Source organism: Serratia sp. J2 (assembly GCF_046269175.1).
Lineage (GTDB): Bacteria > Pseudomonadota > Gammaproteobacteria > Enterobacterales > Enterobacteriaceae > Chania > Chania fonticola_C.
The window spans coordinates 228,404-343,746 of record NZ_JBKABN010000001.1 but is presented as its reverse complement, the minus strand read 5'-3'; the positions used below and the strand labels follow the sequence as shown (position 1 = coordinate 343,746).

The 115,343-nt window shown below is 54.5% G+C and carries 106 protein-coding genes, 12 tRNA genes, 1 pseudogene and 1 riboswitch (2 of these 120 running past the window's edge); of the genes and pseudogenes, 54 read left to right on the top strand and 65 right to left on the bottom strand.

All coding sequences use genetic code 11. The features are described from left to right. Positions 1 to 222, bottom strand: partial view of a YjgN family protein gene (locus ACKWMY_RS01695; RefSeq protein ID WP_037435425.1) — the start only. 957 nt of this gene lie to the left of the window's left edge; only the first 222 of its 1,179 coding nucleotides appear in the window; its start codon is at positions 220 to 222; its stop codon lies off the left edge, out of view. Positions 223 to 588: 366 nt separating this feature from the next. After that, entirely contained in the window at positions 589 to 1,644 is a 1,056-nt protein-coding gene (gene aroG / locus ACKWMY_RS01690; protein ID WP_024530528.1) for a 3-deoxy-7-phosphoheptulonate synthase AroG, read from the bottom strand. 208 nt (positions 1,645 to 1,852) lie between these two features. Here aroG and zitB point away from each other — a divergent pair, with 208 nt between their 5' ends. Beyond that, positions 1,853 to 2,791: a CDF family zinc transporter ZitB gene (zitB, locus tag ACKWMY_RS01685; protein ID WP_409485793.1), complete on the top strand. Its 939-nt coding sequence runs from the start codon at positions 1,853 to 1,855 to the stop codon at positions 2,789 to 2,791. Between the two features lie 32 nt (positions 2,792 to 2,823). Here zitB and pnuC read toward each other — a convergent pair whose 3' ends face one another. The 26 genes from pnuC to sdhC all read right to left on the bottom strand — a co-directional run bounded on the left by pnuC (position 2,824) and on the right by sdhC (position 25,356). After that, entirely contained in the window at positions 2,824 to 3,549 is a 726-nt protein-coding gene (pnuC, locus tag ACKWMY_RS01680) for a nicotinamide riboside transporter PnuC (protein ID WP_024530526.1), read from the bottom strand. Between the two features lie 31 nt (positions 3,550 to 3,580). Further along, positions 3,581 to 4,642: a quinolinate synthase NadA gene (gene nadA / locus ACKWMY_RS01675; protein WP_409485792.1), complete on the bottom strand. Its 1,062-nt coding sequence runs from the start codon at positions 4,640 to 4,642 to the stop codon at positions 3,581 to 3,583. Positions 4,643 to 5,138: 496 nt separating this feature from the next. Then, positions 5,139 to 5,214 (bottom strand) — tRNA-Lys (locus ACKWMY_RS01670). Positions 5,215 to 5,291: 77 nt separating this feature from the next. Continuing rightward, a tRNA-Lys gene (locus ACKWMY_RS01665) sits at positions 5,292 to 5,367 on the bottom strand. 167 nt (positions 5,368 to 5,534) lie between these two features. Beyond that, positions 5,535 to 5,610: transfer RNA gene (locus ACKWMY_RS01660), tRNA-Lys, on the bottom strand. 7 nt (positions 5,611 to 5,617) lie between these two features. Beyond that, a tRNA-Val gene (locus ACKWMY_RS01655) sits at positions 5,618 to 5,693 on the bottom strand. 44 nt (positions 5,694 to 5,737) lie between these two features. Next, a tRNA-Lys gene (locus ACKWMY_RS01650) sits at positions 5,738 to 5,813 on the bottom strand. Positions 5,814 to 6,006: 193 nt separating this feature from the next. Next, positions 6,007 to 6,810 carry a cell division protein CpoB gene (cpoB, locus tag ACKWMY_RS01645; RefSeq protein ID WP_021805256.1) on the bottom strand — a complete coding sequence of 268 codons (804 nt, stop codon included), beginning with the start codon at positions 6,808 to 6,810 and terminating at the stop codon, positions 6,007 to 6,009. Between the two features lie 9 nt (positions 6,811 to 6,819). Then, positions 6,820 to 7,329 (bottom strand): peptidoglycan-associated lipoprotein Pal, encoded by a 510-nt coding sequence (gene pal / locus ACKWMY_RS01640; protein ID WP_021805257.1) that lies wholly within the window; start codon positions 7,327 to 7,329, stop codon positions 6,820 to 6,822. A gap of 47 nt (positions 7,330 to 7,376) precedes the next feature. Next, positions 7,377 to 8,669 carry a Tol-Pal system beta propeller repeat protein TolB gene (tolB, locus tag ACKWMY_RS01635; RefSeq protein ID WP_024529349.1) on the bottom strand — a complete coding sequence of 431 codons (1,293 nt, stop codon included), beginning with the start codon at positions 8,667 to 8,669 and terminating at the stop codon, positions 7,377 to 7,379. A 133-nt stretch (positions 8,670 to 8,802) separates the two neighbouring features. Next, entirely contained in the window at positions 8,803 to 10,005 is a 1,203-nt protein-coding gene (gene tolA, locus ACKWMY_RS01630; RefSeq protein WP_409485791.1) for a cell envelope integrity protein TolA, read from the bottom strand. Between the two features lie 78 nt (positions 10,006 to 10,083). After that, positions 10,084 to 10,512, bottom strand: a complete 429-nt coding sequence (tolR, locus tag ACKWMY_RS01625; protein WP_024529347.1) for a colicin uptake protein TolR — start codon at positions 10,510 to 10,512, stop codon at positions 10,084 to 10,086. Positions 10,513 to 10,528: 16 nt separating this feature from the next. Further along, a complete protein-coding gene (gene tolQ / locus ACKWMY_RS01620) occupies positions 10,529 to 11,212 on the bottom strand; it encodes a Tol-Pal system protein TolQ (protein ID WP_024483139.1) in 684 nt (227 codons plus the stop codon). Next, positions 11,209 to 11,616: a tol-pal system-associated acyl-CoA thioesterase gene (ybgC, locus tag ACKWMY_RS01615; protein ID WP_021805263.1), complete on the bottom strand. Its 408-nt coding sequence runs from the start codon at positions 11,614 to 11,616 to the stop codon at positions 11,209 to 11,211. Before ybgC ends, tolQ begins: the two co-directional genes overlap by 4 nt. A gap of 133 nt (positions 11,617 to 11,749) precedes the next feature. Further along, positions 11,750 to 12,046 (bottom strand): cyd operon protein YbgE, encoded by a 297-nt coding sequence (ybgE, locus tag ACKWMY_RS01610; protein WP_024529346.1) that lies wholly within the window; start codon positions 12,044 to 12,046, stop codon positions 11,750 to 11,752. Then, positions 12,046 to 12,159, bottom strand: coding sequence for a cytochrome bd-I oxidase subunit CydX (cydX, locus tag ACKWMY_RS01605; protein WP_021805265.1), 114 nt, complete (start codon positions 12,157 to 12,159; stop codon positions 12,046 to 12,048). The genes ybgE and cydX overlap by 1 nt, the downstream gene beginning before the upstream one ends. A gap of 17 nt (positions 12,160 to 12,176) precedes the next feature. Further along, entirely contained in the window at positions 12,177 to 13,316 is a 1,140-nt protein-coding gene (gene cydB / locus ACKWMY_RS01600; RefSeq protein ID WP_074027944.1) for a cytochrome d ubiquinol oxidase subunit II, read from the bottom strand. A gap of 15 nt (positions 13,317 to 13,331) precedes the next feature. After that, complete coding sequence (cydA, locus tag ACKWMY_RS01595) at positions 13,332 to 14,900, bottom strand: cytochrome ubiquinol oxidase subunit I (RefSeq protein WP_021805267.1); 1,569 nt, start codon at positions 14,898 to 14,900, stop codon at positions 13,332 to 13,334. A 766-nt stretch (positions 14,901 to 15,666) separates the two neighbouring features. After that, complete coding sequence (sucD, locus tag ACKWMY_RS01590; RefSeq protein WP_024483143.1) at positions 15,667 to 16,539, bottom strand: succinate--CoA ligase subunit alpha; 873 nt, start codon at positions 16,537 to 16,539, stop codon at positions 15,667 to 15,669. Continuing rightward, positions 16,539 to 17,705, bottom strand: a complete 1,167-nt coding sequence (gene sucC / locus ACKWMY_RS01585) for an ADP-forming succinate--CoA ligase subunit beta (RefSeq protein WP_004949756.1) — start codon at positions 17,703 to 17,705, stop codon at positions 16,539 to 16,541. The genes sucD and sucC overlap by 1 nt, the downstream gene beginning before the upstream one ends. A 119-nt stretch (positions 17,706 to 17,824) precedes the next feature. Further along, positions 17,825 to 19,042, bottom strand: a complete 1,218-nt coding sequence (gene odhB, locus ACKWMY_RS01580; protein WP_021805269.1) for a 2-oxoglutarate dehydrogenase complex dihydrolipoyllysine-residue succinyltransferase — start codon at positions 19,040 to 19,042, stop codon at positions 17,825 to 17,827. Positions 19,043 to 19,052: 10 nt separating this feature from the next. Next, positions 19,053 to 21,869 (bottom strand): 2-oxoglutarate dehydrogenase E1 component, encoded by a 2,817-nt coding sequence (gene sucA, locus ACKWMY_RS01575; RefSeq protein ID WP_024483146.1) that lies wholly within the window; start codon positions 21,867 to 21,869, stop codon positions 19,053 to 19,055. 256 nt (positions 21,870 to 22,125) lie between these two features. Next, entirely contained in the window at positions 22,126 to 22,842 is a 717-nt protein-coding gene (locus ACKWMY_RS01570) for a succinate dehydrogenase iron-sulfur subunit (RefSeq protein WP_021805271.1), read from the bottom strand. Between the two features lie 16 nt (positions 22,843 to 22,858). Next, positions 22,859 to 24,625: a succinate dehydrogenase flavoprotein subunit gene (sdhA, locus tag ACKWMY_RS01565; RefSeq protein WP_024529344.1), complete on the bottom strand. Its 1,767-nt coding sequence runs from the start codon at positions 24,623 to 24,625 to the stop codon at positions 22,859 to 22,861. Continuing rightward, positions 24,626 to 24,973 (bottom strand): succinate dehydrogenase membrane anchor subunit, encoded by a 348-nt coding sequence (gene sdhD / locus ACKWMY_RS01560; RefSeq protein WP_021805273.1) that lies wholly within the window; start codon positions 24,971 to 24,973, stop codon positions 24,626 to 24,628. Next, complete coding sequence (sdhC, locus tag ACKWMY_RS01555; RefSeq protein ID WP_024483149.1) at positions 24,967 to 25,356, bottom strand: succinate dehydrogenase cytochrome b556 subunit; 390 nt, start codon at positions 25,354 to 25,356, stop codon at positions 24,967 to 24,969. Before sdhC ends, sdhD begins: the two co-directional genes overlap by 7 nt. 646 nt (positions 25,357 to 26,002) lie before the next feature. On the opposite strand from sdhC, the gene ACKWMY_RS01550 reads away from it, so the two are divergent. Beyond that, positions 26,003 to 27,292 (top strand): citrate synthase, encoded by a 1,290-nt coding sequence (locus ACKWMY_RS01550; RefSeq protein ID WP_021805275.1) that lies wholly within the window; start codon positions 26,003 to 26,005, stop codon positions 27,290 to 27,292. An 87-nt stretch (positions 27,293 to 27,379) separates the two neighbouring features. Here the strand turns inward: ACKWMY_RS01550 and nei are convergent, their stop codons facing one another. The 12 genes and pseudogenes from nei to ACKWMY_RS01490 all read right to left on the bottom strand — a co-directional run bounded on the left by nei (position 27,380) and on the right by ACKWMY_RS01490 (position 37,710). Then, positions 27,380 to 28,171, bottom strand: a complete 792-nt coding sequence (gene nei, locus ACKWMY_RS01545; RefSeq protein WP_024529343.1) for an endonuclease VIII — start codon at positions 28,169 to 28,171, stop codon at positions 27,380 to 27,382. A 72-nt stretch (positions 28,172 to 28,243) separates the two neighbouring features. Further along, positions 28,244 to 28,888 carry a pyroglutamyl-peptidase I gene (gene pcp / locus ACKWMY_RS01540; protein WP_074027942.1) on the bottom strand — a complete coding sequence of 215 codons (645 nt, stop codon included), beginning with the start codon at positions 28,886 to 28,888 and terminating at the stop codon, positions 28,244 to 28,246. Positions 28,889 to 28,896: 8 nt separating this feature from the next. Continuing rightward, positions 28,897 to 29,894 (bottom strand): annotated as a pseudogene (locus ACKWMY_RS01535) (DUF979 domain-containing protein). After that, positions 29,891 to 30,622 carry a DUF969 domain-containing protein gene (locus tag ACKWMY_RS01530; protein ID WP_021805279.1) on the bottom strand — a complete coding sequence of 244 codons (732 nt, stop codon included), beginning with the start codon at positions 30,620 to 30,622 and terminating at the stop codon, positions 29,891 to 29,893. The pseudogene ACKWMY_RS01535 and the gene ACKWMY_RS01530 overlap by 4 nt, the downstream one beginning before the upstream one ends. A gap of 66 nt (positions 30,623 to 30,688) precedes the next feature. Continuing rightward, entirely contained in the window at positions 30,689 to 31,426 is a 738-nt protein-coding gene (gene pxpA / locus ACKWMY_RS01525) for a 5-oxoprolinase subunit PxpA (RefSeq protein WP_074027941.1), read from the bottom strand. Then, on the bottom strand, positions 31,423 to 32,349 hold the full coding sequence (gene pxpC / locus ACKWMY_RS01520; protein WP_074027940.1) for a 5-oxoprolinase subunit PxpC: 927 nt from the start codon (positions 32,347 to 32,349) through the stop codon (positions 31,423 to 31,425). The genes pxpA and pxpC overlap by 4 nt, the downstream gene beginning before the upstream one ends. Then, positions 32,343 to 32,999: a 5-oxoprolinase subunit PxpB gene (gene pxpB / locus ACKWMY_RS01515; protein ID WP_199062900.1), complete on the bottom strand. Its 657-nt coding sequence runs from the start codon at positions 32,997 to 32,999 to the stop codon at positions 32,343 to 32,345. The genes pxpC and pxpB overlap by 7 nt, the downstream gene beginning before the upstream one ends. Before the next feature lie 224 nt (positions 33,000 to 33,223). Continuing rightward, positions 33,224 to 33,967: a type 2 GTP cyclohydrolase I gene (locus ACKWMY_RS01510; RefSeq protein WP_024529338.1), complete on the bottom strand. Its 744-nt coding sequence runs from the start codon at positions 33,965 to 33,967 to the stop codon at positions 33,224 to 33,226. 17 nt (positions 33,968 to 33,984) lie between these two features. Continuing rightward, positions 33,985 to 34,965: an MBL fold metallo-hydrolase gene (locus ACKWMY_RS01505; RefSeq protein ID WP_024529337.1), complete on the bottom strand. Its 981-nt coding sequence runs from the start codon at positions 34,963 to 34,965 to the stop codon at positions 33,985 to 33,987. Between the two features lie 22 nt (positions 34,966 to 34,987). Beyond that, the gene (gene phrB / locus ACKWMY_RS01500; protein ID WP_409485790.1) at positions 34,988 to 36,412 is read right to left on the bottom strand and encodes a deoxyribodipyrimidine photo-lyase; all 1,425 of its coding nucleotides are present in this window, start codon (positions 36,410 to 36,412) and stop codon (positions 34,988 to 34,990) included. A gap of 15 nt (positions 36,413 to 36,427) precedes the next feature. Then, positions 36,428 to 37,381 carry a YbgA family protein gene (locus ACKWMY_RS01495; protein ID WP_024529335.1) on the bottom strand — a complete coding sequence of 318 codons (954 nt, stop codon included), beginning with the start codon at positions 37,379 to 37,381 and terminating at the stop codon, positions 36,428 to 36,430. 122 nt (positions 37,382 to 37,503) lie between these two features. Further along, positions 37,504 to 37,710, bottom strand: a complete 207-nt coding sequence (locus ACKWMY_RS01490; protein WP_024529334.1) for a YbfA family protein — start codon at positions 37,708 to 37,710, stop codon at positions 37,504 to 37,506. A gap of 431 nt (positions 37,711 to 38,141) precedes the next feature. Here ACKWMY_RS01490 and ACKWMY_RS01485 point away from each other — a divergent pair, with 431 nt between their 5' ends. The 6 genes from ACKWMY_RS01485 to kdpE all read left to right on the top strand — a co-directional run bounded on the left by ACKWMY_RS01485 (position 38,142) and on the right by kdpE (position 46,084). Further along, positions 38,142 to 38,231 (top strand): K(+)-transporting ATPase subunit F, encoded by a 90-nt coding sequence (locus tag ACKWMY_RS01485; RefSeq protein WP_037375124.1) that lies wholly within the window; start codon positions 38,142 to 38,144, stop codon positions 38,229 to 38,231. Next, positions 38,231 to 39,919, top strand: coding sequence for a potassium-transporting ATPase subunit KdpA (gene kdpA, locus ACKWMY_RS01480; RefSeq protein WP_409485789.1), 1,689 nt, complete (start codon positions 38,231 to 38,233; stop codon positions 39,917 to 39,919). The genes ACKWMY_RS01485 and kdpA overlap by 1 nt, the downstream gene beginning before the upstream one ends. Positions 39,920 to 39,944: 25 nt before the next feature. Beyond that, positions 39,945 to 42,014, top strand: a complete 2,070-nt coding sequence (gene kdpB / locus ACKWMY_RS01475) for a potassium-transporting ATPase subunit KdpB (RefSeq protein WP_024529332.1) — start codon at positions 39,945 to 39,947, stop codon at positions 42,012 to 42,014. Between the two features lie 18 nt (positions 42,015 to 42,032). Beyond that, the gene (gene kdpC / locus ACKWMY_RS01470; protein WP_024529331.1) at positions 42,033 to 42,602 is read left to right on the top strand and encodes a potassium-transporting ATPase subunit KdpC; all 570 of its coding nucleotides are present in this window, start codon (positions 42,033 to 42,035) and stop codon (positions 42,600 to 42,602) included. Positions 42,603 to 42,682: 80 nt separating this feature from the next. Continuing rightward, positions 42,683 to 45,376, top strand: coding sequence for a two-component system sensor histidine kinase KdpD (gene kdpD, locus ACKWMY_RS01465; protein ID WP_024529330.1), 2,694 nt, complete (start codon positions 42,683 to 42,685; stop codon positions 45,374 to 45,376). An 18-nt stretch (positions 45,377 to 45,394) separates the two neighbouring features. Then, a complete protein-coding gene (gene kdpE / locus ACKWMY_RS01460) occupies positions 45,395 to 46,084 on the top strand; it encodes a two-component system response regulator KdpE (protein ID WP_024529329.1) in 690 nt (229 codons plus the stop codon). Here the strand turns inward: kdpE and ACKWMY_RS01455 are convergent. From ACKWMY_RS01455 to seqA, 4 genes are all read right to left on the bottom strand, one after another. Next, complete coding sequence (locus ACKWMY_RS01455) at positions 46,081 to 46,389, bottom strand: DUF3861 domain-containing protein (RefSeq protein WP_409485788.1); 309 nt, start codon at positions 46,387 to 46,389, stop codon at positions 46,081 to 46,083. The two genes, kdpE and ACKWMY_RS01455, sit on opposite strands and share 4 nt — an antisense overlap. After that, positions 46,389 to 47,027: a PadR family transcriptional regulator gene (locus tag ACKWMY_RS01450; RefSeq protein ID WP_024483167.1), complete on the bottom strand. Its 639-nt coding sequence runs from the start codon at positions 47,025 to 47,027 to the stop codon at positions 46,389 to 46,391. Before ACKWMY_RS01450 ends, ACKWMY_RS01455 begins: the two co-directional genes overlap by 1 nt. Before the next feature lie 189 nt (positions 47,028 to 47,216). After that, positions 47,217 to 48,860 (bottom strand): phosphoglucomutase (alpha-D-glucose-1,6-bisphosphate-dependent), encoded by a 1,644-nt coding sequence (gene pgm, locus ACKWMY_RS01445; RefSeq protein ID WP_074027935.1) that lies wholly within the window; start codon positions 48,858 to 48,860, stop codon positions 47,217 to 47,219. A 77-nt stretch (positions 48,861 to 48,937) separates the two neighbouring features. Beyond that, positions 48,938 to 49,480: a replication initiation negative regulator SeqA gene (gene seqA, locus ACKWMY_RS01440; RefSeq protein WP_021805296.1), complete on the bottom strand. Its 543-nt coding sequence runs from the start codon at positions 49,478 to 49,480 to the stop codon at positions 48,938 to 48,940. A gap of 241 nt (positions 49,481 to 49,721) precedes the next feature. Between seqA and ybfF the strand changes: the two genes are divergently transcribed. The 4 genes from ybfF (at position 49,722) to fur (ending at position 52,554) form a co-directional block, all read left to right on the top strand. Next, positions 49,722 to 50,504 (top strand): esterase, encoded by a 783-nt coding sequence (gene ybfF, locus ACKWMY_RS01435; RefSeq protein ID WP_409485787.1) that lies wholly within the window; start codon positions 49,722 to 49,724, stop codon positions 50,502 to 50,504. 247 nt (positions 50,505 to 50,751) lie between these two features. After that, on the top strand, positions 50,752 to 51,039 hold the full coding sequence (gene ybfE, locus ACKWMY_RS01430; RefSeq protein WP_021805298.1) for a LexA regulated protein: 288 nt from the start codon (positions 50,752 to 50,754) through the stop codon (positions 51,037 to 51,039). Between the two features lie 203 nt (positions 51,040 to 51,242). Next, complete coding sequence (fldA, locus tag ACKWMY_RS01425; protein WP_021805299.1) at positions 51,243 to 51,782, top strand: flavodoxin FldA; 540 nt, start codon at positions 51,243 to 51,245, stop codon at positions 51,780 to 51,782. Positions 51,783 to 52,107: 325 nt separating this feature from the next. Then, the gene (gene fur / locus ACKWMY_RS01420; RefSeq protein WP_021805300.1) at positions 52,108 to 52,554 is read left to right on the top strand and encodes a ferric iron uptake transcriptional regulator; all 447 of its coding nucleotides are present in this window, start codon (positions 52,108 to 52,110) and stop codon (positions 52,552 to 52,554) included. A gap of 182 nt (positions 52,555 to 52,736) precedes the next feature. Here fur and ACKWMY_RS01415 read toward each other — a convergent pair whose 3' ends face one another. The 16 genes from ACKWMY_RS01415 to nagE form a co-directional block, all read right to left on the bottom strand. After that, the gene (locus ACKWMY_RS01415; protein WP_074027934.1) at positions 52,737 to 55,400 is read right to left on the bottom strand and encodes a beta-N-acetylhexosaminidase; all 2,664 of its coding nucleotides are present in this window, start codon (positions 55,398 to 55,400) and stop codon (positions 52,737 to 52,739) included. A gap of 18 nt (positions 55,401 to 55,418) precedes the next feature. Continuing rightward, a complete protein-coding gene (gene chiQ, locus ACKWMY_RS01410) occupies positions 55,419 to 55,745 on the bottom strand; it encodes a ChiQ/YbfN family lipoprotein (protein WP_024529321.1) in 327 nt (108 codons plus the stop codon). Positions 55,746 to 55,795: 50 nt separating this feature from the next. Next, entirely contained in the window at positions 55,796 to 57,184 is a 1,389-nt protein-coding gene (gene chiP, locus ACKWMY_RS01405) for a chitoporin ChiP (RefSeq protein ID WP_024529320.1), read from the bottom strand. A 577-nt stretch (positions 57,185 to 57,761) separates the two neighbouring features. Then, entirely contained in the window at positions 57,762 to 58,496 is a 735-nt protein-coding gene (locus tag ACKWMY_RS01400) for an SDR family oxidoreductase (protein WP_024529319.1), read from the bottom strand. A gap of 4 nt (positions 58,497 to 58,500) precedes the next feature. Beyond that, complete coding sequence (locus ACKWMY_RS01395) at positions 58,501 to 58,749, bottom strand: acyl carrier protein (protein WP_024529318.1); 249 nt, start codon at positions 58,747 to 58,749, stop codon at positions 58,501 to 58,503. A gap of 14 nt (positions 58,750 to 58,763) precedes the next feature. Beyond that, a complete protein-coding gene (locus ACKWMY_RS01390) occupies positions 58,764 to 59,573 on the bottom strand; it encodes a MaoC/PaaZ C-terminal domain-containing protein (RefSeq protein ID WP_409485786.1) in 810 nt (269 codons plus the stop codon). Continuing rightward, on the bottom strand, positions 59,570 to 60,820 hold the full coding sequence (locus ACKWMY_RS01385) for a beta-ketoacyl-[acyl-carrier-protein] synthase family protein (protein WP_074027932.1): 1,251 nt from the start codon (positions 60,818 to 60,820) through the stop codon (positions 59,570 to 59,572). Before ACKWMY_RS01385 ends, ACKWMY_RS01390 begins: the two co-directional genes overlap by 4 nt. Next, positions 60,813 to 62,216 carry an efflux transporter outer membrane subunit gene (locus ACKWMY_RS01380; RefSeq protein ID WP_409485809.1) on the bottom strand — a complete coding sequence of 468 codons (1,404 nt, stop codon included), beginning with the start codon at positions 62,214 to 62,216 and terminating at the stop codon, positions 60,813 to 60,815. Before ACKWMY_RS01380 ends, ACKWMY_RS01385 begins: the two co-directional genes overlap by 8 nt. Continuing rightward, entirely contained in the window at positions 62,216 to 64,171 is a 1,956-nt protein-coding gene (locus tag ACKWMY_RS01375) for an ABC transporter permease (protein WP_409485785.1), read from the bottom strand. Before ACKWMY_RS01375 ends, ACKWMY_RS01380 begins: the two co-directional genes overlap by 1 nt. Then, a complete protein-coding gene (locus ACKWMY_RS01370) occupies positions 64,164 to 65,327 on the bottom strand; it encodes an efflux RND transporter periplasmic adaptor subunit (protein WP_409485784.1) in 1,164 nt (387 codons plus the stop codon). The genes ACKWMY_RS01375 and ACKWMY_RS01370 overlap by 8 nt, the downstream gene beginning before the upstream one ends. Next, positions 65,324 to 67,462, bottom strand: a complete 2,139-nt coding sequence (locus tag ACKWMY_RS01365; RefSeq protein WP_409485783.1) for a peptidase domain-containing ABC transporter — start codon at positions 67,460 to 67,462, stop codon at positions 65,324 to 65,326. The genes ACKWMY_RS01370 and ACKWMY_RS01365 overlap by 4 nt, the downstream gene beginning before the upstream one ends. A 24-nt stretch (positions 67,463 to 67,486) precedes the next feature. Further along, complete coding sequence (locus ACKWMY_RS01360; RefSeq protein ID WP_409485782.1) at positions 67,487 to 68,434, bottom strand: ABC transporter; 948 nt, start codon at positions 68,432 to 68,434, stop codon at positions 67,487 to 67,489. Next, on the bottom strand, positions 68,434 to 69,102 hold the full coding sequence (locus tag ACKWMY_RS01355; protein WP_024529310.1) for a thioredoxin domain-containing protein: 669 nt from the start codon (positions 69,100 to 69,102) through the stop codon (positions 68,434 to 68,436). The genes ACKWMY_RS01360 and ACKWMY_RS01355 overlap by 1 nt, the downstream gene beginning before the upstream one ends. Before the next feature lie 210 nt (positions 69,103 to 69,312). Continuing rightward, positions 69,313 to 69,501 carry a DUF4762 family protein gene (locus ACKWMY_RS01350; protein WP_024529309.1) on the bottom strand — a complete coding sequence of 63 codons (189 nt, stop codon included), beginning with the start codon at positions 69,499 to 69,501 and terminating at the stop codon, positions 69,313 to 69,315. 520 nt (positions 69,502 to 70,021) lie between these two features. Further along, positions 70,022 to 71,686 carry a glutamine--tRNA ligase gene (gene glnS, locus ACKWMY_RS01345; protein ID WP_409485781.1) on the bottom strand — a complete coding sequence of 555 codons (1,665 nt, stop codon included), beginning with the start codon at positions 71,684 to 71,686 and terminating at the stop codon, positions 70,022 to 70,024. A gap of 192 nt (positions 71,687 to 71,878) precedes the next feature. Continuing rightward, positions 71,879 to 73,912, bottom strand: a complete 2,034-nt coding sequence (gene nagE, locus ACKWMY_RS01340) for an N-acetylglucosamine-specific PTS transporter subunit IIBC (RefSeq protein WP_024529307.1) — start codon at positions 73,910 to 73,912, stop codon at positions 71,879 to 71,881. 336 nt (positions 73,913 to 74,248) lie between these two features. Here nagE and nagB point away from each other — a divergent pair, with 336 nt between their 5' ends. From nagB to ACKWMY_RS01275, 13 genes are all read left to right on the top strand, one after another. Then, a complete protein-coding gene (nagB, locus tag ACKWMY_RS01335; protein ID WP_409485780.1) occupies positions 74,249 to 75,049 on the top strand; it encodes a glucosamine-6-phosphate deaminase in 801 nt (266 codons plus the stop codon). Positions 75,050 to 75,067: 18 nt separating this feature from the next. Beyond that, positions 75,068 to 76,207, top strand: coding sequence for an N-acetylglucosamine-6-phosphate deacetylase (gene nagA, locus ACKWMY_RS01330; RefSeq protein WP_021805318.1), 1,140 nt, complete (start codon positions 75,068 to 75,070; stop codon positions 76,205 to 76,207). A gap of 26 nt (positions 76,208 to 76,233) precedes the next feature. Next, positions 76,234 to 77,454, top strand: a complete 1,221-nt coding sequence (locus tag ACKWMY_RS01325; RefSeq protein ID WP_024529305.1) for an N-acetylglucosamine repressor — start codon at positions 76,234 to 76,236, stop codon at positions 77,452 to 77,454. A gap of 67 nt (positions 77,455 to 77,521) precedes the next feature. Then, positions 77,522 to 78,274, top strand: a complete 753-nt coding sequence (locus ACKWMY_RS01320) for an HAD-IIA family hydrolase (RefSeq protein ID WP_409485779.1) — start codon at positions 77,522 to 77,524, stop codon at positions 78,272 to 78,274. Positions 78,275 to 78,575: 301 nt separating this feature from the next. Continuing rightward, the gene (locus ACKWMY_RS01315) at positions 78,576 to 78,842 is read left to right on the top strand and encodes a hypothetical protein (protein WP_409485778.1); all 267 of its coding nucleotides are present in this window, start codon (positions 78,576 to 78,578) and stop codon (positions 78,840 to 78,842) included. A 21-nt stretch (positions 78,843 to 78,863) separates the two neighbouring features. Beyond that, positions 78,864 to 80,528, top strand: a complete 1,665-nt coding sequence (gene asnB / locus ACKWMY_RS01310) for an asparagine synthase B (RefSeq protein WP_021179986.1) — start codon at positions 78,864 to 78,866, stop codon at positions 80,526 to 80,528. Positions 80,529 to 80,745: 217 nt separating this feature from the next. After that, a tRNA-Met gene (locus ACKWMY_RS01305) sits at positions 80,746 to 80,822 on the top strand. A 9-nt stretch (positions 80,823 to 80,831) separates the two neighbouring features. Continuing rightward, positions 80,832 to 80,916 (top strand) — tRNA-Leu (locus ACKWMY_RS01300). A 29-nt stretch (positions 80,917 to 80,945) separates the two neighbouring features. After that, positions 80,946 to 81,020: transfer RNA gene (locus ACKWMY_RS01295), tRNA-Gln, on the top strand. A 40-nt stretch (positions 81,021 to 81,060) separates the two neighbouring features. Then, a tRNA-Gln gene (locus ACKWMY_RS01290) sits at positions 81,061 to 81,135 on the top strand. Between the two features lie 43 nt (positions 81,136 to 81,178). Then, positions 81,179 to 81,253, top strand: a tRNA-Gln gene (locus ACKWMY_RS01285). Positions 81,254 to 81,291: 38 nt separating this feature from the next. Beyond that, a tRNA-Met gene (locus ACKWMY_RS01280) sits at positions 81,292 to 81,368 on the top strand. A gap of 18 nt (positions 81,369 to 81,386) precedes the next feature. Next, positions 81,387 to 81,461 (top strand) — tRNA-Gln (locus ACKWMY_RS01275). Positions 81,462 to 81,543: 82 nt separating this feature from the next. On the opposite strand, the gene ubiF is transcribed toward ACKWMY_RS01275, so the two are convergent. Then, complete coding sequence (gene ubiF / locus ACKWMY_RS01270; protein WP_261160683.1) at positions 81,544 to 82,725, bottom strand: 3-demethoxyubiquinol 3-hydroxylase; 1,182 nt, start codon at positions 82,723 to 82,725, stop codon at positions 81,544 to 81,546. A gap of 176 nt (positions 82,726 to 82,901) precedes the next feature. On the opposite strand from ubiF, the gene miaB reads away from it, so the two are divergent. From miaB to rihA, 11 genes are all read left to right on the top strand, one after another. After that, positions 82,902 to 84,326, top strand: a complete 1,425-nt coding sequence (miaB, locus tag ACKWMY_RS01265; RefSeq protein ID WP_024531232.1) for a tRNA (N6-isopentenyl adenosine(37)-C2)-methylthiotransferase MiaB — start codon at positions 82,902 to 82,904, stop codon at positions 84,324 to 84,326. A gap of 94 nt (positions 84,327 to 84,420) precedes the next feature. Next, positions 84,421 to 84,756: a zinc ribbon domain-containing protein YjdM gene (locus tag ACKWMY_RS01260; protein WP_021179990.1), complete on the top strand. Its 336-nt coding sequence runs from the start codon at positions 84,421 to 84,423 to the stop codon at positions 84,754 to 84,756. Positions 84,757 to 84,980: 224 nt separating this feature from the next. Then, positions 84,981 to 86,036 (top strand): PhoH family protein, encoded by a 1,056-nt coding sequence (locus tag ACKWMY_RS01255; protein WP_024483192.1) that lies wholly within the window; start codon positions 84,981 to 84,983, stop codon positions 86,034 to 86,036. Then, entirely contained in the window at positions 86,033 to 86,506 is a 474-nt protein-coding gene (ybeY, locus tag ACKWMY_RS01250) for an rRNA maturation RNase YbeY (RefSeq protein ID WP_025123434.1), read from the top strand. The genes ACKWMY_RS01255 and ybeY overlap by 4 nt, the downstream gene beginning before the upstream one ends. Before the next feature lie 81 nt (positions 86,507 to 86,587). Beyond that, positions 86,588 to 87,466 carry a CNNM family magnesium/cobalt transport protein CorC gene (gene corC, locus ACKWMY_RS01245; RefSeq protein ID WP_409485777.1) on the top strand — a complete coding sequence of 293 codons (879 nt, stop codon included), beginning with the start codon at positions 86,588 to 86,590 and terminating at the stop codon, positions 87,464 to 87,466. A 7-nt stretch (positions 87,467 to 87,473) separates the two neighbouring features. After that, positions 87,474 to 89,003: an apolipoprotein N-acyltransferase gene (gene lnt / locus ACKWMY_RS01240; RefSeq protein WP_409485776.1), complete on the top strand. Its 1,530-nt coding sequence runs from the start codon at positions 87,474 to 87,476 to the stop codon at positions 89,001 to 89,003. Between the two features lie 363 nt (positions 89,004 to 89,366). Further along, positions 89,367 to 90,263: an amino acid ABC transporter substrate-binding protein gene (locus ACKWMY_RS01235; protein WP_024531235.1), complete on the top strand. Its 897-nt coding sequence runs from the start codon at positions 89,367 to 89,369 to the stop codon at positions 90,261 to 90,263. A gap of 201 nt (positions 90,264 to 90,464) precedes the next feature. Continuing rightward, positions 90,465 to 91,205, top strand: a complete 741-nt coding sequence (locus ACKWMY_RS01230; protein ID WP_021179996.1) for an amino acid ABC transporter permease — start codon at positions 90,465 to 90,467, stop codon at positions 91,203 to 91,205. Continuing rightward, a complete protein-coding gene (gene gltK, locus ACKWMY_RS01225) occupies positions 91,205 to 91,879 on the top strand; it encodes a glutamate/aspartate ABC transporter permease GltK (RefSeq protein ID WP_021805327.1) in 675 nt (224 codons plus the stop codon). Before ACKWMY_RS01230 ends, gltK begins: the two co-directional genes overlap by 1 nt. After that, on the top strand, positions 91,879 to 92,604 hold the full coding sequence (locus ACKWMY_RS01220) for an amino acid ABC transporter ATP-binding protein (RefSeq protein WP_021179998.1): 726 nt from the start codon (positions 91,879 to 91,881) through the stop codon (positions 92,602 to 92,604). Before gltK ends, ACKWMY_RS01220 begins: the two co-directional genes overlap by 1 nt. Before the next feature lie 145 nt (positions 92,605 to 92,749). Continuing rightward, positions 92,750 to 93,682 (top strand): pyrimidine-specific ribonucleoside hydrolase RihA, encoded by a 933-nt coding sequence (rihA, locus tag ACKWMY_RS01215; protein ID WP_024531236.1) that lies wholly within the window; start codon positions 92,750 to 92,752, stop codon positions 93,680 to 93,682. Positions 93,683 to 94,063: 381 nt separating this feature from the next. Here the strand turns inward: rihA and ACKWMY_RS01210 are convergent, their stop codons facing one another. After that, on the bottom strand, positions 94,064 to 94,546 hold the full coding sequence (locus ACKWMY_RS01210; RefSeq protein WP_024531309.1) for a zinc ribbon-containing protein: 483 nt from the start codon (positions 94,544 to 94,546) through the stop codon (positions 94,064 to 94,066). Positions 94,547 to 94,814: 268 nt separating this feature from the next. Between ACKWMY_RS01210 and leuS the strand changes: the two genes are divergently transcribed. From leuS to lipA, 13 genes are all read left to right on the top strand, one after another. Next, positions 94,815 to 97,397, top strand: coding sequence for a leucine--tRNA ligase (gene leuS, locus ACKWMY_RS01205; protein WP_065686404.1), 2,583 nt, complete (start codon positions 94,815 to 94,817; stop codon positions 97,395 to 97,397). Positions 97,398 to 97,411: 14 nt separating this feature from the next. After that, entirely contained in the window at positions 97,412 to 97,975 is a 564-nt protein-coding gene (lptE, locus tag ACKWMY_RS01200) for an LPS assembly lipoprotein LptE (protein ID WP_409485775.1), read from the top strand. Then, on the top strand, positions 97,972 to 99,006 hold the full coding sequence (holA, locus tag ACKWMY_RS01195; RefSeq protein ID WP_074027921.1) for a DNA polymerase III subunit delta: 1,035 nt from the start codon (positions 97,972 to 97,974) through the stop codon (positions 99,004 to 99,006). Before lptE ends, holA begins: the two co-directional genes overlap by 4 nt. Continuing rightward, on the top strand, positions 98,996 to 99,658 hold the full coding sequence (gene nadD, locus ACKWMY_RS01190; protein ID WP_024531305.1) for a nicotinate-nucleotide adenylyltransferase: 663 nt from the start codon (positions 98,996 to 98,998) through the stop codon (positions 99,656 to 99,658). The genes holA and nadD overlap by 11 nt, the downstream gene beginning before the upstream one ends. 183 nt (positions 99,659 to 99,841) lie before the next feature. Continuing rightward, on the top strand, positions 99,842 to 100,159 hold the full coding sequence (gene rsfS / locus ACKWMY_RS01185; protein ID WP_021180005.1) for a ribosome silencing factor: 318 nt from the start codon (positions 99,842 to 99,844) through the stop codon (positions 100,157 to 100,159). A gap of 3 nt (positions 100,160 to 100,162) precedes the next feature. Then, positions 100,163 to 100,633, top strand: coding sequence for a 23S rRNA (pseudouridine(1915)-N(3))-methyltransferase RlmH (gene rlmH, locus ACKWMY_RS01180; protein ID WP_004949595.1), 471 nt, complete (start codon positions 100,163 to 100,165; stop codon positions 100,631 to 100,633). 38 nt (positions 100,634 to 100,671) lie between these two features. Then, entirely contained in the window at positions 100,672 to 102,567 is a 1,896-nt protein-coding gene (mrdA, locus tag ACKWMY_RS01175; RefSeq protein ID WP_024531304.1) for a peptidoglycan DD-transpeptidase MrdA, read from the top strand. A gap of 8 nt (positions 102,568 to 102,575) precedes the next feature. Beyond that, positions 102,576 to 103,688 (top strand): peptidoglycan glycosyltransferase MrdB, encoded by a 1,113-nt coding sequence (gene mrdB / locus ACKWMY_RS01170; RefSeq protein WP_024531303.1) that lies wholly within the window; start codon positions 102,576 to 102,578, stop codon positions 103,686 to 103,688. Between the two features lie 10 nt (positions 103,689 to 103,698). Next, positions 103,699 to 104,778, top strand: a complete 1,080-nt coding sequence (gene rlpA / locus ACKWMY_RS01165; RefSeq protein ID WP_309047030.1) for an endolytic peptidoglycan transglycosylase RlpA — start codon at positions 103,699 to 103,701, stop codon at positions 104,776 to 104,778. Positions 104,779 to 104,962: 184 nt separating this feature from the next. After that, positions 104,963 to 106,174 (top strand): D-alanyl-D-alanine carboxypeptidase DacA, encoded by a 1,212-nt coding sequence (dacA, locus tag ACKWMY_RS01160; RefSeq protein WP_021180009.1) that lies wholly within the window; start codon positions 104,963 to 104,965, stop codon positions 106,172 to 106,174. Between the two features lie 102 nt (positions 106,175 to 106,276). Continuing rightward, positions 106,277 to 106,543 (top strand): DUF493 family protein YbeD, encoded by a 267-nt coding sequence (gene ybeD / locus ACKWMY_RS01155; protein ID WP_021180010.1) that lies wholly within the window; start codon positions 106,277 to 106,279, stop codon positions 106,541 to 106,543. Positions 106,544 to 106,679: 136 nt separating this feature from the next. Beyond that, a complete protein-coding gene (lipB, locus tag ACKWMY_RS01150) occupies positions 106,680 to 107,348 on the top strand; it encodes a lipoyl(octanoyl) transferase LipB (RefSeq protein WP_024483206.1) in 669 nt (222 codons plus the stop codon). After that, positions 107,341 to 108,306, top strand: a complete 966-nt coding sequence (gene lipA, locus ACKWMY_RS01145; RefSeq protein ID WP_074027919.1) for a lipoyl synthase — start codon at positions 107,341 to 107,343, stop codon at positions 108,304 to 108,306. Before lipB ends, lipA begins: the two co-directional genes overlap by 8 nt. A gap of 97 nt (positions 108,307 to 108,403) precedes the next feature. Here lipA and tatA read toward each other — a convergent pair whose 3' ends face one another. After that, complete coding sequence (tatA, locus tag ACKWMY_RS01140; RefSeq protein ID WP_024530804.1) at positions 108,404 to 108,610, bottom strand: Sec-independent protein translocase subunit TatA; 207 nt, start codon at positions 108,608 to 108,610, stop codon at positions 108,404 to 108,406. A 217-nt stretch (positions 108,611 to 108,827) separates the two neighbouring features. Here tatA and adrA point away from each other — a divergent pair, with 217 nt between their 5' ends. Together adrA and crcB are read left to right on the top strand one after the other, a co-directional pair. Continuing rightward, positions 108,828 to 109,913 carry a diguanylate cyclase AdrA gene (adrA, locus tag ACKWMY_RS01135; protein ID WP_409485774.1) on the top strand — a complete coding sequence of 362 codons (1,086 nt, stop codon included), beginning with the start codon at positions 108,828 to 108,830 and terminating at the stop codon, positions 109,911 to 109,913. A gap of 242 nt (positions 109,914 to 110,155) precedes the next feature. Continuing rightward, a riboswitch (Fluoride riboswitch) is annotated at positions 110,156 to 110,219 on the top strand. Positions 110,220 to 110,292: 73 nt separating this feature from the next. Then, entirely contained in the window at positions 110,293 to 110,676 is a 384-nt protein-coding gene (gene crcB / locus ACKWMY_RS01130; protein ID WP_074027917.1) for a fluoride efflux transporter CrcB, read from the top strand. A gap of 248 nt (positions 110,677 to 110,924) precedes the next feature. On the opposite strand, the gene cspE is transcribed toward crcB, so the two are convergent. Continuing rightward, positions 110,925 to 111,134, bottom strand: a complete 210-nt coding sequence (gene cspE, locus ACKWMY_RS01125) for a transcription antiterminator/RNA stability regulator CspE (protein WP_002210315.1) — start codon at positions 111,132 to 111,134, stop codon at positions 110,925 to 110,927. Between the two features lie 345 nt (positions 111,135 to 111,479). Here cspE and ACKWMY_RS01120 point away from each other — a divergent pair, with 345 nt between their 5' ends. Further along, positions 111,480 to 111,962, top strand: a complete 483-nt coding sequence (locus ACKWMY_RS01120) for a cold-shock protein (RefSeq protein ID WP_024484952.1) — start codon at positions 111,480 to 111,482, stop codon at positions 111,960 to 111,962. A 73-nt stretch (positions 111,963 to 112,035) separates the two neighbouring features. Then, positions 112,036 to 112,197 (top strand): YnfU family zinc-binding protein, encoded by a 162-nt coding sequence (locus ACKWMY_RS01115; protein ID WP_178380872.1) that lies wholly within the window; start codon positions 112,036 to 112,038, stop codon positions 112,195 to 112,197. 4 nt (positions 112,198 to 112,201) lie between these two features. Here the strand turns inward: ACKWMY_RS01115 and ACKWMY_RS01110 are convergent, their stop codons facing one another. After that, positions 112,202 to 113,650: a GGDEF domain-containing protein gene (locus ACKWMY_RS01110; RefSeq protein WP_074027915.1), complete on the bottom strand. Its 1,449-nt coding sequence runs from the start codon at positions 113,648 to 113,650 to the stop codon at positions 112,202 to 112,204. Positions 113,651 to 114,756: 1,106 nt separating this feature from the next. Here ACKWMY_RS01110 and ACKWMY_RS01105 point away from each other — a divergent pair. Further along, positions 114,757 to 115,343, top strand: partial view of a DUF3313 domain-containing protein gene (locus ACKWMY_RS01105; RefSeq protein ID WP_409485773.1) — the 5' portion only. The gene runs 82 nt beyond the window's last position; the window shows 587 of its 669 coding nt (coding positions 1-587); its start codon is at positions 114,757 to 114,759; its stop codon lies beyond the right edge, outside the window.

Below are 115,343 nucleotides of genomic sequence, written 5' to 3'. Positions count from 1 at the left end.
CAGACGGCCCTTGAGGATTTGCATTGGCTGCGCGTGATAATCAAAGCGGTCGCCATTCAGTTCGGTATTGCCATAAAAATAACGACGGCGACGCACCGTTGCCCAGGCTGAGTATATTCCCAACGTAATAGCCGTCAGTAATATGTTAACCAGCCAGATTGCGAAATACTCCCCACCCGTACCACGAAAATAAATTTGATGCCGAGAACTATTGTTTTCCATCAGCTATTCATCCTGAAATTAAAGTCATTCACCATAATGCCCTTATTTTTATATTGGGTATTTTGGTTGTAAAAAACGCATCATCATAATCATACCGCGCGGTAAGAGCAAATTGTGTCTGACTAGTAACAGTTGCGCAAGATGAAAACCGCGGCGGGCCAAAATAAGATGTTTCCTGGAAATAAAAAGTATGGCCGGTAACACCAACTTATTATCATCACAAAAGGCACAGCAGAACGAGGAAAGCTCTACGAAATTAGTATAATGTCAGATTTTATTCTGGTGTTATTGTTTCAAGAGTAAATTCTTAAAATCACCCTAGGCTTGGCCCCGTAGCAATGCAACAGGGCCACAAACGCGGATAGCTTATCGGCTACGGCGTGCCTTCACCGCTGCGGCCAAATCGCGCAGTACGGTTTCGGTATCTTCCCAACCAATACAGGCATCGGTCACGCTTTTGCCGTAAACCAGCGGCTCGCCGCTTTCCAGGTTTTGATTTCCTTCCACCAGGTGGCTTTCGATCATCACCCCGATAATGGCTTTTTCACCACCACGCAACTGCTGGCAAACGTCCGCATTCACCTCCAACTGTTTTTTAAACTGCTTACTGCTGTTGGCGTGGCTGAAGTCGATCATCACGTTTGCAGGCAAGCCCGCTTTGACCAGCCCCTCTTTCACTTCTTTCACATGGGCCGCGCTGTAGTTTGGCTCTTTGCCGCCACGCAGAATAATGTGGCAATCGCCATTGCCGCTGGTGTTAACAATCGCGGAATGACCCCATTTGGTGACGGACAGGAAACAATGCGGTGCGCCAGCGGCATTAATAGCATCGATCGCCACCTTGATGGTGCCGTCGGTACCGTTTTTGAAACCCACCGGGCAAGACAGGCCAGAGGCCAGTTCACGGTGCACCTGGGATTCTGTGGTGCGTGCGCCGATCGCTCCCCAGCTCATCAAATCTGCCAGGTATTGCGGAGTGATCATATCCAGGAACTCGCCCGCAGCAGGCAACCCGCCGTCATTGATATCCAGCAGCAACTTACGCGCCAGGCGCAGGCCTTCGTTAATCTGGAAGCTGTTATCCATCTGCGGATCGTTGATCAGCCCTTTCCAGCCAACGGTGGTACGTGGTTTTTCAAAATAGACCCGCATCACCACTTCCAGCTCACCGTTGAGCTCCTGGCGCAGGGTCATCAGGCGTGCGGCATACTCTTTCGCCGCTTTGGTATCGTGAATGGAACAAGGCCCAATCACCACCAACAGGCGATCGTCATTGCCACGCAGGATGTTATGGATCGATTGGCGAGCCTGTGACACCGTCTCTGCTGCCTGAGCCGAAGCCGGAAACTTTTCCAACAGAGCCACCGGCGGCAGGAGTTCCTTGATTTCTTTAATACGTAAGTCGTCGTTTTGGTAATTCATCACTTTTCCATTCGGTATCGGGTGTATCGCACAGCGCGTAGAGTAGATTTTACCAATCTAGCCTGTGAGGCTGGCGCTGTAAATCACCTTTAGATCCCATAATCACCATCGGCAAATATTCAGCTCTCTACCAAGGCCGCCTATAATGAGCTAAGTAACGGCCAAACTTAGACTTTGGCACCTGACAAATTTTGCAAAAGGATAAGTAATGTCTGGAGCTTCCCATGTCCATCAGCCTAAAGACGGCAACAGTAAGCGCCTACTAGCCGCATTTTTAGTCACCACCCTTTTCATGGTTGTCGAGACCGTGGGCGGGTTACTTTCTGGCTCACTGGCGCTGCTGGCAGACGCCGGGCATATGCTGACGGATTCCGCAGCCCTGCTCGTCGCGCTGATGGCGGTGCACTTCTCACAGCGAAAACCCAACGCCCGCCATACTTTTGGCTATCTGCGTCTGACCACATTGGCCGCTTTTATCAATGCTGCCGCATTACTGCTGATCGTCGTATTCATCCTGTGGGAGGCCGTACGGCGTTTCTTCGAACCACAGCCAGTGATGGGTACCCCAATGCTGGTGATCGCCATAGCGGGTCTGCTGGCTAACCTGTTCGCCTTCTGGTTGCTGCACCGTGGCAATGAAGAGAAAAATATCAACGTGCGTGCCGCCGCACTACATGTTCTTGGCGACCTGCTCGGCTCAGTCGGTGCGATCGCAGCAGCCATCATCATTCTCACTACCGGCTGGACCCCCATCGATCCGATACTCTCGGTCCTGGTTTCCTGCCTGGTATTACGCAGCGCCTGGCGCCTGCTGAAAGAAAGTTTCCATGAACTGCTGGAGGGAACACCGCAGGAGGTAGATATCAATAAGCTGCAAAAGGATCTGTGCCTGAATATTCCGGAAGTGCGTAACATCCATCACGTGCATGTCTGGCAGATTGGTGAACAAAAGCTGATGACGCTACACGCCCAGGTGATCCCACCCCACGATCATGACGGACTGTTACGGCGCATCCAGGCTTATTTGCTGGAGCATTACCAGATTGGCCATGCGACGATCCAGATGGAGTACCAGCATTGTGATACCCCTGACTGCGGCATTGCGAGTGACCACTCACACTCCAGTCATCTGGGGCATCATCATTAACATCCAGGGGCGCTTGTTGCGCCCCTGGGGTACTAAGGTGCTGAAGAAAGCGGCTGGGAGTGATTCTTCGCGGCACTGCGTATCCATAGCCAAGAGCCATTGAGAGCAATCAGCGTCAAGATGACGTATTCCAGCGCCATGGCATAGACGCCCTGGTAAGCAAAGATCGCCACGCTGATCACATCAATCACTACCCATAGCAGCCAGTTTTCAACGTATTTGCGCGTCATCAGGATCATGGCGACGATAGACAGCACCATCATGGCGGAATCCCAGAACGGGAAAGCGTCCGGTTGCAGTTCTGGCATCTGTACGTTAAGACCCAGCCCCTGCATGACCGCCACCGCAATCTGTGTCAGGTAGGCAAATACCCGGTCGATATTAAACGTCATCAACGCAATACCAACCACGCACACCGCCCCCCATGCCAATGCTTTAGGCAGCGGTAACCAACGGATCTGCAATTCGGCCTGATTATCCTGCGTCTGGCGGCTCCAGGCATACCAGCCATAAATATTGGCCACGAAGAAAAACAGTTGTAGCAACAGGCTGGCGTAGAGTTGGATCTGAAAGAAGATCACCGCAAACAGCGTGACGTTGATCAGGCCAAACAGATAGTTGATGATTTTCTCTTTACTGGCATACCAGATACAGAGTAAACCAAACAACGTGCCGATGGCCTCAATCCACGACAGATCATAACCCCCTGCACCAATCGGAATGTGGACCAGAATGTTGCCGGTGCTGAAAAAGCTCATGTGTCTTCCTTATAAAAACGTCAGCCTGGATTCAGGCATTGCCTTTAACCTGCATTTTCAACTGCGCTGCAAAATCCAGCATGCGGTTGAGCGGAATAAGCGCCTGGTCACGCAATGCGCCATCAACAAAAATCTCATGCTGTGAACCCCCTTGTTCCAGCCCTTCGGCAATAGCCTTCAGACCGTTCATTGCCATCCACGGGCAGTGGGCACAGCTGCGACAGGTGGCCCCCTCACCGGCAGTAGGGGCTTCAAACAGTTCTTTATCCGGACAAGCTTGCTGCATCTTGTAGAAGATACCGCGATCGGTGGCCACGATCAGTTGCCGGTTGGGCAAGGTTACCGCGGCCTGGATCAGTTGGCTGGTCGAACCGACGGCATCAGCAAGATCGACGATCGCCTGAGGTGACTCTGGATGCACCAATATCGCGGCCTCCGGGTATAGGGCTTTCATACGTATCAGCGCCTGGGTTTTAAACTCGTCATGGACGATGCAGGCCCCTTGCCAGCACAGCACGTCTGCGCCAGTCTGTTTCTGCACATAGTTGCCCAGATGGCGATCCGGTGCCCAGATGATTTTCTCCCCCAGGCTATCGAGATGTTCAATCAGCTCAACGGCAATGCTGGAAGTGACCACCCAATCGGCACGCGCTTTGACGGCTGCTGAGGTATTGGCGTAAACCACCACTGTCCGATCAGGATGGCTGTCGCAGAATGCGGCAAACTCCGCTTCGGGACAACCGAGGTCCAGAGAGCACTCGGCATGCAACGTTGGCATCAACACCTGTTTTTCTGGGCTAAGGATTTTGGCCGTTTCCCCCATAAAACGCACGCCAGCAACCAGCAATGTCGACGCAGGATGTTGGCTACCGAAACGTGCCATCTCCAGTGAATCGGCGACGCAGCCACCCGTCTCTTCGGCCAGCGCCTGGATTTCGGGATCGGTATAGTAATGAGCCACCAGGACCGCATCACGCTGCTTGAGCAAGGTTTTGATCTTCTGTCGATAAAAAGTCTTCTCTGCGACGTCTAGCGGCACCGGTTTCGGCGGGAATGGGTATATCGCCGCATTGACATCAAACATTTCACTCATCGCTGTTATCTCTATGCTAGGCTGTGGGTCTGCTTTTAGGCCGTATCCTGCCGCTTGCTCAACCACCTCGTTTTATATACTAAACAAAATACCTAATTTTTAGCTAAAAGTCGCTGAACATTTCTTGATATGGGCAGATTTGTTTAATGGGCTGAAATTTTGGTTGAAATGAGAAGCTTTGGGATTAAAAGATAACGGCTAGGAGCAGTGTTCTGTGGGAGAGTGGGCCTGGCAGGATGACCGGCTGCCGCCGTTGTCTCGCAAGCGAGACTCGAACCTGAACGCATGCTCTCACCCGCACGACTGATGCAATATGGTGCGCCGGAGTTTGGAGTTTAGTACTTTGGAATTTTTAAGATGGTGGGTCTGGCAGGATGACCGGCTGCCGCCGTTGTCTCGCAAGCGAGACTCGAACCTGAACGCAGGATCTCACCCGCACGACTGGTGCAATATGGTGCGCTGGAGTTTGGAGTTTAGTACTTTGGAATTTTTAAGATGGTGGGTCGTGCAGGATTCGAACCTGCGACCAATTGATTAAAAGTCAACTGCTCTACCAACTGAGCTAACGACCCACTGATGTGGTTTACTGCTTAACCGCGTTAGCAACGAGAGGAGGCTCGGCTGCAATTTTTACCAATTCATCAAGAATTGGTGGGTCGTGCAGGATTCGAACCTGCGACCAATTGATTAAAAGTCAACTGCTCTACCAACTGAGCTAACGACCCACTGACGTGGTTTACTTCTTAATACGAGAGCAACGAGGAAGGACTCGACTGCACATAATGGTGGTTCTAGCAGGATTAACGGCTATTGCCGTTGTCTCGCTTCGCTCGGTACGAACCTTTAACGGTTCTCATCCTCACGATTCCAGCTTTACCAACCCATTAAGAATTGGTGGGTCGTGCAGGATTCGAACCTGCGACCAATTGATTAAAAGTCAACTGCTCTACCAACTGAGCTAACGACCCACTGTCGTGGTGGGTGATGACGGGCTCGAACCGCCGACCCCCTCCGTGTAAAGGAGATGCTCTACCAACTGAGCTAATCACCCACTGTCGTGGTTACTGCTCCACTCTTTACCAATTCACTATGAATTGGTGGGTCGTGCAGGATTCGAACCTGCGACCAATTGATTAAAAGTCAACTGCTCTACCAACTGAGCTAACGACCCACTGTCGTGGTTTACTACTAATTTCCTTGCTGCTTTAACATCTTGCAAGTTGTCTTGGCAACGGCGGCATATATTACTAATTTATCTCAGCAGCGCAACCTAAATTTTGGCGCAATAGGTTCAACTGCTTGTTCTTCACGCGAATGAGCCCAGAATTCGGTCAAATCGACTAACTTCTGGGCTCAGTTTTTACTTACAAACTCGCTTCGCGTTTCTTGGCCTGCTTGGCCGCATCGCTGGTCGGGTACGATTTGATCACCTGCTGGTAAACGGCTTTGGCTTTATCAGCCTGCCCTTTTTCCTGCATGATCACCCCAACTTTATACATTGCGTCCGGCGCCTTGGGTGATTTTGGGTAACTCTTAACCACCACTGCATAATAGTATGCCGCGTCTTCCTTCTTACCCTTGTTGTAGTACAACTGGCCCAGCCAATAGTTGGCATTAGGCAGGTAAGTGGATTTCGGATACTGTTTTATGAAAGCCTGAAAAGCGGAGATCGCCTGGTCATACTGCTTTTTTTCCAGCGCCAGTGAAACAGCGGCGTTGTAATCGCTGTTTTCATCGCCCGTACTAGCCGCAGCGGCTGTCGCACCCGCAGGAGCGCTGCCAGCGCCGTCAGAGGACGCCGCGGCGGCTGTACCACCTGCGGCCCCTGCTGCTGCACCAGCGGAATTCTGTGCGCCACCCTGGCTAAGGCTATCCATCTGTTGATAGATCTGTTTCTGGCGTTCAACCACCTGATTCAACTGATACTGACTTTCCTGGATCTGCCCACGGAGCGTATCGATATCGCGTTGGTTGTCAGAGAGTTGTTGCTGGAGTTGGTTCAAAAGCTGGCCCTGAGCATTACTGATACGCTCAAGTGATGTGACACGGTCTTCGACCGAGCCGGACCCGACATTACTGATTGGCGCTTGGGCAGTAGCGGCCCATGGGACCGCTACGCCAACCAGTAACGCCAGACTCAACAAGTGACGTCTGAAGTTACTGTTCATGCGATTCTCTTAGTAAACCAGAACGGCACGACGGTTTTTAGCATAGGCTGCTTCGTCGTGGCCCAGTACTGCTGGTTTTTCTTTACCGTAAGAAACGATAGAGATTTGGTCAGCAGAAACGCCTTTGCCTTGCAGGTACATTTTAACTGCGTTAGCACGACGCTCACCCAGAGCGATGTTGTATTCTGGCGTGCCGCGCTCATCCGCGTGACCTTCAACAGTCACTTTGTAAGATGGGTTGTTACGCAGGAAAGCAGCATGCGCATCCAGCATCTGAGCGAACTCAGAGCTGACGTCATATTTGTCCAGGCCGAAGTAAACAATGTTGTTACGTTGCAGTTCTTGCATCTGCAGACGTGCTTGTTCTTCAGAAGACAGGTTGCTGCTGCCGTTTTCTGTACCAGTGCCAGCGCCCATACCGGATTGATCGTTATTAGCGCTTTTGTTAGAACTACAAGCTGCTACAGCCAGAACTGGCAGTGCCAGCAGAAGCCCTTTCAGCACTTTGTTCAGTTGCATTTCTTTGATCCTTTTATAGTTTTTGCCATACATATTTTAAACATGCATCACAGATACGGCGACCAGGCAGGGAATTTGACCTGTCCATCGGTTGCCGGAAGACGCGCTTTGAAGCGCCCATCAGTCGATACCAACTGCAGCACGGAGCCCATACCTTGCGTGGAGCTATAGATCACCATGGTGCCGTTTGGTGCGATACTAGGCGTTTCATCCAGGAACGTGTCCGTTAACATTTGAACGGCTCCCGATCCGAGATCTTGTTTGGCGATATGCTGAACCCCATTATTGGAACTCACCATCACCAGGAATTTACCGTCGAAGCTGACATCAGAGTCCTGATTCTGGGCACCTTCCCAGGTCAGACGCTGTGGTGCGCCGCCGTTGGCGCCAACCTTATAAATCTGTGGGCGACCGCCCTGGTCAGAGGTATAAGCCAGAGATTGACCATCTGGGAACCAGCTCGGTTCGGTATTGTTGCTACGACCATCGGTGATCTGGCTGATTTGGCCAGAACCGAGGTTCATCACGTACAGGTTCAGACTACCACTTTTGGACAGAGCGAATGCCAAGCGGCTACCATCTGGAGAGAAGGAAGGTGCACCATTGTGACGTGGGAATGAAGCCACCTGACGGATGGCACCATCAGACAGATTCTGGATCACCAGCGCTGATTTACCGCTCTCAAAAGTCACGTAGGCCAGTTTGCTGCCATCCGGCGACCAGGCTGGTGACATCAGTGGCTCTGGTGAACGATGTACTGGAACCTGGTTAAAGCCGTCGTAATCCGATACGCGCAGTTCGTACGGGAATTTCCCGCCGTTGGTCTGCACCACGTAAGCGATGCGGGTACGGAATGCGCCCTTGATGCCGGTCAGCTTCTCAAATACGCCATCGCTGGCGGTATGAGCCGCATAACGCAGCCACTGTTTGGTCACTTTAAACTGGTTTTGGGCCAATATGGTGCCAGGCGAACCTGAAGTATCGACCAGTTGGTAGGAAACCAGGTAGCTGCCGTCGGCACCAGGTTGAACCTGGCCAACCACTACGGCGTCGATGCCCAGCGCAGTCCAGGCCGCCGGCGTCACTTCAGACGCGGTGGTTGGCTGCTGCGGCATACGTGCCACATCAATCGGGTTGAATTTGCCACTGTTACGGAGATCTGCGCCAACGATCTGGCCAACATCTTCCGGAGGCGTGCCTGGGCCCGCCCATTTAAAAGGCACCACACCAATCGGGCGAGCAGAGTCGACCCCTTGGGTGATTTCAATGCGAACTTCCGCGTGCAGCACGGATGCCCACAGAACAATAAGACCTAACGCTACTCGAAATGCCTGCTTCATCTCATCTCCCTTATCCAGACGGTATGCCTGCGATAATTTAGCAGAATTTTAACAAACCAACGCCAACAACACTACATATTCCCTGTTGGTTACCTTGGTACATCCATGCATTTTACTCGGTTTAAGACAATCATTATTGAGGCTTAAATGTAAGAGGAGCATTCTTAAATGCCTCATACACCGCCTGGCTAGGTGGCTTTGGAATACGAGCCTGCTTAGCTGCCGCCAATGCGGCCTGACACAAGGCAGGATCCCCACCTTCAGCCTTAACATCAATCAACAAGCCATCCGGTGCCAATTTAATCCGTAAATCGCAGGTCCTTCCTTTGTAAAGGTCGGCATCGTAAAACTTGCTCTGTATTGCAGCAGTAATCTGCCCGAGGTAACCATTAATCTCGGCACCGCTTGCCCCCGCAGTTTTGGCATTACCCTGCCCTGCCGGTTTGCCGTCACCTTTAGCCTTGGCACCGCCACCTTTCGGCGCGTTTTTACCATCAGCCAAATCACCAAACAGATTGTCTACATCAGCAGACTGTTTAGCGGCTTCAGCGGCCTTCTTCTTGGCATCTGCGGCTTTCTTGGCGGCAGCAGCCTTCTCGGCAGCGGCGGCTTTTTTCGCTTCTTCTGCGGCAGCTTTTTTCTCAGCGTCGGCAGCGGCTTTCTTCTCTGCAGCCTCAGCTGCTTTCTGTTCAGCGGCCGCGGCGGCTTCTTTCTTCGCCTCTTCCGCCTGCTTTTTAGCAGCGGCGGCAGCGGCCGCTTCTTTCTTGGCTTCCGCTTCGGCTTTCTTCTGCGCGTCTGCCTGCGCCTTGGCTATTTTATCCGCCTCGGCTTTGGCTTTCGCCGCAGCCTGTTCGGCTGCCTTCTGTTGTTCTTTGGCCTTCGCCGCAGCGGCTTCTGCCGCTTTCTGCTGCTCAGCGGCCTGCTGTTGCTGCTCGGCGGCTTTCTTCTGCTGTTCGGCCTGGGCCTTGGCGTCCTGCGCAGCTTTTTCCTGCGCGGCCAAACGCTCTTGTTCCAGTTCTTTCAGGCGCTGCTGTTCCGCCGCCTGTTTCTGCTGCAGCTCTTCAGCCTGCTGCTCCGCCTTCTTCTGGCGCTGCTTTTCTGCACGCTGTGCATCGCTGCTCTGTTGCTGCTGGCGGTTGTACTGCTCTACCACCGCCCCTGGATCGACCATCACGGCCCCGACCACGGAACCATCACCGCCGCCGCCTGCACTACTCATTTCAGTATTTTCGTACAGCGAACCCCAAATCAACAGGGCAATCAATAGAATGTGCAGAACCACCGAAACAATCACGGAGCGGTTCAGCTTATCATTTTGCTCAGTTGCCTTTACCAAAATAGAATCCCAAAAACTGCTGCTTAAACGGGGTTCCTGCACCACAGTGCAGGAACCGGGTTGCCACTGACCTTACGGTTAGATTGGCTGGGTCATCAACCCTACGGAAGCGACACCCGCCTGATGCAGAATATTCAATGCCTTGATAATCTCATCATACGGGACTTCCTTGGCCCCACCGATCAAAAACACCGTCTTCGGATTAGCTGCCAGACGCGACTTGGCTTCGGCCGCCACCTGCTCAGGCGGCAACAGCTCCATACGGTTGTGATCCACCACCAGGGTGTATTGGCCTACGCCGGAAACTTCCAGGATCACCGGAGGATTATCGTCGCTGGACACCGTCTTGGAATCGGTGGCATCAGGCAAATCAACTTCAACGCTTTGGGTAATGATTGGCGCGGTTGCCATAAAGATCAGCAACAGCACCAACAAGACGTCCAGCAGCGGAACAATGTTGATTTCCGACTTCAGCTCACGCTTGTTACGACCACGAACTTTCGCCATGCTACCCTCCTACTTCCTATTTGCTGTCGCTGGAGAAGGCCTGACGATGCAGAATAGCGGTGAACTCTTCCATAAAGTTGTCGTAATTCTGCTCAAGCTTGTTAACGCGCTGGTTTAGGCGGTTATAGGCCATAACGGCAGGGATCGCGGCAAACAGACCGATGGCCGTGGCGATCAACGCTTCGGCGATACCCGGAGCGACCATCTGCAAGGTGGCTTGTTTTACCGCGCCCAGGGCGATAAAGGCGTGCATGATCCCCCACACGGTACCAAACAGGCCGATGTACGGGCTGATGGAACCCACGGTGCCGAGGAAAGGAATATGGTTTTCCAGCGTTTCCAGCTCACGATTCATCGAAATACGCATCGCACGCGTTGCCCCTTCGATCACCGACTCCGGCGCATGGCTGTTAGCGCGGTGCAAACGGGCAAACTCTTTGAAACCGGAATGGAAAATCTGCTCTGAGCCAGTCAGGCTATCGCGACGCGCCTGGCTTTCCTGATACAGACGGGAAAGCTCGATACCAGACCAGAATTTGTCTTCGAAGGCTTCGGCGTCGCGAGTGGCCGCATTGAGGATGCGGGTCCGCTGGATGATAATCGCCCAAGAGGCCACTGAAAAGCATATCAAAATCAGCATGATAAACTTGACCAGCAGGCTCGCCTTCAAGAATAGATCTAGGATGTTCATGTCAGTCACTGCTTAAACTCCGCGACAATAGACTTAGGAAGCGCTATCGGCTTCATTTGGTGTGGATCAATGCATGCAATCAATACATCGGCCTGACTCAAGAGAGTACCGTCAGAATTAACAATGCGTTGAGCAAACGTAAGAGAAGCCCCGCGTATTGAGGTGATTTTGCTCTGCACTTCCAGCAGGTCGTCAAGACGAGCTGGTGACAGATAATCCACCGTCATACGCCGGACAGCGAAAGCGACATGTTCTTCACTGAGCAGCTGCTGTTGATGAAAGTTATGTTGACGCAGCATCTCGGTGCGCGCTCTTTCATAAAAAGCGACGTAACGGGCATGGTAGACCACACCACCGGCATCGGTGTCTTCAAAGTAAACACGAACCGGCCATCGAAACAACTTATTACTCACGAGACTTCCAAACCAAGGCAATTGAACGCTTGCTACTATACGCAAGACGGATCGGGTTGGGAATGGGTTACTGAATGGGAATGAAAATAATTATGGGCCTGAACGGCCCATAACAGGGGGGATGCGTAATAGATTATAAAGAAACGTAAAGTAATCCTGCGGCGAGGATCACAATTGCAGGTAATGGCGCGAAAAATGCACGCCAAAACGTGCTCTGATGCCGAAAGCCGACACCGTGAATGATGCCCGCACATACCGCCCAGATCAGCAAGATGCCCTGCCAGATCTCTAACGAGCTGGTACGTGCTGCAAAACGGCTCGGATCCCAGAAGATACATCCCGCCAAAATCACCGCCAACACCAATGAAAGGGCCCGAACCGGGCCCTTGTCGGTGATAGCGTACAGCTTATCCACCAGTGACGAACTCATCACTTACCGTCTTGCTGCGCTTTTGAATCTTCACTGTGCTCAAGCGCCAGCGCCGTGATGATACCGAAGGCACAGGCAAGAAGCGTTCCGAGGATCCAGGCAAAATACCACATGGTTTAGCTCCTTTTGCTTAGTACAGCGAATGCTTATTTTTTTCGATGAAGTTCTTATCCAGGCGACCAAACATTTTGTAGTACGCCCAAGCGGTGTACGCCAGAACGATTGGCACGAAGATAATGGCAACAACGGTCATCACCTGCAGCGTGAACAGGCTGGAAGTCGCATCCCACATGGTCAGGCTGACGTTAGGCACGGTGCTTGATGGCATAACGAACGGGAACATGGTTACCCCAGCCGTCAGGATCACGCAGGCAATCGTCAGTGATGAACTCAGGAACGCCATCGCAGCTTTGTCCAAACGGGCAAACAGGATAGTGAACAGTGGCAGAACCACGCCCAACGCCGGCAGTGCCCACAGGATTGGATACTTGTTGAAGTTGATCAACCAGGCACCTGCCTGATGAGCGACTTCTTTACGCAGTGGGTTGGATTCCGCTGCCGTATCCAGTGCTGAGGTGATCACGAAACCGTCGATACCTTTCACCAGCCAGATACCCGCCAACAGGAAGCATACGCCCATCACCAGCGCAGAAATCTGCGCCGCAGCGCGTGAGCGCAGGTGAATCTCGGCAGTGGTACGCATCTGCAGGTAGGTTGCCCCCTGAGTCACCAGCATGGTCAGGCTGACAATACCGGCCAGCAAACCAAACGGGTTCAGCAGTTGGAAGAAGTTGCCGGTATAGAACAGACGCAGATATTCGTCAATATGGAACGGTACGCCCTGTAACAGGTTACCGAACGCCACGCCGAACACCACCGCAGGCACGAAGCTACCAACAAAGATGCCCCAGTCCCACATGTTACGCCAGGTGCTGTTCTCCAGCTTCGAGCGGTAGTCAAAACCGACCGGGCGGAAGAACAAGGCAGCCAGCACCAGGATCATGGCCACATAGAAACCAGAGAACGCGGCAGCATAGACCATTGGCCAGGCGGCAAACAATGCGCCACCGGCGGTGATCAGCCACACCTGGTTACCGTCCCAGTGCGGGGCAATGGCGTTGATCATTACCCGGCGCTCGGTATCGGTTTTACCGATGATGCGCATCAGAATACCGACACCCATATCGAAACCATCGGTGACGGCGAAACCGATCAGCAGAATGCCAACCAGGAGCCACCAGATAAATCGCAGTACTTCGTAATCAAACATATCTTGGACTCCTGTTTAGCGCGCTTCCTGCACGGCGGCAGTCGGTTGTTCAAAGTGGTAGCGGCCAGTTTTCAGGCTGCTTGGACCCAGACGTGCAAACTTGAACATCAGGTACATTTCAGCCACCAGGAACAGGGTGTACAAGCCGCATATCAGCCCCATCGAGAACAGAATGTCGCCTGCGGTCAGCGAAGAGGTGGCGACTGCGGTTGGCAGCACCTCACCTATCGCCCACGGCTGACGGCCATACTCCGCCACGAACCAGCCCGCTTCAACGGCAATCCATGGTAACGGCAGGCCGAACAACGCAGCGCGAAGCAGCCATTTCTTCTGACCGATACGACCACGTACCACGCTCAAGAATGACAGGCCGATAATAAACAGCATCAGCACACCACAGGCCACCATGATACGGAAGGCGAAGTACAGTGGAGCAACGCGCGGGATAGAATCTTTGGTTGCCTGCTGGATCTGCGCTTCCGTTGCGTCGGTGACGTTTTCGGTATAGCGCTTGAGCAGCATGCCGTAGCCCAGATCCTGTTTGGTATCGTTGAATGCGGTACGCACTGCAGGATCGGTATTACCACCACGCAGCTCTTCCAGCAGTTGGTAAGCTTTCATACCGTTACGGATACGCACCTGGTGCTGAGCCATCAGTTCGCGCAGACCGATAACCGGGGTGTCGATAGAACGGGTAGCAATCAGGCCGAGCGCCCAAGGAATTTGAATCGCGAAGGAGTTCTCCATTTTCTCCTGGTTCGGAATACCGAACAGGGTAAATGCGGCCGGAGCCGGTTGAGTTTCCCATTCGGCTTCAATGGCAGCCAGTTTGGTTTTCTGCACGTCCCCCATTTCGTAACCGGATTCATCACCCAGTACGATAACGGAAAGGATAGCAGCCATACCGAAGCTGGCAGCAATGGCGAACGAACGCTTGGCAAAAGCAACGTCACGCCCTTTCAGCAGGTAGTAAGAGCTGATACCCAGCACGAACATCGCGCCGGTGGTGTAGCCAGAGGCCACGGTGTGAACAAATTTCACCTGAGCGACCGGGTTCAAGACCAGCTCGGAGAAGCTGAGCATCTCCATACGCATGGTTTCAAAGTTGAAGTCGGAGGCGATTGGGTTTTGCATCCAGCCGTTGGCGACCAGGATCCACAACGCAGACAGGTTTGAGCCGAGGGCAACAAACCAGGTGACCGTCATGTGCTGGATCTTGCTCAGGCGATCCCAGCCGAAGAAGAACAGACCGACCAGCGTCGATTCCAGGAAGAACGCCATCAGACCTTCGATAGCCAGCGGGGCCCCGAAGATGTCACCAACGTAATGAGAGAAGTACGACCAGTTGGTCCCGAACTGGAACTCCATGGTCAACCCGGTGGCCACACCCAGAGCAAAGTTAATTGCGAATAACTTGCCCCAGAATTTGGTCATATCTTTATAAATTTGTTTGCCGGACAGCACATATACCGTTTCCATAATTGCCAGCAAAAACGCCATACCCAGCGTTAATGGGACAAATAGGAAGTGGTACATCGCCGTTAAAGCAAACTGTAAGCGCGACAGTTCGACAATATCAAACATCTTGACTCCTTGCTCCTCGCAGGAAGACTCCGACTTGCGGTTATCGGTATTACTCCCGAAAGAGTAGCCGGTAACGCCCCGCAGTGAATGCCCTTAAACACAACAAAATTTGATCCAGCCTCTCCGCTTTCAACCGCACGTTCAGAGCCAGACCACGAGGGACGGGAGCAAAACGCACCAATGAAAACCGACAGCGGGTAACAAATGCAACAAGATCAACCATCCGTAATTACACAATGGCATGATACTCGCCAAAGCCCATACAATAAATAGGTATTTGCGTGACACAGGTTGGACTTTTGGCTACAGGTCAAAAATCAGCCTAAATAGGTAGCTAGGCCTATATTGATCTAAAACAATTTAAGCCTATCTGCATATTATTGCTAGGCTCATTACACATTTTACTGTAATTTCCCAGCGCCCATGTTAAGCAATGGTTTAATTGTTTTTTATTGATATCTTTGTGTTAAATAAATGTAATTTAAAATACCCCCAATTGTATTACTTCAGCATTACCATTCGATAGATATTAACTTTTTATTTTCAATGCCGATTACAGTGAGTTAACTCACAAATCTGCTTTTTGCTAAGTAATCATAGACCATGTTGCGAGGTTGATCTCAGAACCTGCAAATACTGAGTGGTCAGTTCGCACCTCCCGCAACAATACCTTGCAAAAACCCCCTTCCCTCTCAGTGACATACAAAAAAAAGGCCGCCCAAAGGGCGGCCAAACATGTCGAGATATTATTATTTGCTATAGGGTACTAACGATTCAGGATCGCCTTCACTGCGTCACCGATATCAGCCAGGCTGCGTACGGTTTTCACCCCTGCCGCTTCCAGAGCCGCGAACTTCTCATCCGCAGTCCCTTTGCCGCCGGCAATGATGGCGCCAGCATGGCCCATACGCTTGCCTTTAGGTGCAGTAACACCGGCGATATAGCCCACCACCGGCTTGGTGACGTGCTCTTTGATATAGGCCGCCGCTTCTTCTTCCGCGCTGCCGCCAATCTCACCGATCATGACGATAGCTTCGGTCTGCGGATCTTCCTGGAACAACTTCAGGATATCGATAAAGTTGGAACCCGGGATCGGGTCACCACCGATACCGACGCAGGTAGACTGCCCCAGACCGGCGTCAGTGGTTTGTTTTACCGCTTCATAGGTCAGAGTACCTGAACGGGAAACGATGCCTACCTTGCCTGGCAGGTGGATATGGCCAGGCATGATACCGATCTTGCATTCGCCCGGGGTGATTACACCTGGGCAGTTCGGGCCGATCATGCGCACACCGGCTTCATCCAGCTTCACTTTCACGGTCAGCATATCCAGAGTTGGGATACCTTCGGTGATGGTGATGATCAGTTTGATGCCTGCATCGATAGCTTCCAGAATGGAGTCTTTGCAGAATGGCGCTGGCACGTAGATAACAGACGCGGTAGCGCCGGTCGCTTCAACAGCTTCACGCACGGTGTTGAACACTGGCAGACCCAGGTGCTGAGTACCGCCTTTGCCTGGAGTCACGCCACCAACCATTTTGGTGCCGTAAGCGATAGCTTGTTCGGAGTGGAAGGTACCCTGGCTACCGGTGAAACCCTGGCAGATTACTTTGGTGTTCTTATCGATTAAAATGGACATTATTTACCCTCCACTGCCGCAACAACTTGCTGAGCCGCATCAGTCAGGCTGGTCGCAGCAATGATATTCAAACCGCTGTCCGCCAGTTTCTTGGCGCCCAGTTCGGCGTTATTCCCTTCCAAGCGCACGACGACCGGGACGTTAACGCCCACTTCGGCTACCGCGCCAATGATACCGTCGGCGATCAGATCGCAGCGTACGATGCCACCGAAGATGTTAACCAGTACCGCTTTCACCTTGTCATCAGACAGGATGATTTTGAAGGCTTCGGTCACGCGCTCTTTGGTTGCGCCACCGCCCACATCCAGGAAGTTGGCTGGTTCGCCACCGTGCAGTTTCACGATGTCCATGGTACCCATCGCCAGACCGGCACCGTTCACCATGCAACCGATGTTACCGTCGAGGGCAACATAGTTCAGTTCCCACTGAGCCGCACGGGATTCACGCTCGTCTTCCTGAGAAGGGTCACGCATTTCACGCAGTTCGGACTGGCGGAACAGGGCGTTGCCATCGGCACCCAGCTTACCATCCAGGCAGATCAGATCGCCCTGCTTGGTCACGACCAGCGGGTTGATCTCAACCATCGCCAGATCGCGCTCCAGGAACAGCGTTGCCAGACCCATAAAGATTTTGGCAAACTGGCCGACTTGCTTGCCGGTCAGGCCCAGTTTGAATGCCAGCTCACGCCCCTGGTAAGGCTGTGGGCCTGCCAGTGGGTCGATGGTCATTTTGTGGATCAGTTCCGGGGTCTCTTCCGCAACTTTCTCAATTTCAACGCCGCCTTCGGTGGAAGCCATAAACACTACGCGACGGCTGGCACGGTCAACTACCGCTCCCAGATACAGCTCTTTATCGATGTCAGTGGCCGCTTCTACCAGGATCTGGTGAACCGGCTGGCCCAGCGCATCGGTCTGGTAGGTCACCAGGCGTTTACCCAGCCAGGCTTCGGCAAAAGCACGGATATCTTCTTTGCTGTTAACCACTTTAACGCCACCAGCTTTACCACGGCCGCCAGCATGAACCTGACATTTTACCACCCACGGGCCGGAGCCGATTTTAGATGCGGCTTCTTCTGCTTCACGCGGAGTGGTACAGGCGTAACCGGTTGGTGCTGGCATGCCATACCGAGCAAACAGCTGTTTTGCCTGATATTCGTGTAAATTCATGATGTTCTATCCATTCAGGTCAGAAAGTTTTAGCCGGGTCACTTTCGCGGTATTCCGCATGACTTATCGGCCACATAGCACAGGGTGTGGGCGCGGCAAGGCCGCGCCCTTGCAGGGATTTAAACGTCCAGCAGCAGACGAGCCGGATCTTCCAGCATGTCTTTCACCGTCACCAGATAACTCACCGACTCTTTGCCATCGATCAGACGATGATCGTAAGACAGAGCCAGATACATCATCGGCTGGATCACGACCTGACCATTGACCGCCATTGGGCGATCCTTGATGGCGTGCATACCCAGGATGGCGCTCTGCGGTGGGTTGATGATCGGGGTAGACATCAATGAACCGAAGACGCCGCCGTTGGTAATGGTGAAGTTACCGCCGGTCAGCTCTTCCACGGTCAATTTGCCGTCACGGCCTTTGATCGCCAGCTCTTTGATTTTCTTCTCGATGTCCGCCATGCTCATGGAGTCGACGTCACGCAGTACCGGCGTTACCAGGCCACGTGGAGTCGATACCGCAATGCTGATATCGAAGTAGTTGTGGTAAACCACGTCGCTACCGTCGATAGAGGCGTTCACTTCAGGGAAGCGTTTCAGCGCTTCGACTACCGCTTTGATGTAGAAGGACATAAAGCCCAGACGTACACCGTGGCGTTTTTCGAAGGCTTCACCGTACTGCTTGCGCAGATCCATGATCGGCTGCATGTTGATTTCGTTGAAGGTGGTCAGCATCGCGGTGCTGTTCTTCGCTTCCAACAGGCGCTCGGCAACGCGTTTGCGCAAACGGGTCATAGGAACACGTTTTTCGCTACGGCCGCCCAAGGCTGGCTGAGGTGCCGCCGCTGGGGCTGCTGCAGCCGGTGCCGCTTTCTTGCTGGCAGCCAGGTGCGCTTCTACGTCTTCACGCGTGATACGGCCACCCACGCCGCTGCCTTTGATGGCGGCAGCATCGAGATCGTGTTCGGCAATCAGGCGGCGGATCGCCGGGCTGAGTGCGTCGTTGTTCTCTTCTTCCAGGCTGGCGGTTGCACGCTGAGCCGGAGTTGATTCAACGCTCTGAGCTTTCGCTTCGGTCGGCTTGCCAGAGCTGTCACCCTGACGGATACGCCCGAGAAGCTGACGTGAAGTCACGGTTGCGCCTTCGTCTTCCAGGATTGCTTCCAGTACACCGGCTTCACTGGCTGGCACTTCCAATACAACTTTGTCGGTTTCAATCTCAACCAGCACTTCGTCACGCTGAACGGTGTCACCCGGTTTTTTATGCCAGGTGGCGACGGTCGCATCGGCAACGGATTCAGGGAGGTCAGGAACCAGAATATCTACGCTACTCATTAGCTTTCCTTTAAATTTTTTCTTCAATATTCAGCGCGTCATTCACCAGAGCCTGCTGCTGCTTCTGGTGTACGGACATATAACCTACCGCCGGAGAGGCAGAGGCTGGACGTCCTGCGTAACGTAAAGAGGCCCCAAACGGGATCACTTCACGGAAATTGTGTTGGCTGCAATACCAGGCGCCCTGGTTCAACGGCTCTTCCTGACACCAGACGAAATCATGCACGTGGGCATACTGTTCCAATACCGCCTGAACGGCCTGATGCGGGAACGGATACAGCTGCTCGATACGTACGATGGCCACGTCTTTCTGGTCGTTCTTGCGGCGTTGCTCCAGCAGATCGTAATAAACCTTACCAGAACACAGCACCACGCGTTTCACCGCTTTGGCATCCAGCTCGTCAATTTCGCCGATGGCCGGTTGGAAGGTGCCGTTTGCCAGTTCTTCCAGAGAAGAGACTGCCAGCGGATGACGCAGCAAGGACTTCGGTGACATCACCACCAGCGGACGGCGCATACCGCGCAACGCCTGACGGCGCAGCATGTGGTAGACCTGTGCCGGAGTGGATGGGATGCACACCTGCATGTTCTGTTCCGCACACAGCTGCAGGTAACGTTCCAGACGCGCAGAGGAGTGCTCTGGGCCCTGGCCTTCGTAACCGTGCGGCAGCAGCATCACCAGGCCACACATACGGCCCCACTTCTGCTCACCGGAGCTGATGAACTGGTCGATCACTACCTGAGCACCGTTGGCAAAGTCACCAAACTGCGCTTCCCAGATGGTCAGGGTGCGCGGTTCTGCGGTGGCGTAGCCATATTCAAATGCCAGAACGGCTTCTTCAGACAGCACTGAGTCCCAGACTTTGAATTCGCCCTGGCCGCTGTGGATATTAGCCAGCGGGACATAGACAGAACCATTTTTCTGGTTGTGCACCACCGCATGACGGTGGAAGAAGGTGCCACGGCCAGCATCTTCGCCGGAAATACGGATCGGGATGCCTTCATCAGCCATGGTGGCGTAAGCCAGCGTTTCCGCTGCGCCCCAGTCGAACGGTTTGTTGCCTGCGGCCATCTCGGCACGATCGCCGTAGATTTTCGCGACGCGCGACTGCATTTCGATCGCTTCCGGTACGCTGCTGATGCGGCGAGCCAGTTCCTGCAGGCGCTTCATCTCAACCTTGCTTGGGTACTCTTCGTCCCACTCATGGTTCAGGTATGGTGACCAGGTAAAGGAGTGCAGGTTCATCGGACGCCACTCTTCAACCACGCAGTCACCGCGGTCGAGAGCATCGCGATACAGGTTGACCATTTCCGTGGCATCTTCCAGGCTGGCAACCTTCTGTTCGGTCAGCACGTCAGCGTAGAGCTTGCGTGGCGTTGGGTGTTTCTTGATCTTCTGGTACATCACCGGCTGGGTAGCACTTGGCTCATCGGCCTCGTTATGCCCATGGCGACGGTAGCAGACCAGATCGATCATCACGTCACGTTTAAAGGTGTTACGGAAATCCAACGCCAGACGGGTGACAAAGGCCACCGCTTCCGGATCATCGGCATTCACGTGGAAGATAGGAGCCTGCACCATCTTGGCAATATCGGTACAGTATTGGGTGGAGCGCGCGTCCAACGGGTTGGAGGTAGTGAAGCCAACCTGGTTGTTGATGACGATACGCACCGTACCGCCCACTTCATAACCGCGAGCCTGCGACATGTTCAGGGTTTCCTGAACCACGCCCTGCCCGGTGATTGCCGCGTCACCATGAATGGTGATTGGCAGCACCATGTTGCTGCGCGCTTCGTCCAGACGGTCGCGGCGGGCACGTACAGACCCCATGACAACCGGGCTGACGATTTCCAGGTGTGACGGGTTAAACGCCAGCGCCAGGTGAACCATGCCGCCTTCGGTTTCCACGTCGGAAGAGAAGCCCTGGTGATATTTCACGTCACCGGTGCCCAGGTGTTCTTTATGTTTGCCGGCAAACTCGTCGAACAGGTCAGCCGGTTTTTTACCCAGCACGTTGATCAACACGTTCAGACGGCCACGGTGGGCCATACCCAGCACCACTTCACGTGTGCCGTTTTTGCCCGCGTGACGCACCATTTCTTTCAGCATCGGCACCAACGCGTCGCCACCTTCCAGCGAGAAGCGTTTGGCCCCAGGGAATTTGGCACCCAGGTAACGCTCCAGCCCTTCGGCTGCCGTCAGTTCGCTCAGGAAACGGCGTTTCTCATCGGTGGTGAAGCTGGCACGCCCCGCGACCGATTCAATGCGCTGCTGGATCCAGCGTTTCTCTTCGGTGTTGGTGATGTGCATATACTCGGCACCGATCGAACCGCAGTAGGTCTGCTTCAGCGCCGCGTACAGATCGCTCAGCTTCATGGTTTCTTTGCCGATGGCAAAAGAACCCACGTTGAAGGTTTCCTGGAAGTCGGCTTCGGTCAGGTTGTGGTACGCCGGATCGAGATCGGGAACGCGCTCCTGTTTCCACAGATCTAACGGGTCGAGGTTGGCGTGCTGATGCCCACGGAAGCGGAAGGCGTTGATCAGCTGCAATACCTTGACCTGCTTGGCATCGGTTTCAGGATCGTTGATGGTGGTGTTATAACGAGCAGAATCTTTCGCCAGGCGGCGGAAGTAATCTCGCGTTTGGGAGTGGAGCTGATCGGGTTTGACACCCGCAGTTGGTAGTTGCTGGAAAATGGAACGCCAACTATCTTCAACGGAGCTCGGATCGGTTAAAAAGTCTTCATAGAGCTGCTCTATGTAGGACTGGTTCGCGCCCGCCAGATAGGAGGAATCCAGCCAGGCCTTCATTGCGCCGTTCTGCATTTTGATCCCTTAAGCTTTAAAGCTTCAGTTTTCGCCGTGGTTAACATAATTACCGTAATGGTACGCTTAACGGTTCACTAGACGTGCTTATACCTAAGTGCACGTTCTGTTTTGGACCTTGCGGCCCCTTACAAGGAACCTCTAAAAACCGGCGGGACAAACCTGATTGCCTTTAACCACAATCACGGGTCAGTTTTTAGAGATCCCCTCTTGGGATGTGCGCCGGTAAAGCCCCCGGCGCAGCATCTCGTTCTGTTTATGCGCCGCGTTGCAGCAGCATAGACTTGATATGACCAATTGCACGGGTCGGATTCAAGCCCTTAGGACATACACTGACACAATTCATAATGCTATGGCAGCGGAAAACACTGAAAGCGTCGTTCAGATCGTCCAATCGTGCTTCAGTTTCCGTATCACGGCTGTCGATCAGGAAGCGGTACGCCGCCAACAGACCGGCCGGGCCAACAAACTTGTCAGGATTCCACCAGAACGATGGGCAAGAGGTGGAGCAACAGGCACAGAGAATACATTCGTACAATCCATCCAGTTTTTCCCGCTGATCCGGCGTTTGCAGGTGCTCACGCGCCGGAGGATTCTTGCCATCATTAATCAGGAACGGCTTGATCTTTTCATACTGGGTGTAGAACTGCCCCATATCCACTACCAGATCGCGCACCACCGGTAAACCCGGCAGCGGGCGGATCACAATCTTGTTGTTGCCTTTACGCAACGAGGAGACCGGGGTGATACAGGCCAAACCGTTCTTACCGTTCATATTGATGCCGTCTGAACCGCACACGCCTTCACGGCAAGAGCGGCGGAAAGATAAGGTCGGGTCCTTTTCTTTCAGCTGGATCAACGCATCCAGCAGCATCATGTCACGGCCTTCTTCCGCTTCCAGGCTGTAGTCCTGCATATGCGGGGCGCTATCGACATCCGGGTTGTAGCGATAGATAGAGAATTCAAGTTTCATCAATCGAGCTCCGCAATTAGTAAGAACGCACTTTCGGCGGGAATGCCGCGCGCAGCTTCGGTTGCATGTTCACTTCACGACGCGTCATGCTTTCCGATTGCGGCAGATACAGCGAATGGCACAGCCAGTTGGCATCGTCACGCTCCGGGAAGTCGAAGCGGCTATGCGCGCCACGGCTCTCGGTACGGAAGTTGGCCGACACGGCGGTGGAATACGCGGTCTCCATCAGGTTATCCAACTCCAGGCATTCGATGCGCTGGGTGTTGAATTCGCTGGAGGTATCATCCAGGCGTGCGTTCTTCAGACGTTCACGGATCACTTTCAGCTCTTCCAACCCTTTCGCCATCGCATCACCTTCGCGGAACACCGAGAAGTTATGTTGCATACAGGATTGCAGTGCCTTACGGATCTCCACCGGATCTTCACCAGAACGGGTGTTGTTCCAACGGTTCAGGCGATCCAGCGAAGCTTCGACGTCCGATTCGCTGGCTTCGCGGCTTTCGCCCTGCTCTGCCAACGACTCTTGCAGGTGCATACCGGCAGAGCGACCAAATACCACCAGATCCAGCAGTGAGTTGCCACCCAGACGGTTGGCGCCGTGTACCGATACGCAGGCAATTTCGCCTACCGCGAACAGACCTGGGATCACCACGTCTTCGCCTTTCTCGTTCACGGTCAGCGCCTGGCCGGTCACTTTGGTCGGAATACCGCCCATCATATAGTGGCAGGTAGGAATGACCGGGATCGGCTCTTTCACCGGATCGACGTGGGCGAAGGTACGGGACAGCTCCAGAATACCCGGCAGGCGGGACTCCAGCACTTCCTTGCCCAGGTGATCCAGTTTCAGCTTGGCATGTGGGCCCCATGGACCATCACAGCCGCGGCCTTCACGGATCTCAATCATGATCGAACGTGCCACAACGTCACGGCCCGCCAGATCTTTGGCATTTGGCGCATAACGTTCCATGAAACGTTCGCCATGTTTATTCAGCAGGTAACCACCCTCACCACGACAACCTTCGGTGACCAGTACGCCAGCCCCGGCAATACCGGTTGGGTGGAACTGCCACATTTCCATATCCTGCACCGGTACACCGGCACGCAGCGCCATACCGACACCGTCACCGGTATTGATGTGGGCGTTGGTGGTGGATTGATAAATACGGCCTGCCCCACCGGTAGCCAGAATGGTTGCCTTGGCCTTGAAGTACACGACTTCACCGGTTTCGATACAGATAGCGGTGGTACCAACTACCGCACCATCCTGGTTTTTCACCAGATCCAGCGCATACCACTCGGAGAAGATGGTGGTATGGTTTTTCAGGTTCTGCTGATAAAGGGTGTGCAACAACGCGTGACCGGTACGGTCTGCCGCCGCAGCGGTACGGGCCGCCTGCTCGCCACCAAAGTTCAGTGACTGGCCGCCAAACGGGCGTTGATAAATGCGACCATCGTCCAGACGGGAGAACGGCAGGCCCATGTGTTCCAGTTCCAGAATCGCTTCCGGGCCGGTTTTACACATATATTCAATGGCGTCCTGGTCACCGATGTAGTCGGAACCCTTCACCGTGTCGTACATATGCCATTCCCAGTTGTCTTCGTGGTTATTGCCCAAGGCAACGGTAATGCCGCCTTGTGCAGACACGGTATGGGAACGGGTCGGGAATACTTTGGAAAGCAGGGCACAGGTTGAGCCCGCCTGGGAAATCTGCAGCGCCGCGCGCATACCTGCGCCACCAGCACCGATAACAACTGCATCAAACTCTCTGATTGGCAGTTTCATTTATGCACCCCACACTACGATTGTTCCGTACAGTAAATAGACCAGCAACGTGACAACAATCGCCAGTTGCAGCACCAGGCGTAACGCCAGTGGCTTGATATAGTCCGTCAGCACCTGCCACATTCCCACCCAGGCGTGAACCAGGATCGACAGCAATGTCAGCAAGGTGAATACTTTCGTAATGGAGGTGGCGAAGAAGCCGCGCCAGATTTCATAGGTGATGTCCGGAGCCGTAACCACGAAGCCCAGGATATAGAGAACATACAGGGTGATGACGATAGCGGAAGCACGCAGTAACAACCAGTCGTGTACGCCGTTACGTCCTAATGCAGAAACGTTGCTTACCATACGAGGACTCCAGCCAGAATTGACAGCACGACGGTCAGACCGAACGCCACCTGGGCAGAACGGGTACCTGCGGCTAAACTCTCTTCGATATAGCCAAAATCCATTAACAAGTGACGAATGCCACCGCAAATGTGATAGGCCAACGCGGTGAGGATCCCCCAGAAGATGAATTTCACGAAGAAGCTATTCATGATGGCGGCAGCGTGCAGGAAGCCCTCTTGAGAAGAGAGAGAGATACCCAGCAGCCAGAGGAGAATGCCCACGGCAACGAAAGTAATTACGCCAGAGACTCGGTGTAAGATGGACGCTATCGCAGTTACAGGAAACCGGATCGTTTGCAGATCCAGATTGACAGGTCTTTGTTTTTTCACGGTTTTGCCCACACAGCTCTTATTATTTTCCTTCCTCCGGACCTGGGTGGGGATCAGACAGCGTCCAAGAGTTTTCACTCTTACACCTCACGCGCTCAAACATCGACATCCTAGTGCTTAAACGGCGCGTAGTGATAACGCTGGGTGCTCCTACTTCAGGGTAATCCGGAGACCTGGCGGCAGTATAGGAGGTTCACATTCTTATTACAATTCCCATACAATCCCTTTGGTCACATTTCCCCAGAACAGTGATTTAGATCACGATTATTACATTTAGCACGAAATTAATTATCTGATTTGACAAGAGATCAACATTTCCATTACAAATAGGGTAGCAATCAACCCTATGATGCACTAGCGGTCACCGGATACACTTCCCCCTAAGCACAAGTTATGCAAGAGTGTAGCGATAGTGTATGTGGTTAACATTCCAAACAGATCGTAGGTAATGATTAAAAGAAAATAACGAATCCCGATGAATCGTTAACGGCTGCTAACCCGTCTTGTTCGCCTGGTGCAAACTCTGTCCCCTACCGGCGCAAATGCGCTGTCGCTCACAGAGTTAGCGTTCGCTCGACTTTAATGCGGGCAACCTGCGGAGATTTAAGGTATTTCAGTTGTTAGAGGTTTTTAAAATAAGGCGTTAAGGAGACTGTAAATGACTGATAAGAAAGCGACGCTAAGCATCAACAACGGCGAAGCTCCGATCGAACTGGGCGTACTCACCCCTTCACTGGGTCCTGATGTGATTGACGTACGCGCCCTGGGCTCCAAAGGTTATTTCACATTTGATCCCGGCTTTACTTCTACCGCTTCCTGTGAATCCAAAATCACGTTCATCGACGGCGACAAAGGTATCCTGCTGCACCGCGGCTTCCCGATTGAGCAGTTGGCAAAAGAGTCCTCCTACCTGGAGGTGTGCTACATCCTGCTGTACGGCGAAACCCCGAGCGCTGAAGAGTTCGAAACCTTCAAAACCACGGTAACCCGTCACACCATGATCCACGACCAGATCACCCATCTGTTCCGTGGTTTCCGCCGTGACTCGCACCCAATGGCGGTGCTGTGCGGGGTAACAGGTGCCCTGGCCGCGTTCTATCACGATGCGCTGGACGTCAACAATGAACGTCACCGTGAGATCACCGCGTTCCGCCTGCTGTCCAAAATGCCTACCGTGGCAGCGATGTGTTACAAATATTCCCTTGGCCAGCCGTTTGTTTATCCACGCAACGACCTGTCCTACGCCGGTAACTTCCTGCGCATGATGTTTGCTACACCTTGCGAAGAGTACGTGGTGAACCCAGTGCTGGAACGCGCCATGGATCGTATTCTGATCCTGCATGCCGACCATGAGCAGAACGCGTCCACCTCCACCGTGCGTACCGCCGGTTCCTCAGGTGCCAACCCGTTTGCCTGTATCGCGGCCGGTATCGCTTCCCTATGGGGGCCTGCCCACGGCGGTGCCAACGAAGCGGCACTGAAGATGCTCGAAGAGATCAAAACCGTTGAGCACATCCCTGAGTTCATCAAGCGCGCCAAAGACAAGAATGACTCGTTCCGTCTGATGGGCTTTGGCCACCGCGTGTACAAAAACTACGATCCACGCGCCACCGTGATGCGTGAAACCTGTCACGAAGTGCTGAAAGAACTGAACAAGAAAGACGACAACCTGCTGCAGGTCGCGATGGAGCTGGAACACATCGCGTTGAACGACCCGTACTTCATCGAGAAGAAACTGTACCCGAACGTCGATTTCTATTCAGGCATCATCCTGAAAGCGATGGGTATTCCTTCTTCCATGTTTACGGTGATCTTCGCAATTGCCCGTACCATTGGCTGGATTGCCCACTGGAACGAAATGCACGACGAAGGCATCAAGATCGCCCGCCCACGTCAGCTGTATACCGGCTATGCCGAGCGTGAGTTCAAGTCTCAGGTTAAGAAGTAAGCTTTAGCAGGGGCGTCATATTCGCCCCAACTCGGCTAATGACCCTATCGACTTAACGCTGCCCCACTGGCAGCGTTTTTTTATGGGTTACTTCTGGCAAACCGGGCACCAATAGAACGGTCGCGAAGATAGCGCCGTTTTCTCGATCATTGCACCACAGCGCGGGCAAGGCTCACCACTGCGATGAAACACCTTGAAGCTGAACAGCGTGCCATGATGGCGATTTTCATCTACCTGACCACGGGTCTGGTATGAAATACGTGGAATATCCAACAACGCCTGCGCCAACTGATGCAACGCATCAGGGGTGAGATCCTGCGGTTTATGCTTGGGTGCCAGTTCTGCCTGCCACAAAATCTCGGCTCGCAGGTAGTTGCCCAGGCCAGCCAGAAAAGACTGATCCAGCAGCATCCCGCCCAACTGGCGCTTACAAAACGCCGGCGATAACAGCCGCTGTTCCACCTGCTGCACGGTCAAAGCCATATCCAGCACGTCAGGGCCAATACGCTTTAAGAACGGGTGTTGCTCGATCTCACCGCGCGGCGCAATGGTGATATCCGAAGCGCTGTACAACAAGATCGCCCACTCGGCAGTCTCCAGTCGTACGCGCAGATCGCGCTTGGTTTCTGGCGTTTCGCCCGCTCGCACCACCTTCCACACGCCGTAAAGCTGGTTGTGGCTGTACATGGTCAAACCGTTGGAAAAATCGGTTAACAAGGCTTTACCACGCGGTTCAATGGCAGTGATACGTTCACCGACCAGCTCGCCCTGATAGTGTTTCAATTGCGGGAAAGCAAACCAGACTTCGGTCAGTGGCTGATCGATCATCACCGCCGCCAGCTTATCTGCCGCCCGGCGGATCTCCGGCCCTTCTGGCATGGACAACTCCTTGATTGAAAAGGGTCCGGCAAGCCGAACCCTGAGGTTAACATGGAGGTAGCATAAATCACCTCAATGCGTGGCGCCACCCACCACTTTCAAGTCATGCTCTACCTGCAAGGCAATCGAAATCGCCATTTCCAAAGCAAACAGCACCGTCTGTGCTGCCATACTCGGCGCACCAGGATGCTGTGCTGCCTGCTCAGGCAGGTAAGGGATATGGATAAAGCCGCCCTTCACCGCCTGCTGCCCGCTTAAACGATGCAACAGACCGTACATCACATGGTTACAGACATAGGTCCCGGCGGTTTGTGATACCGAGGCCGGAATGCCAGCCTCACGCATCGCATTCACCACCGCCTTGATCGGCAAGGTGCTGAAATAGGCCGCCGGGCCGTCAGCTACAATGGCCTGGTCGATCGGCTGCTGTCCCTGATTATCGGGAATGCGCGCGTCATCGACGTTAATCGCGACCCGCTCCAGCGTGATGTCGGTACGCCCGCCCGCCTGACCGATCGCCAACACCATCGCTGGCTGAACTTCGTCAATGGCCGCGTTCAACACCGTCAACGCCTCGCCGAAGACGCAAGGTAGCTGACGCGCAATAATATGCGCCCCGCCAAGCTCCAGATCGTTAAGCTGCTTCACTACCTCCCAGGATGGGTTGACACGCTCGCCGTCAAACGGCTCAAAGCCGGTAATCAATACTTTCTGCATGCGTTCTCCTAGAGGAACATCAGGAAATAAAGCAGGAATACGTTAACCAATAGCAACGTGACCCCGGTCGGTATCTGCGCCTTGATGACCGCATTCTTGTCCGGCAACTCCAGTAACGCCGCCGGTACAATATTAAAGTTAGCAGCCATTGGCGTCATCAACGTGCCGCAATAGCCGGAGAACATGCCGATAGCCGCCATCACCGCGGGGTTACCACCATGTTGCAGTACCAGGATCGGAATACCGATACCCGCAGTGACAATCGGGAAAGCCGCAAACGCGTTCCCCATGATCATGGTCAACACGGCCATGCCGATGGCATACACCGCTACGGCGATAAAGCGGTTATCTACCGCCAGGTATTCCTGCGTTAAGTGGGAGATGGCCGTACCAACGCCCGCAACGGTGAACAGCAGGCCAAGAGTAGCCAGGATCTGCGGCAGGATGAAGGCCCATCCAACAGACGACGAGCTTCCTGCACTGGCTGCGACATTTTCTCACGGGTCATCTTCACCGCAATAACCAGGCCAAGCAAACAGCCGAGGGTCATGGAGAACAGCGTGATCAAGGTGGAGTGGTTACCGCTGCCAAACACCGCCTGTTGCAAGGCCGGGATATTATTGAACAGCAGCACACCGATCACCGTGACGACCGGGATCGCCAGCGCCGGGATAAACAGACGGTTGCCCAAGCGTTTGGCACTGGTTTCGCGCTCTTGCGGGCTGCGCTGATGATAGCTGCCAAGACGCACACCGCCAAAACCGGCGATCAGAGCCATCACCACCACCAGAACCCCCACGGTGATATGCAGTTGACGTTTGGCTTCGGCCCCTGAGCCAAATAGCCCATAGGTCCAATCCCCCACCAGGAAGATCAATCCATACAAGGCCCAGAACAGACCGGTAGAGATACGACGTGGGTTGGCCTTATCGCCAAACGACATCGCGGCGACGATCAGTAATACCGCGCCCGCCAGCCAATAGAGATATTGTTGTTGGAATATCATTGGCCTTCTCCCTTGGCCTGCAACGCAGCCTGGTTAAGTTTGCTCAGTTCAGCGTTGAGTTGCTTGTCCATGCGGTACAAACGGAACGAGTGGATCAGGAAGGCAAAGATCGCCGTTGGGATCCCCCACAGCGCAATGTGCAGCGGTTCGGTCTGAATGCCGCCGGATTCCAGCATAAAGTTATGCATAAAGATGATCGCGCCAAAGGCGACAAAAATGTCTTCGCCAAAGAACAGCCCGACGTTATCGGTCGCGGCAGACATTGCCCGCAGACGATAGCGCACACGTTCCGGCAGTTCCCCATAGCGGTTTTCCGTGGCCCCCTCCGCCATCGGTGCCAACAGCGGACGTACCATCTGAGGTTGGCCGCCCAGGCTGGTCAGCCCCATTGCCGCCGTCACTTCACGCACAAACAGGTAAACGATCAGTAAACGCCCTGCGGTGGCGCTTTTGATTTTGGCAATCCACGCCTGCGCACGCTCTTTCAAGCCGTGGCGCTCTAACAGCCCGATAATCGGCAGCGGCAACAGCAGGATCAGCGGCAGGTTACGGGTATTGAGAAAGCCCTCGCCGAGCTTTTCCAAAATGACATCCAGCGGCATCAAAGCTGCCAGCCCGGTGATAATACCGGCGGCGATCACCACCAGCACCGGGTTAAAACGCAATACAAATCCAACCACGATGGCAGCGATGCCTATCAGTGGCCAGAGGTTTACCGCTTGTTCCATATTAACGTCCCTCTTGTCGCCCTCGGTCTTACGGGCAATGTTGTGTTTGCTGTAGTCATTATTTTTTTATGTGGCGCTGACGCCAATCTGCTGCTGAGCAAAGCTCTCTCTCAGCTTCCTGGCATAGGCCAGCGCATGTTCCCCGTCGCCGTGCAGGCAAACGGTTTCAGCCTTGACGGAGGCCCAGCCCCCCTCAATGGTTCGTACACGCTGGTGGCGGACCATTTCCAGCGTCTGTTGCAATGCCAGTTCATCACTGGCGATCAGTGCCCCAGGTTGCCCACGAGGTACCAATGTTCCATCGGCCTGATAGCCACGATCGGCAAACACTTCCTGCCGCGTCGCCAACCCCAGTTTTTCACCTGCGCGGATCAGCTCACTGCCAGCCAACCCCACCAAGCGTAACGAAGGATCTACCGCATACACTGCACGAGCGATGGCTTCGGCCAGTTCAGGCTCCACCGCCGCCTGGTTGTAGAGCATGCCGTGCGGTTTCACATGCACCATCACGCCGCCTTCAGCACGGGTAATGGCGGCCAGCGCACCCAACTGATACACCACTTGGGCATACACCGTTTCTACCGGTAACTGCATCCGGGTGCGGCCGAAGTTTTCCCGATCCGGGAAACTGGGATGGGCACCAATCGCCACACCGTATTGCAACGCCCAGCGCACCGATTGGCGCATGGTCTGGGCATCCCCGGCATGGAAGCCGCAGGCAATATTGGCCGAGCTGACCAACTGCAACAACGCTTCGTCATTGGCGCAACCTTCACCGAGATCGGCATTCAAATCGACGATCATTTAACCCCCCAGGCAATCTGTTGAATAAAGTGATCCTGCTCAGCCTTGGCGCGCTGCGCCTCTGCCAGGGTGCAGGGGATAAAGTGAAGCGCATCCCCCAGGCGGATCTGCGCCAAGTGGAACAGATCGGCCTCGATCACGCAGGCAATACGCGGGTATCCCCCGGTAGTCTGAGCATCGGCCATCAAGACGATCGGCTGACCATTGTGTGGAACCTGGATGACTCCAGGTATCAGGCCATGGGAGAGCATTTCCCGTTCAGTGGTGCGCGTCAGGGCACTACCACCGTGCAGGCGATACCCCATGCGGTTACTCTGCGGACTGAGCTGCCAAGCAGTGCGCCAGAAATCGTCGTGCGCCTGTTGGCTGAACTCGTCATATTCCGGCCCGGTCAACACCCTTATCCGGTTGCTGAACAGCGGCTGTTTCACACCGATGACCGTAGTCGGCAGCGCCTGCGGCTTACCCGCTGGCAGCAGGTCGCCTTCCTTCAACTGACGACCTTCCAATCCACCAAAGCCCGCTTTCAGATCGGTGCTGCGTGAGCCCAGCATCTCCGGCACATTGATACCACCAGACACCGCCAGATAGCTACGCATCCCGCGTTTAGGCATCTTCAGCGTCAGTTGCTGGCCTTTTTTTACCGGATAGCGCCAGCCCGTCCACAAAGATTTGCCGTCCAACTGAGCATCGCAGCCTGCGCCGGTCAGCGCAATCCACCCATTATGGGTAAATTCGGCACTGAATTGCCCCAGCGTGATCTCCAACCCGGCCGCTTCAGCCGGGTTGCCCACCAGCAGGTTGGCTATTTTCAGCGCGGGGATATCCAGAGCGCCGCCCTGGCTGATGCCCAAACGCCGGAAACCGTTACGCCCCAGGTCCTGGACGGTGGTGTAAATACCGGCTCGCAAGATCTTCAGCATACGCCCCCCTTCTGCGGTACAAAGCGCACGTTATCGCCCGGGCGCAACAGCGTCGGCGGCATTTCATTAGGATTAAACAGCGCCAGCGGCGTGCGGCCAATCAGTTGCCAACCGCCTGGCGTAACCAGCGGATAGATCCCTGTCTGGCCGCCACCAATCCCCACAGAACCCGCAGCAACAGACAGGCGCGGTTCCGCTCGGCGAGGAGTAGCCAGACGCTCCGGCATCCCACCCAGGTAGGTAAAACCAGGTTGAAAGCCCAGGAAATAAACCACATACGCGGCCGATGAATGGCATTCCACTACCTGTTGCGGCGTCATGCCGGTATGGCGCGCCACCTCATCCAGGTCTGGGCCATATTCACCGCCATAGATCACCGGGATATCGACATCGCGGGATTCTGGCACCAGACTTTCGTTGCCTTCCCATCCTTGACGCAGCAGTTCCAGCATCGCCTCGGCATCGGCCTGCGGCGTATACAGCAACAGCGTCAGGTTATTCATTCCCGGCACCACTTCCCGCACGTCAGCGTGGTGATTTAACTTTTCTGCCAATGCCCAGATGCGCTGCTGACTTTGCAGCGTCACCGGGGGTGCCAATTCAAGCACTACAGCGCGTTCCCCTAGCAGGTAATATTGTGCTCGTTGCACCCCTATCTCCTTATACTCGTCGTGTTTCAAGCCGCAGCATGACTGACCGCTCACGAACGAATGAGCGGGTCACTGGGTAGCAACTTGAAGTTCACAGGGTATTTTATTATTTGAAAAGCGTATCAGTTATGCGGGACGTAACGTCGGCTGTCAAGAGAGCAACCTTCGGGAATATAAGGGATTAGCAGCGCTAAAGGGTTCGTTTTACCGAACCCATAGGCAAATCAGGCCGGATTGGGGATATCGATAAAGGTGACGTCAAAGCCGTGATGTTGCGCTAACCACTCGCCTAACGCCTTGATCCCACCGCGTTCCGTCGCGTGATGGCCGGCGGCAAAAAAGTGCACCCCCATCTCCCGCGCCGTATGAATGGTTTGCTCAGAAACCTCTCCGCTGATAAACGCATCAACGCCAAATCGCGCAGCGCTGTCGATAAATCCCTGGCCGCCACCGGTACACCAAGCCACCCGACGGATTGCCTGCGGAGCATTATCGCCACAGTGCAGCACCGCACGGCCAAGACGGCTTTCGATACGCTGTTGCAGCTCACCTGCGCTGAGCGGTTGCTCAAATTCTCCGTGCGGCACCAAAGGCTCGATCTCACCGATCACGCGGATGCCCAACGCCTTTGCCAACTGCGCGTTATTGCCCAGTTCCGGGTGTGCATCCAGCGGTAAGTGGTAGCCATACAGGTTGATATCATTGCTCAACAGAGTTTTCAGCCGGTTACGCTTCATGCCGCGCACCGCGGGTGCTTCGTTTTTCCAGAAGTAACCATGATGCACCACTATGGCATCGGCCTGATGTTCCACCGCCGCATCCAACAATGCCTGGCAGGCCGTCACTCCCGTCACGATGCGCTGCACATGCGCCCGCCCTTCCACCTGCAGGCCATTTGGCGCGTAGTCCTGGAAGGCCGCACAGTTGAGTTCGCTGTTGATCAGATGTTCCAGATCTAGGTTATGCATAGTCATCTCACTCTCATTCAAAATTGTTGCCGATCGCCCTGTTCCATCAGGATAAATTTCACCCCCAGATCGTTGCCCTGATCCAGCTGTTGCTTGATGGTAGCACGCGCATCTTCCCCCTGTTTCAGGCTGGGCTTGATGTGGCTGATGATCACCGGCAGATCTTTTAACGATCCCTCTCCGCCGCTGTACTGCTGTAGGTTTTTCAGCTCTTTCAGTAGCCAGGCCGGGGTAAGATGACCGTACAGGTGTTTATCATCCACCTCGTTCGGGTAAGAGGTTTCGATAATCATGCCCTTTAGCTTCTTCTGCTCAATCAGCGGCCCCAGCTCGCGCCACGCACTATCCAAATTACGTGACTGCTCCAGCGCGTCCGGCCCGGTATCGCCAAAGTAGGCAAATGATCCTTCACGGTCGGCCACCAGCAACATCGATGAGGGATAGCGATCGTGGCTAAGGGGGTACATCACCCCGCTCAAACCGGTCAGGCCCAGGGTGACACGCTGCAGCGGGCGTACCGTTTGCAAACGGTAAGTGCCCAGCCGCGAGCCATTACCGGCATCGGTAAAGTTGGGCCAGGCTTTCCAGTTAAAATAGTGATTGCGCAGCGTCAATACGGTATCGGCCTGCGCATAAACGGTTTTCTTACTGTCTTGCGGTGAACCGAGGATCAGCCCAGCGACGTGATCCAGATGGCCGTGGCTAATGAAGTAACCGCCAATCAGTTGACGGAAAATATAGCCCTGTGGGGTGTAGGGAGCCGCCAGCTCGGGCGTGACCTGAGGAAAACTGCCCTTTTCCAGCCCTTTGGCAATCCCCGGCAGCAGCGTCCCGGCATCCAGTGCCAGATACTGCGTCTGGCTATCACTGCGGATCAGATAAGAAGTCAGATTGCCGTCGCTGACGCCACCGTCGACGCCCAGCGCCACTACGTCAAAACCGGCCACGGCCAACGCGGAATAGCCGCCCAGGCACAGGGCCAGTAGTTTCTTCATCATCAGGAAGCTCCTTGCTGTTACTTTAAAGTCCCCCTCGCTTGGCCGCTTCAAAAGCCGCCAACGTCTCCAGCCGAGCCTGCTGGTGTTGGACTATCGGCGGCGGATAATTCAGAACCTGCTGCTGCTTTTCCGCCCAGCGATGGGGTTGATGGAGCTCATTGTCCGGTACATCCGCCAGTTCAGGCAACCATTTACGGATAAAAGTGCCTTTTGGATCAAAACGTTCGCCCTGAGTGGTCGGGTTAAAGATACGGAAATAAGGTGCAGCATCGGTGCCGGTAGAGGCGGCCCACTGCCAGCCACCGTTGTTGGCGGCCAGATCGCCATCCAGCAATTGGGACATGAAATACTGTTCACCGGCGCGCCAGTCGATCAGCAAATCCTTGACCAGGAAGCTGGCCACGATCATCCGCAGGCGATTATGCATCCAGCCGGTTTGATTGAGCTGACGCATGGCAGCATCGACAATCGGGTAACCGGTATTGCCCTGTTGCCAGGCCAGTAACGCCGCGTCGTTGCGTTGCCAGCATACCTTATCCGTCCAGGCGATAAAGGGACGGTGCTTGCATAACGCAGGATACGCCACCATCAGGTGACGATAAAATTCTCGCCAGATCAGCTCATTAAGCCAACAGAAAGCGCCACTTTGCGGATCTTCCAACACATCGGGGCACTCGACGCGCAGACGGTTGACGCACTGGCGCGGGGAGATAACACCAATAGCCAGATAGGGTGACAGATTGCTGGTCCCGGCAATGGCGGGCAAATCGCGCTGTGTGGCATAGTCTTGCACCTGCTCGTGGCAGAAAGCACGCAGCCTCTGCAATGCAGCCTCTTCGCCTGTGGGATAGCCCTCTCCCACTTCAGCCAAGGGATAATCGAACGCCGCCGCGGCGGTAAAACCAACGGCTTCCCCCCGCGGGCGTGGGGCCGGCAGAGAGCTCACATCGGACTCGGTCAACCGCTGGATAAAGGCTTTGCGAAAGGGCGTATAGACCTTGTACATCTCGCCGTTGCCGGTTTGCACGCTGCCGGGGGGTAACAGCAGGCTATCATCAAAGCTGTGGCAGCTCACCTGCCCGGCCAACGCCTGCTCAAGGCGGGCGTCACGTTGACGCTCATTGATTTCATACTGACGGTTGTAAAACAGGGCCGAGACCTGCTGGCGCTGGCAGAACTCCACCAGCCAGTTAACCGAACCGGCAAAATCGTCGCCCTGATGGCAAATCAGTTCAATGCCCCGAGCCGCCAGCGCCGCTTGTACCTGTAGCAGATTAGCGTGAATAAATGCCGCCTGGCGCGGTGCCATATTGTGCTGCCGCCATTGCGCGGGTGTAGCGATAAATACCGCCATCACCTTGGCTTGCGGATCGCTACAGGCGGCGGAGAGGGCTTTATTGTCCGTAATGCGCAGATCGTTACGCAACCAGACCAGATGCGTGGTCATAACACTCCTTGCGGGTTAATGGCCGTAGCGCAGGCGCAGCGCCTCCGGGTAGGGCTCAAAATAGCGCTGTTGCGCCAGATAGCTATCAGGATATTCGGCCATGTAATGTTTTAACAGCGTAATCGGTGCCAGCAGCGGTTGCATCCCCTGGCGATAGTGATCGATAAGCCTGGCCAGTTCCTGGCGCTGAGAGCTGCTGAGCTGGCGGCGGAAGTAACCCTGAACATGCATCAAGACGTTGGTGTGGTTGCGCCGTGTCGCCTTGTGTTGCAATAGCCTCATCAGGCGTTGGCGATATTCCACCGCAAAAGCGTCCAGCGACTCCCAGCGTTCAATATCCGCGACGAAACGCCCCAGTTCCCGGTACTCTGGCTGTGAATGCGCCAACAGTGAAAGTTTATAACGGCTATGAAAAGCGATCAGCCCGCCACGAGTTAACCCCTGGCGCCACAGCATATTCAGTTCATAAAGGGCAAACACCCGTTCGACAAAGTTTTCCCGCAGCACGGGATCGGTCAGACGACCGTCTTCTTCTACCGGCAACCACGGCATTTGCTGGAGCAGCTCGGCGGCAAACAGCCCGACGCCACTTTTACGCGCCCCCTGGCCGTTCTCGTCCCAGAGCTTGACCCGCTCCATTCCGCAAGTAGGCGATTTTGCGCAGACTATGTAGCCGCATAAATGTTGCAACTGGCTAACCCGCAGTTCAGAGAACTGTTGCATCCGTTCGGTAAGATCTACATTGGGGTCATTGCTGTGGAGCAACCGCGTCTGCTGTTGGTTTTTAACCAAACGCAGCGCAGGCCGTGGCGTTGGCAAGCCAATCGCCATTTCGGGACAAATCGGCTCAAACGCGACATAGGGCGCCAATTGTTCCACGGCAAATTCGCAGCGTTTATGGCCACCATCGAAACGCACCGCACTGCCCAACAGGCAGGCACTGATTCCAATAGGGATCTTGTTGCTCATATCTTGTCTCCCACCAACGGGTTAATGCTAGAAGTGTAGAGGAGTTAATGCGTTACTGCGGCTTAAAACGCAAAAACCCCCGCCAAAGGGGCGAGGGTTTGTAGTATTGCTACGGGCCAGGATTAATAAAAATCGCAGGACGCCGTTTCTGCCTGTTGCAGCCAGACCGGTTTATTGCTGGTTTTTGACCAGACGCGGTGTAAATAGCTGTAAAAACGTGCGCGATCGGCACGGAACAGCATCACCGGCAAGGCAAGAACACCGACCAGAATCACTGCGCTACGGCGCAGGAGGACCCGATGCAACGGATAGGCTTGGTAGTTAGACATACGAACCTCCTTAAAAACATCCGCGCCAGGTTGTCAGGACCCGACGCAATGCAAAACGATAAATGATGGCCAATTGGAAACTGAGCAAAATATTACCGCATAGGGTGTAATTTTACAACTCATCCGACCACTAAAATGCGCAAAAAGAGCACAAAAAAGGCCTCCACAACGTAATTTTGTTACATCAAGGTTAATAACTAACTTAACATTGGTTACATTGTGGTTTCTTGGCGTTGTTAGGGTCGTTAAACGGATTTTTATGCCAACACCCCATCCCCCCACGCCCTTGCTGCGTATAAAACCGCCAATTTTTGCCGTTATTTCAATCATTTTTATACTTTTTTTACACCCGTCCCCGCTATTTTTTCATCTTCTTTCTACTGCCCTCCCTACACTCAGGCTATCAAAAACAACACCTCTGGAGGTGTCCCGTGAGTTTCAGCGTTATTGGTGGTGCGCTGTTGGTTCTGCTGCTGTTGGGCTATCTGGTTTATGCCCTGTTTAATGCGGAGGACTTCTGATGGCAGCTTCAGCCTTCTTGTTGATCGCCAGCTTTATGCTGGTGCTTCTGGTGCTGGCCCGTCCCCTGGGCAGCTTTATGGCTCGCCTGATCGAGGGAGAACCGCTACCGGTGCTGCGCCATGTGGAAGCAACCGTCTGGCGTTGCTGCGGTAATGACACCGCCGAGATGACCTGGTGGCAATACGCACTGGCGATCCTGTGGTTCAATATCCTCGGCTTGGTGCTGCTGTTGGTGCTGCTGATGGCACAGGGTTCCTTACCGCTCAACCCGCAAGGGTTCCCCGGTTTATCTTGGGATCTGGCGTTCAATACTGCCGTCAGCTTCGTCACCAATACCAACTGGCAGGCCTACAGCGGGGAAAACACCCTCAGCTATCTCAGCCAGATGGCCGGATTGACGGTACAGAACTTCCTGTCTGCCGCCACCGGTATCGCCGTTGCCTTTGCCCTGATCCGGGCCTTTGCACGCCGTTCCAGCGCCACCATCGGTAACGCCTGGATCGATATCCTGCGCATTACCCTGTATGTGTTGTTGCCGCTGTCACTGCTGATCGCGTTGTTCTTCGTCAGCCAGGGGACATTGCAGAACTTCCTGCCTTACCTGCATGTCACCACGCTGGAAGGAGCACAGCAGACCTTGCCAATGGGACCAGTGGCTTCTCAGGAAGCGATCAAGATGCTCGGTACTAACGGCGGTGGTTTCTTCGGTGCCAACTCGGCGCATCCGTTTGAAAACCCGACCGTATTGACCAACTTTGTGCAAATGCTGGCGATCTTCCTGATCCCTTGCGCCCTGTGCTTCTCCTTTGGTCAGGTCGCCGGTGAAAACCGTCAGGGTCACGCGCTGATCTGGGCCATGGCGCTGATCTTTATCGTTGCGGTGATCGTGGTGATGAATGCTGAACTGGCTGGTAACCCGCATCTGAGCACGCTTGGCAGTAGCAGCAACATCAATATGGAAGGTAAAGAGTCCCGTTTTGGCATTCTCGCCAGCAGCATGTTCTCGGTGGTGACCACTGCGGCCTCCTGCGGTGCGGTCAATGCCATGCATGACTCCTTTACCGCGCTGGGTGGCATGGTGCCGATGTGGCTGATGCAGATTGGCGAGGTCGTGTTCGGCGGCGTCGGTTCCGGCCTGTACGGCATGCTGCTGTTCGTGCTGCTGACGGTGTTTATCGCCGGGCTGATGATTGGCCGTACGCCGGAATATCTCGGCAAAAAGATCGATGTTTATGACATGAAGATGACCGCGCTGGCAATCCTGGTGACGCCGACCTTGGTGCTGCTGGGCACCGCGTTGGCAATTGCTACCGACGCTGGCCGTGCTGGCATCCTCAACCCAGGGGCGCATGGCTTCAGTGAAGTGCTGTATGCCTTCTCTTCGGCAGCCAACAACAACGGTAGCGCCTTTGCTGGCCTGAGCGTCAACACGCCGTTCTACAACCTGCTGCTGGCCTTGGCGATGTTTGTTGGCCGCTTCGGGGTGATCCTGCCGGTGCTGGCCATTGCGGGTTCGCTGTGTGTCAAAAAACGCCAACCGGCGGGCAACGGCACGCTGCCAACCTACGGGCCACTGTTTATCGGCCTGTTGGTCGGTACCATCCTGCTGGTCGGTGCCTTGACCTTTGTCCCAGCACTGGCGCTAGGCCCGGTAGCCGAACATTTACAACTGTGGTTGGCCAATTAACAGTCATAACAGAGAGAAGAACAAGATGACTCGCAAACAACGCGCACTGTTTGAACCGGCACTGATGCGTACCGCGCTGATCGATGCGGTGAAAAAGCTGGACCCACGCGTTCAGTGGCGTAACCCGGTGATGTTCGTGGTGTACCTCGGCAGTATCCTGACTTCAGTCATTTGGCTGGCGGTGCTTTCAGGCAACGCCGAAGGTAGCGCGGCCTTTACCGGCAGCATCGCCATGTGGCTGTGGTTTACCGTGCTGTTCGCCAACTTCGCCGAGGCGCTGGCGGAAGGACGCAGCAAGGCTCAGGCAGAAAGCCTGAAGGGCACCAAGAAAACCAGTTGGGCGAAGAAACTCGCCACACCGAAGCGTGATGGGGCCACCGAGAAAGTCTCGGCCGAGAGCCTGCGTAAAGGGGATATCGTGCTGGTAGAAGCTGGCGATACTATCCCTTGCGATGGCGAAGTGCTGGAAGGCGGCGCATCGGTCGATGAAAGCGCCATCACCGGTGAATCTGCACCGGTGATCCGTGAATCCGGTGGTGACTTCTCCTCCGTGACCGGCGGGACGCGTATTCTGTCCGACTGGCTGGTGGTGCAGTGTAGCGTCAACCCAGGGGAAACCTTCCTCGATCGTATGATCGCCATGGTCGAAGGTGCCAAACGCCGTAAAACCCCAAACGAAGTGGCGCTGACCATTTTGCTGGTGGCGTTGACTATCGTGTTCGTACTGGCAACCGCAACCCTGTTCCCTTACTCGCAATACAGCGTGGAAGCCGCAGGCAGCGGCAGCATAGTGTCGATCACCGTGTTGGTGGCCTTGCTGGTCTGCCTGATCCCGACCACCATCGGTGGGCTATTGTCCGCTATCGGCGTCGCCGGGATGAGCCGCATGCTGGGAGCCAACGTGATTGCCACCAGCGGGCGCGCCGTTGAAGCCGCCGGTGACGTTGACGTATTGCTGTTGGACAAGACCGGCACCATCACCCTCGGTAACCGTCAGGCATCCGAATTCCTGCCGGCTCCCGGGGTAAAAGAGCAAGAGCTGGCCGATGCAGCCCAACTCTCTTCGCTAGCCGATGAAACGCCGGAAGGCCGCAGTATCGTGGTGCTGGCCAAGCAGCGCTTCAACCTGCGCGAACGTGATTTGCAGGCGTTGAATGCCACCTTCGTGCCTTTCTCTGCGCAAACCCGCATGAGCGGCGTCAACGTGCAGGACCGGATGATCCGTAAAGGGGCGGTGGACGCCATTCGCCGCCACGTCGAATCCAATAATGGCCACTTCCCACGTGCAGTAGATGAGTTGGTGGAAAGCGTCGCTCGTACCGGCGGTACGCCGTTGGTGGTCGCCGAAGGGCCACGCGTGCTGGGGGTCGTGGCGCTGAAAGACATCGTCAAAGGCGGGATTAAAGAACGCTTTGCCGAACTGCGCAAGATGGGCATCAAGACGGTGATGATCACCGGGGATAACCGCCTGACCGCCGCCGCCATCGCAGCTGAAGCCGGTGTGGATGACTTCCTTTCGGAAGCCACGCCAGAGGCCAAACTGGCGCTGATCCGTCAGTATCAGGCGGAAGGACGCCTGGTTGCGATGACCGGCGACGGCACCAACGACGCCCCTGCACTGGCACAGGCCGACGTGGCGGTTGCCATGAACTCGGGGACGCAGGCGGCCAAGGAAGCGGGCAACATGGTCGATCTGGACTCCAACCCGACCAAGCTGATCGAAGTGGTGCATATCGGTAAGCAGATGCTGATGACGCGCGGTTCACTGACCACCTTCAGTATCGCCAACGATGTGGCGAAGTACTTTGCCATTATCCCGGCGGCCTTCGCGGCAACCTATCCGCAGTTGAATGCGCTGAACGTGATGCAGTTGCACTCCCCCGCCTCGGCGATTATGTCGGCGGTGATCTTCAACGCTCTGGTGATCGTCTTCCTGATCCCACTGGCGTTGAAAGGGGTGAGTTACAAAGCAATGAGCGCCGCGGCTCTGCTGCGCCGTAACCTGTGGCTGTATGGTGTGGGTGGCCTGCTGGTACCGTTCGTGGGTATCAAGCTGATCGACCTGCTGCTGACCGCGCTGAATATGGCCGGCTAAGATAACGAGGAATTTATGATGTCTTATTTACGTCCTTCTCTGGTTATGCTGATCCTGCTGACGGCGATCACCGGTATCGCTTACCCATTACTCACCACTGGGCTGTCACAGTTGCTGTTCAGCGGGGCGGCCAACGGCTCGTTGCTCTATCAAGGGGATAAAGCGGTCGGCTCGGCGTTGATTGGCCAGAACTTCACCCAACCGGGTTATTTCTGGGGTCGTCCTTCTGCCACCAGCGATTCGGCCTATAATGCGATGGCATCCGGCGGCAGTAATCTGGCCGCCACCAACCCGGCGCTGGATAAAGCGATCGGTGAGCGGGCAACGCAGTTGCGCCAGGCTAACCCGGCGATGAGCGGGCCGATCCCGGTCGATCTGCTGACCGCTTCCGGCAGTGGCCTGGATCCGCAGATTTCGCTGGCCGCCGCCAAGTACCAGGTAGCGCGTGTCGCCAACGCTCGTCAGTTGCCACAGGAGCAGATTGCCAAGCTGATTGATGAAAACACCGATCGCGCCACGCCCAATTTTATGGGGGAATCGGTGGTCAACGTGCTGAAGCTGAATATGGCGCTGGATGCGTTGAAATAACTGAAGACGTGATAAAAAGTAGCTAAATAAAGGGTTCGGCATTGCCGAACCCGCTTTGCATGGGTAAACAAGGAACTCTGATGGTGGATGACGAACTGCAACGCCCCGACCCAGACAGCCTGCTGGCGTTAGCCAATGAAAAGCCACGCGGCAAACTGAAAGTCTTCTTCGGGGCCTGCGCCGGGGTAGGTAAAACCTACGCCATGTTGCAGGAGGCTCAGCGGCAACGGGCGCAGGGGCTAGACGTGCTGATTGGCGTGGTGGAAACCCACGGCCGCCAGGAAACGGCAGCGTTGCTGCAAGGGTTGTCGATCCTGCCAGCAAAACGCATCCAACATCGTGGCCGCCAGGTGCAGGAGTTCGACCTCGATGCCGCTTTGGCACGCCATCCGGCCCTGATCCTGATGGATGAGCTGGCGCACAGTAACGCCCAGGGTTCACGCCATCCCAAACGTTGGCAGGATGTGGACGAACTGCTGGATGCCGGTATCGATGTGCTGACCACGGTTAACGTCCAGCATCTGGAAAGCCTGAACGACGTCGTCGGCGGCATCACTGGAGTACGGGTCAGGGAAACCGTGCCTGACCACGTGTTTGACGAAGCGACCGAAGTGGTGTTGGTGGACCTGCCCCCAGACGATCTGCGTCAGCGGCTCAACGAAGGCAAGGTCTATATCCCAGGCCAGGCCGAACGCGCCATCGAGCATTTCTTCCGTAAAGGTAACCTGATCGCCCTGCGCGAATTGGCACTACGCCGCACTGCCGACCGCGTTGATGACCAAATGCGGGCCTTTCGCGATAATCAGGGGCGTGAAAAGGTCTGGCATACCCGGGACAGCATCCTGCTGTGCGTCGGCCATAACAGCGGTAGCGAAAAGCTGGTGCGCATCGCAGCACGGCTCGCGGCACGCCTCGGTTGCCACTGGCATGCCGTATATGTTGAAACCCCCAAGCTGCACCGCCTGCCGGAAAATCAACGGCGAGCCATCCTGCGCGCCTTACGGCTGGCGCAAGAATTAGGGGCAGAAACCGCTACCCTTTCCGATCCTTCTGAAGAACGTGCGGTACTGCGCTATGCCCGGGAACATAACCTGGGCAAAATCATTATCGGCCGCCGTGGCGAACAGCGCTGGAAGCTACGCGGCAGCTTTGCCGATCGCCTTGGCCAGCTTGGGCCGGATCTCGATCTGGTGATTGTAGCGCTGGAAAACGATACGCCCCAGCCGCAGATAAAAGAGCACGATAACCGCGCCTTTAGCGAAAAATGGCGTTTCCAATTGCGGGGCTGTGCCGTTGCCGTAGCTTTGTGCGCCATCATCACGTTGCTGTCACAATGGTTACTGCCGGGCTTCGATTCCGCCAACCTGGTGATGGTTTATCTGCTGGGCGTGGCGATTGTTGCCCTATTCTTTGGCCGCTGGCCTTCGGTGCTGGCCGCGGTGATCAACGTCGCCAGCTTCGATTTGTTCTTCGTACAGCCCGAATGGTCGTTCGCCGTCAGTGATATGCAATATCTGCTGACCTTTGCCGTGATGCTGACCGTCGGTATCACCATTGGTAATCTGACCGCCGGGGTACGTTATCAGGCCCGGGTGGCACGCTATCGCGAACAACGGGCGCGCCATTTATATGAGATGTCCCGTGGGCTCAGCCAGGCGTTGAGCAGAGAAGATATTGCCAAAACCAGCCGTCATTTTATCTCCAGCAGCTTCCAGGCCAAGACCGTACTGCTGCTGCCGCAGGAGGATGGCTCCCTGCAACAGATGGTGGGTGAAGAAGGCGGCTTGCTGTCGGTGGATGAGGCCATCGCCCGCTGGAGCTATGGCAAAGGCTTGCCCGCCGGGGCCGGTACCGACACCCTGCCCGGTGTGCCGTACCAACTGCTGCCGCTCAGCACCTCCAAACAAACCTTTGGCCTGCTGGCAATTGAGCCGAACAATGTGCGCCAGTTAATGGTGCCGGAGCAACAGCGGCTGTTACAGACCTTTGCGGTGCTGATCGCCAGCGCGCTGGAGCGCCTGCATCTGGCCCGCAGCGCCGAAGAGGCCAAGCTGGATGCCGAACGCGAACAGCTACGTAACTCGCTGCTGGCCGCCCTTTCTCACGATCTGCGTACTCCGCTTACCGTGCTGTTTGGTCAGGCAGAGATCCTGACGCTGGATCTGGCCACCGAAGGCTCCAGCCACGCCCCACAGGCCAGCCAAATCCGCCAGCAGGTGCTCAGTACCACCCGCCTGGTAAACAATCTGCTGGATATGGCACGCATTCAGTCCGGTGGTTTTAACCTGCGTAAAGAGTGGCAATCGCTGGAAGAGATCGTCGGTGCCTCACTGCATATGCTGGAACCGCTACTGGTATTGCACGAGATCAAGGTGGAGTTGCCGCCAGAGATGGTGTTGATCAACTGTGATGGCAGCCTGTTAGAGCGGGTGTTCACCAACCTGGTGGAAAATGCCAATAAATATGCCGGTGCCGATGCTATCATCGGGATCCGCGCCCACGCAGTAAAGGACTGGCTGGAAGTGGAGGTTTGGGATAATGGCCCCGGCATCCCAGAGGAACAGACGCAACTGATATTTGACAAGTTCTCCCGTGGCAATAAAGAGTCGGCGATCCCCGGCGTCGGCTTGGGGTTAGCGATTTGTCGTGCCATTATTGAAGTACACGGCGGCCGCATCTGGGCGGAGAACCGCGCCGAAGGCGGAGCCAGTTTCCACTTTATGCTGCCGTTGGAAAAGCCACCCGAACTGGATGGAGCAGATTTTGACTTGTAACCAAAGAGTAGAGGCCCCGTGACCACATCGCCGACTAACATTCTGATTGTGGAAGACGAGAAAGAGATCCGTCGCTTCGTGCGCACCGCGCTGGAGAGCGAAGGGTTACGGGTATTTGAAAGTGAAACGCTGCAGCGTGGGCTGATAGAAGCCGGCACGCGCAAGCCGGATCTGATCATTCTTGATTTGGGGTTACCCGATGGCGACGGGCTGGACTACATTCGCGATCTGCGCCAATGGAGCGCCGTGCCGGTGATTGTCCTTTCCGCTCGCCATGCCGAAGAGGACAAGATTGCCGCGCTGGATGCGGGGGCCGATGACTATCTGAGCAAGCCGTTCGGCATTGGTGAACTGCTGGCCCGGGTGCGGGTTGCGCTACGCCGCCACGCCAATAGCCAACAGGAAAGCCCGTTGGTCAGCTTCTCCGATATCACCGTCGATCTGATCAACCGCAGCGTCTTGCGTAACGGTGAAGATCTGCATCTGACGCCCATCGAGTTCCGTTTACTGTCCGAGTTGCTGGCCAACTCCGGTAAGGTGATCACCCAGCGGCAGCTACTCAGCCACGTCTGGGGACCCAATTACGTCGAACACAGCCACTATCTGCGCATTTATATGGGCCATCTGCGGCAAAAGCTGGAAGCCGATCCGGCGCGGCCCAGGCATCTGCTCACTGAGACCGGCGTCGGCTATCGGTTTATGCCTTAATCCTGCGACGATGTTGGCCCCTTTTTCAGTCCGATCATAAACGCCTTAAACGAGTCACGCAGTGGCTCAAACAGCGGATGCTTACGGTTTTCTATCATCACTTCGGAGAACAGCTTGAGCCCGACGGCAAAGGCCGCGCTGTTCTGTTCGCCAAAGTTCAGATCCTCTCGCTCTTGAATGCGCTCAACAATGGCCAGAATATCGTCGTGATTTTCTACCTCAAACACCAACTCCGGCTTGTCGACGGGTTCGCCTTTACGGTCTGTCAGGGCTTCTACGGTAATGCGGAAACGGTGGCCTGGCATCAGTTATCCTCCTGTGGCTGTTTTGGCGATACCATTTCGGCTTCGATAGCCTCCACGGCGGTCAGCAGGGCCTGATTGATACGCCCGACCTGCTCCTGAGACAAATCCGCACGCATCATGTTGCCACGCAGCAGGTAGCGCAGGCGATTCATCACTTCGGAGATCCCTTCGGCCAGATTGCCCTCATGGCGATGGTCACGCCCAGCGCCAGCCAGGCGGGCAAAAATCACTTCGATGGCCGCCTGATGTTTTTGCAACTCCTGCTTGCCGAGTTCGGTAATTTGGTAGCTCTTACGGCCATTGCCAGCCACTGCCGGTTCCAGGAAGTCCTGCTCTTCCAGCAACGTGAGGGTTGGGTAAATCACGCCAGGGCTTGGCACATACAGGCCGGAAGAAGCTTCTTCGATCGCCTTGATCAGCTCGTAGCCGTGGCTAGGTTTACGCTCTACCAGCGCCAGCAGCACCAAACGTAGATCGCCGTGTTCAAACAGGCGATGACGCCCGCGCCCGCCCCGGCCATGTTCTTCACCACCACGGCCGTGTTCCCCGCGGCCAGCAAAATGATGACGGCCGCCACGGCGGTGGTGGCAATGCCCCTCTTCCCGCTGGTCGTGGTGACGTGCAAATCGATTAAACATCATGGTTGTTACCTCTTGATTGATGATATGAGCATCGACGCATTTAGATATATCTAAACTGCGTCGATGGCTCTAATCTAGATCGATATATCTAAATGCGCAAGAGGCAACCTGAAATTAGATATATCTAAATTACAGGCATAAAAAAAGCGCTGTAAAAACAGCGCCTTTTCATTATCGAGGGAGAGATTACTTGGCTGAAGCTAACACTTCGCTGACGATCTCGACCGCTTCGCGTTCGATCTTCTCACGGTGCTCGGCACCCAGGAAGCTTTCACAGTAGATCTTGTAAGCCTCTTCGGTACCCGATGGGCGAGCGGCAAACCAGCCGTTGTCTGTCATCACTTTCAGGCCGCCGATGGAAGCGCCGTTACCCGGAGCTGCCGTCAAACGCGCGGTGATTGGATCGCCCGCCAGGGTGCTGGCCTTGACCATTTCCGGTGACAGCTTGGACAACGCCGCTTTCTGTGCGGAGGTTGCCGGAGCCTGGATACGGTTGTAGCTTGGCGCACCGAAGCGTTTGGCCAGATCGTTATAATGATGCTGCGGGTTTTCACCGGTGACCGCAGTGATCTCTGCCGCCAGCAGGCACATGATGATGCCGTCTTTGTCGGTAGACCAAGGTGTACCGTCGAAGCGCAGGAACGAAGCCCCGGCGCTCTCTTCGCCGCCGAAGCCGAAGCTACCGTCGAACAGGCCGTCAACAAACCATTTGAAACCGACCGGCACTTCCACCAGCTTGCGGCCCAGATCGGCCACTACGCGGTCAATCATCGCGCTGGAAACCAGCGTTTTACCTACGGCAACGTTGGCACCCCATTGCGGGCGATGCTGGAACAGGTAATTGATGGCAACGGCCAGGTAGTGGTTCGGGTTCATCAGGCCCGCAGGCGTGACGATACCGTGGCGGTCATAGTCCGGATCGTTGGCAAACGCCAGATCGAACTTGTCGCGCAGAGCCAGCAGGCCCGCCATTGCCGATTCGGACGAACAGTCCATGCGGATGATGCCGTCATGGTCGAGGTGCATAAAGCGGAAGGTCTGATCGATGGAGTCATTCACCAACGTCAGATCCAGCTTATAGTGCTCGGCAATCCGCTGCCAGTAGGCAATGCCGGAACCGCCAAGCGGGTCGACACCCAGTTTCAGGCCCGCACGCTGAATGGCAGGCATATCGACGATATCTACCAGCCCTTCTACGTAAGGTTGCACCAGATCCTGCGCATGCAGATGGCCGCCAGTCCAGGCTTTTTCCAGCGATTGACGCTGTACGCCCTGCAGCTTGAGGCTCAGCAGTTCATTGGCACGCTTTTCAATCACCGAAGTCAGGTTGGTATCGGCTGGGCCACCGTTTGGCGGGTTATATTTGATGCCGCCGTCTTCAGGTGGGTTATGCGAAGGCGTAATCACGATGCCGTCTGCCTGCGCGCCCCCTTTGCGGTTGAAGCACAAGATAGCGTGTGACACGGCAGGGGTTGGCGTAAAGCCGTTATTTTCCTGCACCACCACGTCAACGCCGTTGGCGGTCAGCACTTCCAGCACGGAAATAAAGGCGGGTTCGGACAGCGCATGGGTGTCTTTACCCACGTAGCAAGGGCCAGTGGTGCCCTGTTGACGACGCACTTCGGCAATGGCCTGAGCAATCGCCAGGATATGTGCTTCGTTAAAGCTCTGACGAAGCGCGCTGCCACGATGCCCTGAGGTACCGAATTTCACCGCGTGTGCAGCATTACCGGCCTCTGGTTGCAGCACATAATACTGCGACGTCAGCTGGGCTACGTTGATCAAATCACTTTGCTGAGCGGGTTGCCCGGCACGTGGGTCATTAGCCATCGACTACTCCCTAAAATGCCAGTACTGTGGCCGGGCAATGAGTCGCTTACGGCCACCGTGACGGGCTGTTCGCTAAATTAGACGGTGCCGCAAACTTTCTCGATCAGTTCCGCTGGGAACTGCATGGCCTGCATGATGTGTTCGATCATGCTGCGTTTGCGGCCGGTATTGGTATTGGTGATCACCCAGTAAGGCGTACCTGGCACATGCTTGGGCTTGGTATGCGTTCCGTTGGCCAACAGCGTTTGCTGATCGCCAGCAAAATAGGTCCGGGTACGGCCATGCAACGAATCCGTTGCCGCGGCAAAGCCCGCCGCATCGAGGGTGTACAAGGTGGAAAGTACCAGCATAAAACGATTTACAGCTTTGCTCTGTTCGGCATATTCGTCCGATAGCAGCAGCTCGCGCACCGCACGCACGCGATCGCGTGGACGCTGTGCTGCAACGGCAGCCGCTGACGGCTCTGCCTGCCCACTGGCAACCACAGGGGCCGTGCGTACAGGCTGGCCTGCGGTAAACTTCAACATACGCCGTAAAATATCAGACGCGCTTTCACCGATATGTTGCGTGTGGCTGGCAATATAACGGTAAAGTTCTTCGTCGACTTCAATAGTTTTCATCTTTATCCAGTACGTTTTTTCTACTTATGAACCTGAAGCCAATTGGTGCATTCAAGCCATGGGATTATAAGGTTAAAAGCGCGGGTGCGAACACTACAATGTTCTCCCAAACGGCAAAAGCAGACTTTAGCCAACCGCCTTGGCCGCCAAGCCCTCACCATACCATGAAATATCGGCAAAATTCTGCGGACCAACCAATAATCTCTCTAGCCATGTTAACCTAACTCATTATCTCAAGATCATGAACTTCACCATGAAATTACATTATCAATTATTGGCCGCAGAGGCTGCCACGCCAGCGAGCCTACCGATCGTGCTGATCCACGGCCTGTTTGGCAATCTGGATAACCTGGGCGTGCTGGCACGCGATCTGAACCAGCAGCATACGGTGATCAAGGTCGATCTGCGCAATCACGGGCTCTCACCGCGCGCGGCGGAGATGACCTACCCTGTGATGGCGCAGGATCTGTTGACGCTGTTAGACGACTTGCAAATCGAGCGAGCCATCGTAATCGGCCACTCAATGGGCGGCAAAGCAGCGATGGCGTTGACCGCGCTAGCCCCGGAGCGGATTGAACGGCTGGTGGCGATCGATATCGCCCCGGTGGATTACGACACTCGCCGCCATGACCAGATCTTTACCGCACTGCAAGCCGTCACCGATGCGGGTATCACTCAGCGTCAGCAGGCTGCGCAGCTCATGCGGGCCACGCTGGATGAAGAAGGCGTGATCCAGTTTCTGTTGAAATCCTTCCATGCAGGCAGTTGGCGGTTCAACCTGCCGGTGTTGATCGAGCAGTATGAGAACATTATCGGCTGGCAGGAGGTTCCACCCTGGCCGCACCCGACGCTATTTATCCGTGGTGGCCTCTCGCCTTACGTGCAAGATAGCTACCGCGATGACATCGCCCGCCAGTTCCCGCAGGCGCGCGCCTATGTGGTTGCAGGCACCGGTCACTGGGTCCATGCGGAAAAACCGGACGCCGTATTACGGGCAATCCACCGCTTTATTGACCAGCCCTGAGCTTAAGTGGCGAAAAAACGCGCTAGAGAGAATAGCTTAGCGCGTTTGTGGCTAAGTTAGGCATTGTCGTCGCTCCATCTGCTGGGGTAATATGGCGCGCTATAATTTTGCCACCCTGTCCAGGTGTGAAACTGCGCTTGGCTGGGGGTGAATTTGGGTTAGGGTTTATTGGCCCGAATTGTGTAAATCGAACCGTCTGGAAGCGTAAACCGCTTTTTGATGCAAACTCCCTTGCAGTAGCGCAACAATGGCAAAAGAACAAACGGATCGCACGACGCTGGATCTGTTCGCAGATGAACGCCGTCCAGGGCGCCCGAAAACCAACCCGCTTTCCCGTGATGAACAGCTTAGAATTAATAAGCGCAATCAGCTACGACGGGACAAAGTGCGTGGATTACGGCGTGTAGAGCTGAAAATCAACGCAGACGCGGTAGATGCTCTCAACAAACTGGCCGACCAGCGCAATATCAGCCGCAGCGAATTGATCGAACAAATGCTGTTGGCCCAACTGGCAGAAGAACAGCCAGAACACTGATCTCTGCTGCCGCACGCGCGGCACGGCGTTAAGGATGACGCCAGATCGGTTCCACCTCCGCAGAGGCATCGCATAAACGCGATAAAACCTCAGGGCAAATTTCTGGCATGATACGCATTTACGGCTGAGCAAGCCTGCCCTTGGCAGCGCCTCAGGCCGCGTTTACGCAACACATTCATTTGAATTAAAAGGTTATCTTTACTATGGCTCATGTAGGCATTTTCTTTGGCAGCGACACTGGCAATACCGAAAACATTGCCAAGATGATCCAAAAGACGCTTCAGCAAAAGTTCGGCAACGATGTGGCAGAAATCCACGACATCGCCAAAAGCAGCAAAGAAGATCTGGCAGCGTTTGATATCCTGCTGCTCGGCATCCCAACCTGGTACTACGGCGAAGCCCAGTGCGACTGGGATGATTTCTTCCCGACGCTGGAAGACATCGACTTTAACGGCAAGCTGGTGGCGCTGTTTGGCTGTGGCGATCAGGAAGACTACGCGGAATATTTCTGCGATGCGATGGGCACCATCCGCGACATCATTGAGCCACGCGGTGCGGCCATCGTCGGCCACTGGCCAACCAAAGGCTACCATTTTGAAGCCTCCAAGGGTCTGGCAGACGATGATCACTTTGTCGGACTGGCCATTGACGAAGATCGTCAACCTGAGCTGACCAACGAACGCGTAGATGCCTGGGTCAAGCAAATCAGTGAAGAGCTGAGCCTGGCCGAGATCGTCGGCTAAGCCTCTGCCCCGGCGGATACGTAACACATGGAAGGGGCGCCGTTGAGCGCGCCCTTCTGTTATCGGCATCACGGATTAGAGCAATAGAAGCTACAAGTTTGTAACTTCCTACCTCGCCACGGTAGACTGAGATATCGGTTTATCCCATCCATCAAAGCTTTGCATGATTACCCTGTAAACGTGCAAAGATAGGTTTGTTAACAACCGGCGGTTTCTATTTGCGGCAACCGGTTCTATAATGAGACGCAATTAACGCTTTGTGCCAACCGATGCCATAGGCGAGAACGCCTCAACTTGATTAGCATAGTAACAGGACTGAATCCGCATGACTGATAACAACTCCGCATTGAAGAAGGCTGGCTTAAAAGTCACTCTTCCGCGACTCAAAATCCTGGAAGTATTACAGGATCCGGCATGCCATCACGTCAGTGCGGAAGATCTGTACAAAAAACTGATAGATATGGGCGAAGAAATTGGCCTGGCCACGGTATACCGCGTGCTGAACCAGTTTGACGACGCAGGTATTGTGACCCGCCACAATTTTGAAGGTGGCAAGTCGGTTTTCGAACTGACTCAGCAACACCACCACGATCACCTGATTTGCCTGGACTGCGGCAAAGTGATCGAGTTCAGCGACGAATCCATCGAAGTGCGTCAGCGCGATATCGCCAAGCAACACGGTATCAAGCTCACCAACCACAGCCTGTACCTGTACGGCCACTGTGAAACCGGTGATTGCCGCGAGAATGAAACGCTGCACAACAAGAACTGATTCTGGCCCGCCAGAACGCGAAAACCGCCTACACGGCGGTTTTTTTATGCCCAGATGACAGGCAAAAAAATCCCCGGACAGGCCCGGGGAAAAATATCCACTCAATTATCACAATTGCAGCTTGCTCTCACCTTGCACTATCTCCGCCCCTCTACCGACACGCAGGTGGGCGGAGTTTTCACTTACGCTTTCACTGGCTCGGCACGGCTGAAGCGTTTGCCATCCGGGCTGATTGCACGGATTTGCACGTCACCCGCCACCGCTGGGCGCGCTTTATCGTCATAACGCTGCCACTGTTTGCCGCCGTCGGTGGAATATTCAATTCCCAGGCCCGGCAGAGCAATATTCGCCTCCAACTTGCCACCGATGATACGTGCCCCTGGGACCGGCAGGCGATAGCTCACGCCCGCTTTATCCATCTTGGCCAGTTCACGCTGCCCGATCAGGTTGGCAAAGCGCAGCCAGTCCTGATCCAGAGTTTTGGTATCGACCTGATGGGTTTCACCACCTTTATACTCACGGCCAGCTTTGTAATCCTGCTCCCAGCTGGCGCGGTGCCATGCACGTTCTGCAAGCGACACGGCACGTGGGTAAATCATGTATTCCATCTGCTGATCGGTACGCACCACTTCGCTCCACAGTTGGGCGGAAAGACCATATGCGCCCGGCCACGGTTTGTCGCTCTTGGCGGTGAAGTGGTTACCATCACGGTCAACCGAGGTTTCGGCGTTCTGCGGCAGGTTGTTCGGCGCAAAGCTGAAGATCTTCTGCTCGTCGCTGAAGCGGGTGCCCCAGTAATAACCGTGTTCGTCCGGGCTGACTTCATACGGGAAGTCCATATAGACGTAGTCCGGGTTAGAGATCACCACGTCATAACCCTTGTTCGCCCAGTCGTTAGCCGAGTCGAAGCCACCCCAGTACAGAGTATCCCAGAAGTTCACCGCCACATGCTTGGTCGCGAAGGCCTTCGAGTCTTTGGCATCTTTCAGGCCGTCCTGCCACGCCTGCATTCTGTCAATGCCGTGCGCTTTCACCAACTGGCTGACTTCCAGACCGAAGTAGCTTGGCAAGTGTTCCATATCTTCCACTTTGCCATCTTTGATGATGGCCTGACAAACCTGCGACTTGGCCCACGGCTTGTCTTCTTTGCTCAGATCGAGGATGCCCTTGCCCGCTTCCGGGTTTTTCACGTCGGTATAGCCGGCGCCCAGACGGATGTTCTTCGCTTCGTCCCCACCAAAGTGCCAGGTTTTCAGTGGCTGACCGGCCTCTTTGTGCATCTGGGCCACTTCACCAATCACTTTGTCCACGAAGTTCTTGGAGGAATCCAGGCATGGGTTCAGATAGCTCTGACGATTGAAGTACTGCACCGAGGTGGTATTGGAGGTATCGGTCGGATCCACCAGGCGGAACTGGTTGGCCTCTTTCTCTTTCCCTTCGGCAAGCAGTTTCTTGTAACGAGCTTCCATGGAAATAATCGCCGCACGGGCGTGTGCCGGCATGTCGATCTCAGGGATCACTTCAATCTGGCGCGCCTGAGCATATTTAACGATGTCGATATAGTCCTGACGGGAGAAGAAGCCACCGTGCGGTGCAGGGCCAGAGCCGTATTGTGGCATCAGGCAGGTGGTCTCGCTCAGGTCATGACAACGCTGGCCGCCCACTTCGGTCAACTCTGGCAGGCCAGGGATCTCAATGCGCCAACCTTCGTCATCCGTCAGGTGGAAGTGGAATTTGTTCAGCTTGTAGGCTGCCATTTGATCCAGCAGGCGCAATACGGCGTCTTTGTGGTGGAAGTTACGCGCCACGTCCAGGAAGATGCCGCGGTATTGGAAGCGCGGTGCATCTTTGGCATCCAGTGTCGCAATCTTCTTGCTGCCATCCGAAGGGATTAGCGACAGGATGGATTGCAGGCCATAGAACACCCCAGTCTGATCGAAACCGACAATTTCGGCACCTTTCTCGCCGATCTTCAGTTGGTAGGCACCTGGAACGGCCTGATCGCCTTTGAATGCCGCTGGCTTGATATCCGTCTTGATCGGATAACCGCTCGCCTGGCTCTCAATGCCCAGCAGGGCAAAACGCTCGGCCGCCGCATCCGCCGCTGGCTTGGTCAACGCACTCAAATCCAGCGCCACGCCTTTGCTCAGGTCAATATCCTTCGCATGGACTTTAACTTCCATCGGGGTTGGGATGATTTGCCCACGCAGCGATGCCATCGGCAACACTTTCAGATCCTGGTTCTTGGTGAAGCGGCTTTCCGGGACCATCAGAATGTTGTTGTCATCCTTGGTACGCTTCCACTGATCGCCGGTGAATGGGGCAACAAACTGGTTAATATCATCGGTATCGGTATTCGACAGGATCTTCGGCTGAGCATCGCCGGAAGTGGCATACCAACGCGGTAGGAAGTCGGTGCGGAACAGCTGCCAGTATTCAGCGATAATCGGGATTTCCACCGCCTGATTGGCCGGGAAGCTAGTGAATTTGTCTGTCGGTTCCAGCTTATACAGATCGCCGGTAATGTGGGTGATTTTGAACTGGTCGTTATCGACTTTCAGCGTCTGGCGCGGGCTGTGGAAATAGATCGCCCAATCTTTATCTTTGATTTCCTGATTGCCGTTGGTCAAGGTGATCAGCACCTTATGGCAGGACGCCCAGTCGGCACCCAGCTTGGCACAGTCCACGCCGTGTTCAGCGGCACGGTTGTCCAACATCTTCAGATTGACCTGCAACTGGCTGAGTTGATCAACCACCTGCTGGTTGGCCATGGCAGAACCTACGCTGCCAAAGAGCCCAACGGTAGCCGTCAGGGCGGCGAGAGCACTCATCTTAAACTTGTTCATCTGCAACCTCTTGCGTAATCAGTTGTTGTTTGCGCGAATTTCTTTCCACAGCTTGCCGCATTTGGCGTCATACGCCTGGCCATTGCCGGTATGGGCGGCCTGGATGCAGCTTTGATAATCCAGCACTCGCACGGTTTCCTGCTCAGCAAACTGTTGGTGCTTTTTCTCTTGCTTCAACACGTTCAGCACCGCCTGGCAGGCCTGTAATTTCTCTGGGGAACCTTCCGCGGTATTGATACAGGCGCTGTAGGCCTGGCGCAGTTTGGCATCTTCCGGTGGCGCGGCCGATTGCGAACAGGCGCTAAGCCCGGCAACCGCAGCGATAATCAGCATCAGTTTTTTCATGGTTAAAGTCCTGTGACCTTTCCCCGGCAGCCTGGCCACCGGGGAGCGCATTAGAAGATAGTGAACGGTGCGATAACGATGAATTTGACGTCTTTCTCGTCCTGGAAGATGTTGCCGTAACCGCCGCCCCAGCTTGGGATATCGGAATGGTTGTCATACTGCGTGAAGTGCAGTTTGAACAGAGTGCCTTTGGCGCGCCCGTCCTGCATGGTGTACATCGCATCCAGGCTGTAAGCGCTCTCTCTCAGGCGCTGGCTCTGATCGTAAATCGGGTTGGTGCTTGGCTTGGCGTCCCAGGCATAAACGTAGGAAGCTCCGACGGCCATGCCAGGCAGATTCCAGTTGCTCAGGTCATACATCACGCCACCGAACACGGCTTTTTCGCCGTTGGCGTTAAAGTCGGAACGGTTATCCCACCAGATATCAAGGCGACCGTTTGAGGAAGCATAGGTTGGGGTCATACGCTGCAGGAAGAAGCCTTGGTTACCTTCCGCCTTGACCATGGTGCCTTCCAGACGCCAGTTGAACTGGCCGGTGGTATAACCGAAGGTCAGCGCCTGCAACCACGCCAGGCCATCATAGATGCTGTTCGGATCGCGATTATCACCGATACGGTCTTCTGCGCCGTAGAACTGGTAGCTGGTGGTCATCGGATTACCAGCCAGGTCAAACTTGTAAGACGCCTTGGTGAAATACTGATTCACGTAGCCTTGCGCCTGGCCAAACGCGGCTTCCAGCACCAGGTTGTTCTTGAAATCATACTTGGCACCCAGAGAGTGCAGATAGGAAACGTCGGTTTTGCGATCGTTCTGACGGAAGTCGTCCATCTCGATGTGCCAAGGCGCTTTGTACTTGTTGGTCCACATGTAGGAGAAACTCAGCGCACCTGAATCGCCATAGTCAAAGTTGGCACCGGCTTCAGCACCCTGGTAGGTACCCGGCATAAAGCTCCAGTGCGGGGCCAGCAAGGTTTGCCCGCTTGGCTGGATATAACCGGCACGCGCCCAGACCGGGCCATACTTGAACTTACCGGCCGCTTTATACAGGCTGATACCGCTTTTATCGCCGGAGTAATCTTCGTCATAGGTACGGTTACGGCTGGAGAACGCGATTTCGTTCGGGTGGCCACTCTCGCTGGATTCGGCCATTTCGATGGCGGTGAACGCCGCTACATCGATACCAAACATGTCCGCCGCATAGCCGGAGTTGAAATCCAGGTTGGCGTTCCAGGTTGAGTGAGAGAGGTTGGTTTTAAAATCACCGGTTTCAACGTCTTTGCGATCGCGTTGACGTTGCCAGTAATACACCCCACCGGTCAGCGTAGAATCGTCAATAAACCCAGCTGCTTGCGCTTCTGGGGCCATGACAAATCCGCTTCCTAATAGTGCACCCGCGACAGCGAGCGCCAGCGTTTTACGCTGAGCACCGTGCGTACCCATAAGAAAATTCCTCTTTGACTTTGACTTTAAAGTGCGCCCGCCTGCGTTCACCACTGCCCTGCACGGTCGCTAATAAAAAACCCTAATCGGGTAAAATTGTGCCGGATGAGAAAATTCACCTCGGCCTTGATACTGTAGCTAGACTATTTTTCGCGACGCGAATTATCAAATGAAAAGTGACAGAGATTTGTCAAAGTATGACAAGGTGCACACATTGATGATATTTCGTTACAATAATGAGCAAGGTCACTATTTATAAATAAATCCCAATAAAATCAGATAATAAAAGCTTAAAAAAGCCAATCCCCTGTGGATTGAAAGGTTTCAGCAAGCGAAAAGCGCTGATTTACTCTAAAAATGAGAGCGCTCTACAAATGATATTAATTCGCATCGCGAATATATAAGTCAAGATGATGAAAAATGATACACAGTGACAACCAAGTTATTTCTTAGAAAAAAACAAGCGTGATCACCGCTAACCACAACGCAAGGGAGGATTGGTTTTAGGTGTAAGCGCAGCATGTGTGCACTGGAGGTGCGGAATTTGTAGGGGACGAACATGTTCGTCCCCAGTGGGTCAGGCAGTTAACCCTCCGTCGAGGATCAGGCTCTGTCCTGTCATATAACGACTGTCATCGCCGATCAGAAATACCGCCGCCCTGGCGACTTCACTGGCCTTGCCCAAACGCCGCAGCGGGATTTGTTTGCGCAGCGCCTTCAGCGCCTCCGGTGGGATCGCGTCTGTCATTTCACTGTGAATGATCCCAGGTAGCAGGCAATTCACCCGGATGTTAAAACGCGCCACCTCCAACGCCAGCGACTTGGCCAGGCCTATCATCGCCGATTTGCTGGCAGCGTAGGCCGTTTGCCCCACATTGCCCTTGATCCCCGTTACCGAAGACATCAGTACCATGGCGCCTTCGCCCTGCCCCATCATGGCTGGCAGCAGGTGGCGGTTCCAGTAGAATACGGCATTGAGGTTAGTATCGATCACCTGCCGCCAGCGCTCGCTCGTTTGTTGGATATGCAAACTGTCTTGGGTAATTCCCGCATTATGGATCACCGCCAAAGGTGCTCCGAGGCGGGTCAACAGATCTGGTGCTACCAGGTTCACCGCCTGTTCATCACTGCCATCGCAAATACAGTTTTCCACCCAACCTGGCAAACCGGCACAGGCCTCAATCACCTCGGCTGAGGGCGATTGATCGCTACGGCAGGTCAACACCACGTTCCACCGTTTGGCCAACTCTTCCACCAGCGCGCGGCCAATCCCCCGGCTACCGCCGGTCACTAATACCCATTGTCTGGTCATGGGCTTATTTTTGCTGTTCGGCCAAAGATTGGCACAGTTCACCAAGCGTCATATTGGGTTTATCGATAAACATTTCGGCACTCAACGTGGCGCCAAACTCACGCTTGGCCAGAACCATCAGTTCGACGTAATCCAGGCTGTCGAGTTTTAGCTGATGCAAGGGCATCTCTGGCGAGAGGTCGTCCATTTCCAGATCTTTGGCGTCACAGATCATTTCGCTGACGGTGAGGTAAACTTGTTGGTACTTTTCCATGGTATATCCTTATGTTATTCACTGACCAACGGCCAGGTTTTCAAGGTGACTGCCGTTGTTATCAGCGGCTGCGACAGCGTGTTAGCCTGGATCTCCACCCGTAATACCAGGCCGCTGTGTTTATCCCCCATGATCAGCATTGGCGAAATCTGGTAGTACAGCCGCTCTGCAAGGTGAAAATGGGGATCGGGGGTAAAAAGTTGGGCGCTGAAGTGGGTTTCATGGTGTGTCTGCACCACCGGGATCTGCGCGAACACGTCGATCAGCGTCTCGGCAGCCAATTCGGGAAACGCTGCGCTCAGCGTCACCAGCGTTGCCGGGGATTGCACCAACAGCTGAAATAACAACGCATCCAGGAATCCCCAAGTCTGAGTGATATCATAAACCTCTCCTGGAAACCGGCGGGTCAGTGTCATCACTTCAGCCGCCGTCAGCGAGTGTTCCTTCACGCCAGCACTTGATGGCAAAAATGGGGCCGAAGTCAACGTACTGCTAAAACAGCGTTCCTGCGTGGTACTGTCCAACAGTGTACCGGTCACCGAGCTTCCCTTGCTGGCTATCTGCAACTGATATGACGTCTGGCACAGCACTGGCTGGCGCAAACGTGCGCGGAAGGTACAGCCATCCTGATCCGGCGCTGTAGCCAACAGGGCTGTGCTCAGGTGGCGTTTCATATCCAGCATCGCACGCATCCCATGCACGCTCAGTTGCGCCACACCGATTTTGTGCGCCTGTTGCAGGTCAAAATGGATCGGATTGTAATCGCCAGAAAATGCTGCCCAGGCTTCAGCATCTTGCACGGTGTAAGTGAGATCCATACTCATGCCAGCCCAATCACCAAGGCCGCATTGGCTCCGCCAAATCCAAAGCTCAGATTCAGCGTATTTTGTAACGCTGCGGAGCGATGCCCCTCACCGATGTAATCCAGATCGCATTGTGGATCGGCATTCGTCAGGTGGCAGGTCGCGGGCATCATCTGATGTTGCATGGCTTGCAGGCAAATAATGGATTCAAAGCTGCCCGCCGCCGCAATAAGATGCCCGGAATAGGATTTGGTGCTGGAAAGCGGTGTGCTAAAAGCGGCTTCACCGAAGGCCAGTTTGATGGCCTGTGTTTCATTCAGATCGTTGAGCGGCGTCGAGGTGCCATGCGCATTGATATAGTCGATATCAGCCGCCGCCAATCCCGCCTGATCCAATGCTCGCGCGATAGTCCTGACCCGGGCAAGCTTGTCTTCGGCTGGGGCAGTAAAATCGACGGCATCGGAATAATTTCCGTAGCCCTTGATCTCGCCAAGGATAGTCGCCCCGCGAGCCAGCGCGGCTTCCCGCTCTTCCAGGCACAAAACGGCCGCCCCTTCTGACAGCACAAAGCCGTTGCGATCCAGGCTGAACGGGCAGCAGGCCTTGCGGATATCTTCCTGCTCGCTTGCCAACGCTCGAAGGATATCGATGTTCCACACTGCGGCATCGGTACGCAGCGACTCCCCGGCTCCGGCAAGCATCATGGAGGCGCGACCACTGCGGATCACCTCAAAAGCATCACCGATGGCGATCGTCCCGGTCGCACAGGCCGCAATCGGGCTGTTTTGATAACCGCGCAGGCCCCAGAACAGGCTGCACGCCGCCGTAGCCGCATTCGGCATCGACAGGAAACAGCCAAAAGGTGACCCCAATCCCGTGCGCAGATAGCCTTCATAATTCATATGAGTTTCATCCTGCCCCGCCCAGCCGCTGCCCATAATCGTGCCGCACTCCAGCAGATCGTAATAGGCCGCCGGGCTGTCGCCCTGAAACGCCATGCCCATCGCCTCACGGGCCGCGGCCAACACCAGCCGGGCAAAACGCGGCAGGCGACGACGGATCGCAGCAGGAACCCCTTTCAAGCTTGGCTCCTCGTCGATCAGCCCCAGAAAACGCGACTGGATCCCCACGCTGGATTTATCGTAATAACGGTAACCTAGCTGATAATCCATGATTGCCGCCCAGCTTTGCGTTGCATTCATTCCCAGCGGCGTCACCGCCCCGTAACCAGTGACCACCACTCGGCGCGGCATTAAACCTTTATTCATGATTTCTCCTTTCCCTGTCATCTTCTTTTGCCACACCACCGCCCAGTGCCAGCCAGAGTTTCATGGTGGCATTGAGGTAGCTGTACTGCAGATCCGCCAGATTATTTTCAATGGTCAGCAGGGCATCTTCTGCATCCAGCAGAGTCTGGAAAGAAACGGCTCCCGCCTGGTATTGGCTAGTCGCCAGCGCTAAACGCTGCTGGCCTAGCTGCAGATTCTGCTGCTGGTTTTTCCTTTGCTGCTGATAGCCAAGCCGCTGCGTCATGGCGTTATCCACATCGGACAAGGCACTGTAGACCGTGCGACGAAACACAATCGCCGCTTGCTTGACATCCAGATCCGACTTTTCGATGGTGAGTTGTACGGTGTTCCATTCCACAAACGGTAAGGCAGCGTTAGCGCCCAATGTTCTGGCCGGGTTGCTGAACCACTGCTGGAAAACATTACTGGCAGCCCCGAGTGACGCACTCAGCGAAAGCGTCGGATAAAAACTCAGGCGAGCCACATCCGAACCCGCCAACGCCGCGCGCAGCTGGCTTTCCGCCGCTTTCACATCCGGGCGGCGGGCGATAACCTCAACCGGCAGCATCTTGGCTATCGGTACATCCTGGTGGGTGTCCAGAGAAGATCGCTCTACCTGACGATCGGTGGGCGAGCGGTTGAACAGGATGGCCAACGCGTTGCGGGCCTCCTCGCGCTGTTGTTGCAACAGACGCAGCCGGTTTTCACGCTCAATCACCGATTGCTGCGCCTGCAATACATCAAGTTGCCCAGCCGCGCCTGCTGCGAAGCGGGACTGCACCATGTCGAGCGTCTGCTTACTGATTGCCAGCCCGGACTGCTGCTGCGTGATCTGCTGATTGAAGCTGGCGATCTGCCAGTAATAGCGCGCGGTATCACCGATCAATATCAACGCGGTGTTTTGCCGATCCTGCTCCGAGGCCTCAACCTGCCACTGAGCCTGCTCTCTGGCCCGCGCCAGCTTGCCCCACAAATCCAATTCATAGCTCAGATCCAGCGAGGTGCGGTAAGACTCCGTCGGGGTGGTATTGCTGCGCAGATTTTTTTCATTGCTTGCACCGCCGCTAGCCGCCACGTCCGGTGTCAGGTTGGTATCCGTTAACCCCGCCGCCAGCCGCGCCTGCTGTAGCTGCAATCCGGCAATCGCCAGATCGTTGTTACTGGTCAGCACCCGACCAATCAGGCTCGACAGTTGCGGATCGTCAAAACTGTCCCACCAGCGTTGGCCGTGCTGTAAATAACCTGCCCCGCTCTCCTGCTGCCGCCATTCGGAGGGCACAGAAAGCATGGGCTGCTGATAGTCGCTTTTGACTAATGAGCCACATCCCGTGAGCAATAAAGGGAATAACAGTGTCCAGGAAAGTTTACCCATCATCATTCGCGTGCCAGCGCCTCCGTAGGGTGAAGACGCGCTGCATTTCGCGCAGGGAAAAAACCAAACCCCAGGCCGATCAGCGCCGAGAACCCGCAAGCCAGCACCATCGGTGGCCAGGTAAAGATCATTGAAAACTCCTGCGTTACCCAGGAGAAAATCACCCCGGCCAGCCCGGCACCAATAATGCCAATCAGCCCACCCAGCGAGCAGATCACCATCGCTTCGATCAGGAACTGGCGCATAATATCCGCAGGGCGCGCCCCAACCGACAGGCGGATGCCGATCTCATGGGTTCGTTCAGTCACCGATACCAGCATGATATTCATCACGCCAACGCCCCCCACCAGCAGGGAAATTCCGGCGATGGCGGTGATTAGCAGCGTCATGGAATCCGACGCCTTACGGATGGCCTGCGTCATCTGGTCATTGGTCTGGGTGAAAAAGTCACGCTGGCCGTGCGCCTGTTCCAGTAGCCTTTCTACCCGGCCTTGCACCTCGTTCAGTGAAATGCCGTCGTTGACCCGTAAGGTTATCGACTCGATCGGCATATCGCCGGACATCCGCTCCAGCAGCGCGGTGTAAGGCATCCACGCCCCAAGCATCATGCCGCTGAACTTGCCGCCTTTACGCTCGGCAATACCGATCACCCGGTAAGGCGTACCCGCCAACTGGATGATCTCCCCCTCGGGCACCTCATCCGGTTCAAACAGCGTGGTGCGCAGTTCTGGATCGATGATCACCACCGGTTCACGCTCGTCCAGATCGCGTCGGGTAAAGCCGTTGCCGGAGAGGAAATGCAGGCCCTGCACGCGAAAATACGCGTTGCTGATGCCGGAAATCGACACCATGGCCTGCTTGCCTCCACGTACCGCTTTTACCGTATTGCTGACCACTGGCGATACGCTATCGACATAAGGTTGCTCCGCCAGCAGTTCGACATCGGACACCGTGAGCGCCCGCGCAAAATCGGGACGGAGATTATCCCAGCCTAGTCCCGGCCGTATCTCCAGCGTACTGGTGCCCAGCTGGCTGATTTCATTCAGAATACTTTGCCTAGCCCCTTCCCCGACCGCCATGGATGACACCACCGAAGAGATACCGATGATGATACCCAGCATCGATAGAAAGGCCCGGGCGCGGTGCCCCAACAAGGCCCGCCAGGCCATCTTGACGGCCTCTTTCACGCTTTGCCAAAACCTTGTGCGGCCAGTAGCCACAGCAACCGGCAGCGCTGGCGGGGTCTCCAACGGCGCGACGGCATAGTTGGCCTGGTCGGAAATAATCTCACCGTCGCTGATTTCAATGATGCGCTGTGCCTGATTGGCGATATCACGATCGTGGGTCACGATAATCAAAGTGTGTCCTGCCTGGTGCAGTGCGTGCAGGATCCCCATTAGCTCCTGGCCACTGGCACGATCGAGCGCTCCCGTCGGTTCGTCAGCCAGAATGATTTCCGCCCCGTTCATCAGTGCCCGGGCGATACTGACCCGCTGTTGCTGCCCACCGGAAAGCTGGGCCGGTTTGTAATGGATACGCTGCTGCAACCCAAGCCGGGTCAGTAAATACTCGGCCCGTTGCTGACGCTCAGCCGTCGGCATCGCCGTATACAGAGCCGGAATGGCGACGTTTTCAGCGGCGCTGAGGTACGGCATCAGATGATAGCGCTGGAAAATAAACCCAATGTACTGGCTGCGTAATTGAGCCAACTGTTCGCTACTGGCCTCTGGGGTGGAAATTCCCTTGATGGACATCTCCCCCTGCGTCGGCTTATCCAGGCAGCCGATAATATTCATCAGCGTGGATTTCCCCGATCCGGAAGCGCCAATGATCGCCACCATTTCTCCCCGCTGAATAGTGAGTGAGATAGATTTCAACACCGCTATCGTTTGCAATCCGGACACGAAATGTCGGGAGACGCCACTCAGGGCGATCAAAGGATCACTATGTTCAGCCATGATGATCGCTTCCCGGCACCGAGGAGCTCAGCACCACGCGATCTCCCTCGTTGAGCCCTTCTTTGACTTCGGCAAACTGCCGGTCATTAAGCCCAATACGGACCCAGCGTAGCTCAAGCTGCTTGCCATTCATCACCTGCACCTGATAGCGGTCAGCATCCCGCTGTGCGCCAAAGGCGGCAACCGGCACACGCAGGATATTCCTGGCCTGTTCGGTGATGATAAACACTTGGGCAGTCATTGAGGTTCGTAGCAAACGCTGGGCGTTGGCGATCACAAATACGCCGTTGTAATACACCGCAGAGGCTTGTTGGCTGGAGGAAGTCGCAAGGTTGTCGTCCAGCAAGGCCTCCCCAGGCGCATCCTGGATCGAGCCCATCACACTCTCATAGCGCTTTTTCGGATCGGCAACCACGTAAAACCACAGTGGCTGCCCAACGCGAACCTTGAGGATATCCGTTTCTGATATGCGGGTATGCACTGACATGGTGTCGACATCCGCCAATACCAAAATAGTGGGTACGGTTTGAGAAGAGACAATGGTTTGCCCTTCTTTGGTGACAATCCCCAACACTTCACCATCTATCGGCGCGACAATGCGGGTAAAGCCCAGGTTGGCGCGGGCCGTTTCCAGCTCCATCTGCGCCTGAACGATTTGGGCATCATTCACCTTTAGCTGGGCGACCTGCGTCTGGAGCTGGGCCTGGGCTTTCTGCAACTCACTCTTTATGCCGGAACCTTCGCGATCCATTCTGCGCTGCCGGGTCAGTTCCTGCTGATACTGTTTGAGCATCGCCTGAGTGACCTGTTTCTGCGCCTGAGCGCTTTGTAATGCCGCCTCCGATTTCCGCAGCGCATTCTGCTGCAACGTGGGATCAATTTCTGCCAACAGTTGCCCGCGAGTGACGCGATCCCCCTGTTTCACATACAGCTTTTGCAGTTGCCCGTTGACCTGCGCCCCGACGCTGACTTGCAGCAACGGTTTAAGTACCCCGGTAGCCAGCACCGTTTTCTCAATATCACCGCGGGTAATTTCGACAGTATTGGGGGCACCATCCGATGTTGGCGTCATGGCATACCAGACAACCGCACCGCTCATTGCGGCCAATGCCAGTACAGCCATCAGCACCTTCTTCCCTGCCATTTTAATCTTCATGAGTATGCTGCCGCTGTCAGGTCTGGTTGCGGTGCGAACAGGGTATCAACCTGCTTCATACCCCCATTGTCCATGCGATAAACCCGATCAAACATCGACAGCACGCTTTCGCTGTGTGTCACGGTGATCAGCGTTTTGTGCTGTTCACGGCAATGGGCCAGCAAGGTCGTCATCACCTGATGCGCCGTATTTTCATCCAGGTTGGCCGTGGGTTCATCCAGCACCAGCACCGGGCAGTTGCTGTACATTGCCCGTGCCAATAACAGGCGTTGGCGCTGCCCCAGGGACAATCCGGCATGGCTTTCACGGATCAGGGCATTAAGGCCACCCGGCAGTTTTTCTACGACCGAGTGCAGATTCAGCCCCTCAAGGGAACGCTTAATCCGCTGGTGTTGGTGCTCATCCACGTTCTCATCAAACAACGTGATGTTCTCTAGCACCGAGGCATTGAACAGAATATCTTCCTGACTTTGCAGGAAGAACAAGGTGTGTATCTGCCGATAATCGACCGTCTGACCATCGACCACCACCTCACCTTGCTGTGGAGCCATCAGGCCGGTCATCACTTTCAGCAGCGTACTTTTGCCCGTCCCCGACTCGCCGACAATGGCAATCCGTTGGCCGGGTTGCAGCGATATCGACAAATCATGCAGCACCGGCAGTTGGGCATCATAGGCAAAGACAATATGGCGAAAACTCAACCGAGAGCTGAACTGCGGGAGCGTCTTAGGCGCCGCTTCATGTTCAGAACTGGAAGGAAACAGATCCCGCGCACGGGTATCGATGACGTGCAGCTGGTTCTTCTGCAAAATGGCGTAGAATATTTTGGTGATATACGAGGTGAAAATCTCCCGCACAAAACTGTAGGCGAAAAACTCCCCCAGCGTCAGGACACCCTTTTTCAACAATGGCAACGCCAGCAGCATGAAAAACACCATCTCCAGGCTGCCGATCAGCTGATACAGGCTGCTTTTGACCTGCTCATAGATCCTCTGCTGCTGTTGGCAAGTAAACAGAGACAGCGCGTAGCGGGCAAACACGCTTTTGCGCTGGCTATCCAGCCCGGCGGATTTGATGGTGGAAAAACCCTGAATGCTTTCCAGAATAAAGTCGCTTTGCTCCGCCGTTTTTACCTGCAACTGCTGGGTATAATAGCGATCGCGGTAGATGGCCCAGATGCTGATCAATCCCATTAGCGTAACGCCAACGCCAGAGACTATCGCCAGCAGCGGGCTCATGTAACACATGACGCCTAACGCGATAGCGCCGATAATCCAATCGGTACGCAGACCATTATCCAGCTCGATCTTGATGCCGGACGCCAACTGCCAGTTGGAAAAGCGGCTGAACACGTCGCCCGGTGCACGTTTGGCAAAGAAGTTGAGCGAATTACTGAGTAACCGCGAGAAACCGGCTACGCTGTTGACCACCACAAAACGTTTGATAAACCGCTCCGTGACCCAACGCACGGCGAAGGCCAGTAGGGTAGAAACAAAAAATGCCAGCAGGAAATAGAAATACGGAAAGTCGGCGTCACCCGCCGAGGAGTAAACCTGATTGATGGCGCTGCCCACCATCGTCGGCATGATGAACAGGGTTAAGGAAATCAGAAAGGCCAGCACCATCAGCCGATAGATACCCGGCATCCTGGCAGTCTCTTTCAGGCTCATGCACTCCAAGGCTTTGAAACCCGTTCCGCGCTTTTTATCCGCCTTTGCCTGTGAAGCGGGTTGGCTTTCACTGTCCAGCACCAGCGCGTAGCCGCTGATTTCCAATTTTAATGCATCGATGGGCAACAGCTGCTGACCTATCGCCGGATTCATCACGCAAACATAGTTGCCCTGGCGGTACGCCAATAGCACATAGTGGCTGGCACCATAGTGTAAAATGGCAGGCAGCGGCAGCTCCGCCAGCTCACCATGATCGAAAATCACCGGGTAAGCGGGTATGGCCAGCTCAGAGAGAATGGTACATAACGTGGTCAACGAGGTGCCGTGCTGCGACGCAGGATAGCGTTCACGCAAGTTCTCCAGCGGGGCATCGATGCCCTGCGTCTGCGCCAGCATGGCGATGCAGGCCAACCCACATTCATTGGTTTCACCTTGAAAAACCTGCGTCGGGATTATCTTTTCCATGATCTGACTTCTTCAATTTCCAGATTATTCATTGATAAAAAATAACGAATGCGCGTGCCATAACAGCCAGTCTTCAGGATGCCGGGCTATCGACGTTTCAATGATTTCCGGCAGCCTGGCTTTCAGGCTGCGAGCCTGCACCGGCGGCTCGATATGGATTTTTAGTTCCTGGTCGTAATACAGGTAATAAAAAACCACCTGTGCCGATAACGCACGGGCAATACGTATCACTCCGCTGTGCAAATTGGCTGGGCGATCGAAAAGCCGACAAGGTAGTTTTGCCGTTGCTGCCGTATTGGTATTTACGGTGTAATCGGGGGTGATATCAGGGAAGATCATGATGTTCCGCCGATGATCCGCTGCCTCCATGATCGCCGCCATCAGGTTGCCGGCAATTTCCCGGCTATCGTCATGGATAGAACAATATGAAAGATTGACCTTCCCTAGCTGGCGGACTTTTTCCTGATAGATTTCGACACTGCTGGAAACGATCACCGTTGCCTGACCTGGGAAAGCCGCTCCCCCAACCATTCCAGCCAACACATCGGAAACCATATGCAACGGAGCCAGCACCACCGGCGAACCGGCTTGATGCAAAGGCTCCACCACGGCATTCAACTGCGCTTTACAACGCTCCATCTGAGCCTGTATCTGTGGGTTTTGCCCATAGGTAGCAGCCAGATCCAATAGCCGCCGGCGATAGCTCAAGCCAGCAAAGTCCAATTTACGGCCATCACCAAGCAAGCACTGCTTATTGGCGGCGGCCACAAAAGCACGCCTGCGCTCCCCTCGGTCGCCTAGCCGAAACCTTCTGCCCCACGCCGCCAGCACAAGAAACCAACGATAATCACCGTGCTGCAATAGCCAACAGGCGACACTTCTCTGTGCTTTGCGCAAGGGCGCCATACTACGCATCAGCGTTGCCAGGCTATTTCGCCATGCCAGATAGGCCCACACAGCAAAGAAACGCATTAGGGCTCCAGCGGTTTGTCATGCTGTAACAACGACAGCAAGTGGTCAGCAAACTCGGGGAACTCACGATCCTGCAATGCCAGCCATTTCCTGTTGACGATAAAACTCGGCGTGGCGTCGATGTTGTAATAGCGGGTGACATCGGTCATATAGCTCAGCAAAGCTTTAACCTGCGGGGTCTGGCTAACACGGGTGTACTCCGCGAGATCGATGTTTTGTTCCTGAAGCCAGATATCACGACTTTTAGGGTTACTCAGATCGATCTTGTCACGGATAATCGCGTCGTAGGCGCTCTGACGGTGCAGCGGTTCAATGCCCATCACCGTTAACGTCGCAAACAATGAGGAAAAACTGGCCAAACCATTCATCTGCTCATTATTGATATGCAAACGGATCAACTTGCTCCCGGCAGGCATCCGCGCTTCCAGCTTATCTATGTTTTCTTCATTCAGGGCGCAGTAATGGCAACCATAAGAGAAGAGTTCGATAAGGGTATTGCCTTCTTCGATCGGACTATTGTTAACATTGTTATTATCGAAAGCGACCAGGCTTTGCTGTTCGTCATTGGTGTTCAATACAAAATAGTGAAAATAGGCTGTCGTCATGAGTGATGAAACAATAATAACCACTAACGTATACAGCGTAATAAACAGAGGGGTTCTGAACATGAAAAACGCGTCCTAAAAGTGCCAGGCAATTAGCTTTATCGTTGCAAAACAGGCTGACACGAAAAAATCGCATCAGCACTGAAATAAACGCTGAATAATGATCCATGCTTACCCGCCCTTACTGGACACAGGCTTGAGCGTGACTCGGGCTCAATAACCATCTTTTCAAGGGTAGTAAGGACAGGGACAACTGGACACCGTTACTCAGTATTACTTCTCAATGATACCGCAATTGGCCAAAGCGGTAGGCTTAGAGTCCTGGCTGATGACTTTACCGGTTTTATCGGTGCAGGTCGTTACCATATTGCACTTGAAACCAGAGGCGACATATTTGGTAGAACAGGTTTTGCAGGTACCACCGACGATTGAGTTTGCTTGAGAAACAGTAAGCTTTTTCACAACATAATCCTTATATAGTGAGTATAAATCAGCCTTGGAATTATCTATCTTGATAGAAAAAAACCATGCTTAGTATAAAGGCACAATAAACTATGCCTTTATTAAAGCATGCTGACTTTTATTATTTACCATCCTGTATTTTCGGCAAGAATAGCCGAACAACTAACTCAGATCAATAAATTTGTGGCTAATACGCAGAGCGAGAAAATATAAGTATAAGTGGTCGCAACCTTCCGTTATTTCGATATTTAGTAATAGGAATAAGCCAAGATGAACGACTCAAAATTTATGCAATATTAAGTGCGATTCAGATAAATCCGGCGAGTTTATTACCACAATTTCACTATGGGTATGGAGTTGCAGTTAAAAGAACGCAGGCCAAGTGATCACAATCAGGGGCAGTAAGCGGAAAGGGAAACGGCATGAAGAGAGGATTCAGAGTAAAGCTGGAGATGTCTCTTGACCAGAAGATCCGATCAAGAGACAAACAGACAAAGAAACGCGCTAGGCTTGGCTAAGCTTAAGCACCAATCTTGGCCCAGGTATCACGCAGGCCTACGGTGCGGTTAAACACCAAGCGATCGACCGTAGAATAGCGGCTGTCGGCGCAGAAATAGCCTTCACGCTCAAACTGGTAGGCTTTCTCCGGCTGGGCAGCCGCCAGGCTTGGCTCGACAAAGCCTTGCTTGATAATCAGCGATTCCGGGTTGATGGTGGCGAGGAAGTCCTCAGCCGCCGCCGGGTTAGCCACGCTGAACAGACGATCGTACAGGCGAATTTCTGCCGGTAAGGCGTGTGCCGCAGACACCCAGTGGATCACGCCTTTCACCTTGCGGCCATCGGCAGGATCTTTGCTCAGCGTATCTGGATCGTAGGTGCAGAAAATGGTGGTAATTTCACCCTCTGCATCCTTCTCTACGCGCTCAGCCTTGATCACATACGCATTACGCAGGCGCACTTCTTTGCCCAGCACCAGGCGTTTGTACTGCTTGTTGGCTTCTTCACGGAAGTCTGCACGATCGATATACACTTCGCGGCTGAATGGCACTTCACGGCTGCCCATTTCCGGCTGATTCGGGTGGTTAGGCATGGTCACCATTTCCACGTCTTGCGACATGTTCTCGATGATCACCTTCACCGGATCCAGCACGGCCATGGCGCGCGGTGCGTGCTCATTCAGATCGTCACGAATACAGGACTCCAGCGCCATCATCTCGACGTTATTGTCCTGTTTGGTGACGCCGATACGCTGGCAGAACTCGCGAATGGAGGCGGCCGTATAGCCACGACGACGCAGGCCGGAAACGGTTGGCATACGTGGGTCATCCCAACCTTCAACGATCTTCTCGGTCACCAGCTGGCTCAGCTTGCGCTTGGACATGATGGCGTATTCGAGATTCAGGCGTGAGAACTCGTACTGACGCGGATGGCAAGGGATGGTGATGTTATCCAGCACCCAATCGTACAGACGGCGGTTATCCTGGAACTCCAGAGTACACAGCGAATGGGTGATCCCTTCCAACGCATCGGAAATGCAGTGGGTGAAATCGTACATCGGGTAGATGCACCATTTGTTGCCGGTCTGATGGTGTTCCGCAAACTTGATGCGGTAGATCACCGGATCGCGCATCACGATAAACGGCGAGGCCATATCGATTTTGGCGCGCAGGCAAGCGGTGCCTTCGGCAAACTCGCCGTTACGCATCTTCTCAAACAGCGCCAGGTTCTCTTCAACCGTGCGGGTACGGTATGGGCTGTCTTTGCCCGGAGCCGTCAACGAGCCACGATATTCACGGATCTGCTCGGGAGAAAGCTCGTCAACATAAGCCAGGCCTTTGTTGATCAGCTCAACCGCATACTGGTGCAGTTGATCGAAATAGTCCGAGGAATAACGAACGTCGCCGCTCCAGGTAAAGCCTAACCACTCCACATCGTGCTTGATGGAGTCGACAAATTCGATGTCTTCTTTTACCGGGTTGGTGTCATCGAAGCGCAGGTTACATTGGCCCTGATAATCCTTGGCGATACCAAAGTTCAGGCAAATGGACTTGGCATGGCCGATATGCAGATAGCCATTAGGCTCCGGTGGGAAACGTGTATGAACCGACGTATGCTTCCCTGATGCCAGATCTTCATCAATGATCTGACGGATAAAATTGGTTGGGCGGGCTTCTGCCTCACTCATGTCACTATTCCTCAAATGCAAAGCGCTACACATATAACCTTCTATGTTCCAATAAGCCGCGCCCAGAAACAACCGTTATTCGTCAAGTTCCCATGGTGCAAAAACAAAAAAAGCGGGAAAAGATCGCTCTTTTCCCGCTGATACTGCTTACCGCCCGTTTAACGCCCGGGCGAAGCCAGGGTTAAACCCAACTTATTTCTGGATCTCGAACAGCTTGGTCTGGCCAGCAACCACATTGCCGGTTGCCAGCGCCGTCAGGCCAGCATAGTCATCAGCATTGCTGACCACTACCGGGCTGATCATCGAGCGCGCATTGGCGTTCAGGTATTCCAGATCCATTTCCAGGATAGGCTGGCCTGCTTTCACCTCAGCCCCCTCTTCCACCAGGCGTTTGAAGCCCTGACCGTTCAGCGCCACGGTGTCGATACCCATGTGCACGACGATCTCCGCGCCCTTGTCTGTTTCCAGGCAGAAAGCGTGATTGGTGTTGAAGATCTTCACCACGGTGCCATCAGCTGGCGCCACGACGGTTTTATCGGTTGGGCGAATGGCCACACCGTCACCGACCGCTTTGCTGGCGAAGGCTTCGTCCGGCACCTGATCCAGAGCAACCACTTCACCGGTTACCGGCGCCACCAGCGCTTCCAACACGGTTTTAGTAGCGTTAGGTACAGCCTGCGGTTTAACTTCTGCCGCAGCGGCTGCGGCGGCTGGAGCAGAGGCTGCCGCTACCGGGCCTGCTGCAACCACTTTGGTCATCGCACTGGCAATCAGTTCGGCACGAGTCCCGACGATTACCTGCACGCTTTGCTTGTTCAGACGGATCACGCCAGAAGCACCCAGGCGTTTAGCCAGAGCATCGTTCACCAACGCAGAATCTTTGACGTTCAGACGCAGACGGGTGATACAGGCATCGATCCCGGTCAGGTTGTCAGACCCCCCGATGGCACTCACATAGCGACGAGCCAGGGTAGTGGTTTCATCTTCGTTCTTACCCGCAGCGGTATCCACGTCATAACCGTCGGTTTCGTCACCGGCAACGGCCAGTTCACGGCCTGGGGTCATCAGGTTGAATTTTTTGATGGTGAAGCGGAAGACCACGTAGTAGATAGCGAAGAACACCAGGCCTTGCGGGATCAGCATGTACCAGTGGGTCGCCAGTGGGTTACGCGTTGACAACGCCATATCCACCAGACCGGCACTGAAGCCAAAACCGGCAATCCACTGCATGCTGGCTGCGATGAACACGGAGATACCGGTCAGAACGGCATGGATCACATACAGCACTGGAGCAACGAACATGAAGGAGAATTCCAGCGGCTCGGTGATCCCGGTGAAGAAGGCAGCGAACGCCCCCGCCATCATGATACCCAGCACTTTCGCTTTGTTCTCAGGACGTGCGCAGTGGTAGATGGCCAGTGCTGCACCCGGCAGACCGAACATCATGATTGGGAAGAAACCTGCCTGGTAACGACCGGTGATACCGACCGTGGCTTTACCCGCTTCAATAGACTGCGCGCCACCCAGGAAGTTAGGAATATCGTTAATACCGGCAACGTCAAACCAGAATACCGAGTTCAGCGCATGGTGCAGACCGACCGGAATTAACAGACGGTTGAAGAAGGCGTAGATACCGGCACCGGCAGAGCCGAGTTTTTGGATGTGCTCACCGAAGCTGACCAGACCGTTGAAAACCACCGGCCAGATGTACATCAGGATGAAGGCAACCAGGATCATCAGGAAGGAGATCAGGATTGGCACCAGACGACGGCCGCTGAAGAACGACAGCGCTTTCGGCAGTTCAACACCGCTGAAACGGTTGTAGACTTCGGCAGAAATGATACCCACCAGGATACCCACGAACTGGTTCTCAATTTTGCCAAAGGCGGCTGGAACCTGATCGAGAGGGATCTTCTGAATCATGGACACGGCGGCAGGTGAACACAGTGTGGTCACTACCAGGAAGCCGACAAAACCGGTCAGTGCAGCAGCACCGTCTTTGTCTTTGGACATACCGTAAGCCACACCAATGGCGAACAGGACCGACATATGATCGATAATGGCCGAACCGGATTTGATGAACAAGGCTGCCAGAGCATTGTCCCCACCCCAGCTAACCGGGTCAATCCAGTAGCCGACGCCCATCAGGATGGCCGCGGCAGGCAGTGTGGCTACCGGAACCATCAAGGCCCGACCCACCTTTTGTAAATAACTAAGAATGTTCACCTTTTCCCCCTATTCGTCCGATGCCGGACCCTATTGGCAGTTTATTGAGATAACTCACTACCTTTTTAGAAATAACGCTTGGCACGTATCACTCATGCGGAGTGTAAAAAAATTATTTCGTATCGCAAATTAAAACCTCCTTTTTTGTGACAAATGTCACCAAAAAGTAGTGTTAAACTGCCACATTGCTAGCCATCGCACAAAACTTATTTTATCATTCAAAAAATCAACGGACAGTAATCCCGAATACCAGCTTCACAAAGCTGAGTTACGCTTTAAGCTACGGTTGTTGCCCGTACCAGTATAGACACAGTTTATTCTACCTAGAGGTGTACGATGAGACTTATCCCACTACAAGACACTACTCAAGTCGGCAAATGGGCCGCACGCCATATCGTTCAGCGTATCAACGCCTTCAAACCGACCGCAGATCGCCCGTTCGTCCTTGGCCTGCCAACCGGTGGCACCCCGCTGGAAGCCTACAAACACCTGATCGCGATGCACAAAGCCGGTGAAGTCAGCTTCAAGCACGTCGTGACCTTCAACATGGATGAATATGTTGGCCTGCCGCAGGAACACCCGGAAAGCTACCACACCTTCATGTACCGCAACTTCTTCGACCACGTTGATATCCCACGTGAAAATATCAACCTGCTGAACGGTAACGCAGCAGACGTTGATGAAGAATGCCGTCAGTACGAAGCCAAAATGAAATCCTACGGCAAAGTTAACCTGTTCATGGGCGGCGTAGGCTTCGATGGCCACATTGCGTTCAACGAACCAGCGTCTTCCCTGGCTTCACGCACCCGTATCAAAACGCTGACCGAAGAAACCCGCATCGCCAACTCCCGCTTCTTCGACGGTGACGTAAGCCAGGTGCCAAAATATGCCCTGACCGTCGGCGTAGGCACCCTGCTCGATGCGGAAGAAGTGATGATCCTGGTCACCGGCCGTGGCAAGGCACAGGCGCTGGAAGCCGCAGTGGAAGGCAGCATCAACCACCTGTGGACCATTAGCTGCCTGCAGCTGCATGCCAAAGCCGTGGTGGTTTGTGACGAACCGTCCACCATGGAACTGAAGGTGAAAACCGTTAAGTATTTCCGCGAGTTGGAAGCGGAAAGCGTTAATAGTCTTTAATTTTTTGCAGGGGGCTACATGTTCGCTTTAACCCAATGCCGGATTTTTACCGGCCATGACGTGCTTGATGACCATGCGGTAGTGATTGCTGATGGCCTGATTGAACGAGTCTGCCCACTGGCCGAACTGCCAGCAGGCATCGAAACGCGCGATCTGGGTGGCGCCATCCTAGCCCCCGGTTTTATCGACGTGCAGCTTAACGGCTGCGGCGGCGTGCAATTTAACGACTCACTGGAAGCCATCTCGGAAACCACGCTGGAAATCATGCAGCGCGCCAACGAGAAATCCGGCTGTACCAGCTATCTGCCAACGCTGATCACCTGCAGCGACGATTATATGAAGCACGGCATCAACGTGATGCGCGCTTATCTGAAGAACCATCCCAATCAGGCCCTTGGCCTGCATCTGGAAGGGCCGTACCTGAGCCTGGAGAAGAAAGGCACCCACAACCCGGCGTTTATCCGCAAGCCTACCAGCGAGATGATCGACTACCTGTGTGCCAACGCCGACGTGATCAGCAAAGTGACCCTGGCGCCAGAAATGGTGGAACCTCACTTTATCAAACAGCTGAGCGACGCCGGTATCGTGGTGTCCGCTGGCCACTCCAACGCCACTTACGATCAGGCACGCGTGGGTTTCGCCGCAGGCATAACCTTCGCCACCCATCTGTACAATGCCATGCCGTACATCAGCGGCCGCGAACCGGGCCTGATGGGCGCGATCTTCGACACGCCGGAAGTGTATACCGGCATCATTGCCGATGGGCACCACGTGGCCTGGGCGAGTATCCGTAACGCCAAGCGGGTAAAAGGTGATAAATTGGTGCTGGTCACCGATGCTACTGCACCAGCAGGCGCGGATATCGATCAGTTTATTTTCGCGGGTAAAACCATTTATTATCGTGACGGCCTGTGTGTTGACGAAAACGGCACTCTGAGCGGCTCCGCACTGACCATGATCGAAGCGGTGCAAAACAGCGTAGAGCATGTTGGTATCGCACTGGATGAAGCGCTGCGCATGGCGACGCTCTATCCGGCTCGCGCTATCGGTGTCGAACAGCGTTTAGGCACCATCGAAGCCGGCAAGGTCGCCAACCTGACCGCCTTTACCCGTGATTACCAAATCACCAAGACCCTCGTTAACGGCAACGAGGTTTAATCCATGAACAGCGAGTAGAATTATTGATGAGCACTGGCGGACAAGCACAAATAGGGAATGTTGACTTAGTTAAGCAACTTAACGGCGCAGCAGTGTATCGCCTGATCGACCAGCAAGGCCCGATCTCGCGCATTCAGATTGCCGAACTCAGTCAGCTTGCCCCCGCCAGCGTCACCAAGATTACTCGCCAACTGTTGGAGCGCGGGCTGATCAAAGAGGTCGATCAGCAAGCCTCCACCGGTGGCCGCCGTGCCATTTCCATTGTCAGTGAAACCCGCAATTTCCACACCGTTGCCGTCCGCCTGGGCCGCCATGATGCCACCATCACCCTGTACGATATGGGCGGTAAGTCGCTCGGAGAGGAGCACTACCCTCTGCCGGAACGCACCCAGGAGACACTGGAAAACGCACTGCTCAACGCCATTGCGCAGTTTATCGAAAGTTACCAACGCAAACTGCGCGAACTGATCGCCATTGCCGTGATCCTGCCTGGCCTGGTCGATCCGGCTTTAGGCGTAGTGCGCTATATGCCGCACATCAACGTCGATAACTGGGCGTTGGTCGATCATCTTCAGCAACGCTTCAACGTCACCAGTTTTGTCGGCCACGATATCCGCAGCCTGGCCTTGGCGGAGCACTACTTCGGGGCTACCCGGGATTGTGAAGACTCCATTCTGGTGCGCCTGCACCGGGGCACCGGCGCCGGGATCATCGTCAACGGCAAAATCTTCCTCGGTAATAACGGCAACGTGGGGGAGATTGGTCATATTCAAATCGATCCCCTCGGCGAACGCTGCCACTGCGGTAACTTCGGCTGTCTGGAAACCGTGGCGGCCAACGCAGCTATCGAACAGCGCGTACGCCACCTACTGACTCAGGGCTACCCAAGCAAAATGACGCTGGACGACTGTAGCATCGCCGCCATCTGCAAAGCCGCCAATCGCGGAGATTTGCTGGCCAGCGAAGTGATCGAACACGTTGGCCGCTATCTGGGCAAGGCGGTAGCCATCGCTATCAACCTGTTCAACCCACAAAAAGTGGTGATCGCCGGTGAAATCACCGAAGCGGACAAAGTGTTGTTACCCGCCATCCAAAGCTGCATCAACACCCAGGTGCTGAAGGATTTCCGCAGAAACCTGCCCGTGGTCACTTCCGAACTCAATCACCGTTCAGCGATCGGTGCTTTTGCCCTGGCTAAACGGGCAATGCTCAACGGTGTACTTCTCCAACGGCTGCTAGAAAGTTAAACTGCCTGTTTGGCAGGGATGCACTTCTGGCTTTTTTGCCCTGCCGTTTATCATGAGACCAGCAACAATGACTATCAAAAACGTGATATGTGACATCGACGGCGTGCTGCTGCATGACAATACCCCGATCCCTGGAGCCGATCTGTTCCTGGCTCGTATTCAGGAACAAGGGATGCCGTTGGTGGTGCTAACCAACTACCCTTCGCAAACCGCCCAGGATCTGGCCAACCGCTTTGCCGCCGCTGGCCTGGACGTGCCAGAAAGCGCGTTTTATACCTCAGCGATGGCGACGGCCGATTTCCTGCGCCGCCAGGAAGGTAAAAAAGCCTATGTGGTGGGCGAAGGCGCACTGATCCACGAACTCTACAAAGCCGGCTTTACCATCACCGATATCAACCCGGATTTCGTGATCGTGGGTGAGACCCGTTCCTACAACTGGGACATGATGCATAAAGCGGCCTTCTTCGTGAACAACGGGGCACGGTTTATAGCCACTAACCCGGATACCCATGGCCACGGTTTCACACCGGCTTGTGGGGCTCTGTGTGCGCCGATCGAGAAGATCACCGGCCGTAAGCCGTTTTATGTCGGCAAGCCTAGCCCGTGGATTATCCGCGCGGCGCTGAACAAGATGCAGGGGCACTCGGAAGAGACGGTGATTGTCGGGGACAACCTGCGCACCGATATTCTGGCAGGCTTCCAGGCCGGGCTGGAAACCGTGCTGGTGCTGTCTGGCGTCTCAAACCTGAACGATGTTGAATCCATGCCATTCCGCCCGAGCCATATCTTCCCTTCCGTGGCGGATATCACTATTTTTTAAGCCGCAAGCAATGGCCCCTCACCCTAACCCTCTCCCACAGGGAGAGGGGACCGATCGAGTTCGTTGATCGCTTGACGTAATACCTTGCCTTTCTTGTTCTTACACCCTTCTTTCCGAAGTCGCACAAGCTAATCAAGACCTCCGGACAGCTCCCTCTCCCTGTGGGAAAGAGGACCGTTCGAGTTCGTTGATCGCTTGACGTAATACCTTGCCTTTCTTGTTCTTACACCCTTCTTTCCGAAGTCGCACAAGCTAATCAAGACCTCCGGACAGCTCCCTCTCCCTGTGGGAGAGGGTTGGGGTGAGGGAAAACATCGATCATCGAAACGCCAGAAAATTTATCCCACACTCGCCTCATTCGACGAAAAAATTAGATATTATTCAATTTTTACCGCTTAAAATTGAACATCCGCTAATTTTAACACCCCACCCCAAGACTATTTTTCAGCGTAACGCTAAATCGCTTGCATACACCTCAGCTTTTGACGCATTTTCATTATCAGAAGGCAGCAAAGCCGCACCGTTGAATTTACATGCAGGCGCGCTGTACATCACATCACCGCCATAAAATGTCGTTAGGAGAGTTTGTATGTGTTCTATTTTCGGTGTGCTCGATCTGAAGTCCGATCCGGTTGAATTGCGTAAAAGAGCGTTGGAACTGTCGCGCCTGATGCGCCATCGCGGCCCAGACTGGTCCGGCGTTTACGCCAGCGATAAAGCCATTCTGGTTCACGAACGCCTGTCGATTGTTGACGTGAATAACGGTGCTCAACCGCTGTACAACGCTGCGCATACCCACGTATTGGCGGTTAACGGTGAAATTTATAACCATCAGGCCCTGCGTCAGCAGTTGGGTGAGCATTATCAATTCCAGACCGGCTCCGACTGCGAAGTGATCCTGGCGCTGTATCAGGAAAAAGGCCCGAACTTCCTGGACGATCTGCAAGGTATGTTCGCCTTTGCCCTATACGACACGGAAAAAGACGCTTACCTGATTGGCCGCGACCACCTCGGCATCATCCCGCTGTATATGGGGCACGATGAGCACGGCAACCTGTATGTCGCTTCTGAGATGAAGGCGCTGGTGCCGGTCTGCCGCAGCATTAAAGAGTTCCCGGCGGGCAGCTACCTGTGGAGCCAGGACGGTGAAATCCGCGAATACTACCAGCGTGACTGGTTCGACTATGACAACGTCAAAGACAACGTCACCGATGCCAACGCCCTGCGCAACGCACTGGAAGAGTCGGTAAAAAGCCACCTGATGTCCGACGTACCTTACGGCGTGCTGCTCTCCGGCGGGCTGGATTCCTCGGTGATCTCTGCCATCACCAAAAAATATGCCGCACGCCGGGTAGAAGATGATGAGCGCAGTGAAGCCTGGTGGCCACAGCTGCACTCCTTCGCCGTCGGGCTGGAAGGTTCCCCGGATCTGCGTGCGGCTCAAGAGGTCGCTAACCACCTTGGCACCGTCCACCATGAAATCCACTTCACGGTGCAGGAAGGCCTGGATGCCATCCGCGATGTGATCTACCACATCGAAACTTACGATGTCACCACCATCCGCGCCTCCACGCCGATGTATCTGATGTCACGCAAGATTAAAGCGATGGGCATCAAGATGGTGCTGTCTGGCGAAGGGGCGGATGAGGTGTTCGGCGGCTACCTGTACTTCCATAAGGCGCCAAATGCCAAAGAATTCCACGAGGAAACCGTGCGTAAACTGCTGGCGCTGCATATGTACGACTGTGCTCGTGCCAACAAAGCAATGTCTGCCTGGGGTGTAGAAGCCCGCGTACCGTTCCTGGATAAAAACTTCCTGGACGTGGCGATGCGTATCAACCCGCAAGATAAAATGTGCGGCAACGGCAAGATGGAGAAGCACATTATTCGCCAATGCTTCGAGTCTTATCTGCCCGCTAGCGTAGCCTGGCGCCAGAAAGAGCAGTTCTCCGACGGTGTCGGTTACAGCTGGATCGATACGCTAAAAGAAGTCGCTGCCAAGCAGATTAGCGATCAACAGCTTGAAACGGCACGTTTCCGCTTCCCGTACAACACGCCAAACAGCAAAGAAGGCTACCTGTACCGCGAGATTTTCGAAGAGCTGTTCCCGTTGCCGAGCGCAGCGGAATGTGTCCCTGGCGGCCCTTCCGTAGCCTGCTCGTCGGCAAAAGCCATTGAATGGGACGAATCCTTCAAAAAGATGGACGACCCATCAGGCCGTGCCGTAGGCGTACACCAGTCAGCCTATAAGTAAACCGCCACCGTTTTACCTTCGGCGGGCCTGATGGCCCGCTTTTTTGTGGATGTTTTCAACCGTTAACCCTCCGAACTGCCGTTTTTATCACCATACTGTTCACAACCCAGACAAACAACCCGCCCAGTCGCTTTTTCGGGAAAAAACTAGTTGACGCAAATCGGCCATATACGCATAATGCGCCCCGCAACGCCGATGAAGGTTGAGCGAAAAAGATGGCTACGTAGCTCAGTTGGTTAGAGCACATCACTCATAATGATGGGGTCACAGGTTCGAATCCCGTCGTAGCCACCAATCTTTTTTGCGGGAGTGGCGAAATTGGTAGACGCACTAGATTTAGGTTCTAGCGCCGCAAGGTGTGCGAGTTCAAGTCTCGCCTCCCGCACCATTTTCTTTCATCGTCGCGCATACAGCAGGTGGGGTATCGCCAAGCGGTAAGGCACTGGTTTTTGATACCAGCATTCCCTGGTTCGAATCCAGGTACCCCAGCCATCTTCCCAGATGGAGCGCTGTAAAAAAGTTAATTTGCTATTGGGGTATCGCCAAGCGGTAAGGCACTGGTTTTTGATACCAGCATTCCCTGGTTCGAATCCAGGTACCCCAGCCATCTTTTCAGGATGGGGCGCGGTAAAAAAAGTTAATTGTGTTATTGGGGTATCGCCAAGCGGTAAGGCACTGGTTTTTGATACCAGCATTCCCTGGTTCGAATCCAGGTACCCCAGCCATACAACATAGTTGACAAGCAACAAAAAGTAGTAAAAATGGCTACGTAGCTCAGCTGGTTAGAGCACATCACTCATAATGATGGGGTCACAGGTTCAAATCCCGTCGTAGCCACCATGCTATCTGCTTTACAATTGGGGTGTCGCCAAGCGGTAAGGCTCTGGTTTCTGATACCAGCATACCCAGGTTCGAATCCTGGCACCCCAGCCAAATTTAGAAAAGCTCGCTTCGGCGAGCTTTTTGCTTTTCTGAGTTTGGATAAAATGGGCGCAACATGCGGCGCCCCATGTCATCACAAACCTAATGCATACTTCAGCGCCCGCTCTTTCAGCTTGCCCGCCCTTTCCGCTACCATCAGTGCCAGATTGCGCGCCACGCTCAGCGGAGCCAGGTTATTGCTGAAGGCGGTATAGAACAGATCCATGCCGCTTTGCATCAGCAGGTTATCGGTGCGACGACGGCGCTGATAGCGCATCAGCACCTCTTCACTCGCCCAATCCTCTCCCTGCTCCCGGGCGTCGCTCACGATCTCCAGTAATGCATCCACATCACGATAGCCAAGGTTCACCCCCTGCCCGGCCAGCGGATTGATGGTATGTGCAGCATCGCCGAGCAACACCAGCCCTGATTGCACATAGCGTTGTGCGTGGCGGCGCACCAGTGGGAAAGATCCGGCGGCATGAGCCTTCACCGTGCCCAAGCGGGATGGGAAAGCCACCGCTATCTCTTGTTCGAGCTGTGCCATAGGTAACGCCTGCAACTGGCGAATACGCTGCGGGCTGTCATACCACACCAGCGTTGCCCACTGGTCGTACAGCGGCAGGAACGCGCGTGGGCCTGAGGGGAGGAATTGCTGCCAGGTCACATCCTGCTGCGGTTGGTCGGTTTCCACGGTGATCAACATGCAAGACTGGCGATATTGCCAACCGCTGGTGCCAATCGCCGCCAACTTGCGTACCTGTGAGTGAGCACCGTCGGCACCCACCACCAAACGCGCCTGTAGGGTCTCTGACGAGCTTAACGTCACCTGCCATTGGTCATCAGCTCGATGCATCGCCTGCAGCCTGGTGGGGCAGTACAGCGTTAAATTCTCGCATTGTGACAACTGCTGCCATAGGGCGAGCTGCAATATACGGTTCTCGACCATAAAACCCAGCTCTGGCAGCCCAAGCGTTGCGGCATCAAATGCCACCCGTGAGGACTCCCATTCCCAGGTTTCCAGCCTGCGGTAGGGTGCCGATCTCATCTGCAACACCGCAGGCCAGGCATCAAGCTGCTTCAACAAGCCAACGGAGGTGCAGCCAATAGCGGAGATCCGCAGGTCCGGCGGGCTTTGGGGATCGAACGTATCGGGAGCCTCGTGCTCTAACAAAGCGACCGACAATCCGGCGCGAGCCAGCCCCAGCGCGGCGGCGGCTCCCACCATCCCACCGCCAACCACCACGGCATCAAAGCGTTTTTGATAAGTATTCATTTTGGCTATACTTTTGGTTAATTAGGCATCTTGGCTCAGTGTACCGGATTTTTAATCTGGCTTCAGGTCGCATGCTACTGCCACGTCGCTGGTCACCAGCGCGCCAAATGATTACAATACCCTTCCTGCATGGCGCGTAACGCAACTTTCTCTCCGCACTGAGTAATGGCAAGTCAATGACGAAAAAACTACATATCAAAACCTGGGGCTGCCAGATGAATGAGTACGACTCATCGAAAATGGCAGATTTGCTGGGAAGCACACACGGCTTCGAGTGGACTGAAAACGCTGAAGAAGCGGATGTGTTGCTGCTCAATACCTGCTCGATCCGCGAGAAGGCGCAGGAAAAGGTTTTCGCGTTGTTGGGCCGTTGGAAGCAACTGAAAAAGAACAACCCCGATCTGATTATTGGCGTCGGCGGTTGCGTTGCTTCGCAGGAAGGGGAACATCTGCGCCAGCGCGCGCCCTGCGTTGACATCGTTTTTGGCCCACAGACATTGCATCGCCTGCCGGAGATGATCAACCACGTGCGCGGTTCGCATAGCCCGATCGTGGACATCAGCTTCCCGGAAATCGAAAAGTTCGACCGCCTGCCGGAACCCCGTGCCGATGGGCCAACCGCCTTCGTCTCGATCATGGAAGGCTGCAACAAATACTGCACGTTCTGCGTGGTGCCTTACACCCGCGGTGAAGAAGTCAGCCGCCCAAGCGATGATGTCCTGTTTGAAGTCGCTCAGTTGGCCGCCCAGGGCGTACGTGAAGTGAACCTGCTGGGCCAGAACGTCAACGCCTATCGTGGCGCAACCTTTGATGGTGGCATCTGCTCATTTGCCGAACTGTTGCGCCTGGTGGCCTCCATCGACGGCATCGATCGCATCCGCTTTACCACCAGCCACCCGATTGAGTTCAGCGACGATATTATTGCGGTGTATGAAGATACGCCCGAGTTGGTCAGCTTCCTGCATCTGCCGGTACAAAGCGGTTCAGACCGCATTCTGACCATGATGAAACGCGCCCACACGGCGCTGGAATACAAAGCGATTATCCGCAAGCTGCGTCAGGCACGGCCCAATATCCAGTTCAGCTCTGATTTCATTATCGGTTTCCCAGGGGAAACCCAGGCCGACTTTGAACAGACCATGAACCTGATTGCCCAGGTGAACTTCGACACCAGCTTCAGCTTTATCTACTCTTCGCGCCCAGGCACTCCAGCGGCAGACATGGTTGACGACGTCAGCGAAGAAGAGAAAAAACAACGTCTGTATCTGCTGCAAGAACGGATCAACCAGCAGGTGATGCAGTTCAGCCGCCGTATGCTTGGCACCGTGCAGCGTATTCTGGTCGAGGGCACCTCACGCAAGAGCTTGATGGAACTCTCTGGCCGCACCGAATGCAACCGGACGGTCAACTTTGAGGGCACCCCAGATTTGATCGGCCAGTTCGTCGACGTCGAGATTACTGAAGTGTTAACCAATTCTCTGCGCGGTACCCTGGTCCGCACCGAACAGCAGATGGAACTGCGCGTGCACCAATCCCCTCAAGCGGTGATTGCACGTACCCGTAAGGAAGATGAGCTGGGCGTCGGTAGCTACCAACCCTGATCGCCCCGCCACCTTGGCATTTTCCTTTTTCTCTGCCGGGCAGTCATTGTCCGGTAATTTTGTTTTTTTATTTTGATTATGAGGCGACACAATAATGCAACTCCCACACTGCCCGAAGTGCAATTCCGAATACACCTACCAGGATAACGCCCTGTTCATCTGCCCTGAGTGCGCCCATGAGTGGAGCGACAGCGCGGCCGTTGAAGATGCCGATACCCTGATTGTCAAAGATGCCAACGGTAACCTGCTGGCCGATGGCGATGCGGTGACCGTGGTCAAGGATCTGAAGGTCAAAGGCAGCTCTTCCATGTTGAAGATCGGCACCAAGGTGAAGAACATCCGCCTGGTCGAAGGCGATCACAACATCGATTGCAAAATCGACGGCTTTGGCCCGATGAAGCTGAAATCCGAATTTGTGAAGAAGAGCTGATTTCCGCTGTTAACCTGCTGTTGGGCCAAACTATTTGGCCCAATTCTGCCCCCTCCCCCCTTGAATTCCCTTCGCTGCGCACAGATAGATCAGAGGTAAACTTGCGCCAGTGCGGTACACCATGAATAATTCAGGGTAGAGCTGTTCGGGGGTTGCCCTGAATGCCCGCGCTGAAATCGCGTTACGTGACATCAACCAGGCCCTGTTGAGCCTTGAGGAATCGTTTGAACGTCGCAACACAAGAAATCCTGTTGGAGCCCGCAGACAACCAACGCCTGTTGAGCCTGTGCGGCCCGTTTGATGACAACATCAAACAACTCGAACGTCGGCTGGGGATTGAAATCAACCGCCGTGACAACCGTTTCAAGCTGGTCGGTAAAAACCTGTGCGTGGTTGCCGCCGCCGATATTTTGCGCCATCTGTATGTGGATACCGCGCCGATCCGTGGCGTGACCCCAGATATCGATCCGGAACAGATCCACCTGGCCATCAAAGAGAGCCGGGTGCTGGAGCAGGTGGCAGACAGCGTGCCGGATTACGGCAAATCGGTCACCATCAAGACCAAGCGTGGCATGGTGAAGCCCCGCACGCCTAACCAGGCGCAATACATCGCCAATATTTTCGCCCATGACATCACCTTTGGCGTTGGCCCGGCGGGTACCGGTAAAACTTATCTGGCAGTTGCCGCTGCGGTAGACGCGCTGGAGCGCCAGGAAATCCGGCGTATCCTGCTGACCCGCCCGGCGGTTGAAGCGGGTGAGAAGCTGGGCTTCCTGCCGGGGGATCTGAGCCAGAAAGTCGACCCATATCTGCGCCCGCTGTATGACGCCCTGTTTGAAATGCTGGGCTTTGAACGCGTGGAAAAACTGATCGAGCGTAACGTGATAGAAGTTGCGCCGCTGGCCTACATGCGTGGCCGTACGCTGAATGATGCCTTTATCATTCTCGATGAAAGCCAGAACACCACCATCGAACAGATGAAGATGTTCCTGACGCGTATCGGTTTCAACTCGAAAGCGGTGATCACCGGCGACGTGACCCAGATCGACCTGCCACGCAATCAGAAATCCGGCCTGCGCCATGCGGTGGAAGTGCTGTCTGAGGTGGAAGAGATCAGCTTTAACTTCTTCCACAGCGAAGACGTGGTGCGCCATCCGGTAGTCGCCCGTGTGGTGGTCGCCTATGAAGCCTGGGAAGCCGCCGAACAAAAACGCAAAGATGCCATCGCCGAACAACGTAGACGTGAGGCACCGGTTGCCTCCGAACAGGAAACACCATGAGCCAGGTTATTCTGGATTTACAAATTGCCTGCGCCAGCAGTGAAGGATTACCGGATGAAGCCACCTTCCAGCGCTGGCTGGAAGGAGTATTGCCACAGTTTCAGGAAGAAGCCGAAGTCACCATCCGCTTAGTGGATGAGGCGGAAAGCAATGAGCTGAATCTGACTTATCGTGGTAAAGACAAGCCCACCAACGTGTTATCATTCCCGTTCGAGGCACCGCCGGAAATCGAACTGCCGCTGTTGGGTGATTTGATTATTTGCCGTCAAGTGGTTGAACAGGAAGCGGTTGAACAACAGAAAGCGCTGGAAGCACACTGGGCGCATATGGTTGTTCACGGTAGCCTTCATCTGCTAGGGTATGACCACATCGAAGACGATGAAGCCGAAGAAATGGAATCTTTGGAAACCGAGATAATGCAGGAGATGGGTTACCCAGACCCTTACCTCGCGGAAAAAGATCCCACCTGATGTTAGCTGAGCACCCCGCAGCCCCGATTGGGGCTGTCGCTAATTTTGATAACTCAATAGAGTGATATTAACTAAAACGCCATGAGCGACGACCATTCACAAAGCAATGACAGCCCCAGTTCCAAGAAGGGGTTCTTTACTCTTATCCTTAACCAGCTGTTCCACGGTGAACCTAAAAACCGTGGCGATCTGGTAGAGCTGATCCGTGATTCCGAGCAAAACGACCTGATCGATCCCGATACCCGTGACATGCTGGAAGGCGTGATGGATATCGCCGAGCAGCGCGTACGCGACATCATGATCCCGCGCTCCCAGATCGTGACGCTCAAGCGTAACCAAACGCTGGAAGAGTGCCTGGACGTGATTATCGAATCCGCCCACTCGCGCTTCCCGGTGATCAGCGAAGATAAAGATCACATCGAAGGCATTCTGATGGCCAAGGACCTGCTGCCGTTTATGCGCGCAGACTCCGAGCCGTTCAGCATCGACAAGGTGCTGCGTACCGCCGTGGTGGTACCGGAAAGCAAGCGGGTTGACCGGATGCTGAAGGAGTTCCGCTCCCAGCGTTATCACATGGCGATTGTCATTGATGAATTCGGCGGTGTCTCTGGCCTGGTAACCATCGAAGATATTCTGGAGCTGATTGTCGGGGAGATTGAGGACGAATATGACGATGAGGAAGATCGTGACGTTCGCCAACTGAGCCGCCACATGTTCACCGTGCGGGCGCTGGCGCCGATCGAAGACTTCAACGACATCTTCGGCACCCATTTCAGCGACGATGAGGTGGACACCATCGGCGGCCTGGTGATGCAAGCCTTCGGCCACCTGCCAGCGCGCGGGGAAACCATTGAAATCGAAGGTTACCTATTTAAAGTTGCGATGGCCGACAGTCGACGTATCATCCAGGTTCATGTCAAAATTCCGGACGATGCCCCGCAACCGAAACTGGAAGAATAACTTACACATGGCTAAAGCCTCATTACTTGATCGCCAGTGGGTTCGCGCCCTACTGGCGCTTTTGACCGGTGCCTGTGGCACGCTGGCCTTCTCCCCTTACGATATCTGGCCTGCGGCCATTGTCTCGCTGTTCGGCCTGCTGGCCGTGCCCCTCAACCGCACCACCAAACAATCCGCCCTGCTCGGTTTCTGCTGGGGCATGGGGCTGTTCGGTAGCGGCGTGAACTGGGTTTACGTCAGCATTGCCGATTTCGGCGGTATGCCGTTTGCCATCAATATTTTCCTGGTCGTGCTGCTGGCCGCCTATCTTTCGCTGTATACCGGGCTGTTCGCCGGTTTGCTGACGCGGATCTGGCCACGTACCACCTGGTGGCGGCTGGCCATTGCCGCGCCGGCCCTATGGCAACTGACCGAGTTCCTGCGCGGTTGGGTGCTGACCGGTTTCCCCTGGCTGCAATTTGGTTATACCCAGATCGACGGTCCGCTGAAAGGCATTGCGCCATTACTCGGCGTGGATGCGATCACGCTGCTCTTGATGTCCCTCAGCGGCCTACTGGTATTTGCCCTCAATCAACCGCGCATCACCCCGGCGGTCATTGCTATCGCCATGCTGTTGCTGCCTTGGCCGCTGCGCCAGATCCACTGGTTTACGCCGCAGCCGGATAAAGCGGTGAACGTTGCCATGGTGCAGGGCAATATCGAGCAGTCGATGAAGTGGGATCCGAAGGCGTTGCTCAGCACGCTGCAAACCTATCTGGATGAGAGCCGTCCGTTGATGGGCAAAGCACCGATCATCATCTGGCCGGAGTCCGCCATTCCCGATGTGGAGAGCAATCAGAACGGTTTCCTGACCATGATGGACGATCTGATGCGCGCCAAGAACAGCAGCCTGATCACCGGCATTGTAGACGCTCGCGCCACCCCACAAGGCAATCAGTTCTTCAACAGCGTGATCGTGCTTGGGGAGGAAAAGCCTTACAGCTACCCGGCAGCCAATCGCTATGACAAACATCACCTGGTGCCCTTTGGTGAGTTTGTGCCGTTGGAAACGCTGCTGCGCCCGTTGGCTCCGTTCTTCGACCTGCCAATGTCTTCGTTCAGCCGTGGTGACTATGTGCAACCCCAGCTCAGCGTGCGCGGTTACAACCTGACGGCTGCCATCTGCTATGAAATCGTGCTGGGCCAGCAGGTACGCGACAATTTCCGTCCAGATACCAACTTCCTGTTGACCGTGTCCAACGATGCCTGGTTCGGCCACTCCATCGGCCCATGGCAGCACTTCCAGATGGCGCGTATGCGTTCATTGGAACTGGGCAGGCCATTGCTGCGTAGCACCAATAACGGCATCACCGCCGCCGTTGGCCCAACCGGCGAAGTGTTGGCATCCATCCCACAGTTCACCCGTAAAGTGCTGGAAGTGAAGGTGACCCCAACCACCGGCGTCACGCCGTATGCCCGCTTTGGCTCTGCGCCAGTGTGGATCATCACCGTGCTGCTGGGCGGCATCGCGCTGCTCATTAGCTGGCGCCGCAGATAAGTTCTCTTTGGGCACGGTGCCTTACCGTGCCCGCTTCATTTCATGTTGCCCCTTCTCTTTTAATGTTTCTGGCATGCTCCTTGCTTTAATTACCCTGTAGAACGTTGCTGATTTACTTTAACTGACATCTTGACGCATCCGTGCACAACTCCAGCGCAAGACTCGCACCCAAGTGGTGCACCAGGGGTTTATTGCATTCATTTGGTGCGCGTGATGTCGCAAAAAATGAAACATCTTGGTTTCATCTTGTTCACAATCGGTTATTTTCTATCGTAAATCGGCATTAGGACTATCTTTATAGCTCAGCCGTATTAACTCGCCCTCCCTGAGTGCGGGCAATCACAACAGCATAGGAGTTGGACCATGCAAATGCGCAAATTGGCGTTATCGTTACTGCTGATCGGGATGGCGAGTAGCGTAGCCCATGCGGAAGAACTGACCGGTACGCTGAAGAAAATCAAAGATAACGGCGTGATTGTTGTTGGCCACCGTGAATCCTCAGTTCCGTTCTCCTACTACGATAATCAGCAGAAAGTTGTGGGTTACTCCCAGGACTATTCCAACCAAATCGTTGATGCCATCAAGAAGAAATTGAACGAGCCTAATCTGCAGGTGAAAATGCTGCCGATCACCTCGCAAAACCGTATTCCACTGTTGCAAAACGGCACCTTCGATTTTGAGTGTGGCTCCACCACCAACAACCTCGAGCGCCAGAAACAGGCGGCATTCTCTAATACCATTTTCGTCGTCGGTACCCGTCTGCTGGTCAAGAAAGGCTCCGACATCAAAGACTTTAAAGATCTGGCCGGTAAGGCCGTGGTCGTCACTTCAGGCACCACTTCCGAAGTGTTGCTCAACAAGCTGAACGACAAAGATCAGATGAAAATGCGCATCATCAGTGCCAAAGACCACGGTGATTCCTTCCGCACTCTGGAAAGTGGCCGTGCGGTGGCGTTTATGATGGATGATGCCCTGCTGGCAGGCGAACGCGCCAAGGCCAAACAGCCGGATCAGTGGGAAATCATTGCCACTCCGCAGTCTAAAGAAGCCTACGGCTGCATGATGCGTAAAGACGATCCACAGTTCAAAAAGCTGGTGGATGAAACTATCGCTCAAGCTCAAACCTCTGGCCAGGCTGCCAAATGGTTTGAGGTCTGGTTCAAACAGCCAATCCCACCAAAAAACCTCAACATGAACTTCGATCTGTCTGACGACATGAAGCAGTTGTTTAAAGAGCCGAACGACAAAGCACTGAACTAATCTAAAAAGATCAAGCCAGCCCAGCTGGCTGTTGTAGATGACCGTAACAGGACAGACAGGTATGCGGGGGGCCGTTCCCCTCCCGCATTCTTTCCTAAACACGACTCAGGGCACACCAAAAAGCCAGCCTGACTGGCGTGCGCCACGACTGAACGGTCATCAAGTTGTAAGGTGTTCTGCACCTGTTTAACGGAGTTCGTTATGTCAATAGATTGGAACTGGGGTATCTTTCTGCAGCAGGCCCCGTTTGGGAATACCACCTACCTGGGCTGGATCTGGTCCGGCTTTCAGGTTACGGTCGCCCTCTCCGTCTGTGCATGGATTATTGCCTTCTTTGTCGGTTCACTGTTCGGTATTTTGCGTACCGTACCCAACCGTTTTCTCTCCTCACTAGGTACCTGTTACGTCGAACTGTTCCGTAACGTGCCGCTAATCGTGCAATTTTTTACCTGGTATCTGGTGATGCCGGAGCTGCTGCCAGCCGATATCGGCATGTGGTTCAAGAGCGAGCTCGATCCCAACGTACAATTCTTTGTTTCTTCCATGCTGTGCCTTGGGTTGTTTACCGCCGCACGCGTTTGTGAACAGGTACGTGCTGCAATCCAATCCCTGCCACGCGGCCAACAGGCGGCCGGGCTGGCAATGGGCCTGACGCTGCCACAAACCTATCGCTACGTGCTGCTCCCCAACGCCTATCGGGTGATCGTTCCGCCGATGACCTCGGAAATGCTCAACCTGGTAAAAAACTCCGCCATCGCCTCAACCATCGGGCTGGTGGATATGGCCGCTCAGGCCGGGAAGCTGCTGGATTACTCCGCACACGCCTATGAATCCTTTACTGCCATCACCCTCGCCTATGTCGCTATCAACGCCGTCATCATGCTGTTTATGCGTATTGTCGAGAAGAAAGTGCAGTTACCTGGCCATATGGGGAGTAAATAATGTACCAATTTGATTGGGGATCGATTGTCCCAAGCTTCCCGTATCTGCTGCAAGGGCTGGTCGTCACGCTGAAAATCACCGTGACGGCTATTGTATTCGGTATCCTCTGGGGCACCGTTTTGGCGGTGATGCGCCTGTCGCCGATCAAGCCGATCAGCTGGTTTGCGGCGCTGTACGTCAACCTGTTCCGCTCCGTACCGCTGGTGATGGTGCTGCTGTGGTTCTATCTGGTGGTTCCAAGCTTATTACAACAAGTTCTTGGGCTGTCACCGAAAACCGATATTCGCCTTATCTCGGCTATGGTAGCCTTTTCGCTGTTTGAAGCCGCCTACTACTCGGAAATTATCCGGGCAGGCATTGAAAGCGTCTCGCGCGGTCAGTCCTCTGCCTCGCTGGCGTTGGGCATGACCCAGTGGCAATCGATGCGGCTGGTGATCCTGCCGCAGGCGTTCCGCGCCATGGTGCCGCTGCTGCTGACCCAGGGGATCGTGTTGTTCCAGGATACCTCGCTGGTGTACGTACTTAGCCTGGCCGACTTCTTCCGCACCGCTTCAACCATTGGTGAGCGTGACGGTACGCAGGTGGAAATGATCCTGTTCGCCGGTTTGGTCTATTTTGTTATCAGTCTCGCCGCCTCGGCGCTGGTAAGCTATTTGAAGAAAAGGACGGTTTGATGATATCCCTGAAAAATGTTTCTAAGTGGTACGGTCACTTTCAGGTTCTGACCGACTGCACCACCGAAGTCAAAAAAGGCGAAGTGGTGGTGGTCTGCGGTCCTTCCGGCTCAGGCAAATCAACCCTGATTAAAACCGTCAACGGGCTTGAGCCGATCCAGAAAGGCGATATCGAGGTTAACGGTATTCAGGTCAACAACAAGAGCACCAACCTGGCGCAACTACGCTCCAAAGTGGGGATGGTGTTCCAGCATTTTGAACTGTTCCCTCACCTGTCGATCATTGAAAACCTGACGCTGGCGCAGGTAAAAGTCCTCAAGCGCGACAAGGCTGCCTCACGCGATAAAGCCCTGAAACTGCTGGAGCGCGTGGGTCTGTCGGCACATGCCGAAAAGTTCCCTGGGCAGCTCTCTGGTGGCCAGCAGCAGCGCGTGGCGATTGCTCGTGCGCTGTGTATGGATCCGATCGCCATGCTGTTTGATGAGCCCACCTCGGCGCTCGATCCGGAAATGATCAACGAAGTGCTGGACGTGATGGTCAAGCTGGCGCAGGAAGGGATGACCATGATGGTGGTGACCCACGAAATGGGCTTTGCCCGTAAGGTGGCCCACCGGGTGATCTTTATGGATGAGGGGAAGATCGTGGAAGACACCAATAAAGATGACTTCTTCAACAACCCACAGTCAGAACGTGCCAAAGACTTCCTGGCCAAAATCCTGCATTGATGTACCAGATGCGCCCTGACCCCAGGGCGCATCAATAGTGCTTGTTTCTGCCATCATTTCCCCCGATCCTCAGAGTCCCCACCATGAACTGTAAGTTGCGGCTTGCAAGACTGTGGGTAAAACAATAACGCTGAAGGAGAAAGTGATGTCCCGCCCTATTATTATCGATTGTGATCCAGGTCTTGATGACGCTATTGCCCTTGCCATGGCACTACGCGCCCCTACGTTAGATGTTAAAGCCGTCACCACTTCCGCCGGTAACCAAACACCGCAAAAAACCCTGCATAACGCCCTTGGACTGCTGACGCTGATGCAACGGCAAGATGTTCTGGTCGCTGGCGGTGCCGCCAAGCCCTTGATGCGCGATCTGGTCATTGCCGATTACGTGCACGGTGACACCGGTATGGGCAACACCCATCTGCCAGTACCGGATTTTCAGCCAGTAAAGCAAACTGCGGTCGAGTTGATTGCCGATCTGCTGCGTACCAGCCCAGAGCCGATTACGCTGGTGGTAACCGGCCCGATGACCAATATTGCCTTGCTGCTGTCACAGCACGCAGAGCTGAAAAGCAAGATTGAACGCATCGTGTTTATGGGCGGTGGGCTGAATGCAGGCAACACCACGCCGGTGGCCGAATTCAATATCTACGTCGATCCGGAAGCGGCCGAAATCGTGCTGCAATCCGGCGTGCCGCTGACCATGGCCGGGTTGAACGTCACCCATCAGGCATTGGTGTTACCGCAGGATATCGAACGCATCCGCAGCATTAATAATCCGGTAGCGGCAGCGGTAGCCAGCATGCTCGATTTCTACCTGCCGTTGTATCTTAGCCACCCGCGCGGCCTGCCGGGAGCCGCCATGCACGACCCTTGCACCATCGCCTGGCTGCTGGCCCCGGAGCTGTTTGAAAGCCGTGAGCTGTGGGTGGGTGTGGAGACCCAGGGCCAATACACCGTGGGCATGACGGTAGTGGATGAGTTTGGCCAAAACGGTAAACCGGCCAACGTCGAGGTGTTGACCCATATCAACCGCCAGGGCTTTATCGATCTGATGGTCGAGTGCGTTTCACGTTATTAAATTACCCCTCACCCTAACCCTCTCCCACAGGGAGAGGGAACCGATCGAGCGGGCCTGAAAATACGGTGACGCACCTTGGATGAGAGTACTCGTTGATTTTTCTGCGTAATTCCTTTATTCCCAACTTCCCGAAGCAGCACGAACCAACCAAGCGCTCCAGACAGATCCCCCCAGCACCTGAAAACAACTCCGAACCCGCTTTTTACCGCTACGCCGAAGCCTCTGATAGGTGGGGATTATGCAGGTTAGCCGACCGTTGAGCGCAAGGATGCGCGATTGCGAGCCCCCATGGACGGGTTTACGGCGTGTCGGCGTTCTGCATAATCCCCATCTGTAACATCCATCGTCACAGCTATTTAACCTAACATCTCTGCCAATATATCAAGGCTCAAACGGCCGGCGTTGGAACTGATCGTGGCCGCACTTCGGGCACAAAGGCAGCACTTCCGGGGTATAGAAAGCCAGATGGTGATGGCATTTCTCACACACCAGATTGCCCAGCCCGACCACCTCACCGCTGTGGTAGACGCCATGATGGCTGACATCTTTAAACACCTCACGCCACTCCAGCTGGGTTTTATCGGTGATATCCGCCAGTTCCTGCCACAGGCTTTCCTTAATTACGCGCATAAACACGCTGTCGGTGAATTCCTCCCGGCTCTCCTCATAACTGCGGGCGAACTCTTCCAGATCGCGGCGCACCGCCCGGGTCAACTGCTCCACTTCCGTACGGCTGAGTTCCTCCACCTCGTTCAAACGTTTCTCAGCGCTGGCGACCAATTGGTCAATGTCACGCTCACCGTTCTTTAAACGTTCCGTCAGCGACGTCACCAACTCGCGGTAATACTGAGCAACCTTGTTCATAGCTTCTCCTCGATGAACTACTGCGACAGGACTTCTCCCCTCAAACTACTCGTTATTATTTTAGTCGTAAATCACTGATGTGGCTTGGCTAGGTGAGGTTTTGGCAGATTGTTAGTCACATCATGGCACAGATATTTTTTTAATACGTCGAGTCGGGCCGCTTGGTGTTGTTGCTGGCGGGTCTTATCAGCTATGCTATGCAGATCTATAGATACTCACAGAATGCTACGGATGTAGCTGTTACACACCTACAGGACCATCGGCCGCCATGCAAGAGCAATACCGCCCCGAAGAGATAGAATCGAACGTACAGCTTCACTGGCAAGAGAAGCAAACTTTCAAGGTTACCGAAGACGCCAGCAAGGAAAAGTATTACTGCCTATCCATGCTGCCATACCCTTCTGGTCGTCTGCACATGGGTCATGTTCGGAACTACACCATTGGCGACGTGATCTCCCGCTACCAGCGTATGCTGGGCAAAAACGTGCTGCAGCCAATTGGCTGGGATGCGTTTGGCCTGCCAGCCGAAGGCGCGGCGGTAAAAAACAAAACCGCACCGGCCCCTTGGACCTACGACAACATCGAATATATGAAGAACCAGCTGAAATTGCTGGGCTTCGGCTATGACTGGGACCGTGAGATCGCCACCTGCGATCCTGACTACTACCGTTGGGAACAGTGGTTCTTCACCAAGCTGTACGAAAAAGGCATGGTCTACAAGAAGACCTCGGCGGTGAACTGGTGCCCACACGATCTGACCGTGCTGGCCAACGAACAGGTTATCGACGGCTGCTGCTGGCGCTGTGATACCAAGGTTGAGCGTAAAGAGATCCCACAGTGGTTTATTAAAATCACTGATTACGCCGATCAACTGCTCAACGATCTGGACACGCTGGAAAGCTGGCCAGAGCAGGTGAAAACCATGCAGCGCAACTGGATTGGCCGTTCCGAAGGGGTAGAAATCACCTTCGACGTTGCCGACAGCGCTGAGAAAGTCACCGTTTACACCACCCGCCCAGACACCTTTATGGGTGCGACCTATGTCGCCGTTGCCGCTGGTCACCCGCTGGCACAGCAGGGCGCGGTCAATAACCCGGCGCTGACAGACTTCATCGACGAATGCCGCAACACCAAGGTTGCCGAAGCCGAAATGGCCACCATGGAGAAGAAAGGCATGGCCACCGGTCTGTTTGCCATTCATCCGTTGAGCGGAGAGAAGCTGCCAATCTGGGTCGCCAACTTCGTTCTGATGGAATACGGCACCGGCGCGGTAATGGCCGTCCCTGGCCACGATCAGCGTGACTGGGAATTCGCCACCAAATACGATCTGCAGATCAAACCGGTCATTTTGAACCTGGACGGCAGCAAGCCAGACGTCAGCGCCGAAGCGATGACCGAAAAAGGCACCCTGTTCAACTCCGGCGAATTCGACGGCCTGGATCACCTGGCAGGCTTTAACGCCATCGCCGACAAGCTGGTGGCCAAAGGCGTCGGCCAGCGCAAGGTGAACTACCGTCTGCGCGACTGGGGCGTTTCCCGTCAGCGCTACTGGGGTGCTCCAATCCCAATGGTCACCCTGGAAGACGGCACCGTCATGCCAACGCCAGAAGACCAACTGCCGGTGATCCTGCCGGAAGATGTGGTGATGGACGGCATTACCAGCCCGATCAAAGCCGATCCCGAGTGGGCAAAAACCACCGTTAACGGCCAGCCGGCGCTGCGTGAAACCGACACCTTCGACACCTTTATGGAGTCTTCCTGGTACTACGCTCGCTACACCTGCCCGCAGTACGATAAAGGCATGCTGGATCCGGCTGCAGCCAACTACTGGCTGCCGGTCGATCAATATGTTGGCGGGATCGAACACGCCATCATGCACCTGATGTATTTCCGCTTCTTCCACAAGCTGATGCGCGACGCTGGCCTGGTCGATTCAGACGAGCCTGCCAAACGCCTGCTGTGCCAGGGCATGGTGTTGGCCGATGCCTTCTACTACACCGGCACCAGCGGCGAACGCGTCTGGGTATCCCCGGTTGATGCCACCGTCGAACGTGACGAGAAAGGTCGTATTGTCAAAGCAACCGATCCTGAAGGCCGTGAACTGGTCTATGCTGGCATGAGCAAAATGTCGAAGTCGAAGAACAACGGCATCGACCCTCAGGTGATGGTAGAGAAATACGGCGCGGATACCGTGCGTCTGTTTATGATGTTTGCTTCCCCGGCAGAAATGACGCTGGAATGGCAAGAATCTGGCGTTGAAGGGGCAAACCGCTTCCTCAAGCGCGTCTGGAAACTGGCCTACGATCACGTTGAGCAAGGGGCGGTTCAGCCACTGAACGTCAGCGAGCTCAATGAAGATCAGAAAGCCCTGCGCCGCGACGTGCATAAAACCATCGCCAAAGTGACCGACGATATCGGCCGCCGCCAGACCTTCAACACCGCCATCGCCGCCGTGATGGAGCTGATGAACAAGCTGGGCCGTGCGCCGCAGGAAAGTGAACAGGATCGCGCGCTGCTGCAAGAGGCTTTGCTGGCCGTGGTACGTATGCTGTATCCGTTCACACCACACGTCTGTTTCACCCTTTGGCAGGCATTGAACGCCGAAGGCGACGTAGACACTGCGCCATGGCCGGTGGCTGACGAAGCTGCCATGGTGGAAGACTCCAAACTGGTGGTGGTACAGGTTAACGGCAAGGTACGGGCAAAAGTCACCGTGCCAGCCGATGCCACCGAAGAACAAGTGCGTGAGCGCGCCGCCCAGGAGCATCTGGTGGCCAAATATCTGGAAGGGGTCACGGTACGTAAAGTGATCTATGTTCCAGGCAAATTGCTTAACCTGGTTGTGGGTTAACACAAGGAGGCTTTGTGCGACTTCGTATTCTGACGTTGTTGCTGGGGTTGGTGGTGCTTGTCACCGCCGGCTGCGGTTTTCATCTGCGTGGCACCGCGCAGGTGCCCACAGAATTGCATACGCTGATCCTGGACAGCTACGATCCCTTTGGCCCACTGACCCGTGCCGTGCGCGAGCAATTGCGTCTAAGCGGGGCTACCGTGGTCAAATACGATCCGGCCCACAAGGAAGTCCCGTCACTGCGCATCGTCAATTCGACGCAAAGCCAGGATACGGTTTCGATCTTCCAGGATGGTAAAACCGCGGAGTATCAATTGGTGATGACGGTGCAGGCTCAGGTGCTGATCCCAGGCCATGACATTTACCCAATCAACGTCAAAGTGTTCCGTTCATTCTTTGATAACCCGTTGACTGCGTTGGCCAAAGACTCCGAGCAGGACATCATTATGCAGGAAATGCGTGAGCAGGCTGCCCAGCAAATTCTGCGTAAAATGCTGGCGGTGCACGCGGCGGTGCTGGAAACGCAAGAAAAAGCCGCTATCGCCGGTAAAAAAGCGGCCAGTACCGCAGCACAATGATCCGTCTTTATCCTGAACAACTTGCCGCGCAGCTCCGAGAGGGGCTGCGCGCTTGTTATTTATTGAGCGGAAACGAACCCTTGTTGCTGCAGGAAAGCCAGGATCTGATCCGTCAGGCCGCCCAACAGCAACAGTTCACCGAGCATTACAGCATTTCCCTGGATGTCCATACCGACTGGGATGCCATCTTCAGCATCTGCCAGGCTATGAGCCTGTTTGCCAGCCGGCAAACCCTGTTGCTGATTTTCCCCGAGAACGGCCCAACGGCCCCGATCGGTGAGCAACTGGTCAAGCTGGCCGCATTGCTGCATGACGATATCCTGTTGGTACTGCGCGGCCCGCGCCTGACCAAAGCCCAGGAGAACAGCGCCTGGTTCAAGGCACTCAGCGCCAATGGCGTCATGGTCAGTTGCCAAACGCCGGAACAGGCACAGCTGCCGCGCTGGGTCGCCCAGCGAGCCAAATCCATGCAGCTGGATCTCGATGACGCAGCCAATCAACTACTGTGTTACTGCTATGAAGGCAACCTGCTGGCACTTTCGCAGGCGTTGGAACGGCTATCGCTGCTGCACCCCGATGGTAAACTGACGCTGCCCCGCGTAGAGCAGGCGGTTAACGATGCTGCCCACTTCAGCCCGTTCCATTGGCTGGATGCCCTGCTGGCAGGCAAGAGCAAACGTGCCTGGCATATCTTGCGGCAGCTCCAGCAAGAGGATGTCGAGCCGGTGATCTTGCTGCGTACCCTGCAACGGGAACTGCTGATGTTGCTGAACCTGCAACGTCGCATGGCGCACACCCCGCTACGTACGCTATTCGATCAACTCAAGGTCTGGCAAAACCGCCGCAGCCTGATCACTCAGGCTCTGCAACGTCTGTCAGGTCAACAATTGCGCCAGGCAGTGCATCTGTTGGCGCAAATTGAGCTCACCCTCAAGAAAGACTACGGCCAGTCGGTTTGGCCAGAGCTGGAAACCCTGTCGATGCTGCTTTGCGGCAAACCTCTGGCCACGAGTATCACCGATGCCTACTAGCCCGCAACATCCACATACCCTGCACGCCTTTTTCGGTGGCACCTTTGACCCAATCCACTACGGCCATCTGCGCCCGGTGGCAGCCTTGGCTGAAGAAGTCGGCCTTGATAAGGTCACATTGTTGCCCAACCATGTGCCTCCCCATCGGCCACAGCCGGAAGCTAACGCGCAGCAGCGGCTAACCATGGTTGAGCTGGCGATTGCCGGTAACCCGTTGTTTACCGTGGACGATCGTGAATTGCACCGCACCACCGCGTCCTACACCATCGAGACTTTCGAAACGATTCGTAAAGAACGTGGCGCCGCAGCGCCTCTGGCGTTTATTATTGGCCAGGATTCGCTGCTGAGCCTGCACAAATGGCATCGCTGGCAAGACCTGTTGCATTTCTGCCACCTTCTGGTGCTGGCGCGCCCTGGTTACAACCAGCAGATGGATACGCCAGAGCTGCAACGCTGGCTGGAACAACACCAGATCGCCGATGCCACCCTGCTCAGCCGCCAGCCGCACGGGTTTATCTACCTGGCAGATACCCCTTTACTGGAGATATCCGCCACCGAGATACGCCAGCGCCGTCACCAAGGCATCAGCTGTGACGATTTACTGCCGCGCCCGGTGCAGCGTTATATCGAGTTACAGGGTTTATATCGATAGGCCGCATGCTATACTGCGCCGCTATTTTTCAGGTATCCGCTGAAAACCCCAAGGATCTTGGCTAGCTGGGCAAAACCAGCAGGCTTTCAGCGGCATCCTGCCGAAACCATCACGATTCAGGCCAGTGACTTTGGGCAGTTGCCCTCAGCTTCCTGATGAACAGAACAACCCGAGGGGGAACCTTTGCAAGGTAAAGCGCTCCAAGATTTCGTTATCGATAAAATTGATGACATGAAAGGTCAAGATATTGTCGCTCTGGATGTTCAGGGCAAATCCAGCATCACCGACTGCATGATCATCTGTACCGGCACCTCAAGCCGCCATGTGATGTCAATTGCCGAACACGTCGTGCAAGAAGCCCGCGATGCCGGTATGGAACTGTATGGTATGAAAGGCCAGGCCGTTTCCGACTGGGTAGTGGTCGATCTGGGCGAAGTGATTGTGCACGTGATGCAAGAAGAAAGTCGCCAATTGTACGAACTGGAAAAGCTCTGGGGTTAAGCGGTGAAACTGCAATTGGTTGCAGTCGGCACCAAAATGCCCGACTGGGTGCAGACCGGCTTTATGGATTACCTGCATCGCTTTCCAAAAGATATGCCGTTTGAGCTGACCGAGATCCCGGCGGGCAAACGCGGCAAGAATGCGGATATCAAACGCATTCTGGAAAAGGAAGGCGAGCAGATGCTGGCAGCGGTGGGCAAAGGTAACCGCATCGTTACATTGGATATCCCAGGCACTCCGTGGGAAACGCCCCAGTTGGCACAACAGCTCGAGCGCTGGAAACAAGATGGCCGCAACGTCAGCCTGTTGATTGGCGGCCCTGAGGGGCTGGCTCCGGCCTGTAAAGCCGCCGCTGAGCAAAGCTGGTCGCTTTCCCCGTTAACGTTACCGCATCCTTTAGTGCGTGTTTTGGTGGCAGAGAGCCTCTACCGCGCCTGGAGTATTACTACAAATCATCCTTACCACCGGGAGTAACCTGTGGTGACAGTAACAGAGTGAAAAAAAGCAGCGGGATGAAAATAGAACGTAACCCTTTTCGCGACTATACGGCCGAGTCCGCCCTGTTTGTACGCCGCGCCGTGGTGGCGTTTTTTATCATTCTGGTGCTGACAGGCATCCTGATTGCCAATCTGTATAATCTGCAAATCGTGCGTTTTGAAGATTACCGCACCCGCTCCAATGAAAACCGCATCAAGCTGCTGCCTATCGCCCCCAGCCGCGGCATTATTTACGATCGCAACGGCACACCGCTGGCGCTTAACCGCACCATTTACCAATTGGAACTGATGCCGGAGAAGGTGGACGATCTGAAAGCCACGCTGGAGGCCTTGCGCCCGGTGGTCGATCTCACCGACGACGATATCGCCAACTTTGAAAAAGAGCGCAAGCGCTCGCGCCGTTTCGTCTCGATCCCGGTGAAAACTCCACTGACCGAAGTGCAGGTGGCCCGTTTTGCCGTCAATCAATTCCGCTTCCCCGGCGCGGAAGTCAAAGGCTATCAACGCCGCTATTATCCTTACGGGTCTGCCCTCACCCACGTGATCGGTTACGTGTCGAAAATTAACGACCGCGACCTCGAGCGCCTGGACAAAGACGGCCAGCTACGCAACTATGCCGCTACCCATGATATCGGCAAGCTGGGTATCGAACGTTATTATGAAGATGTCCTGCATGGCAAAACCGGCTATGAAGAGGTTGAAGTCAACAACCGTGGCCGGGTGATCCGCCAATTGCATGAGCAACCACCTTCCGCCGGTAAAGACGTTTATCTGACGCTTGATCTCAACCTGCAACGCTATATCGAGCAGTTGCTGGTGGGCAGCCGTGCCGCCGTGGTGGTCAGCGATCCGCGTACCGGGGGAATTCTGGCGATGGTTTCCAACCCTAGCTACGATCCGAACCTGTTTGTTGATGGCATCTCCAACAAGGATTACCAGGGGCTGCTCAACGATCCGAATCGCCCACTGATCAACCGCGCCACCCAAGGGGTGTACCCACCGGCCTCCACGGTTAAACCCTATATTGCCGTCTCCGCTCTCAGTGCCGGGGTGATCACCAAAAATACCGTCGTGTTCGATCCGGGCTGGTGGCAGTTGCCAGGCTCTGAAAAACGCTTCCGTGACTGGAAAAAATGGGGGCATGGCCGCCTCAACGTCACCAAAGCGCTGGAGGAGTCTGCGGACACCTACTTCTATCAGGTAGCGTACGATATGGGGATCGATCGCCTGTCGACCTGGCTGACCAAATTCGGTTACGGCGAATATACCGGTATCGATCTTTCCGAAGAACGTTCCGGCCTGATGCCAACACGCGACTGGAAATTCAAACGTTACAAGAAACCGTGGTATCAGGGCGACACCATTCCGGTGGGCATCGGCCAAGGCTACTGGACCGCTACGCCGATCCAGATGTCCAAGGCGCTGAACACCCTGATTAACGACGGCAACGTCAAAGATCCGCATCTGTTGCAAAGCACCAAGATCAACGGCGTACTGGTGCCGTTCAAGCAAAAAGAGAGCAAACAGATCGGCGATATCCATTCAGGCTTCTGGGAAATAGCCAAAGACGGCATGTACGGCGTTGCCAACCGGCCTAACGGCACGGCACGCAAGTTCTTTGAAAAGACACCGTATAAAGCCGCGGCAAAATCGGGTACCGCGCAGGTATTCGGTTATGAAACCTATAACGCCCACAAACTCGCTGAGCACCTGCGGGACCATAAATTGATGACAGCCTTTGCCCCGTTTGATAACCCAACGGTTTCGGTGGCCATCATTCTGGAAAACGGCGGTTCAGGCCCGGCGGTAGGCACCATTACCCGTCAGATCCTCGACCACATCCTGTTGGGCGACAACAATACGCAATTACCGGATGCAGTACCGCTGCCGCCAGGTATAGAAGGTGATTAAGGTAGAACATGACTGAAAGCCAACAAAAGGGCTCTATCTGGACCAAAATCCATATCGATCCCACATTCCTGTTGTTTATTCTGGCCTTGCTGGTCTACAGCGCCTTCGTGATGTGGAGCGCCAGCGGCCAGGATATGGGCATGATGGAACGCAAGATCGGCCAAATCCTGATGGGGTTGATCGTGATGGGCGTGATGGCACAAATCCCGCCACGGGTTTATGAAAGCTGGGCACCCTACCTGTATATTTTCTGCGTAATCTTGCTGATCCTGGTGGACGCTTTTGGCCAAATCAGTAAAGGGGCACAGCGCTGGCTGGATCTGGGCTTTGTGCGCTTCCAGCCTTCGGAAATCGCCAAGATCGCCGTGCCGCTGATGGTCGCACGCTTTATGAATCGTGACGTGTGCCCACCTTCGCTGAAGAATACCGGCATCGCGCTGGTGCTGATCTTCATGCCCACCTTGCTGGTTGCCGCACAGCCCGATCTGGGCACCTCGATCCTGATCGCCGCCTCCGGCCTGTTTGTGCTGTTCCTGTCGGGAATGAGCTGGAAGCTGATCGCCGTGGCTGCCGTGGCGTTGGCCGCCTTTATCCCGGTGTTGTGGTTCTTCCTGATGCACGGCTATCAGCGTGACCGCGTGATGATGCTGCTCGATCCGGAAAGCGATCCGTTAGGGGCTGGCTACCATATTATTCAGTCAAAAATCGCCATCGGTTCTGGCGGCCTGTCGGGCAAGGGCTGGCTGCATGGTACCCAGTCCCAACTGGAATTCCTGCCGGAACGCCACACCGACTTTATCTTCGCGGTGCTGGCGGAAGAGCTTGGTCTGATCGGCGTACTGGTGCTGCTCGCGCTGTATCTGCTGGTGATTATCCGCGGGCTGATGATCGCCGCACGGGCACAGACCACCTTTGGCCGCGTGATGGTCGGTGGGCTGATGCTGATCCTGTTCGTCTATGTGTTTGTTAACATTGGTATGGTCAGTGGTATTTTACCGGTAGTTGGCGTACCTTTGCCTTTGGTCAGCTACGGGGGGTCGGCGCTGATCGTACTCATGGCTGGGTTCGGCATCGTGATGTCGATCCACACGCATCGGAAAATGTTGTCTAAAAATCTATAAGAGGTGTGCAATGCGTAAGGAATGGCTTTGGGTCGGCGCGGTTGCTGCTGCGGTATTACTTTCCGCCTGTACCACGACGGAAGAAACACAGGCTCCGGTGCAACAAGCCTACAATGGGCCGGTGACCGAAATCGGCGGCGTGGAGCCTCACTATGAACCCTATAACCCTGGCACTCTGCAGGATTATAAGGTTAATGGCGACACTTATCGTATCGTGCAAGATCCGCAGAACTTCTCGCAAACCGGCCTGGCGGCCTGGTACGGCGAAGAGGCCAATGGCAATACTACCGCTATTGGTGAGCAGTTCGATCCCAATGCGCTGACCGCTGCGCATCCTACCTTGCCTATCCCAAGCTATGTACGCGTCACCAACCTGGCCAATGGCCGTCAACTGGTGGTACGCGTGAACGATCGCGGCCCTTATACCTCAGGCCGGATTATCGATCTGTCCAAAGCTGCCGCCGATCGCCTCAACCTGTCCAACAATACCAAGGTGAAGGTCGACTTTATCAAGGTAGCTCCAGACGGCACATTGAGCGGCCCAGGCACCGTGGGTACCGTCGTCGCCAAACAGAGCTACGCCCTGCCTCCGCGCCCGGATCTGAGCTCTGGCGGCGGGATGGACACGCAGATGCAGCAATCGGCACCGGTTGCCGCCCCTGCCGCTCAAGCGATTGATAACGGCAACATGAACTACAACGACAGCAGCGCTACTCCTGCTGCCTCCACTGGCCGTAGCGGTGGTTTCCTTGGGGCGCCGCAGCCGTTAGCCCCTGGCGTATTGGAAGGGACAGAACCTCAGCCGGCCATCAGCGCGCCCACTGCGGCCCCAGTTGTGGCCACCGCAGCCGCAGCCAGTGCCAGCGGTAGCTATGTCGTACAGGTAGGTGCCCTGAGTAATGCCGAGCGTGCGCAAAGCTGGCAACAACAGCTGAGCCAGCAGTTCGGCGTTCCCGGTAAGGTCGCCGCCAATGGCGCCGTCTACCGCGTGCAGCTTGGCCCGTTCAGCAACCGTCAACAGGCGGTACAACTGCAGCAGCGCCTGGCCAATGAGGCACAACAACAGTCCTTTATCACTGCCGCACCCTAGTCGTGAAACTCGGTAGGCCGATGCCGCCGACAGCAGGTCATTGACTTATCTGAAACATTTTCTTTCAGGTAAATCTGTGTAAACCCCCTACTGTCGGCCGAATGGCTAATGCCTGCCGGGGCCCCGTCTGCTATAGTGTGACTCGTTTTTTAACTTAACTTTTACGGATGTTGTAGTCCCGATCATGAAACAGGTAACCTCTTTTCGCTTAATCAAAAGCCTCACGCTTGGCACCGCCATCGCGCTCAGCGCAGCGTCCGTTGCCCACGCAGACGACGTTAATATTAAAACCATGATCCCAGGTGTGCCGCAGATTGATGCCGAGGCTTACATCCTGATTGATTACAACTCCGGTAAAGTGTTGGCGGAATCGAACGCCGACGCACGCCGCGACCCTGCCAGCCTGACCAAAATGATGACCAGCTACGTCATCGGCCAGGCGCTGAAATCCGGCAAAATTGGCCAGGACGATTTGGTTACCGTGGGTCAGGACGCCTGGGCTACCGGCAACCCGGTGTTCAAAGGTTCCTCGCTGATGTTCCTCAAGCCAGGCGACCGCGTGCCGGTTTCCAAGCTGACTCGTGGTATCAACCTGCAATCCGGTAACGATGCCTGTGTCGCCATGGCGGACTACGTCGCGGGTAGCCAGGACGCGTTCGTTAACCTGATGAATACCTACGTAAAACAGCTCGGCCTGCAAAATACCCACTTCCAAACCGTGCATGGCCTGGATGCGGAAGGCCAGTTCAGCTCGGCGCGTGATATGGCGTTGATCGGCCAGGCGCTGATCCGCGATGTGCCAGACGAATACGCTATCTATAAAGAAAAAGAGTTCACCTTCAACAATATCCGGCAGTTGAACCGTAACGGTCTGCTGTGGGATACCAGCCTGAACGTCGATGGGATTAAAACCGGCCACACCAACTCGGCGGGTTATAACCTGGTGGCTTCAGCGACGGAAGGCCAGATGCGTCTGATCTCCGCCGTGCTGGGTGGCCGTACCTACAAAGGCCGTGAAACCGAAAGCAAAAAACTGCTGACCTGGGGCTTCCGCTTCTTTGAAACCGTCGCGCCGCTGAAAGCAGGTAAAGAGTTCGCTTCTGAACCCGTTTGGTTCGGCGATGCCGATCGCGTCGAACTGGGCGTAGATAAAGATGCCTACCTGACCATCCCACGTGGCCGGATGAAAGATTTGAAAGCCAGCTACGTACTGAATACCCCGGAAATTCATGCTCCGCTGGCCAAAAACCAGGTGGTTGGTACCATCAATTTCCAACTGGACGGCAAAACCATCGATCAGCGCCCACTGGTGGTGCTGAACGAAGTGAAAGAAGGTGGCTTCTTTGGCCGCATCGTGGATTATATCCGCCTGATGTTCCATCACTGGTTCGGCTAGCCCTTGAATCGGCTGAGTTCGGCCCCATATAACAATTAACACTAACTCCCGCCCAGGCGGGAGTTATAATTTAGAGATACGCCACAGCTGGAGCGCACCCGCATGCAAAAGACTAAACTGAACGAACTGCTCGAATTCCCTTGTACCTTTACCTACAAGGTAATGGGCCTGGCACACCCCGAGCTGGTAGACCAGGTGGTTGAAGTGGTGCAACGCCATGCTCCAGGGGATTACAACCCGCAGGTCAAACCGAGCAGCAAAGGTAACTACCACTCCGTTTCCATCACCATCACCGCCACCCATATCGATCAGGTGGAAACGTTGTATGAAGAGTTGGGCAATATTGAAATTGTCCGTATGGTGCTGTAATTACAGCATAACTCCCTGCCAGCCAACCTGGTTCAGCGCCACTGCTGTCCGGGTTGCCCTGGTTCGTCAGGGATAAATGCTGGTCGCGGACCAGAGCGCCCGGTATAATGTTTTTTACCACTTCTGTAACCTGACGATGCCCCGCTTGCAACACAATAAGATCATTCTCCGTCAGCTAGGGTTGCAGCCCTATGAGCCTGTATCCCAAGCCATGCACAGCTTCACCAATCACCGTGACGAGTCCACGCTAGATGAATTGTGGCTGGTGCAGCATCAAGCCGTGTTCACCCAAGGCCAGGCCGGTAAGGCAGAGCACCTGCTGATGCCAGGCGATATCCCGGTGATCCAAAGCGATCGCGGTGGCCAGGTCACCTATCATGGCCCTGGCCAGCAGGTGCTGTACGTGATGGTGGATCTGAAACGCAATAAAGTGGGAGTACGCCAACTCGTCACGGCCTTGGAAGAGACCGTTATTAATACCCTCGCCCATTTCAAGATCGAATCACGCGCGCGCCCGGATGCGCCCGGCGTATACGTGGGCGAACAAAAGATTTGTTCATTAGGTTTGCGGATCCGCAAAGGTAGCTCATTTCATGGCCTGGCCCTGAATGTCGCCATGGATCTCACCCCTTTCCAACGCATCAACCCCTGCGGTTATGCCGGAATGCAGATGACACAAGTCAGCGCGCTGGCACCAGGTGTCGGGATCGCCGATGTGCATCCCATTCTGGTACAGGAATTTGTTCATTTACTCGGCTACCAGACGGTCGAGCTTCGTAACTGGAACCTGCACGATTATGAGTAAACCGATTCAGATGGAACGCGGCGTTAAGTACCGCGATGCAGACAAAATGGCGTTGATCCCGGTAAAAACGGTTGTCACCGAACGCCAGGAGTTGTTACGCAAACCCGAGTGGATGAAGATCAAGCTGCCCGCCGACTCTACGCGCATTCAAGGCATCAAGGCCGCAATGCGTAAAAACGGCCTGCATTCGGTGTGCGAAGAGGCGTCATGCCCGAACCTGTCTGAGTGCTTTAACCACGGTACCGCTACCTTCATGATCCTGGGGGCCATCTGTACCCGCCGTTGTCCATTCTGCGACGTGGCCCACGGCCGCCCGGTGGCTCCCGATGCCAATGAGCCGGAAAAGCTGGGGCAAACCATTGCCGACATGGCATTGCGCTATGTGGTGATCACTTCGGTTGACCGTGACGATTTACGTGACGGTGGCGCTCAACATTTTGCCGACTGTATTACTGCCATCCGCGCCAAGAGCCCGAACATCAAGATCGAAACCCTGGTGCCAGACTTCCGTGGCCGTATGGATCGTGCGCTAGAAATCCTTACTGCCACGCCACCAGACGTGTTTAACCACAACCTGGAAAACGTGCCGCGTGTTTATCGCCAGGTACGCCCAGGGGCTAATTACGAGTGGTCATTGAAGTTGCTGGAGCGCTTTAAGGAAGCTCACCCCTCTATCCCGACCAAATCAGGCCTGATGGTGGGGTTGGGGGAAACCAATGCGGAAATCGTGGAAGTGATGCGCGATCTGCGTCGTCATGGTGTAACCATGCTGACGCTGGGGCAGTATCTGCAACCAAGCCGTCACCATCTGCCAGTGCAGCGCTATGTCAGCCCGGCGGAGTTTGACGAAATGAAAGAAGAAGCGATGGCAATGGGCTTTACCCATGCTGCCTGCGGCCCGTTTGTGCGCTCGTCCTATCATGCGGACTTGCAGGCCAAAGGGCTGGAAGTGAAGTAACCACGGTAATCTTTTGTTACGTTTCGTCAATGATTAACGCCAAAAAACGGATGTCCTTACGGGCATCCGTTTTTTTATGGCTCAACAGCAGAGGCGATTAAACGTCTTTCTTTTCGACGCTCTGCTGCGCCGTAGGCGTTTCAGCCGTATTCTGTGCAGGAGGGGTGTCTTCGCCCACCGCTTTTTTGAAGCCTTTCAGCGCCGCCCCCAGATCCGCGCCCAGAGTACGCAGTTTGCTGGTGCCGAACAGCAACACGATCAACACCGCAATTACCAACAGCTTGGTAATACTGATACCTTCCATATTCACCTTCTTTATTCATTTATGGCTGCAGGACGCAGCGCGGGAACAAACTTCGTCTATAGGTATTTAGCGACTTTCTTTCGACTATAACAACAACCAGTTGTAACAAGGTGAGATCTACCCGAGATGTTCTATGCTTAGATTATAGGGCATATTCTTAGCTATTCGCTTTTCCGGCTCCAGACCGGCTGCATAATTCATCACAGGGAAACATGGGATGCCTACAGCTACATCGGCTTTTAACACCCGGCGTGCAGGTCTTAACTTCGCCAGGCGCCTCTACCTGCCACGTATTGTCGGCCTGGGGATTGGTTTCTTGTGCGTACTTACGGCGCTCTATCCAGAGCACCAGCCGACTAGCGTGTGGATCTTGCTGGCCGTGAATGGCTTTATCTGGCCACATATCGCTTATCAATGGTCTATCCGCAGCGAAGCCCCTTACACTACCGAGATCCGCAACCTACTCATCGATGCGCTGTTAGGTGGGATGTGGGTCGCTATCATGGGTTTCAATGCGCTCCCTGCCGTGGTGATCCTGTCAATGATGGGGATGAACAATATCGCCTCCGGCGGGCCGTCTCTGTATTTCAAAGGGCTGATGGCGCAAATTATCGGGGCGCTGGTTACCAGTGCGATACTGGGTTTCACCTTTACACCACAATCCACTCCGCAGCAGGTTTATCTTTGTCTGCCGATGATCTTCATCTACCCAGTCTTCCTTGGCTACGTGACCTACCAAACCGCCAAGCGGCTGGCAGAAAAGCAACAGGAGTTATTGCGTATCAGCACACGTGATGGCTTGACCGGCGTATTTAACCGCCGCCATTGGGAACACCTGCTGCACAATGAGTTTGACAGCTGCCGACGCTATAATCATACGGCTACGCTGATCCTGATGGATATTGACCATTTCAAAAACATCAATGACACCTTTGGCCATGGGCTGGGGGATGAGGCGCTGATCGTTCTGGCGGAAGAGTTGGTGCTGGGGTTGCGGGCGGTGGATATCGTTGGCCGCTACGGCGGTGACGAGTTTGGCGCAGTGTTGCCAAATACCAGTGCCGAACAGGCCAGCCTGGCGCTCAACCGCATTCAGGAGAGCCTGAATGAGGTCATCTTCCGTGAAGCCCCTGGGTTAAAATTGAATATCAGCGCCGGGATCGCCGATTACCAGCCCGAGATGCCCGGCTACCAGGAGTGGTTGAAGGCCGCCGATATCGCCCTATATCGAGCAAAAAATAATGGCCGCAACAGGCAGGAGCGGGCCGAACATCAATGCCAACCCACTAGTTTATTAAGCTAATAACTTGATTGGTGGATAAGTTGATAACGTAATCAGGTTTTCGTCTGTTCCGCCGCCTAGCCCTCTCCCAAAGCAGAGGAGGACCGTATGTTCCTGCGCCGGGTTACAACACCGGACTGGCTCCCTGCCCTTTTTGGGGAGGGTTGGGGGGAACAGCGATTGCAGAATTGTTAGCAATACCCATCCAGCTAGCAAAACCACAGCGACAGGGTGTAAAATCTGCCGCGCGCGATTGCTTCGTGCCAACAAACGGAGATGACATTCCTCCATAACCGCCTTTCACAGGCTGATGATGTCTACGTAACCTCTCAGAGAGGTGCGTAGGCGCTTGCCTGAACCTTTCTGAGCATCTTCCATCTTTAGAATAGGGTTTATCACCATGTGGAGTTCTTTACTGGCTGTGTTTATTGGCGGTGGTTTGGGTAGCGTATTGCGCTGGGCTGTAAGCCTTAAGCTCAACCCTCTACATCCGCATATTCCATTGGGCACTTTGACCGTAAACCTGGTGGGGGGGTTTATCATCGGGCTGGCTCTGGCGCTGTTTATCCGCATGACGCACATTGATCCGGTTTGGAAACTGCTGATCACTACCGGCTTTTGCGGCGGGCTGACCACCTTCTCTACCTTTTCACTCGAAGTGGTTTATCTGTTGCAGGACGGGCGCGTTGTCTGGGCTATCGCCAATATGCTGCTCAACCTGGCGGGTTCGCTGACGATGACGTTGTTAGCCTTTGTGCTGGTTAGAACGTTGTACGGCCATTAAAGTCTCGGGGCTTAATGTTTTCTTAATCTGCTATCGGGATAATCCTCGCTCAGTATCTTGGGCTGAGTGAGGAATTGAATGTTTAACCTGCCAAAAACCACTACCGAATGGATTGTCACCCTGACGTGCGTGCTGATCGTCCTGGCCTTCATCAAGGTTTACCTGTTCCCTTAACCACTCCCGGCCTGAAAAACAAGCATAAAAAACCCGCTCATGGAGCGGGTTTTAACAATTTTGGCTACTGTAGCTTAGATAGCGATAACGTTAGCAGCAGATGGCCCTTTGGCACCGTTCGTGATTTCAAATTCTACACGCTGGCCTTCAGCAAGAGTTTTGAAACCATTGCTAGCGATGGCAGAGAAGTGAACGAAAACGTCCTTGCTACCATCTTCTGGAGTAATGAAACCGAAACCTTTAGATTCATTAAACCACTTAACGCTACCTTTAATCTTAGACATCAAACTTACCTTTAACGTGAATGTAAGACACAAAATGTGTGTCCAGTACAGTACAGCAATTAGACGGGATTTTGTCCACAACACAGATCACATAAAATCGATAAAAAGTGAAAAAGTCGGTTATTTGCCATGTAAATTGATGTCTGCGGTTACCAGTGATGCCCAAGGCAGCCCAATCCGCCAAAAAACCGTTGAGTAACCGATTAACCCTCTCCATGTCCCATTATTGCCCCTCAACCCACCGCTTTTAAGCTTTCGTCATGCTGATGGAACTCCGCCCCCTGTCACTGCACAGCATTACGCGTTATCATTAGCGCTGTTACGAACGACCTGATGAGAATGACCATGAACGGCAAGATAACGACTTTTTTTGAAGACAAAGGCTTCGGTTTTATCACCGACGAGAACGGGGAAAATCGTTATTTTCACGTGATTAAAGTGCAAAACCCAGAGCTGATTAAGAAAAACGCGCTGGTAACCTTTGAGCCAACCAACAATACCAAAGGGCCATCGGCCTATGCGGTAAAGGTACAGGCACCAAGCAAGTACATCACCATCGCCAACGAGAGAATCAAAATCTCCAGCATCAAGTCCTTCGATACCTTCACCAAAGAAGTACCGGTCAAGGTGGAGGTCGATAAAGAGAACACCGTGTTGTCCGTTGGGTTACTGATGAACCGAATCCGTCCGCAAGTAGCCGAAGCGCCACAAACCGCCACGGAAACGCTGCGTATGCTGTCAGTTACCACCTTCCAGAACGCGACTCACGTCTTCTCTGAGCATGAAATCGATATCGATGAAACCGTGCAGGCGTTGAAGACTCTATAGCTCCTGAAAACATTCAAAGCTATTTGATGGCACCTGTGTTAGCGTGGGTTTTCACCTGACACAGGTACGCAACATGTCTGAATCCACCAGCGTTAAAGGTTACAATAACCGCACCACTCAAATTGCCTGCCCGAAGTGTGCTTATGTTACCGAACAGCAATGTTCAAAACTGCGTAAACTCAGCACCCTGATTTGCCCAAACTGCGGCACGCAATTCACGCCAAAGCAGGGCTAAAATGCTATTTGAATATGACATGGTTGAGGCTGCTGCCGCTGACCATGTTAAACGATTCGACGCAGTTGCGGCCTTGAGACTTGGCGCGATAAAGCGCAATATCCGCCATATTCATCAGCTGTTCCAGTGACTTATTCTCATTCATTGCCAAACTCGCCACGCCCACACTAATTGTGATCCGCAATGGCGCCTTGCCATTGGGGTTTAATTCGGCGCTTTCTATCCGCCGTCGCAAATGTTCCCCCAGGGCCACCGCCTGCGTCCCCAGCGCCCGCGGCAGCATAATGGCAAACTCTTCGCCTCCCAGACGGCCAAATAACTGGTCATGGCGTAGCTCACGCCGCAAAATATGGGCGAATGCCGCCAGAACGTGGTCACCAATGGCATGGCCATGGGTATCATTGATCAGTTTGAAGTGATCGATATCGATTAACAACAGCGACACCGCCTCCTTCGTACGCTGCTTCTGTTCCAGCAACTCCCTGCCTTTGCGTGTTAAAGCACTACGCGCCAGTGTACCGGTAAGGAAGTCGTGGTTCGCACTATGCTCCAGCCGGCGCAGCAGTTTACGGCTAACGGCAATCGAGCTGGATAAAATCAGCGGCCCCATCACCAACATGGCAATCCCCAAACGTGCTGACATCAGGCTATCCATGACCGCCCCTCGCGCTCCTGGCGTTTGATACAGCATCAGATTGGCAGAAATGCTGACAATCTCCGTCACGCCGGTGAGAAACGTCAGCAAGGTGACGGTAAATAAATGATAACGCACGGCGCACCATAGCAGTGCAGGGATGGGGAACGCTATCGCGCCCGGTCCACCGATATACACGCTAAGCACCAACGAGAGCAACAACGCCAGCAAAGGCAGACTGGAACGCCATTGCCAGCCAAACTGCAGGCTCAGCAATTGCTTCAAGCGTGGTGCAGCCAACAAGACCGGCAGGATTAACAGGTTGGTAGAGAACTGTTCGCTAAACCAGGACATCCAGGCAATGATCAGCGTATTGTTGTATTGACTGTCAGTGCGCAACACCGACAGCGTTGCCGACAGCGCGGCCCCAAGCAGACAGGCGGTAAACATATATAAAATTGCCTGGGGCTTGCCCATACGCCGTTGAGACTTGGGCAGCATCGACATCACGGCATAGCCGGTGGCAATCAGCGCCATATTGCAGGCATTTAGCCAAAGTGCCAGTGGCCAGTTTTCGCCGGTGCTCAAATCGGCGGCGATCATGCCAAGGTAGGTTCCAACCCATCCCAACATCGTCGCATAGCCAGGTTTACGCAGCATCAAGCCAAGCAAAATGGCATTCACTGGCCAAAACAGGGAGAGCGATCCTAACGGGCGAGTAAAAATGCCAAACAAGGAAAGCAGGTAGGCCAGTAAAAATACATTGACCAGCAGAACCGTGGCCGGCAAACGCTGTTTTGCTTGTATTTCTACGCTCATGAAACAACCTGCGAGGCAATAATAACAACACTGACTATAAGCATGCTTTCTTTCCCCAAAAAAAGTTACAACGAACCACAACGCCCATTAAAATGGTCAATTAAATCAATCAAAAACCTTATCTTGTCTTATTAGCTTAATTCGCCGCTGAAAATTTAAAACCCTGTTCGCCAGACTCATCCCTTTAACGAAAGTAGTTGTTAACAGCTTAGTCTAAATTGTTAATGCTACCGAAATAACAAACTATGAGAAATTATAAGGGTATTAAATTAAGACTCTTCTTACTTACGGGTTATTTTCCTGCAACGCTAGCAGAAGCGCAATGAAAAAAGCCTGTAAAGAGCTGCGGGTTGGTTGGAGGTCGACAACTAAATTGACAGTGACAGCGCGGGCCCACAGGCCAGCGTGGGTCGTGATGGTAAAGCAACCTTAAGCAAATCTTAGGTGTAAAAAAGCCCGGCTAGGAACCGGGCATAACGTGACGAAATGCAGTGTTAACCCAAGCGGGCTAATAACCGGCCTATCATACCCCTCAATTGTGCAGAAAAAGTGGATCACACCAATCTTCCCCCCCCCTCTTTAACCGTCAAGTCGCCACGGGGTCTAACCGCTGCCAGACGGGCTAACGCATTGAACGCGACCGACGCGCAAAAAAAATCCCGCACAAGGCGGGATAAAATCAAAGGGATGGTAATACACTACAGGACTAACACAACATCATCGGGCTGGAATAACATTACCAGCGCGAGTGTATAGAAATGTCATGCCTGGGTAAGGATGATGTGCCAGATGTAACGCCTGATAGAAGCCACTGACAAACCTGCGATTTTCCCTCTGTCAGGACATTATTTGTAACCAATGGCAACAGGTATTTTTGTGGCGTGTGTAGTTGCCGTTAGCCGCTTGCCTAGTGGATTGCTGGCGTTGTACTACAAATCCCTTCACCGCGCCATAGTGCCAAGGTTTATTAATGAGCGATTCCTGTCGTAATAAAAACCAATTTGTAACAACACCATTTTTCTGCAAGAGCTATCTCATGTCTTATCTTGCAGGTTAGTGCTATATTTTTTAAGCACAAACCAACCCTACTTCATGATGAGAAGTATATGAAAAAAAATCGTTTTGGCGTTGCTGCGGCCGTATTGGCTGCGGGTATGTTGTTAGCGGGATGTTCCTCTAAGGTCGCAGAGGCTACGCAGTATTCCGGGTTCCTGCAGGACTATAGCAAACTGCAGAAAACTGAAAGCGCCAGTGGGCATCAGGTTTTGCGCTGGATCGCCCCAGGCTTTAAAGAGTCAAACTATCGTGGCATCTATATTGCACCGTTAGTGTTCTATCCACAGGCCAAACCGAATGCGCGTGTAAGCCAGCAAACGCTGGATCAGATCAGAGAGTACGCCAGCACCTCACTAAGAAATGCCGTTGCACAGCGTACAACCCTGTTGCCTAACCCATCGGGCTCACGCGTACTGGTCGCTAAAGTCGCCATTACTGCGGTAACCGCTGAAAACGAAGGAGTGCAATTCTATGAAGTTGTTCCTGTTGCCGCCGTCATCGCCACCACCATGGCTGCCAGCGGGCACAGAACGCAAGACACCGCGTTATTCATGGAAATCAAGCTGATCGATCAAGATACCGGTAAAACGGTATTGGCCGTAGTCCGTAAAGGCTTGGGTAAAACGGTCAGCAATCA

Coding starts and splice junctions, on each gene's coding strand:
- aroG (WP_024530528.1), bottom strand. CDS start 1,644: ATGAATTACCAAAACGACGACTTACGTATTAAAGAAATCAAGGAACTC.
- zitB (WP_409485793.1), top strand. CDS start 1,853: ATGTCTGGAGCTTCCCATGTCCATCAGCCTAAAGACGGCAACAGTAAG.
- pnuC (WP_024530526.1), bottom strand. CDS start 3,549: ATGAGCTTTTTCAGCACCGGCAACATTCTGGTCCACATTCCGATTGGT.
- nadA (WP_409485792.1), bottom strand. CDS start 4,642: ATGAGTGAAATGTTTGATGTCAATGCGGCGATATACCCATTCCCGCCG.
- cpoB (WP_021805256.1), bottom strand. CDS start 6,810: ATGAACAGTAACTTCAGACGTCACTTGTTGAGTCTGGCGTTACTGGTT.
- pal (WP_021805257.1), bottom strand. CDS start 7,329: ATGCAACTGAACAAAGTGCTGAAAGGGCTTCTGCTGGCACTGCCAGTT.
- tolB (WP_024529349.1), bottom strand. CDS start 8,669: ATGAAGCAGGCATTTCGAGTAGCGTTAGGTCTTATTGTTCTGTGGGCA.
- tolR (WP_024529347.1), bottom strand. CDS start 10,512: ATGGCGAAAGTTCGTGGTCGTAACAAGCGTGAGCTGAAGTCGGAAATC.
- ybgE (WP_024529346.1), bottom strand. CDS start 12,046: ATGAGTTCGTCACTGGTGGATAAGCTGTACGCTATCACCGACAAGGGC.
- cydX (WP_021805265.1), bottom strand. CDS start 12,159: ATGTGGTATTTTGCCTGGATCCTCGGAACGCTTCTTGCCTGTGCCTTC.
- cydB (WP_074027944.1), bottom strand. CDS start 13,316: ATGTTTGATTACGAAGTACTGCGATTTATCTGGTGGCTCCTGGTTGGC.
- cydA (WP_021805267.1), bottom strand. CDS start 14,900: ATGTTTGATATTGTCGAACTGTCGCGCTTACAGTTTGCTTTAACGGCG.
- sucD (WP_024483143.1), bottom strand. CDS start 16,539: ATGTCCATTTTAATCGATAAGAACACCAAAGTAATCTGCCAGGGTTTC.
- sucC (WP_004949756.1), bottom strand. CDS start 17,705: ATGAATTTACACGAATATCAGGCAAAACAGCTGTTTGCTCGGTATGGC.
- odhB (WP_021805269.1), bottom strand. CDS start 19,042: ATGAGTAGCGTAGATATTCTGGTTCCTGACCTCCCTGAATCCGTTGCC.
- sucA (WP_024483146.1), bottom strand. CDS start 21,869: ATGCAGAACGGCGCAATGAAGGCCTGGCTGGATTCCTCCTATCTGGCG.
- ACKWMY_RS01570 (WP_021805271.1), bottom strand. CDS start 22,842: ATGAAACTTGAATTCTCTATCTATCGCTACAACCCGGATGTCGATAGC.
- sdhA (WP_024529344.1), bottom strand. CDS start 24,625: ATGAAACTGCCAATCAGAGAGTTTGATGCAGTTGTTATCGGTGCTGGT.
- sdhD (WP_021805273.1), bottom strand. CDS start 24,973: ATGGTAAGCAACGTTTCTGCATTAGGACGTAACGGCGTACACGACTGG.
- ACKWMY_RS01550 (WP_021805275.1), top strand. CDS start 26,003: ATGACTGATAAGAAAGCGACGCTAAGCATCAACAACGGCGAAGCTCCG.
- nei (WP_024529343.1), bottom strand. CDS start 28,171: ATGCCAGAAGGGCCGGAGATCCGCCGGGCGGCAGATAAGCTGGCGGCG.
- pcp (WP_074027942.1), bottom strand. CDS start 28,888: ATGCAGAAAGTATTGATTACCGGCTTTGAGCCGTTTGACGGCGAGCGT.
- ACKWMY_RS01530 (WP_021805279.1), bottom strand. CDS start 30,622: ATGGAACAAGCGGTAAACCTCTGGCCACTGATAGGCATCGCTGCCATC.
- pxpA (WP_074027941.1), bottom strand. CDS start 31,426: ATGATCGTCGATTTGAATGCCGATCTCGGTGAAGGTTGCGCCAATGAC.
- pxpC (WP_074027940.1), bottom strand. CDS start 32,349: ATGCTGAAGATCTTGCGAGCCGGTATTTACACCACCGTCCAGGACCTG.
- ACKWMY_RS01510 (WP_024529338.1), bottom strand. CDS start 33,967: ATGCATAACCTAGATCTGGAACATCTGATCAACAGCGAACTCAACTGT.
- ACKWMY_RS01505 (WP_024529337.1), bottom strand. CDS start 34,965: ATGATGAAGAAACTACTGGCCCTGTGCCTGGGCGGCTATTCCGCGTTG.
- phrB (WP_409485790.1), bottom strand. CDS start 36,412: ATGACCACGCATCTGGTCTGGTTGCGTAACGATCTGCGCATTACGGAC.
- ACKWMY_RS01495 (WP_024529335.1), bottom strand. CDS start 37,381: ATGAGCAACAAGATCCCTATTGGAATCAGTGCCTGCCTGTTGGGCAGT.
- ACKWMY_RS01490 (WP_024529334.1), bottom strand. CDS start 37,710: ATGTCTAACTACCAAGCCTATCCGTTGCATCGGGTCCTCCTGCGCCGT.
- kdpA (WP_409485789.1), top strand. CDS start 38,231: ATGGCAGCTTCAGCCTTCTTGTTGATCGCCAGCTTTATGCTGGTGCTT.
- kdpB (WP_024529332.1), top strand. CDS start 39,945: ATGACTCGCAAACAACGCGCACTGTTTGAACCGGCACTGATGCGTACC.
- kdpC (WP_024529331.1), top strand. CDS start 42,033: ATGTCTTATTTACGTCCTTCTCTGGTTATGCTGATCCTGCTGACGGCG.
- kdpD (WP_024529330.1), top strand. CDS start 42,683: ATGGTGGATGACGAACTGCAACGCCCCGACCCAGACAGCCTGCTGGCG.
- ACKWMY_RS01455 (WP_409485788.1), bottom strand. CDS start 46,389: ATGCCAGGCCACCGTTTCCGCATTACCGTAGAAGCCCTGACAGACCGT.
- ACKWMY_RS01450 (WP_024483167.1), bottom strand. CDS start 47,027: ATGTTTAATCGATTTGCACGTCACCACGACCAGCGGGAAGAGGGGCAT.
- pgm (WP_074027935.1), bottom strand. CDS start 48,860: ATGGCTAATGACCCACGTGCCGGGCAACCCGCTCAGCAAAGTGATTTG.
- seqA (WP_021805296.1), bottom strand. CDS start 49,480: ATGAAAACTATTGAAGTCGACGAAGAACTTTACCGTTATATTGCCAGC.
- ybfF (WP_409485787.1), top strand. CDS start 49,722: ATGAACTTCACCATGAAATTACATTATCAATTATTGGCCGCAGAGGCT.
- ybfE (WP_021805298.1), top strand. CDS start 50,752: ATGGCAAAAGAACAAACGGATCGCACGACGCTGGATCTGTTCGCAGAT.
- fldA (WP_021805299.1), top strand. CDS start 51,243: ATGGCTCATGTAGGCATTTTCTTTGGCAGCGACACTGGCAATACCGAA.
- fur (WP_021805300.1), top strand. CDS start 52,108: ATGACTGATAACAACTCCGCATTGAAGAAGGCTGGCTTAAAAGTCACT.
- ACKWMY_RS01415 (WP_074027934.1), bottom strand. CDS start 55,400: ATGAACAAGTTTAAGATGAGTGCTCTCGCCGCCCTGACGGCTACCGTT.
- chiQ (WP_024529321.1), bottom strand. CDS start 55,745: ATGAAAAAACTGATGCTGATTATCGCTGCGGTTGCCGGGCTTAGCGCC.
- chiP (WP_024529320.1), bottom strand. CDS start 57,184: ATGGGTACGCACGGTGCTCAGCGTAAAACGCTGGCGCTCGCTGTCGCG.
- ACKWMY_RS01400 (WP_024529319.1), bottom strand. CDS start 58,496: ATGACCAGACAATGGGTATTAGTGACCGGCGGTAGCCGGGGGATTGGC.
- ACKWMY_RS01395 (WP_024529318.1), bottom strand. CDS start 58,749: ATGGAAAAGTACCAACAAGTTTACCTCACCGTCAGCGAAATGATCTGT.
- ACKWMY_RS01390 (WP_409485786.1), bottom strand. CDS start 59,573: ATGAGTATGGATCTCACTTACACCGTGCAAGATGCTGAAGCCTGGGCA.
- ACKWMY_RS01385 (WP_074027932.1), bottom strand. CDS start 60,820: ATGAATAAAGGTTTAATGCCGCGCCGAGTGGTGGTCACTGGTTACGGG.
- ACKWMY_RS01380 (WP_409485809.1), bottom strand. CDS start 62,216: ATGATGGGTAAACTTTCCTGGACACTGTTATTCCCTTTATTGCTCACG.
- ACKWMY_RS01375 (WP_409485785.1), bottom strand. CDS start 64,171: ATGGCTGAACATAGTGATCCTTTGATCGCCCTGAGTGGCGTCTCCCGA.
- ACKWMY_RS01370 (WP_409485784.1), bottom strand. CDS start 65,327: ATGAAGATTAAAATGGCAGGGAAGAAGGTGCTGATGGCTGTACTGGCA.
- ACKWMY_RS01365 (WP_409485783.1), bottom strand. CDS start 67,462: ATGGAAAAGATAATCCCGACGCAGGTTTTTCAAGGTGAAACCAATGAA.
- ACKWMY_RS01360 (WP_409485782.1), bottom strand. CDS start 68,434: ATGCGTTTCTTTGCTGTGTGGGCCTATCTGGCATGGCGAAATAGCCTG.
- ACKWMY_RS01355 (WP_024529310.1), bottom strand. CDS start 69,102: ATGTTCAGAACCCCTCTGTTTATTACGCTGTATACGTTAGTGGTTATT.
- glnS (WP_409485781.1), bottom strand. CDS start 71,686: ATGAGTGAGGCAGAAGCCCGCCCAACCAATTTTATCCGTCAGATCATT.
- nagB (WP_409485780.1), top strand. CDS start 74,249: ATGAGACTTATCCCACTACAAGACACTACTCAAGTCGGCAAATGGGCC.
- nagA (WP_021805318.1), top strand. CDS start 75,068: ATGTTCGCTTTAACCCAATGCCGGATTTTTACCGGCCATGACGTGCTT.
- ACKWMY_RS01325 (WP_024529305.1), top strand. CDS start 76,234: ATGAGCACTGGCGGACAAGCACAAATAGGGAATGTTGACTTAGTTAAG.
- ACKWMY_RS01320 (WP_409485779.1), top strand. CDS start 77,522: ATGACTATCAAAAACGTGATATGTGACATCGACGGCGTGCTGCTGCAT.
- asnB (WP_021179986.1), top strand. CDS start 78,864: ATGTGTTCTATTTTCGGTGTGCTCGATCTGAAGTCCGATCCGGTTGAA.
- ubiF (WP_261160683.1), bottom strand. CDS start 82,725: ATGAATACTTATCAAAAACGCTTTGATGCCGTGGTGGTTGGCGGTGGG.
- miaB (WP_024531232.1), top strand. CDS start 82,902: ATGACGAAAAAACTACATATCAAAACCTGGGGCTGCCAGATGAATGAG.
- ACKWMY_RS01260 (WP_021179990.1), top strand. CDS start 84,421: ATGCAACTCCCACACTGCCCGAAGTGCAATTCCGAATACACCTACCAG.
- ybeY (WP_025123434.1), top strand. CDS start 86,033: ATGAGCCAGGTTATTCTGGATTTACAAATTGCCTGCGCCAGCAGTGAA.
- corC (WP_409485777.1), top strand. CDS start 86,588: ATGAGCGACGACCATTCACAAAGCAATGACAGCCCCAGTTCCAAGAAG.
- lnt (WP_409485776.1), top strand. CDS start 87,474: ATGGCTAAAGCCTCATTACTTGATCGCCAGTGGGTTCGCGCCCTACTG.
- ACKWMY_RS01235 (WP_024531235.1), top strand. CDS start 89,367: ATGCAAATGCGCAAATTGGCGTTATCGTTACTGCTGATCGGGATGGCG.
- ACKWMY_RS01230 (WP_021179996.1), top strand. CDS start 90,465: ATGTCAATAGATTGGAACTGGGGTATCTTTCTGCAGCAGGCCCCGTTT.
- gltK (WP_021805327.1), top strand. CDS start 91,205: ATGTACCAATTTGATTGGGGATCGATTGTCCCAAGCTTCCCGTATCTG.
- ACKWMY_RS01220 (WP_021179998.1), top strand. CDS start 91,879: ATGATATCCCTGAAAAATGTTTCTAAGTGGTACGGTCACTTTCAGGTT.
- rihA (WP_024531236.1), top strand. CDS start 92,750: ATGTCCCGCCCTATTATTATCGATTGTGATCCAGGTCTTGATGACGCT.
- ACKWMY_RS01210 (WP_024531309.1), bottom strand. CDS start 94,546: ATGAACAAGGTTGCTCAGTATTACCGCGAGTTGGTGACGTCGCTGACG.
- leuS (WP_065686404.1), top strand. CDS start 94,815: ATGCAAGAGCAATACCGCCCCGAAGAGATAGAATCGAACGTACAGCTT.
- holA (WP_074027921.1), top strand. CDS start 97,972: ATGATCCGTCTTTATCCTGAACAACTTGCCGCGCAGCTCCGAGAGGGG.
- nadD (WP_024531305.1), top strand. CDS start 98,996: ATGCCTACTAGCCCGCAACATCCACATACCCTGCACGCCTTTTTCGGT.
- mrdA (WP_024531304.1), top strand. CDS start 100,672: ATGAAAATAGAACGTAACCCTTTTCGCGACTATACGGCCGAGTCCGCC.
- mrdB (WP_024531303.1), top strand. CDS start 102,576: ATGACTGAAAGCCAACAAAAGGGCTCTATCTGGACCAAAATCCATATC.
- rlpA (WP_309047030.1), top strand. CDS start 103,699: ATGCGTAAGGAATGGCTTTGGGTCGGCGCGGTTGCTGCTGCGGTATTA.
- dacA (WP_021180009.1), top strand. CDS start 104,963: ATGAAACAGGTAACCTCTTTTCGCTTAATCAAAAGCCTCACGCTTGGC.
- ybeD (WP_021180010.1), top strand. CDS start 106,277: ATGCAAAAGACTAAACTGAACGAACTGCTCGAATTCCCTTGTACCTTT.
- lipB (WP_024483206.1), top strand. CDS start 106,680: ATGCCCCGCTTGCAACACAATAAGATCATTCTCCGTCAGCTAGGGTTG.
- lipA (WP_074027919.1), top strand. CDS start 107,341: ATGAGTAAACCGATTCAGATGGAACGCGGCGTTAAGTACCGCGATGCA.
- tatA (WP_024530804.1), bottom strand. CDS start 108,610: ATGGAAGGTATCAGTATTACCAAGCTGTTGGTAATTGCGGTGTTGATC.
- adrA (WP_409485774.1), top strand. CDS start 108,828: ATGCCTACAGCTACATCGGCTTTTAACACCCGGCGTGCAGGTCTTAAC.
- crcB (WP_074027917.1), top strand. CDS start 110,293: ATGTGGAGTTCTTTACTGGCTGTGTTTATTGGCGGTGGTTTGGGTAGC.
- cspE (WP_002210315.1), bottom strand. CDS start 111,134: ATGTCTAAGATTAAAGGTAGCGTTAAGTGGTTTAATGAATCTAAAGGT.
- ACKWMY_RS01120 (WP_024484952.1), top strand. CDS start 111,480: ATGAACGGCAAGATAACGACTTTTTTTGAAGACAAAGGCTTCGGTTTT.
- ACKWMY_RS01115 (WP_178380872.1), top strand. CDS start 112,036: ATGTCTGAATCCACCAGCGTTAAAGGTTACAATAACCGCACCACTCAA.
- ACKWMY_RS01110 (WP_074027915.1), bottom strand. CDS start 113,650: ATGAGCGTAGAAATACAAGCAAAACAGCGTTTGCCGGCCACGGTTCTG.